This window comes from Enterobacter sp. MGH 16 (genome assembly GCF_000493175.1).
In the GTDB taxonomy this organism is placed as follows: Bacteria; Pseudomonadota; Gammaproteobacteria; order Enterobacterales; family Enterobacteriaceae; genus Enterobacter; species Enterobacter roggenkampii.
Genome location: NZ_KI535695.1, coordinates 2198886 through 2314228 on the forward strand (window position 1 = coordinate 2198886; position 115343 = coordinate 2314228).

Annotated in this window: 98 protein-coding genes, 1 riboswitch and 1 other annotated feature (2 of these 100 cut by a window edge); of the genes, 35 read left to right on the forward strand and 63 right to left on the reverse strand. The window is 53.7% G+C overall.

Annotation, left to right across the window (positions count from 1 at the left end; translation table 11 throughout):
• Positions 1–845, reverse strand: the 5' portion of a protein-coding gene (locus tag L362_RS12370; RefSeq protein WP_021241428.1) for a LysR substrate-binding domain-containing protein. 85 nt of this gene lie to the left of the window's left edge; the window shows 845 of its 930 coding nt (coding positions 1–845); its start codon is at positions 843–845; its stop codon lies off the left edge, out of view.
• Positions 846–886: 41 nt separating this feature from the next.
• On the reverse strand, positions 887–1711 hold the full coding sequence (locus tag L362_RS12365; protein WP_023344481.1) for an SDR family oxidoreductase: 825 nt from the start codon (positions 1709–1711) through the stop codon (positions 887–889).
• A 175-nt stretch (positions 1712–1886) separates the two neighbouring features.
• On the opposite strand from L362_RS12365, the gene hisL reads away from it, so the two are divergent.
• From hisL to L362_RS12320, 10 genes are all read left to right on the forward strand, one after another.
• On the forward strand, positions 1887–1937 hold the full coding sequence (gene hisL, locus L362_RS24660) for a his operon leader peptide (RefSeq protein ID WP_001364200.1): 51 nt from the start codon (positions 1887–1889) through the stop codon (positions 1935–1937).
• Positions 1913–2036: a sequence feature (His leader region), on the forward strand. Its footprint overlaps the gene before it by 25 nt.
• A gap of 45 nt (positions 2037–2081) precedes the next feature.
• Positions 2082–2981, forward strand: coding sequence for an ATP phosphoribosyltransferase (gene hisG, locus L362_RS12360; protein ID WP_000886595.1), 900 nt, complete (start codon positions 2082–2084; stop codon positions 2979–2981).
• Between the two features lie 5 nt (positions 2982–2986).
• Positions 2987–4291, forward strand: coding sequence for a histidinol dehydrogenase (gene hisD, locus L362_RS12355; protein WP_023294782.1), 1305 nt, complete (start codon positions 2987–2989; stop codon positions 4289–4291).
• Positions 4288–5349 (forward strand): histidinol-phosphate transaminase, encoded by a 1062-nt coding sequence (gene hisC, locus L362_RS12350; RefSeq protein WP_023344482.1) that lies wholly within the window; start codon positions 4288–4290, stop codon positions 5347–5349. Before hisD ends, hisC begins: the two co-directional genes overlap by 4 nt.
• Complete coding sequence (gene hisB / locus L362_RS12345) at positions 5346–6413, forward strand: bifunctional histidinol-phosphatase/imidazoleglycerol-phosphate dehydratase HisB (protein WP_023344483.1); 1068 nt, start codon at positions 5346–5348, stop codon at positions 6411–6413. The genes hisC and hisB overlap by 4 nt, the downstream gene beginning before the upstream one ends.
• On the forward strand, positions 6413–7003 hold the full coding sequence (gene hisH / locus L362_RS12340; RefSeq protein WP_023344484.1) for an imidazole glycerol phosphate synthase subunit HisH: 591 nt from the start codon (positions 6413–6415) through the stop codon (positions 7001–7003). Before hisB ends, hisH begins: the two co-directional genes overlap by 1 nt.
• The gene (gene hisA / locus L362_RS12335; protein ID WP_023344485.1) at positions 7003–7740 is read left to right on the forward strand and encodes a 1-(5-phosphoribosyl)-5-[(5-phosphoribosylamino)methylideneamino]imidazole-4-carboxamide isomerase; all 738 of its coding nucleotides are present in this window, start codon (positions 7003–7005) and stop codon (positions 7738–7740) included. The genes hisH and hisA overlap by 1 nt, the downstream gene beginning before the upstream one ends.
• Positions 7722–8498 carry an imidazole glycerol phosphate synthase subunit HisF gene (hisF, locus tag L362_RS12330; RefSeq protein WP_023344486.1) on the forward strand — a complete coding sequence of 259 codons (777 nt, stop codon included), beginning with the start codon at positions 7722–7724 and terminating at the stop codon, positions 8496–8498. Before hisA ends, hisF begins: the two co-directional genes overlap by 19 nt.
• The gene (gene hisIE / locus L362_RS12325) at positions 8492–9103 is read left to right on the forward strand and encodes a bifunctional phosphoribosyl-AMP cyclohydrolase/phosphoribosyl-ATP diphosphatase HisIE (protein ID WP_023325611.1); all 612 of its coding nucleotides are present in this window, start codon (positions 8492–8494) and stop codon (positions 9101–9103) included. The genes hisF and hisIE overlap by 7 nt, the downstream gene beginning before the upstream one ends.
• A 142-nt stretch (positions 9104–9245) precedes the next feature.
• Positions 9246–10250 carry an NAD-dependent epimerase gene (locus L362_RS12320; RefSeq protein WP_023344487.1) on the forward strand — a complete coding sequence of 335 codons (1005 nt, stop codon included), beginning with the start codon at positions 9246–9248 and terminating at the stop codon, positions 10248–10250.
• A gap of 51 nt (positions 10251–10301) precedes the next feature.
• Here the strand turns inward: L362_RS12320 and ugd are convergent, their stop codons facing one another.
• Together ugd and gndA are read right to left on the reverse strand one after the other, a co-directional pair.
• Positions 10302–11468: a UDP-glucose 6-dehydrogenase gene (gene ugd, locus L362_RS12315; protein WP_021241437.1), complete on the reverse strand. Its 1167-nt coding sequence runs from the start codon at positions 11466–11468 to the stop codon at positions 10302–10304.
• A 231-nt stretch (positions 11469–11699) separates the two neighbouring features.
• Positions 11700–13106 carry an NADP-dependent phosphogluconate dehydrogenase gene (gene gndA, locus L362_RS12310; RefSeq protein ID WP_023325612.1) on the reverse strand — a complete coding sequence of 469 codons (1407 nt, stop codon included), beginning with the start codon at positions 13104–13106 and terminating at the stop codon, positions 11700–11702.
• A 410-nt stretch (positions 13107–13516) separates the two neighbouring features.
• Here gndA and L362_RS12305 point away from each other — a divergent pair, with 410 nt between their 5' ends.
• Entirely contained in the window at positions 13517–14224 is a 708-nt protein-coding gene (locus L362_RS12305) for a glycosyltransferase family protein (RefSeq protein WP_131631938.1), read from the forward strand.
• Here the strand turns inward: L362_RS12305 and wecB are convergent.
• The 35 genes from wecB to L362_RS12140 all read right to left on the reverse strand — a co-directional run bounded on the left by wecB (position 14221) and on the right by L362_RS12140 (position 54230).
• Positions 14221–15348 carry a non-hydrolyzing UDP-N-acetylglucosamine 2-epimerase gene (gene wecB / locus L362_RS12300; protein WP_274532975.1) on the reverse strand — a complete coding sequence of 376 codons (1128 nt, stop codon included), beginning with the start codon at positions 15346–15348 and terminating at the stop codon, positions 14221–14223. The genes L362_RS12305 and wecB overlap by 4 nt on opposite strands.
• Positions 15349–15353: 5 nt before the next feature.
• The gene (locus L362_RS23890; RefSeq protein ID WP_023344490.1) at positions 15354–16457 is read right to left on the reverse strand and encodes an acyltransferase family protein; all 1104 of its coding nucleotides are present in this window, start codon (positions 16455–16457) and stop codon (positions 15354–15356) included.
• A complete protein-coding gene (locus L362_RS12295; RefSeq protein WP_230469172.1) occupies positions 16441–17847 on the reverse strand; it encodes a hypothetical protein in 1407 nt (468 codons plus the stop codon). The genes L362_RS23890 and L362_RS12295 overlap by 17 nt, the downstream gene beginning before the upstream one ends.
• Positions 17831–18784: a glycosyltransferase family 2 protein gene (locus L362_RS12290; protein WP_023344492.1), complete on the reverse strand. Its 954-nt coding sequence runs from the start codon at positions 18782–18784 to the stop codon at positions 17831–17833. The genes L362_RS12295 and L362_RS12290 overlap by 17 nt, the downstream gene beginning before the upstream one ends.
• A gap of 2 nt (positions 18785–18786) precedes the next feature.
• On the reverse strand, positions 18787–19119 hold the full coding sequence (locus L362_RS12285; RefSeq protein WP_023344493.1) for a GtrA family protein: 333 nt from the start codon (positions 19117–19119) through the stop codon (positions 18787–18789).
• Between the two features lies 1 nt (position 19120).
• Complete coding sequence (locus tag L362_RS12280) at positions 19121–20212, reverse strand: glycosyltransferase family protein (protein WP_023344494.1); 1092 nt, start codon at positions 20210–20212, stop codon at positions 19121–19123.
• Positions 20213–20214: 2 nt separating this feature from the next.
• Positions 20215–22293: a glycosyltransferase gene (locus tag L362_RS24410; RefSeq protein ID WP_023344495.1), complete on the reverse strand. Its 2079-nt coding sequence runs from the start codon at positions 22291–22293 to the stop codon at positions 20215–20217.
• Between the two features lie 5 nt (positions 22294–22298).
• Positions 22299–24890: a methyltransferase domain-containing protein gene (locus tag L362_RS12275; RefSeq protein ID WP_023344496.1), complete on the reverse strand. Its 2592-nt coding sequence runs from the start codon at positions 24888–24890 to the stop codon at positions 22299–22301.
• A complete protein-coding gene (locus L362_RS12270; RefSeq protein ID WP_023344497.1) occupies positions 24890–26113 on the reverse strand; it encodes an ABC transporter ATP-binding protein in 1224 nt (407 codons plus the stop codon). Before L362_RS12270 ends, L362_RS12275 begins: the two co-directional genes overlap by 1 nt.
• Positions 26103–26879 (reverse strand): ABC transporter permease, encoded by a 777-nt coding sequence (locus L362_RS12265; RefSeq protein ID WP_023344498.1) that lies wholly within the window; start codon positions 26877–26879, stop codon positions 26103–26105. The genes L362_RS12270 and L362_RS12265 overlap by 11 nt, the downstream gene beginning before the upstream one ends.
• An 8-nt stretch (positions 26880–26887) precedes the next feature.
• Complete coding sequence (rfbC, locus tag L362_RS12260; protein WP_023344499.1) at positions 26888–27439, reverse strand: dTDP-4-dehydrorhamnose 3,5-epimerase; 552 nt, start codon at positions 27437–27439, stop codon at positions 26888–26890.
• Positions 27440–27444: 5 nt separating this feature from the next.
• Entirely contained in the window at positions 27445–28329 is an 885-nt protein-coding gene (rfbD, locus tag L362_RS12255) for a dTDP-4-dehydrorhamnose reductase (protein ID WP_023344500.1), read from the reverse strand.
• Complete coding sequence (rfbA, locus tag L362_RS12250; protein WP_023344501.1) at positions 28326–29204, reverse strand: glucose-1-phosphate thymidylyltransferase RfbA; 879 nt, start codon at positions 29202–29204, stop codon at positions 28326–28328. Before rfbA ends, rfbD begins: the two co-directional genes overlap by 4 nt.
• Before the next feature lies 1 nt (position 29205).
• Positions 29206–30297, reverse strand: a complete 1092-nt coding sequence (gene rfbB / locus L362_RS12245; RefSeq protein ID WP_032637801.1) for a dTDP-glucose 4,6-dehydratase — start codon at positions 30295–30297, stop codon at positions 29206–29208.
• Between the two features lie 401 nt (positions 30298–30698).
• Positions 30699–31592, reverse strand: coding sequence for a GalU regulator GalF (gene galF / locus L362_RS12240; RefSeq protein WP_023344503.1), 894 nt, complete (start codon positions 31590–31592; stop codon positions 30699–30701).
• Between the two features lie 176 nt (positions 31593–31768).
• Entirely contained in the window at positions 31769–33160 is a 1392-nt protein-coding gene (gene wcaM, locus L362_RS12235; protein WP_023344504.1) for a colanic acid biosynthesis protein WcaM, read from the reverse strand.
• A gap of 12 nt (positions 33161–33172) precedes the next feature.
• A complete protein-coding gene (gene wcaL, locus L362_RS12230) occupies positions 33173–34393 on the reverse strand; it encodes a colanic acid biosynthesis glycosyltransferase WcaL (RefSeq protein ID WP_023344505.1) in 1221 nt (406 codons plus the stop codon).
• Positions 34390–35670, reverse strand: a complete 1281-nt coding sequence (wcaK, locus tag L362_RS12225) for a colanic acid biosynthesis pyruvyl transferase WcaK (RefSeq protein ID WP_021241452.1) — start codon at positions 35668–35670, stop codon at positions 34390–34392. The genes wcaL and wcaK overlap by 4 nt, the downstream gene beginning before the upstream one ends.
• A gap of 17 nt (positions 35671–35687) precedes the next feature.
• On the reverse strand, positions 35688–37166 hold the full coding sequence (gene wzxC / locus L362_RS12220; protein ID WP_023344506.1) for a colanic acid undecaprenyl disphosphate flippase WzxC: 1479 nt from the start codon (positions 37164–37166) through the stop codon (positions 35688–35690).
• Position 37167: 1 nt separating this feature from the next.
• On the reverse strand, positions 37168–38562 hold the full coding sequence (gene wcaJ, locus L362_RS12215) for an undecaprenyl-phosphate glucose phosphotransferase (protein WP_008499429.1): 1395 nt from the start codon (positions 38560–38562) through the stop codon (positions 37168–37170).
• Positions 38563–38608: 46 nt separating this feature from the next.
• On the reverse strand, positions 38609–39979 hold the full coding sequence (gene cpsG / locus L362_RS12210; protein WP_032637804.1) for a colanic acid biosynthesis phosphomannomutase CpsG: 1371 nt from the start codon (positions 39977–39979) through the stop codon (positions 38609–38611).
• A 111-nt stretch (positions 39980–40090) separates the two neighbouring features.
• On the reverse strand, positions 40091–41527 hold the full coding sequence (cpsB, locus tag L362_RS12205) for a mannose-1-phosphate guanyltransferase (protein ID WP_023344508.1): 1437 nt from the start codon (positions 41525–41527) through the stop codon (positions 40091–40093).
• A gap of 3 nt (positions 41528–41530) precedes the next feature.
• The gene (wcaI, locus tag L362_RS12200) at positions 41531–42754 is read right to left on the reverse strand and encodes a colanic acid biosynthesis fucosyltransferase WcaI (protein WP_023344509.1); all 1224 of its coding nucleotides are present in this window, start codon (positions 42752–42754) and stop codon (positions 41531–41533) included.
• The gene (locus tag L362_RS12195; protein ID WP_008499425.1) at positions 42751–43230 is read right to left on the reverse strand and encodes a GDP-mannose mannosyl hydrolase; all 480 of its coding nucleotides are present in this window, start codon (positions 43228–43230) and stop codon (positions 42751–42753) included. Before L362_RS12195 ends, wcaI begins: the two co-directional genes overlap by 4 nt.
• A 2-nt stretch (positions 43231–43232) precedes the next feature.
• A complete protein-coding gene (locus L362_RS12190; protein ID WP_013097874.1) occupies positions 43233–44198 on the reverse strand; it encodes a GDP-L-fucose synthase in 966 nt (321 codons plus the stop codon).
• A 2-nt stretch (positions 44199–44200) separates the two neighbouring features.
• A complete protein-coding gene (gmd, locus tag L362_RS12185; RefSeq protein WP_003863514.1) occupies positions 44201–45322 on the reverse strand; it encodes a GDP-mannose 4,6-dehydratase in 1122 nt (373 codons plus the stop codon).
• A gap of 24 nt (positions 45323–45346) precedes the next feature.
• Positions 45347–45895, reverse strand: a complete 549-nt coding sequence (gene wcaF / locus L362_RS12180) for a colanic acid biosynthesis acetyltransferase WcaF (RefSeq protein ID WP_008499422.1) — start codon at positions 45893–45895, stop codon at positions 45347–45349.
• Between the two features lie 15 nt (positions 45896–45910).
• Positions 45911–46657, reverse strand: a complete 747-nt coding sequence (gene wcaE / locus L362_RS12175) for a colanic acid biosynthesis glycosyltransferase WcaE (RefSeq protein WP_008499420.1) — start codon at positions 46655–46657, stop codon at positions 45911–45913.
• 16 nt (positions 46658–46673) lie between these two features.
• Positions 46674–47894, reverse strand: coding sequence for a colanic acid polymerase WcaD (gene wcaD, locus L362_RS12170; RefSeq protein ID WP_008499419.1), 1221 nt, complete (start codon positions 47892–47894; stop codon positions 46674–46676).
• Complete coding sequence (wcaC, locus tag L362_RS12165) at positions 47869–49086, reverse strand: colanic acid biosynthesis glycosyltransferase WcaC (protein ID WP_023293848.1); 1218 nt, start codon at positions 49084–49086, stop codon at positions 47869–47871. The genes wcaD and wcaC overlap by 26 nt, the downstream gene beginning before the upstream one ends.
• Positions 49083–49574 (reverse strand): colanic acid biosynthesis acetyltransferase WcaB, encoded by a 492-nt coding sequence (wcaB, locus tag L362_RS12160; protein ID WP_008499417.1) that lies wholly within the window; start codon positions 49572–49574, stop codon positions 49083–49085. The genes wcaC and wcaB overlap by 4 nt, the downstream gene beginning before the upstream one ends.
• Positions 49574–50416 carry a colanic acid biosynthesis glycosyltransferase WcaA gene (gene wcaA, locus L362_RS12155; protein WP_021241458.1) on the reverse strand — a complete coding sequence of 281 codons (843 nt, stop codon included), beginning with the start codon at positions 50414–50416 and terminating at the stop codon, positions 49574–49576. The genes wcaB and wcaA overlap by 1 nt, the downstream gene beginning before the upstream one ends.
• 59 nt (positions 50417–50475) lie before the next feature.
• A complete protein-coding gene (wzc, locus tag L362_RS12150; protein ID WP_008499415.1) occupies positions 50476–52638 on the reverse strand; it encodes a tyrosine-protein kinase Wzc in 2163 nt (720 codons plus the stop codon).
• A gap of 2 nt (positions 52639–52640) precedes the next feature.
• Entirely contained in the window at positions 52641–53084 is a 444-nt protein-coding gene (wzb, locus tag L362_RS12145; RefSeq protein WP_021241460.1) for a low molecular weight protein-tyrosine-phosphatase Wzb, read from the reverse strand.
• A gap of 6 nt (positions 53085–53090) precedes the next feature.
• Complete coding sequence (locus L362_RS12140) at positions 53091–54230, reverse strand: polysaccharide export protein (RefSeq protein ID WP_008499413.1); 1140 nt, start codon at positions 54228–54230, stop codon at positions 53091–53093.
• Positions 54231–54914: 684 nt separating this feature from the next.
• On the opposite strand from L362_RS12140, the gene L362_RS12135 reads away from it, so the two are divergent.
• Positions 54915–56498 (forward strand): TerC family protein, encoded by a 1584-nt coding sequence (locus L362_RS12135; RefSeq protein ID WP_008499412.1) that lies wholly within the window; start codon positions 54915–54917, stop codon positions 56496–56498.
• Positions 56499–56588: 90 nt separating this feature from the next.
• On the opposite strand, the gene asmA is transcribed toward L362_RS12135, so the two are convergent.
• The 3 genes from asmA to udk all read right to left on the reverse strand — a co-directional run bounded on the left by asmA (position 56589) and on the right by udk (position 59776).
• Entirely contained in the window at positions 56589–58439 is a 1851-nt protein-coding gene (asmA, locus tag L362_RS12130) for an outer membrane assembly protein AsmA (RefSeq protein WP_023344510.1), read from the reverse strand.
• A 22-nt stretch (positions 58440–58461) separates the two neighbouring features.
• Positions 58462–59043: a dCTP deaminase gene (gene dcd / locus L362_RS12125; RefSeq protein WP_008500854.1), complete on the reverse strand. Its 582-nt coding sequence runs from the start codon at positions 59041–59043 to the stop codon at positions 58462–58464.
• Between the two features lie 91 nt (positions 59044–59134).
• Positions 59135–59776, reverse strand: coding sequence for a uridine kinase (udk, locus tag L362_RS12120; RefSeq protein WP_008500855.1), 642 nt, complete (start codon positions 59774–59776; stop codon positions 59135–59137).
• A gap of 346 nt (positions 59777–60122) precedes the next feature.
• Here udk and L362_RS12115 point away from each other — a divergent pair, with 346 nt between their 5' ends.
• Positions 60123–63452, forward strand: a complete 3330-nt coding sequence (locus tag L362_RS12115) for a diguanylate cyclase (protein WP_023344511.1) — start codon at positions 60123–60125, stop codon at positions 63450–63452.
• Here L362_RS12115 and alkA read toward each other — a convergent pair.
• Positions 63411–64289 carry a DNA-3-methyladenine glycosylase 2 gene (gene alkA, locus L362_RS12110; RefSeq protein WP_023344512.1) on the reverse strand — a complete coding sequence of 293 codons (879 nt, stop codon included), beginning with the start codon at positions 64287–64289 and terminating at the stop codon, positions 63411–63413. The two genes, L362_RS12115 and alkA, sit on opposite strands and share 42 nt — an antisense overlap.
• 130 nt (positions 64290–64419) lie before the next feature.
• Between alkA and yegD the strand changes: the two genes are divergently transcribed.
• From yegD to yegQ, 8 genes are all read left to right on the forward strand, one after another.
• Positions 64420–65772: a molecular chaperone gene (gene yegD, locus L362_RS12105; protein WP_023344513.1), complete on the forward strand. Its 1353-nt coding sequence runs from the start codon at positions 64420–64422 to the stop codon at positions 65770–65772.
• A gap of 268 nt (positions 65773–66040) precedes the next feature.
• Complete coding sequence (locus L362_RS12100; protein WP_023344514.1) at positions 66041–67243, forward strand: MdtA/MuxA family multidrug efflux RND transporter periplasmic adaptor subunit; 1203 nt, start codon at positions 66041–66043, stop codon at positions 67241–67243.
• Positions 67243–70365, forward strand: coding sequence for an MdtB/MuxB family multidrug efflux RND transporter permease subunit (locus L362_RS12095; RefSeq protein ID WP_023344515.1), 3123 nt, complete (start codon positions 67243–67245; stop codon positions 70363–70365). The genes L362_RS12100 and L362_RS12095 overlap by 1 nt, the downstream gene beginning before the upstream one ends.
• Complete coding sequence (mdtC, locus tag L362_RS12090) at positions 70366–73443, forward strand: multidrug efflux RND transporter permease subunit MdtC (protein WP_023344516.1); 3078 nt, start codon at positions 70366–70368, stop codon at positions 73441–73443.
• Positions 73444–74859 (forward strand): MFS transporter, encoded by a 1416-nt coding sequence (locus L362_RS12085; protein ID WP_023344517.1) that lies wholly within the window; start codon positions 73444–73446, stop codon positions 74857–74859.
• Complete coding sequence (gene baeS / locus L362_RS12080) at positions 74856–76259, forward strand: envelope stress sensor histidine kinase BaeS (RefSeq protein ID WP_023293839.1); 1404 nt, start codon at positions 74856–74858, stop codon at positions 76257–76259. The genes L362_RS12085 and baeS overlap by 4 nt, the downstream gene beginning before the upstream one ends.
• Entirely contained in the window at positions 76256–76978 is a 723-nt protein-coding gene (gene baeR / locus L362_RS12075) for an envelope stress response regulator BaeR (protein WP_008500865.1), read from the forward strand. The genes baeS and baeR overlap by 4 nt, the downstream gene beginning before the upstream one ends.
• 168 nt (positions 76979–77146) lie before the next feature.
• Positions 77147–78508 carry a prephenate-dependent tRNA uridine(34) hydroxylase TrhP gene (gene yegQ, locus L362_RS12070; protein ID WP_008500866.1) on the forward strand — a complete coding sequence of 454 codons (1362 nt, stop codon included), beginning with the start codon at positions 77147–77149 and terminating at the stop codon, positions 78506–78508.
• Positions 78509–78669: 161 nt separating this feature from the next.
• On the opposite strand, the gene L362_RS12065 is transcribed toward yegQ, so the two are convergent.
• On the reverse strand, positions 78670–79170 hold the full coding sequence (locus tag L362_RS12065) for a 2-thiouracil desulfurase family protein (protein ID WP_023344518.1): 501 nt from the start codon (positions 79168–79170) through the stop codon (positions 78670–78672).
• A 141-nt stretch (positions 79171–79311) separates the two neighbouring features.
• On the opposite strand from L362_RS12065, the gene yegS reads away from it, so the two are divergent.
• A complete protein-coding gene (yegS, locus tag L362_RS12060) occupies positions 79312–80211 on the forward strand; it encodes a lipid kinase YegS (RefSeq protein WP_021241471.1) in 900 nt (299 codons plus the stop codon).
• Positions 80212–80264: 53 nt separating this feature from the next.
• On the opposite strand, the gene fbaB is transcribed toward yegS, so the two are convergent.
• On the reverse strand, positions 80265–81317 hold the full coding sequence (fbaB, locus tag L362_RS12055) for a class I fructose-bisphosphate aldolase (protein WP_008500869.1): 1053 nt from the start codon (positions 81315–81317) through the stop codon (positions 80265–80267).
• Between the two features lie 250 nt (positions 81318–81567).
• Between fbaB and L362_RS12050 the strand changes: the two genes are divergently transcribed.
• From L362_RS12050 to L362_RS12040, 3 genes are read left to right on the forward strand one after another with little or no spacing between them, the layout of a single operon-like run.
• Complete coding sequence (locus tag L362_RS12050; protein WP_021241472.1) at positions 81568–82845, forward strand: nucleoside permease; 1278 nt, start codon at positions 81568–81570, stop codon at positions 82843–82845.
• Entirely contained in the window at positions 82842–83846 is a 1005-nt protein-coding gene (locus L362_RS12045; protein ID WP_023344519.1) for an ADP-ribosylglycohydrolase family protein, read from the forward strand. The genes L362_RS12050 and L362_RS12045 overlap by 4 nt, the downstream gene beginning before the upstream one ends.
• Positions 83843–84796: a PfkB family carbohydrate kinase gene (locus L362_RS12040; protein ID WP_023344520.1), complete on the forward strand. Its 954-nt coding sequence runs from the start codon at positions 83843–83845 to the stop codon at positions 84794–84796. Before L362_RS12045 ends, L362_RS12040 begins: the two co-directional genes overlap by 4 nt.
• Here L362_RS12040 and L362_RS12035 read toward each other — a convergent pair.
• Genes L362_RS12035 through thiM form a run of 3 tightly spaced genes read right to left on the reverse strand, consistent with a single transcriptional unit; the run spans position 84770 to position 87126 of the window.
• Entirely contained in the window at positions 84770–85516 is a 747-nt protein-coding gene (locus tag L362_RS12035) for a GntR family transcriptional regulator (RefSeq protein WP_023344521.1), read from the reverse strand. The two genes, L362_RS12040 and L362_RS12035, sit on opposite strands and share 27 nt — an antisense overlap.
• A 42-nt stretch (positions 85517–85558) precedes the next feature.
• Complete coding sequence (gene thiD, locus L362_RS12030) at positions 85559–86359, reverse strand: bifunctional hydroxymethylpyrimidine kinase/phosphomethylpyrimidine kinase (protein WP_023344522.1); 801 nt, start codon at positions 86357–86359, stop codon at positions 85559–85561.
• Positions 86356–87126, reverse strand: a complete 771-nt coding sequence (gene thiM / locus L362_RS12025) for a hydroxyethylthiazole kinase (protein WP_023344523.1) — start codon at positions 87124–87126, stop codon at positions 86356–86358. The genes thiD and thiM overlap by 4 nt, the downstream gene beginning before the upstream one ends.
• 35 nt (positions 87127–87161) lie before the next feature.
• Positions 87162–87258: riboswitch (TPP riboswitch) on the reverse strand.
• 615 nt (positions 87259–87873) lie between these two features.
• On the opposite strand from thiM, the gene L362_RS12020 reads away from it, so the two are divergent.
• Together L362_RS12020 and L362_RS23895 are read left to right on the forward strand one after the other, a co-directional pair.
• Positions 87874–88725 carry a YadA C-terminal domain-containing protein gene (locus L362_RS12020; RefSeq protein WP_023344524.1) on the forward strand — a complete coding sequence of 284 codons (852 nt, stop codon included), beginning with the start codon at positions 87874–87876 and terminating at the stop codon, positions 88723–88725.
• A 222-nt stretch (positions 88726–88947) separates the two neighbouring features.
• On the forward strand, positions 88948–89409 hold the full coding sequence (locus L362_RS23895) for a hypothetical protein (RefSeq protein ID WP_071787682.1): 462 nt from the start codon (positions 88948–88950) through the stop codon (positions 89407–89409).
• 78 nt (positions 89410–89487) lie between these two features.
• Here L362_RS23895 and L362_RS12015 read toward each other — a convergent pair whose 3' ends face one another.
• Positions 89488–90921 (reverse strand): glycoside hydrolase family 32 protein, encoded by a 1434-nt coding sequence (locus tag L362_RS12015; RefSeq protein ID WP_023344526.1) that lies wholly within the window; start codon positions 90919–90921, stop codon positions 89488–89490.
• Positions 90922–90937: 16 nt separating this feature from the next.
• Complete coding sequence (locus L362_RS12010; RefSeq protein WP_023344527.1) at positions 90938–92179, reverse strand: MFS transporter; 1242 nt, start codon at positions 92177–92179, stop codon at positions 90938–90940.
• Between the two features lie 238 nt (positions 92180–92417).
• Here L362_RS12010 and L362_RS12005 point away from each other — a divergent pair, with 238 nt between their 5' ends.
• The 3 genes from L362_RS12005 (at position 92418) to L362_RS11995 (ending at position 96619) form a co-directional block, all read left to right on the forward strand.
• Positions 92418–93425 (forward strand): LacI family DNA-binding transcriptional regulator, encoded by a 1008-nt coding sequence (locus tag L362_RS12005; protein ID WP_021241480.1) that lies wholly within the window; start codon positions 92418–92420, stop codon positions 93423–93425.
• A gap of 332 nt (positions 93426–93757) precedes the next feature.
• Positions 93758–95134, forward strand: coding sequence for a diaminobutyrate--2-oxoglutarate transaminase (locus L362_RS12000; protein WP_014884533.1), 1377 nt, complete (start codon positions 93758–93760; stop codon positions 95132–95134).
• A gap of 18 nt (positions 95135–95152) precedes the next feature.
• The gene (locus L362_RS11995; RefSeq protein WP_023344528.1) at positions 95153–96619 is read left to right on the forward strand and encodes a pyridoxal phosphate-dependent decarboxylase family protein; all 1467 of its coding nucleotides are present in this window, start codon (positions 95153–95155) and stop codon (positions 96617–96619) included.
• 36 nt (positions 96620–96655) lie between these two features.
• Here the strand turns inward: L362_RS11995 and L362_RS11990 are convergent, their stop codons facing one another.
• The 4 genes from L362_RS11990 to L362_RS11975 form a co-directional block, all read right to left on the reverse strand.
• Positions 96656–97171: a protein disulfide oxidoreductase gene (locus L362_RS11990; protein WP_023344529.1), complete on the reverse strand. Its 516-nt coding sequence runs from the start codon at positions 97169–97171 to the stop codon at positions 96656–96658.
• A gap of 76 nt (positions 97172–97247) precedes the next feature.
• On the reverse strand, positions 97248–99428 hold the full coding sequence (locus L362_RS11985) for a polysaccharide biosynthesis tyrosine autokinase (RefSeq protein ID WP_023344530.1): 2181 nt from the start codon (positions 99426–99428) through the stop codon (positions 97248–97250).
• Between the two features lie 17 nt (positions 99429–99445).
• Positions 99446–99877 carry an arsenate reductase/protein-tyrosine-phosphatase family protein gene (locus L362_RS11980; RefSeq protein ID WP_021241484.1) on the reverse strand — a complete coding sequence of 144 codons (432 nt, stop codon included), beginning with the start codon at positions 99875–99877 and terminating at the stop codon, positions 99446–99448.
• 2 nt (positions 99878–99879) lie between these two features.
• Positions 99880–101016 (reverse strand): polysaccharide export protein, encoded by a 1137-nt coding sequence (locus tag L362_RS11975; protein ID WP_032637807.1) that lies wholly within the window; start codon positions 101014–101016, stop codon positions 99880–99882.
• A gap of 487 nt (positions 101017–101503) precedes the next feature.
• Here L362_RS11975 and L362_RS11970 point away from each other — a divergent pair, with 487 nt between their 5' ends.
• On the forward strand, positions 101504–101836 hold the full coding sequence (locus L362_RS11970; protein ID WP_008500887.1) for an RcnB family protein: 333 nt from the start codon (positions 101504–101506) through the stop codon (positions 101834–101836).
• A complete protein-coding gene (locus tag L362_RS11965) occupies positions 101781–102266 on the forward strand; it encodes a GNAT family N-acetyltransferase (RefSeq protein ID WP_008500888.1) in 486 nt (161 codons plus the stop codon). The genes L362_RS11970 and L362_RS11965 overlap by 56 nt, the downstream gene beginning before the upstream one ends.
• Before the next feature lie 92 nt (positions 102267–102358).
• Here L362_RS11965 and apbC read toward each other — a convergent pair whose 3' ends face one another.
• Positions 102359–103468 carry an iron-sulfur cluster carrier protein ApbC gene (apbC, locus tag L362_RS11960; protein WP_008500889.1) on the reverse strand — a complete coding sequence of 370 codons (1110 nt, stop codon included), beginning with the start codon at positions 103466–103468 and terminating at the stop codon, positions 102359–102361.
• A 137-nt stretch (positions 103469–103605) separates the two neighbouring features.
• Here apbC and metG point away from each other — a divergent pair, with 137 nt between their 5' ends.
• Positions 103606–105639 carry a methionine--tRNA ligase gene (gene metG / locus L362_RS11955; protein WP_023344532.1) on the forward strand — a complete coding sequence of 678 codons (2034 nt, stop codon included), beginning with the start codon at positions 103606–103608 and terminating at the stop codon, positions 105637–105639.
• A 110-nt stretch (positions 105640–105749) separates the two neighbouring features.
• On the opposite strand, the gene L362_RS11950 is transcribed toward metG, so the two are convergent.
• The 3 genes from L362_RS11950 to L362_RS11940 are packed head-to-tail and all read right to left on the reverse strand — an operon-like array spanning position 105750 to position 108665.
• Positions 105750–106220 (reverse strand): YehS family protein, encoded by a 471-nt coding sequence (locus L362_RS11950; protein WP_008500891.1) that lies wholly within the window; start codon positions 106218–106220, stop codon positions 105750–105752.
• Between the two features lie 46 nt (positions 106221–106266).
• Positions 106267–106986: a two-component system response regulator BtsR gene (btsR, locus tag L362_RS11945; protein ID WP_023344533.1), complete on the reverse strand. Its 720-nt coding sequence runs from the start codon at positions 106984–106986 to the stop codon at positions 106267–106269.
• Positions 106980–108665: a sensor histidine kinase gene (locus L362_RS11940; protein WP_032637810.1), complete on the reverse strand. Its 1686-nt coding sequence runs from the start codon at positions 108663–108665 to the stop codon at positions 106980–106982. Before L362_RS11940 ends, btsR begins: the two co-directional genes overlap by 7 nt.
• A gap of 218 nt (positions 108666–108883) precedes the next feature.
• Between L362_RS11940 and mlrA the strand changes: the two genes are divergently transcribed.
• Both mlrA and L362_RS24415 read left to right on the forward strand, forming a co-directional pair.
• Positions 108884–109624, forward strand: a complete 741-nt coding sequence (mlrA, locus tag L362_RS11935) for an HTH-type transcriptional regulator MlrA (protein ID WP_008500894.1) — start codon at positions 108884–108886, stop codon at positions 109622–109624.
• Positions 109625–109693: 69 nt separating this feature from the next.
• Entirely contained in the window at positions 109694–109807 is a 114-nt protein-coding gene (locus L362_RS24415) for a protein YohO (protein ID WP_008500895.1), read from the forward strand.
• Here L362_RS24415 and L362_RS11930 read toward each other — a convergent pair.
• The 5 genes from L362_RS11930 to bglX all read right to left on the reverse strand — a co-directional run.
• Positions 109782–110519 carry an ABC transporter permease gene (locus tag L362_RS11930; protein WP_023344535.1) on the reverse strand — a complete coding sequence of 246 codons (738 nt, stop codon included), beginning with the start codon at positions 110517–110519 and terminating at the stop codon, positions 109782–109784. The genes L362_RS24415 and L362_RS11930 overlap by 26 nt on opposite strands.
• Positions 110503–111453, reverse strand: coding sequence for an ABC transporter ATP-binding protein (locus L362_RS11925; RefSeq protein ID WP_008500897.1), 951 nt, complete (start codon positions 111451–111453; stop codon positions 110503–110505). Before L362_RS11925 ends, L362_RS11930 begins: the two co-directional genes overlap by 17 nt.
• Positions 111446–112603: an ABC transporter permease gene (locus L362_RS11920; RefSeq protein ID WP_023344536.1), complete on the reverse strand. Its 1158-nt coding sequence runs from the start codon at positions 112601–112603 to the stop codon at positions 111446–111448. The genes L362_RS11925 and L362_RS11920 overlap by 8 nt, the downstream gene beginning before the upstream one ends.
• Before the next feature lie 12 nt (positions 112604–112615).
• Positions 112616–113533, reverse strand: a complete 918-nt coding sequence (locus tag L362_RS11915) for a glycine betaine ABC transporter substrate-binding protein OsmF (RefSeq protein ID WP_021241490.1) — start codon at positions 113531–113533, stop codon at positions 112616–112618.
• A gap of 147 nt (positions 113534–113680) precedes the next feature.
• Positions 113681–115343, reverse strand: partial view of a beta-glucosidase BglX gene (gene bglX / locus L362_RS11910; RefSeq protein ID WP_023344537.1) — the 3' portion only. 635 nt of this gene lie beyond the right edge of the window; 1663 of the gene's 2298 nt are visible here — the last part of the coding sequence; its start codon lies beyond the right edge, outside the window; the stop codon is at positions 113681–113683.

The window sequence follows — 115343 nt, forward strand, 5'->3', positions numbered from 1 at the left end:
CTCGCCAGCCCGGCGGTCTGTTCATTCCAGCCTACCCAGACCGATTCATGGCTGTTTTGAGCAAGTACCTGTTTTTCAACAAGCGCACCGCTGTCAATAAAGCGCTGCGCCAGATAGCGGGGTAAATAGCCGCAGCCCAGACCGCTAATTTGCAGCTCAAGCTTGGTTTTAAAGTCGAAAACGGTAATCGCTTCCTGCTCGTCAAGCAGTTGCGAGGAGACCGCACATTCCGGGCGAGAGCTGTCACCCACTACAATCGCGCGGTAGCCTTTAATCACGCGGCGGTTAAGCGGCTCGGGCTCCTGAGCCAGCGGATGATGAGGCGCCACGGCAAATACCTGCTCCAGCACGCCAAGGCGGGCAAAACCAAATTCACTGAGTTGGGGAGGCTCATGCAATGCACCGACAAAAATGTCCGCCCTGCCCTGGGTTAAGGCATCCCAGGAACCGCCCAGCACGCCGTTGATGAAAATAAGCCGGGTGACGCTGTGATGTTGGTAAAACATTTCAATCAGCGGCGTCAGGAGAGAAAACGGAAAGGTGTCATCCACCCCAATCACCAGCTCGTTTTCCCATCCCTGATGCAGTTTGACGGCCTGTTTTTCGAGTTCACGAACGGTATGGAGGACTTCACGGCCTTTTTCCAGCAGCATCTGTCCGGTGCGGGTAAAGCGCGCGCGATGCCCGGAGCGATCGAGGATCTGGATATTGAGATCGCTTTCCAGTTTTTGAACGGTATAGCTCAAGGCAGATGGGGTTTTGTAGAGCTTCGCCGAGGCTGCCGCAAAGCTCCCCTCTTTTTCCAGTGCATCCAGAATAATAAGAACATCCAGCAGCGGTTTCATGCTCGCCCCCTTCTGGCGTGCGATCGTCTCCGCTGCGGAACTTATTCCATGGGCATCACCAGCGGATCGGGATACTGATACTCAAACCCCAGCTCATGACAAATGCGATTGCCATCAACAATTTTGCCTTTACTGCCATCTTTTGCCTCACCAAAGACCGGCGGAGCCAGGCCCAGCTGACGTGCCATCAGTGGGTAAAAGGTGCTGCGCGCCGGATGAGTCGGTGCACATATATTATAGATGTGTCCGCCTTTCGGAGCCTGTAAGAGTAGCTCAATTGCGCCAATAACATCCTCAAGATGGACAAGATTCACGCCATGCTGGCCGTCTGGCGCAGTCTTTCCGGCAAAGAAGCGTCCCGGATGGCGGCCAGGGCCCACCAGCCCCGCCAGACGAACGATATCGACCTGCGTGCCGGGAAGATTGTGTAGCCAGTCTTCCAGCTCTTTCAGGACCTGACCGCTCGCGGTAACGGGACGGCGCTCGGAGGTCTCTTTCACTACGCCTTCAGCATCGCCATAGACCGACGTCGAGCTGGTAAAAACAATGCGCGGTACGTGATGCGCCAGCGCGCTGTCGACTATCTCCTGCATCGCCTGCAGATAAAATGATTCACCCGGGCCGCTGCGCCGCGCGGGTAGCGTAATCACCAGCGCATCGACGTTCATCAGCGTGTCCAGATCGTCCGCATCACACACCAGTTCTGGCTCCAGACGCAGTTCAACGCCCTCAATACCGCACATGCGCGCCGCTTCAACCCCATCTCGGGTGGTCTTGCTCCCGGTCACCTGCCAGCCTTTCGCGGCTAATGACATCGCCAGCGGCATTCCCAGCCATCCTAAACCGACAATCGCGACCTTTTTCATGCGAATTCTCCTGACTCTCACTCGTCTTTCATAAGGCTACGCCAGCCCGGCAGAACACACAATTCATAGCATCAATATGAAATGAATTAATGAACAAAAAAAGCCCTTGCAATATGTCGCACAACTGGTTTAGGTTAAAAGACATCAAATGAATAAGCATTCATCGAGAATTTATATGACACGCGTTCAATTTAAACACCACCATCATCACCATCATCCTGACTAGTCTTTCAGGCGATGTGTGCTGGAAGACGTTTGGATCTTCCAGTGGTGCATGAACGCATGAAAAAGCCCCCGGAAGATCTTCTTCCGGGGGCTTTTTTTTGGACCGAATTCAGACAGGTTAAAACAGGTTAACGAGGAATAAAGAATGTTAGATAACTCACGTTTACGCATAGCTATTCAAAAATCAGGCCGTTTGAGTGACGATTCACGCGAACTGCTGGCCCGCTGCGGGATTAAAATCAACCTGCACACCCAGCGCCTGATTGCTCTGGCTGAAAACATGCCCATCGACATTCTCCGCGTGCGTGATGACGATATTCCCGGCCTGGTGATGGATGGCGTCGTTGACCTCGGCATCATCGGCGAAAACGTGCTGGAAGAAGAGCTGCTGACCCGCCGCGCGCAGGGAGAAGACCCGCGTTACTTCACCCTGCGTCGTCTGGACTTCGGCGGCTGCCGCCTGTCGCTGGCAACGCCGGTTGATGAAGCGTGGGACGGCCCGGCCGCGCTGAACGGCAAACGTATCGCCACCTCCTACCCTCACCTGTTAAAGCGCTATCTGGATCAGAAAGGCGTGCAGTTTAAATCCTGTCTGCTGAACGGTTCTGTTGAAGTGGCGCCGCGTGCGGGTCTGGCGGACGCCATCTGTGACCTGGTCTCTACCGGCGCGACGCTGGAAGCGAACGGTCTGCGCGAAGTGGAGGTGATCTACCGCTCCAAAGCGTGCCTGATCCAGCGTGACGGCGAGATGGCCGACGCTAAGCAGCAGCTGATCGACAAGCTGCTGACCCGTATTCAGGGCGTGATTCAGGCGCGTGAATCCAAATACATCATGATGCACGCCCCAACCGAGCGTCTGGATGAAGTGATTGCCCTGCTGCCGGGCGCCGAGCGTCCAACCATCCTGCCGCTGGCGGGCGATCAGCAGCGCGTGGCGATGCACATGGTGAGCAGCGAAACCCTGTTCTGGGAAACCATGGAAAAACTGAAGGCGCTGGGCGCAAGCTCCATCCTGGTGCTGCCGATTGAGAAGATGATGGAGTAATGGCCATGAGCTTTAACACAATCATCGACTGGAATACCTGTAGCGACGCACAGCAGCGCGAGCTGCTGATGCGCCCGGCGATTTCCGCCTCTGAAAGTATCTCGCGCACCGTGGCGGAGATCCTGGATAACGTCAAAGCCCGCGGCGATGACGCGTTGCGTGAATACAGCGCGAAGTTTGATAAGACGGACGTCGGCGCATTAGAGGTTACCGAGCAGGAAATCATTGATGCCAGCAATCGCCTGGGGGATGACATCAAGCAGGCGATGGCCGTCGCGGTGAAAAACATTGATACCTTCCACACCGCGCAAAAGCTGCAGACCGTGGATGTCGAAACCCTGCCCGGCGTGCGTTGCCAGCAGGTGACGCGCCCGGTTGCGTCCGTCGGCCTCTATATTCCCGGCGGCTCTGCCCCGCTTTTCTCCACCGTGCTAATGCTGGCGACTCCCGCACGCATTGCCGGGTGTCAGAAAGTGGTGCTGTGCTCACCGCCACCGATTGCCGACGAGATCCTGTACGCGGCGAAGCTGTGCGGCGTGCAGGCGGTCTATAAAGTGGGCGGCGCGCAGGCGATATCCGCCCTGGCGTTCGGCACGGAATCCATTCCCAAGGTCGACAAAATCTTTGGCCCGGGCAATGCGTATGTGACCGAGGCTAAGCGTCAGGTCAGCCAGCGTCTGGACGGCGCGGCCATCGATATGCCTGCCGGCCCGTCTGAAGTGCTGGTGATTGCCGACAGCGGCGCAACGCCAGATTTCGTCGCGTCTGACCTGCTTTCACAGGCGGAACACGGCCCGGACTCGCAGGTTATCCTGCTGACGCCGGATGCCGATATGGCGAAACGCGTGGGCGAAGCCGTGGAGCGTCAGCTTGCCGACCTGCCCCGCGCCGACACGGCACGCCAGGCGTTAGCGGCCAGCCGTCTGATTGTGGCGCGCGATCTCGAGCAGTGCATTGCCATTTCTAACCAGTACGGTCCGGAGCACCTGATTATTCAGACCCGCAATGCGCGCGATCTGGTCGATAGCATTACCAGCGCGGGCTCGGTGTTCCTCGGCGACTGGTCACCGGAATCCGCAGGCGATTACGCCTCCGGCACCAACCACGTGCTGCCAACGTATGGTTATACCTCAACCTGTTCCAGCCTGGGACTGGCGGATTTCCAGAAACGCATGACCGTGCAGGAACTCTCCCGCGAAGGGTTTGCCTCACTGGCGTCCACTATTGAAACCCTGGCCGCCGCCGAGCGCCTGACCGCTCACAAAAACGCCGTTACGCTGCGCGTTGCAGCCCTGAAGGAGCAAGCATGAACATTGAAGAATTAGCCCGCGAAAATGTCCGTCGCCTGACGCCTTACCAGTCTGCGCGTCGTCTGGGCGGTAAAGGGGATGTCTGGCTGAACGCCAACGAATATCCAACGGCGGTGCAGTTTGAGCTGTCGCAGCAGACGCTGAACCGCTATCCGGAGTGTCAGCCGAAGGCGGTTATTGAAAACTACGCGCAGTACGCTGGCGTGAAGCCAGAGCAGGTGCTGGTCAGTCGCGGCGCGGATGAGGGCATTGAACTGCTGATCCGCGCCTTCTGCGAGCCGGGCAAAGACGCGGTAATGTACTGCCAGCCTACCTACGGCATGTACAGCGTCAGCGCGGAAACCTTCGGGGTGGCGTGCCGCAACGTGCTCTCACTGGAGAACTGGCAGCTGGATCTGCAGGGGATTGCCGACAACCTTGACGGCGTAAAAGTGGTGTTTGTTTGCAGCCCGAACAACCCGACCGGGCAGATTATTAACCCGCAGGATATCCGTACCCTGCTGGAGATGACGCGCGGAAAAGCCCTGGTGGTCGCGGACGAAGCCTACATCGAGTTCTGCCCGCAGGCGACGCTGGCTGGCTGGCTGGAAGAATATCCGCACCTGGTGGTACTGCGTACGCTGTCAAAAGCCTTTGCTCTCGCGGGTCTGCGCTGCGGATTCACCCTGGCAAATAAAGAGGTCATCGACCTGCTGCTGAAGGTGATCGCCCCGTACCCGCTCTCGACGCCGGTTGCCGATATTGCGGCACAGGCGCTGACGCCTGAGGGGATTAACGCGATGCGCGAGCGCGTGGCGCAAATCCTGGAGGAACGTCAGTACCTGGTGACCGCCCTGAAGGATATACCGTGCGTGGAGCAGGTGTTCGACTCGGAAACCAACTACATCCTGGTGCGCTTTACCGCCTCCAGCGCCGTATTTAAATCTTTATGGGATCAGGGCATTATCTTACGAGACCAGAATAAACAACCTTCTCTGAGCGGATGCCTGCGCATTACCGTCGGCACCCGTGCAGAGAGCCAGCGCGTGATTGACGCCCTGAAAGCGGAGAAAGTATGACCCAGAAGATCCTTTTCATCGATCGTGACGGCACCCTTATTTCGGAGCCCCCAGCTGATTTTCAGGTCGACCGATTCGACAAGCTGGCGTTTGAACCTGACGTGATCCCGGTGCTGCTCAAGCTGCAAAAAGCCGGGTACAAGCTGGTGATGATCACCAACCAGGACGGTCTGGGTACCGACAGCTTCCCGCAGGCAGACTTTGACGGCCCGCATAATCTGATGATGCAGGTGCTGACCTCGCAGGGCGTGGTGTTCGATGAAGTGCTGATTTGCCCGCACATGCCAGCCGACGAGTGCGACTGCCGTAAGCCAAAGGTGAAGCTGGTCGAGCGCTATCTGGCGGAGGATGTGCTGGATAAGACCAACAGCTATGTCATCGGCGATCGCATTACCGATATTACGCTGGCGGAGAACATGGGCATCGCGGGGCTGCGCTATGACCGCAACAACCTTAACTGGGCGATGATTGGCGAGCAGCTGACAAAACGTGACCGCTACTCGCACGTTGAACGCAACACCAAAGAGACGCAAATTGATGTGAAGGTCTGGCTGGACCGCGAAGGCGGCAGCAAGATCCACACCGGCGTGGGTTTCTTCGACCACATGCTGGACCAGATTGCCACCCACGGCGGTTTCCGCATGGAGATCGCGGTAAAAGGCGACCTCTATATTGACGATCACCACACCGTGGAAGATACCGGCCTGGCGCTGGGTGAAGCCCTGAAGCTGGCGCTCGGCGATAAGCGCGGCATTAACCGTTTTGGCTTTGTCCTGCCGATGGACGAGTGTCTGGCGCGCTGCGCGATGGATATCTCCGGCCGTCCGCACCTGGAATATAAAGCAGACTTCAATTACCAGCGCGTGGGCGATCTGAGCACCGAAATGGTGGAGCACTTCTTCCGTTCATTGTCCTACACCATGGGCCTGACGCTGCACCTGAAGACCAAAGGCAAGAACGACCACCACCGCGTGGAGAGTCTCTTCAAGGCCTTCGGCCGCACGCTGCGCCAGGCAATCCGCGTGGAAGGCGACGCCCTGCCCTCATCAAAAGGAGTGCTGTAATGAACGTGGTGATTCTGGATACCGGATGCGCCAACCTTAACTCCGTAAAGTCGGCCATCACCCGCCACGGCTACGAACCGGTGGTTAGCCGTGACCCGGACGTGGTGCTGCGTGCCGACAAGTTATTTCTGCCGGGCGTGGGCACTGCGCAGGCCGCGATGGATCAGATTCGCGAGCGCGAGCTGGTCGATCTGATAAAAGCCTGTACCCAACCGGTGCTGGGCATTTGCCTGGGTATGCAGATCCTGGGCCGCCGCAGCGAAGAGAGCAACGGCGTTGACCTGCTGGGCATTATCGACGAAGACGTGCCGAAAATGACCGACCACGGTCTGCCTCTGCCGCATATGGGCTGGAACCGCGTGTACGCCAAAGCGGGCGACAGGCTTTTTCGCGGCATTGAAGATGGCGCGTATTTTTACTTCGTGCACAGTTACGCTATGCCGGTAAACGTCAATACCATCGCCCAGTGCACTTACGGCGAGGCGTTTACCGCAGCCGTAAAGAAAGACAATTTCTTCGGCGTACAGTTTCACCCGGAGCGCTCGGGCGCCGCGGGCGCGCAGCTGCTGAAAAACTTCCTGGAGATGTGATGATTATACCCGCGTTAGATTTAATTGACGGCACGGTTGTCCGTCTGCATCAGGGTGATTACGGGCAGCAGCGAGACTACGGAAACGATCCGCTGCCGCGCCTGCAGGAGTATGCCGCCCAGGGTGCGCAGGTACTGCATCTTGTGGATTTGACGGGCGCGAAAGACCCGGCAAAACGCCAGATCCCGCTGCTTAAAAATCTGGTTGCCGGTGTTGATGTGCCGGTACAGGTCGGCGGCGGCGTGCGTACGGAAGATGACGTGGCGGCGCTGCTGGACGCGGGCGTGGCGCGCGTGGTGGTCGGTTCAACCGCCGTCAAAGATCCTGAGACGGTGAAGGGCTGGTTCCGCCGCTTTGGCGCCGACGCGCTGGTGCTGGCGCTGGACGTGCGCATTGACGAACAGGGTAATAAACAGGTGGCGGTCAGCGGCTGGCAGGAAAACTCCGGCGTGACGCTGGAGGCGCTGGTCGAGATGTATCTCTCTGTTGGCCTGAAGCACGTGCTGTGCACGGATATCTCACGTGACGGCACGCTGGCGGGTTCCAACGTTTCTTTATATGAAGAAGTTTGCGCCCGTTATCCGCAGGTGGCGTTCCAGTCATCTGGCGGCATCGGTGACTTAGCCGATATCGCCGCGCTGCGCGGAACGGGGGTACAGGGCGTGATTGTGGGCCGCGCCCTGCTGGAAGGTAAATTTACGGTGACGGAGGCGATTCAATGCTGGCAAAACGGATAATCCCTTGCCTGGACGTGCGTGACGGCCAGGTCGTGAAAGGCGTGCAGTTCCGCAACCACGAGATCATTGGCGACATCGTTCCACTGGCAAAACGCTATGCCGATGAAGGCGCAGACGAGCTGGTGTTCTACGATATTACCGCGTCCAGCGATGGCCGCGTGGTCGACAAAAGCTGGGTCGCGCGCGTGGCGGAAGTGATCGATATTCCGTTCTGCGTGGCGGGCGGGATTAAGTCCGCTGAAGACGCCGCCAAAATTCTCTCGTTTGGTGCCGACAAGATCTCCATCAACTCCCCTGCCCTGGCCGACCCGGAGCTGATCACCCGCCTGGCCGATCGTTTTGGCGTGCAGTGTATAGTGGTAGGGATTGATACCTGGTTCGACGCCGCGACCGGCAAATACCACGTCAATCAGTATACGGGGGATGAAAGCCGCACGCGCGTGACGCAGTGGGAAACGCTCGACTGGGTGCAGGAAGTGCAGAAGCGTGGCGCGGGCGAGATTGTCCTCAACATGATGAACCAGGACGGCGTGCGTAACGGGTATGACCTCGAGCAGCTGAAAAAAGTTCGTGCGGTCTGCCACGTTCCGCTGATTGCCTCCGGCGGCGCGGGCACCATGGAACATTTCCTCGAAGCCTTCCGCGATGCGAACGTGGACGGCGCGCTGGCCGCTTCCGTGTTCCACAAACAGATTATTAATATTGGTGAGTTAAAAACGTACCTGGCCGACCAGGGCGTGGAGATCAGGGTATGTTAACAGAGCAACAACAGGCGCAGCTGGACTGGAAAAAAACGGACGGATTACTGCCGGTGGTTGTCCAGCATGCCGTCTCAGGCGAAGTGCTGATGCTGGGCTATATGAACCAGGACGCGCTGGCGAAAACGATCGACAGCGGCAAAGTGACGTTTTACTCCCGCACGAAAGAGCGCCTGTGGACCAAAGGCGAAACCTCGGGCCATTTCCTGAATGTAGTAAGCATTACGCCGGACTGCGATAACGACACCCTGCTGGTACTGGCAAACCCCATCGGTCCGACCTGCCATAAGGGCACCAGCAGCTGCTTCGGTGAGGCGAGTCACCAGTGGCTGTTCCTGTACCAACTGGAGCAGCTGCTGGCGGAGCGTAAATCGGCAGATCCGGAGAGTTCTTATACCGCGAAGCTGTACGCCAGCGGAACCAAGCGCATTGCGCAGAAGGTGGGTGAAGAAGGCGTTGAGACGGCACTGGCCGCGACCGTGCATGACCGCGAGGAGCTGACGAACGAAGCGTCTGACTTGATGTATCACCTGCTGGTGCTGCTGCAGGATCAGGCGCTGGATTTGACGGCGGTGATTGAGAATTTACGTAAAAGACATAAATAAACACCCTACCGGGGGAGCTCGCGCCTCCCCTTTTCCTTTAATAAAGCAGTTATCATTCCTTCCGCGAGCGGGTATCATCAGCCGATAGTGTAACGCACGATTTTATGCGTTAAGAGTTACTCATTTAACATTGAGGTTGAAGATGAAATTTCTGGTCACCGGCGCTGCCGGCTTTATCGGTTTCCACGTCAGCGAGCGCCTGTTGCAGGCAGGACATCAGGTTGTAGGAATTGATAACCTTAATGACTATTACGATGTCAATCTGAAACAAGCACGACTGGATCTGCTTACGTCCGACAATTTCACTTTCCATAAGCTGGATCTGGCGGATCGCGAAGGGATGGCCTCGCTGTTTGCTACTGAGAAATTTGACCGCGTGATCCACCTCGCCGCGCAGGCTGGCGTACGTTACTCTCTTGAAAATCCGCACGCTTACGCGCAATCAAACCTTATTGGCCATCTCAACGTACTGGAAGGCTGCCGACACAATAAGGTGCAGCATTTACTGTATGCTTCTTCCAGCTCTGTTTACGGCCTGAACCGGAAGATGCCGTTCTCCACCGATGACTCGGTTGATCACCCGGTATCCTTGTATGCCGCGACGAAAAAATCCAACGAACTGATGTCGCACACCTACTCTCATTTGTACAATCTGCCGACAACCGGCCTGCGCTTTTTCACCGTGTATGGGCCATGGGGCCGACCTGATATGGCGCTGTTCAAATTTACCAAGGCCATGATTGAAGGTAAAAGCATCGACGTATACAACTACGGCAAGATGAAGCGCGATTTTACCTATATTGATGATATTGCCGAAGCCATTATCCGTCTGCAGGACGTTATCCCTCAAGCCGATGCGAACTGGACCGTTGAAACAGGGTCCCCGGCGACCAGCTCTGCCCCGTATCGCGTTTACAACATTGGCAACAGTGCGCCCGTGGAGCTGATGGATTACATCACCGCGCTGGAAGAGGCGTTAGGCAAAGAAGCAGAGAAAAATATGATGCCTTTTCAACCTGGTGACGTGTTGGAAACGAGCGCGGATACCACGGCGCTCTATGACGTGATTGGGTTTAAGCCGAAAACGTCGGTGAAGGAAGGCGTGAAGAATTTTGTGGACTGGTATCGTAATTTCTACAAGGTCTAAAAAACAAAACCCGGCGAATGCGCCGGGTTTTTTATTTGTTACGAACACTATTCAGTCGCTACCGAACAAATCGCGGGTATACACTTTATCCGCAACGTCCGCCAGCTCTTCCGCCATGCGGTTAGAGATGATCACGTCCGCCTCTTTCTTGAATGCATCCAGATCGCGCACCACGCGGGAATGGAAGAACTCATCTTCCTTCATTACCGGTTCATAAATAATGACCTGTACACCCTTGGCCTTAATGCGCTTCATGATGCCCTGAATGGAAGAGGCACGGAAGTTATCTGAACCACTTTTCATAATCAGGCGATAGACGCCCACCACTTTCGGCTGACGGGAAAGGATTGAGTCAGCAACAAAATCTTTGCGCGTCCGGTTGGCATCAACAATTGCCGAGATGATGTTGTTAGGAACAGACTGATAGTTAGCCAGCAGCTGCTTAGTATCTTTCGGCAGGCAGTAACCGCCATAGCCAAACGACGGGTTGTTATAATGATTGCCGATACGTGGATCCAGACAAACGCCTTCGATAATTTGACGGCTATTCAACCCCAGGCTCTCTGCATAGCTGTCCAGCTCGTTAAAATATGCCACACGCATGGCAAGATACGTGTTAGCAAAAAGCTTGATGGCTTCCGCTTCGGTCGAATCGGTAAACAGCGTCGGGATATCTTTTTTGGTCGCCCCTTCCTGGAGCAGCGCGGCAAACCGCTCGGCGCGCTCTGAACGCTCACCAATAACGATACGTGATGGGTTCAGGTTATCGTACAGCGCGCGCCCTTCACGGAGAAACTCCGGGGAGAAGATGACATTATCAATGCCGTATTTTTCTTTAACGGACTGGGTAAAACCAACCGGGATGGTGGATTTAATGATCATCACCGCGTTCGGGTTGATTTCCGTAACATCGCGGATAACCGACTCAACGCTCGAGGTGTTGAAGTAGTTGGTTTTAGGATCATAGTCGGTCGGTGTGGCGATAATCACATAGTCCGCCCCACGGTAAGCATCCTGCTTGTCGGTGGTTGCGCGGAAGTTTAGCGGCTTCGTTGCCAGATACTCTTCAATCTCTTTATCTACAATCGGGGACTGCTTCTTGTTAAGCATGTCCACTTTAGCCTGCACGATATCCAGCGCAACCACTTCGTGGTTCTGAGCAATCAGGATACCGTTGGAGAGACCTACATAACCTGTACCGGAAATTGTTATTTTCATTCGCGAATAACTTCTGTAAGTGAGCTGTAGAGATGACCGCAGGGCCATCACGATAATCAATAACTGTAGGGCTTTTTACCTCCTGCCTTGTGGGAGTGTCAAGGCGAAGCCTCAGGAATAGCCCATCCAGGTACAACATTCAGACTACTTCGAATATGTGGTTGTAATTTTGATGAAAAAAAACCCGGAGAATATCTCCGGGTTTATATAATAACCTGAGGCTAAATCAGATTAGTCCAGCCATTCCGTGTGGAACACACCTTCTTTATCTGTACGCTTATAGGTATGCGCACCGAAATAATCACGCTGAGCCTGAATGAGGTTAGCCGGCAGTACCGCAGCACGATAGCTATCGTAGTAGGCTACTGCAGCAGAGAAGGTCGGAACCGGGATACCGTTCTGCACAGCGTAGGCAACCACGTCACGCAGCGCCTGCTGGTATTCGTCCGCAATTTTCTTAAAGTACGGTGCCAGTAGCAGGTTGGCGATACCGGCGTTTTCAGCATAGGCATCGGTGATTTTCTGCAGGAACTGCGCACGAATTATGCAGCCCGCGCGGAAGATCTTCGCGATCTCACCATAGTTCAGATCCCAGTTGTTCTCGTCTGATGCCGCACGCAGCTGAGAGAAGCCTTGCGCGTAAGAAACGATTTTCCCCAGGTACAGTGCACGACGCACTTTCTCAACGAACTCCGCTTTATCACCTGCTGGTTTAGCCTGCGGGCCAGACAACACTTTAGATGCCGCCACGCGCTGCTCTTTCAGGGAAGAGATGTAACGCGCGAAGACAGATTCGGTGATCAGAGACAGTGGTTCACCCAGATCCAGAGAGCTCTGGCTGGTCCATTTACCGGTGCCTTTGTTCGCTGCTTCATCCAGAATCACATCAACCAGGTATTTACCCTCTTCATCTTTTTTCGTGAAGATATCTTTGGTGATGTCAATCAGGTAGCTGTTCAGCTCGCCTTTGTTCCACTCGGTGAAGGTTTCAGCCAGCTCTTCATTGGAGAGGTTCAGACCGCCTTTCAGCAGGGAGTATGCTTCAGCGATCAGCTGCATATCGCCGTATTCGATGCCGTTGTGCACCATTTTCACATAGTGACCAGCACCGTCAGGACCGATATAAGTTACACACGGCTCGCCATCTTCTGCAACAGCAGCGATTTTGGTCAGAATAGGCGCAACCAGTTCGTATGCTTCTTTCTGGCCGCCAGGCATGATAGATGGGCCTTTCAGCGCGCCCTCTTCACCACCAGAAACACCGGTGCCGATGAAGTTGAAGCCTTCAGCAGACAGTTCACGATTACGACGGATGGTGTCCTGGAAGAAGGTGTTACCGCCATCAATGATGATGTCGCCTTTTTCGAGGTAAGGCTTCAGGGAGTCGATAGCAGCATCGGTACCTGCACCTGCTTTCACCATTAACAGGATACGACGAGGCGTTTCCAGAGACTCAACGAATTCTTTAACCGTATAGAAAGGAACCAGTTTCTTGCCTGGGTTCTCGGCAATCACTTCTTCGGTCTTATCACGGGAGCGGTTGAAAACGGAGACGGTATAACCACGGCTTTCGATGTTGAGCGCCAGGTTGCGCCCCATCACTGCCATACCGACAACGCCGATTTGTTGCTTGGACATTTTTTACTCCTACAGACTGGAAAACTTTTGCGTTCTCTAATGTAGCGTATGTGGATACAATATTGAAAGGATTCATTCCATACAGCACAACAAGATAAACTGTATACAAAGCATCCGTAATGTGGAAAAATTAATACTTATGTTATAAAAGATTACTGATCATAACCAAATTTAATTTAAAAGAGTTCAAATTCAGTCAGCAACAATTATTTCAATCATAAATTCTAATTACAGATTTGCTTAAGTGTTATCTCAGGGTCAAAATTTATTACCAACAGAAAACTTCGAAAGAATTGAGTTGCTTAAATGCAATAACTGAAGGTACTATAGGCAAGCCATTTTACTAAACCGTCATTACAAGTGTCGCAGATATGATTTTCTTTAGCATTATCAATCATAATCATGATCATATGATAGTATCTAATACAAGTCTGGCACAGATCGCAGAAAAAAATCCTGTTGTAATCAAATCAAACACGCCAGCCTCTAATGCACTCAAAAAATTTGCTGCTAGTCACAAAATAACACTTCTAGATTGTGCTTATGGATTAGGATTTGGTGAGAATAATAACCATGTTTTTCAGCATCTAGTTGAAAATCAATTAATTCGTGATAACGATTACTTTCTAGTAATTAATCCAGACGTCATCATTACTGAAACAGAAATTGAAAAACTATCCAGAGTGATAAAAACTTACGAATCAGATATTTTCACCATTAATTTATTCCATGATGAAGATTTCAAAAACCCTGAACTATCCATTCGCCGCTTCCCTAAATTAACCGGGCCATTCAAAGGGCTATTAAAGAAAGATTATCGCTCTGACGCTTACGATAAAAAAAACATCATTAACCCACAACAAATAGATTGGGCTGCTGGTTCTTTTTTACTATTTAAAAAGAAAGCTTATGAAAAACTCGGCGGCTTTAGTTCGAAGTTCTTTATGTATTTCGAAGATGTTGATATCTGCAGAAGAGCGAAAAAAATGAAAATGCCCCTTACTTACCTGCCAGATATTAAGGCTATACATAAAGGGGCATTTAACAACAGAAAAATATACTCAAAACATTTCTTATGGTTTTTAATGAGTTATTTAACTTATCATTTTTTAAGTTAATCCTTTAAAGAATTCACGATGGCATCTGCAATTCTGGAGGATGCTTTGCCATCGCCATAAGGGTTATGCGCAAAGCACATTCTATTGTATTCATCCTGATTTGTCAGAAGCAATGAAACCTCATCAAATATCCGTCTTTCATCCGTACCTACAAGTTTTACAGTACCAGCAGTCACGGCTTCTGGCCTTTCTGTTGTATCTCGCATAACAAGAACTGGCTTGCCCAGGGATGGCGCTTCCTCTTGAATACCTCCCGAATCAGTTAAAATTATCGATGCCGCGTTCATAAGATATACGAATGGAAGGTAATCCTGTGGTTGGATAAGATATATGTTATTTTGTCCGAGCAGTACTGAATGTACAACATCGCGTACATTCGGATTTAAATGTACAGGATAAACAAAATCTACTTCAGGGTAAGCTTTAGCTAATCTCAATATGGCTTTACAGATACGTTCGAACCCGCCGCCAAAGCTTTCACGCCGATGGCCTGTAATCAGAACAATTTTACGCTTAGGATCGATAAACTCAAAATTCTTTTCAATTTCTCCAGCCAATACTGGATTCGATTTCAGCTTATTATTAACCATAAGAAGAGCATCAATTACTGTATTTCCAGTAACAATGATCGTTTCGTCAGAAACATTCTCGGCGCGGAGATTATTCGCTGAAGTCGTGGTAGGTGCAAAGTGTAAATTTGCCAGTGCGCCAGTCAATTTTCGATTACCCTCCTCAGGCCAAGGAGAGTAAATATTATTTGTTCTCAAGCCAGCCTCTACATGACCAACTTTGACCTGTTGATAATAGCTAGCGAGAGTAGCTGCCAGAGTCGTAGCAGTATCACCATGAACAAGAACAAAATCCGGTTGGAACTCCTGTAAAACTGAACGCAAGCCAAGCAAAATCGAAGATGTTACATCAGTCAAATCCTGTCCTGGCTTCATGATATTCAGATCATAATCAGGTTCGATATCAAATAATTGCAACACCTGATCGAGCATCTCTCTGTGCTGAGCCGTTACACAAACCTTACTCACAAAACGCGAATCTGTTTTAAGAAATTCAACTACTGGAGCCATTTTGATTGCTTCTGGGCGTGTTCCAAAAATAGAGAGGACTTTTATACTGGTCATAAATTATCTCTTACATTAATCATATTAAACCGCTTTGCAAGTGAAGAAAGATAAGGAACAATCCTCACTCTTGCAAAACTAGCTATTGGTTTCTCAACGCAGTGCCAGGAAAGAATTGCAACTGCAAAAGTAACACAGCAAATAAAAACAAAATAAATTGCAAAACCACGTTCACTTAAAAGAGAAAAACTCAGTTGTGATACTGGATAAGCATATAAGTATAAACCATAGGAATAATCATGTTTAAGATTTAATAATCTAATAAAGCCAAACAAATAACCTATCGAGATTATAATGTAGCCGACTAGAATAGGAATCAAAAGAGAATTAAGATGATTACGATAATAAATTAGAAGGCCTAAGGAAACTAGAGTAAGTAATGGCGATACGGGTATGTGATTTCGATTTATATATAACAGACCGCCAATGCAAAAGAAAAACATTAAACTAAGTGATCCAGGAATAGGAAATATATTTTTAAAAAAATCCGGAAAAAGTGAATTTATTAAAATGAGGAGAATAAAAGCAGCATTATATCTTGCTCTGGTAACGGTTATCCCTAAAGCAACAAAAAAAAGCGAACTAATGTATGCGCGCACCTCGACAGGTAATGTCCATAAAGAACCATTGATAGCTTGATCAGGATGGTTTACAAAGATACCAGGAAGAGTAAAGGTAACTGTTTCAAGAAAAGAGTTAGTTTTAATATATTCCCATGATGAAGTCTTAGATATAAAATCAAGAATGTATAATTTTTCAGCCGCTGGAATTATAATAAAGATTGTTATAATATTTGCGACAATCAGCCCAGGAAAAATCCTTGCTAATCTGGCAACCGTATACTCAATAAAAGTACGTTTGATCGCACTTTGTAAGATGAAAAAGCCACTTATAGTAAAAAAAATGTATACGGCTAGTGTACCGGTATAAAAACCAATCCTACTACTGAGGGGATCTGCGCCAAGCCCAAATATGTGATATGAATGAGCATATAAAACAAGTAACGCTGCAAAAAATCTAATAAAAGTAAAAGCATCAGATTTATTTTGCATTACATCTGCAAGCATTTTAAATTTGAATATATTATTTTGTATTAACATCTTCAATCCCAAGCAATTTAACTCTGCCAAAAATATCAAGTGATAACTTACATACTTGTTTATGTTGCGCTGGGTTTAATTGCGATTTATCAAATACCACATCTTTTGGTAAAGTTAAATCGTCAATGTTGTTTCTGAAAGAAATTGCCCTAACTGCGACCCAGGAAGTACTTCCTAATTCCGGAGTAATTAAATACTGGCAATCATCATCTTTATTGCTACTAATTACTGAATAGAGGGTGTTTACAAAATTGTTCTGATAATTACCGGTAGCGACAAAATTCTTCTGAAGAGAAACTGAATGTATAAATAACAAAGCAAAAAAGATAACACTTATAAAACGATAGTAAGAAGACCTGTAATAGAGGATAGCGATACTGACTGCAAGTGTAAACCCAGATGTATAAATATAATGGGGCAAACTCATATCCAGAATTAGGATAGGAATTGAACCTACATAATAGAACAAGAAATAAAAAATATAGCTTACAAGAGATCTACGGCAAACAAGTACAATTAAGATAAAATGAAGAAAAATAGCTATAGATAACTGCCATATCTCATACTGATTAAATAAACCATGTATCTCTGTATTATCAAGCAAAAAGGGGAATATAAAATATTCAAGGACCCTTGTTGGAATATTACCTAATGAAGTACCATAACCACCATGTTTTGGGAAAAGGAATTCAAATCTTAAAGTTAAGTATCCAATAACGATAAATGAGCATATCAAGAAAAACGATATGCTTATTTTCTTTTTTTCAAGGAGATTTTTTTTATTATAAATAAATTGTTGTGCGATATAAAGAAAAAGTATGGATGGATAAACAACTGCAGTCTCTTTAAACATTAAAGCAAAAATAAAGAACAAGCATGCCGCTGAAATAGATATATTTTTATTTAAATTTCTCGCATATGTCGAAGTGGAATGTAAAAAAAGGAGAAACGAAATACAGCAACACATCAACCAAAATACATCTGCAATTGTTCCTATCCATCCATTCACGAAAACAACTGAAGGCATGACAGTACTGACCAGTGAAGAAAGAAAGGCGACTTTCTCATTGGTGAAATGTCTAATAATAAAGTAGAATAAGGCAGCATTAACCATACCACAGCATAACAATGCCAAGTGGAAAAGTTGAGGTGTATCAAATAAATAATAACTTGAAAGTAGCCAAAGGTTAAAATTTAGTGGGCGATAATGAAATTCATTATAATTGAAAATATTATAATATTTAATATCGTGAATGCTAGATGAAGAAATAGCTTTTATTCCCCAACCTATCTCATCATGACTAAAATAGCCAGCATTCATAAACAATCCAATATTTGCTAGAACTCCAAATATCACAATTAGAATTATTTTTTTAGATTGCGTCATCATCAATATCCTGATTGCGAACTATATCTTTAATGATAAATTTAGGCCTTTGTTTAGTTTCCATATAACATCTACCCAGATACTCACCTAAGACCCCGATACCGATGAGTTGTACACCGCCAAGAAAAAGAATTGCGACCATTATTGACGGATACCCTGCCACAGGGTTTCCAAAGAAAATTTTTTGCGCTATCAAATTCATCGCATATATAAAAGATAATAAAGATATCGCCCCTCCTAAATATACCCATATTTTCAGAGGTGCAATACTGAATGAAGTTATCCCTTCAACAGCCAGATTCCATAATTTCCAACCATTAAATTTACTATTACCAGCGACACGCGCACTTCTATTATATTCAACAACTGCAGTTTTATAACCGACCCAAGCGAAGATACCTTTCATAAATAATTGAGATTCACTCATTTGGGTGATGGAGCGTACAACCTGCATACGCATCATTCTAAAATCCCCAACATTTGCTTCGAGTTTTACATCTGATAATTTATTATGTGTTTTATAGAACAACTCAGCAGTTTTTCTCTTTAAATAAGTATCACTACTTCTTTCAACTCGTTTTGCTAGTACAACATCTAATGATTGATTCTGTAGACAGTCATACATTACTTCTATTAATTCAATGGGATCTTGAAGGTCAACGTCGATAGGTACAATGAAATCTGAGGAAACAATACTTAAGCCTGCAAAAAGAGCTTTTTCCTTTCCAAAATTACGAGATAAATTAATTAACATGACGCGTTTATCATCAGAAATGATTTTTGTCACAACATCTTCTGTTCTATCAGTACTTCCATCATTTATAAAAATGATCTCAAAATTCATTTTTGACAAAAATTCGTTATTATTTACGGCTCGATAAAATATTGGTATTGCATCTTCTTCATTAAAAACAGGAACTACCAAAGATATTTTATTCATAATTATTTAAACACTATAAATTTAGAGTAGAAGAATCCCAGAATTAAACTTAAACTCGAAAAGACAATTAAAGTTACAAAGGCACTAAGTTTGAATCTATCTGCGCAAGAACCTATTAAAAGACTAAGAATACCAAGCCCCGTAACAAATAATATATATGAGCTACCTTTTGGCTTCTTTTTAAAATTAAATTTAGAGTTCATAGCATATGAGAAACTCGACGCAATAGAGAATGCAACTAAATTACTTAACGATTGTAAAAAACCTATATTTGTAAAAATAAAAAAGATTACCCAATGTAGACCGGTATTCAAAACACCAATCAATGAGTACATCTTAAAATTCCTTAGCACCCAGGTACCCTTTTATTAAAAAAGTGAATCTATCTTCCCAAACTATTGGTTTCTCAATCTCAGGCTCAATACCTGAAAGGTGCTGCTCTAAAGTGACTGCAACCTTATCATTGACTCGACTCTTCATTTCACCAAAGCAAGTTGTAATCACCGGGACGCCAGCCGCAACATATTCATAATATTTGACAGGATCAACCGAATCAGTTAGTTGATTCAATTGGAAAGGTATTAAACCATAATCAAAGGTCTTTATAAGAGCGGGAACATCTTTATGATCAATTGCAGGTTTAATTATTACATTTGGTGGAATACTTTCAGGCTTAGCATATAAAGGCCCAACGATGACTATCCGACTATGGGGACGACTTGAAGATAACTTTCTAATAAAATCCCAATCGAACCAGCTTGCAACACTGCCAATATAGCCATATGTAATGATGCCATCATTGATGCCATCATAATTATTTTGAACATGCATTAGTTCATTACAATATAGACTAGAACAAGCATTCATTACAAGTATGGACTTTTTTGTCATTATACTATACTTATGAAGCAAGCCTGAAGATGAAAACATCGTCATGTCAACCTGCATAAGTAATTTTTTTAACAACTTGTAGACGCTATCTTTTGTTTTACCTTTAAAAAAATACGGATAATCATCCATTACATCAAATATTGTATTCTTAAAAGTAATTCTTTCTAGAATTTTGAGACTCAGAACGCTCGGTTTCCCGATGATAAGCATAGAGTCCTTATCTTTAACCAAGCGCTCTAAATTAGTTATAAATTTATTAATCACTCCACGGTTTACAACTTTATAGAGACCATTGAAGGGTTCAATAGGTATTACACTTCTGATTTTAATAACTTCTACATTGTTAGGTTTAATGATACTTTTCGATTCAACACCAATTAATTTTGTTCTGATATCTGAAAATTTTGGAAAACGGGAAGGTAACGGATCAACCCAAATTAGTTTTTCTACCCCCTGCTGTGCAATAAAATTTGCAAAAAAATGAGGACGCTGTGCAATACTATCCCAGTGTACTGGAGACAAATATATCACCACCATTATTAATGCACTCCAGGCCTATAGCTATGCGGTTTCCACTCCCCCCACTTGCTCTCGAAAATGACTTTATTCTTCTGCATCAATAATTCTTTTTTGTTATTTTTAAGTTGATTAAAACTCGCAGAAAGATGATGATGTACAAATGAGTCTTCTATTGCCGCCATTTTCCAGCCACGTTTTTTTACTTCCTGGCAATAATCATCATCCTCAAAGAAGCCTAAGCCGTAGTCCGTAGAAATCCCACCAATTTCTGAATAGACTTCCCGACGAATAGCAGCACAGAAAAATGCAAGGCAATCCATTGGATACACTTCATTTGCATGCCTGGAAATATAATGAAGCGACTGGATATTCATTTCAGACCAATTATTATAACTAATATTGATTTTCGATTCGTTACCAATGTTATTAGTCACAGGCCCAACCAATCCTAATTCAGGGTTATTTTTAAACCCTTTTATCAGGTTACCTAACCAAAATGGTGATACGTAGGTATCATTATTGAGAACAATAAGAATGTCACCTGTTGCTTTTTCTAAACCGATATTATTACCTGCAGCAAAACCGACATTCTCATTATTAAGAATAACAGTATAATTTGGCTTATCCACATAATATTTTTGCAAGTAATCGCGGGTTCCATCCGTTGACAAGTTGTCCACAATAATTACTTCATAATTATCATATTCGGTGTTCCGTTGAATACTTTGCAAACACTCCTTGGTTAATGCCAGGTTATTAAATGTCAGTACAATCAAGCTAACTTTTAGTTTTTTGGAATTAAGCTCGCGGATTGAGTCACTAAGTTGCTGTGCTCGACTGGACCAGTCATGGTGCTTAGCCCATTCACGGCGCTTTTCACGTAAAGTTTCATTGCTTGTCTCAGCCATCGCAATTCCAATCTGAGAGATGAACTGCTCTTTAGTATTGCCCACATGAACTATATCACCCATAATAACAACTTCAGGCATTGCTGTACAAACTACTGGTTTTCCAGCTGCTAAATATTCATAAACCTTAACAGGATTAGTACAAAGCGTTAATTCGATAAGTTTGAACGGAATCAAACATACATCAAAATCTTTTAAATATGGTGTAAGTTGCGTATAAGGTATTTCTCCAAGGAAGGTGATATTTTTTATCTTCCTGGCAGGTGAGATATCGCAAGTAGTACCACCAATCATTACAAAATCATATTGTGGGTAAGCTTGCGCAGACGCTATGAGCAAATCCAAATCAAACCATTCAGCAATAGCTCCATAATAACCAACTACAGGCCGCAGCTTATTTAAAGCGCCTTTTTCCGGAATCTTCGAAAAATATTCAACTTCACATCCGTTCCGGATGATTATATTATCACAGTGCTTAGCGACGCTTTCTGAGAGACGCTGTGCGGTGGTAATAACCAGATCAGATGATTTGAATAATTTTTCTTCTTCGGTTAACATCGAAAATTCATTATTTTCGAAACCTGCATGATGATCCATACAGTCATAAATTATATGATTCGATGACAATCCTTCAGCCACTTCTCTCCAAAACGGAAGATCTATCAATGAATTTGTAAATCCTAGACCAAATGCCTGGCGTACAAGATATACACTGTGAATCAGGAAACTTATCTGCTCGCGATCAAGCTTGTCTTTATAAATATTAACTTCATGTTTATTAATGTTGAGTTTGCATAAAACGACACCATCAACGGGCATTTTCTCAATAATAAAACCCGGTGTGTTGGTGACATTAAAGGTAGTCGCAAAATAAATCACGCGATTACCCAATTTCCCAAGTTCCTTTGCTAATTGCTGAGGACGTTGCAAACGAAATTCCCAGTCGATAACTGGAAATAGTAAAATATCTAAACCATTTTCTTTTTTCGTTAGTTGATGCAGGTTAGATAAGTCTCCCCCCACACTTGTTCCAAGATGACTCAAGCTCCCCCCAATATTTTTTATTATTGAAGGTTGTTCTAACTTAATGCCACGTACTATCTGATAAGCTTTTTTTACTCGACTACGCATTGAAGGTGATAGTTGATAAAATAATGGTCTGGCCATGTTTTTGATTTGATTCTTAAGCATTTTAATCAATCCTTCTTACCTTTAATAAAGCTATGCAGACGGAATAATAAACTTTTCTTTATGGTTTGTAGTTCACTAAGTAATTGGACTTCCTTCCGCTGAAGCTCTTGAACTTGCTGATTAAGTGATTGTGCCCATTCTGAAATTTCAATAGCATTTTTTTCAGTAATTTTTAAGCTTTCAATCCACTTCTCGTATCCAAGGATAGAGTCCTGAAGCACTTTATTCTGAAAACGATTAACCATAACCTCACGTTCTTTATAATAAGAACCACCATCAAAGAAAAATGCTTTGCTATCATTAACAGCTGACTTATTAAGTAAAAAACGACGCAGATGGTATTCTGCGTCAAAGAATTTATTTTCATCAAAAAAATACTGATGATACGTTAGATATACCAACTTCAATAAAGTGTTATCATCAATATTATTATTAATATTGTCCATGATATCCTTACTGGTTGCGTCCTTCGATAAAGCTACAACTAATCCAGGGAGAGCATAAGGTGCCACACCAAACGTAAATACTGTTTTACCCGCAACCAATGCTTCAAATCCGAGCGAAGAATTTATAGTAAACACTGCGTCTGAAAAAGCGACCAGATCTTGAGTACTAAATTGATCAGTAATTACAGGAATATTGTTAACTTCTACAACACAATTTTCCTGGGCAGGATGTTTCTTGATAATGAACTGAATATCATCATTACCTAAACCTACACACTGATTAACGAACTGTTGCATTGTAACAAATTCTGACCCTGCAACAATGTTTGAATCATCCTCAACTTGTAAAGCAATAAGTATAGTCTTCTTATTTCCAAGCTCTAATTGATTACGGATTATTTCTCTTTTATCGTCTGAGATAATATAGTTATTTCTGATCTTTCCTAGCGTTAGTCTGGAAATTGTTCTTTCATTTTCTGATAGATCAAAATGTTCAAATTCATTCCAAAAGTCATGAAGAGAACTGGTGCTGTTGACTCCTTCTGGATCACTATAGTAGATAACAGGATTGGGATTTCTTGACAAACCTAACTCGTTGAAAAATACAGTTATTTTATTTGCCTTACAGTAGGATTTTAGTAACCCATCATAGTTCCAGCAGAATACTATTTGAGGATTAATCATGCTGATAGACTTTTCAATGAAATGGTTATGCTGCGGATCAAACTGTCCATTTAGAACGAGTTTCCAGCGTTCAAACCACTGGGTATCATCATAATCGATGTTAAAATCAGATGGCGAAACGCATTGCCAGCCGTCAGCACGAATAACATTGGCAAGTTCATTAGTTGCAATAAACGTTACTTCCCAATTCTGTTCAACAAAAGATTGCGCTAATTTTTTGTATCGATCGTATATACATTGGAAAGTGAGCGCGTCATTGCGAATGGTGAATGGCAACAAATAGAATACAACATGGTCGCGCGTTATTCTTTCTGTAACAATTGCATCTGCAGCTTTGATAATTGAGTTCGGTAAAATATCATTTTTGATGACGGCGTTAGCACCGATTACGCACCCGTCACCAATAATTACACCTTCAAGTATAGATACATTACTACCAATCCATACATTAGAACCAATAGTCACTTTTTTGAATGACATTCCCTGCTCACTTATCGGTGCTTTACTTTTAAAATGATGAGATGAAGAGGTAATTATAGTATTAGCGCCAATTAAAGTATTATTGCCAATTTCTATTCCACCAGTTGCATTTAACCAGCAGTTATAGCCAATAACTGATTGCTCACCAACGGTCAATTGTCCTTGATTATGCGATTCGATGACAGCATTTTCTCTGATTACTGCCCCATCCATAATTCGATACAGTCCTTCTTCAAAGGAAGGTTTGAATTGTACGGAATCTGCGATGCTGGCTGATTCAGAAATGAAAGACTTTTCTGGTTCTTGGCTCATTGTTGTAGTCTCACTATCTTTTATCAGTAAACTTAAATCATCTAATATTATATTTTTAGGGTATTTACAAACGGCAACAACAAATCCCCAGTTGATAACATCATCAATACGATAAAATTTATCCTGATCTTGTAAATATACATCTACCTGATAAAAATAATGGTTGAGAACACGACGTAAATCATCACTGGTATATTCTAAAACATGATAACTATTGAGTGGATTTTCACGGCTAGCTTCACGAACAGGTGTTGAAACTATAAACTGACCATCTTCTTTAAGTACCTTCATAAAGCCATCAAGCAAGATCCGTGGATCCGGAACATGTTCTAGCGTTTCAAGGCAAACAACGGTATCCATTTTAGGTAAAGAGTCAGCCAGGACTCTGATATCACCACAGAGATAGTTTAGTTTTTCTGAAATATATTGAGATTTAGCGAAATCAACGGCATTCTGGTCAATGTCAACCCCGACGACATGGGCACAATGTTCTTTAAGAATATCGCTGCCATAGCCGCTTCCGCAAGCACAGTCCAACACTGACATTTCGGGTGAAAGATATTTTGAGGCAAAGTGGTAACGAGATTCATGCCTCTCAATATTTTCTACATCATATGCATTTTTTTCAATATCTAAGCTTTCATCAGATGAAAAATAGAGTCTTTCTGTTGCCATTAACCTAAATCCTCTTTTTTAAGCAACACTGGCTCCATATTTATAAATCCAATAGTTTTAGATTTACCAATGATGCTTAAAAGCTTCATGCCCCAGCGGTGATCATGTTCGTGATATTGACCATCAGAGAGCATATCGATTAAGCCAGCATTTATCGTATAAGAACCCGCACCCAAATTATTTGGAATCTTGACGGTGATTCTTCGTTTGCCCTGGCCGGGTGTAATTTCAATACCAATATTTTTACTATTAAAACCCCATACATCTATTCCAGACGTATTCCTCAAAGTCATTGTGAAGACTGGGTTTTCGAATTCCGTATTAAGTTCAATCAATATTGAAAGGACTATTGGCTCATTGAGTGAAACTTCACTAACATCCTCTGCTTCCTCAGTAGAAACAGTGACATCAATAATTTTGCCCCCCCCAATACCAAAGCGATATTCCGAGCGCAGCGCAACTTGACTTTTAAGCCACTGGATTTCTTTAGTTTTCATCAACTCCTGATATGAGTTGACAACAACGTCTGGTCGATCGTCCAGCAGCATACAACCTTTATCAATCAGGATTGCACGATCACAAGTATTTCTTACTGCAGTTAAATCATGAGAAACGAACAGTACGGTTCCACCTTGTTCCTGAAATTGTTCGAATGCCCGATGGCATTTAGTCTGGAAAAGATAATCACCAACCGATAAAGCTTCATCGACAATCAGAATATCAGGATTAACATTTATTGCTACGGAGAATGCCAGACGGACAAACATTCCGCTCGAATAGGTTTTAACCGGGCGATTTATAAAGTCTCCGATTTCTGCAAAATCACAAATTGCATCAATGCGGCTTTCGGTTACCTCACGATCTATACCCAATAAAGACGCATAAAGATAAATATTTTCAATACCAGTAAATTCCGGATTAAAGCCAGCTCCAAGTTCAAGTAGTGCAGCAACTTTCCCTTTGACTTCAATTTTTCCGCGCGTAGGTTGCAGAGTACCAGCAATCATTTGAAGAATGGTCGATTTACCCGCACCATTGGCACCAACAATACCAACACGTTCACCTTTACGAATACCAAATGAAATGTCATTAACGGCAGTAAATTTACCAGACCCTTCTCCAGGTTTTTTTTTCAATAGACTGTAAACATTATGGAAAGGCGAGCGATATTGATAAAATTCTTTTGTTAAACTTTCAATATTTACAATATATTCAGACGACATCGGCAAAACCCCGGCTTAATCTTTTAAAAATCCACCGTCCGAAACCCAAAATTCCAATTGCAACGACGAAATAAATAATATAACTCACAAATGAGAAAGACTCGATGTTGAATGCAATAGCACGGAAGTCAATGACAATAAGAGAAATTGGATTTAGATAAACTACCACCTTCACGAATTCAGGAAATACGCTAAGTGGGAAAAGAATTGGGCTCACAAAAAGGAACATAGTTGAGGCCAGGTTCACAACGTGAGTGATATCTTTAATATACGTTCCTAATGCACTAAATATATAAGAAAGACCTAATGTAAGTAATACGAATGGGGGTAATACCACGGCCATAGATAATATTGCACGAAGAAGACTTTCCCCAGTGACTAACACAGCGATGAGAAGCAGAGCACCGCCAATCATTAGATTGAAAAGCTGAGCAAGGAAGTTAGAAATAACTAAAACTTCAAGGGGGAACACCACCTTTTTGACATAATTTGCATTACCGCTTACCAGTTGACTACTCGTCATTAGTAGCTCAATAATGAAAAAGTGAAAAATAAGTCCTGAAAAAAGAATTACCGGATAACTAGCGAGTGAACCACCACCCCACTTAGTTTTAAATGCGAAACCAAATACTAGAGTGTAGACGGCAAGCAGAAAAAGAGGGTTAAGTAGACTCCAGAAAATACCAAGCGTTGAACCTTTATATCTTGAATAAATGTTACGCTTAGCAATCTGCAAAATAAGTTCATTATGATTGCTTAATTTCATTACAATCCTCAAAGCGCCATAAATTTTTTGAACGAGATGCCTTGCATATCTTTATTAGACAAAAGCAGCTGCGTAGTTGTATCAAGCGGCCAGGAAATAGCTAAGTCAGGATCGTTCCAACTAATCGAATGCTCCGCTTTAGGATTGTAATAATCGGTGCATTTATAGATGAACTCTGCTGTATCGGTTAATACGTAGAAACCATGCGCAAATCCTTCAGGTATCCATAATTGACGCTTATTATCTGCTGATAATTCTACACCAACCCAATGGCCTAATGTTGGTGAATCTTTACGCACGTCTACAGCCACATCAAATACAGCCCCTACCCCAACGCGAACCAATTTTCCTTGGGTATTCTCGCTCTGATAATGTAAGCCGCGGAGAATTCCCTTTTTGGATTTTGAATGATTGTCCTGAACAAAGTTCGTTTTTTTATGAGTTACCAAATCTTCAAATTTTTTTTGGTTCCATGTCTCCATAAAAAAACCGCGCTCATCACCAAAGACAGCAGGTTCAATAATTTTTACATCAGCAATATTTGTATCAATGACTTTCATTAGTATTAGCTCTTATAAGCTTTAATAGAATGTAATGCATTTTTCCAGTTACTTGCTTCTATACCAAAACAGCGCGTAATACGCTGCGTATCAAGCCGGGAATTTACAGGACGCCGTGCTGGCGTTGGATAGTCTGATGTGGTAATTGGATTTATGATAGGCTTGACTTTTATCACCCCTTCTTTAGATGCAGCATCAAAAATTGCTTCTGCAAATTCGCTCCAACTAACATGTGGTAAACCGGAAAAGTGATAAATACCGAATTTTTCATTGTTATCATTTATAATATTTTGCATTATTTTAATCAGTGCATCGGCGATATCACCAGCGTAAGTTGGGCCCCCAACTTGATCGGCTACAATACCTAGTTGCGAACGACTCTGGGCAATACGTAGCATAGTTTTGACAAAATTATTGCCATGTTCACCAAACACCCATGCAGTACGTATAATAATATGTTTTCTGCATGCCTGTACCACCGCATTTTCACCATCAAGTTTGGTTTTCCCATAGACAGTAGCAGGTCCAGTGATATCATCTTCGTGGTAAATACCAGATTTATCGCCTGAAAAAACATAGTCAGTAGAAATATGAACCATCAAAGCATTATATTTTTCCGCACCTTCGGCAAGATTCTTCGGCCCAATACAATTTACTGCATAGGCAATTTCTTTTTCAGTTTCGGCTTTATCTACCGCTGTATATGCTGCGGCATTAATAACAACATCGGGTTTGAAACTGTCAAATATCTGAGCTACCTTACTTGAATTAACGATATCAAGTTCAGTTTTATCAACTGCAAGTAAATCCACGTCATTTTCTAAAGCAAGCTTTTGCGCTAACAAATAACCAATCTGTCCATTTGCCCCTGTTACTAATACTTTCATCATTTTTTACCGGAATCTGCAACAAGATTAATCAAGTATTGCCCATAATCATTTTTCTTCATGGAGATACCCAAGCTTTTTACTTGTTCAGTGGTGAGCCATCCATTACGCCATGCAATCTCTTCGAGGCAAGCAATTTTCAGCCCCTGTACATTTTCGATTGTTTGTACAAATGACGATGCTTCATGCAGGCTTTCGTGAGTGCCTGTATCAAGCCAGGCAAATCCGCGACCAAGCAGTTCGACGTGAAGCGAACCATCTTGTAAATACATTTCATTTATAGAAGTGATCTCAAGTTCACCACGAGCGGAAGGTTTTACCTTTTTAGCAAAATCGACGACGCGGTTATCGTAGAAATACAGCCCTGTTACTGCATAATTGGATTTCGGATACGCCGGTTTTTCCTCGATAGAAATTGCCCGCATTTCGGAATCAAATTCGACAACGCCAAAACGGTCAGGATCTTTAACTTGATAGCCAAAAACTGTCGCACCGTCGTCACGCTTCACAGCCTCAGCTAATGAACGGCTGAATGATTGACCATAGAAAATGTTGTCACCCAGGACCAAACACACCTTTTCATTGCCAATAAATTCTTCACCGATAAGAAATGCTTGCGCGAGACCATCCGGGCTAGGTTGAATTGCATACTGCAAATTAACGCCGAAATGGCTGCCATCACCCAGTAACCGTTTAAAACTATCACAATCTTCTGCAGTTGTGATAACCAGTATATCCTTAATGCCTGCTAACATCAGCGTGGATAACGGATAATAGATCATCGGCTTGTCATAAATAGGAAGAAGCTGTTTTGATACACCGCGCGTTATTGGATATAAACGAGTACCGGAGCCACCAGCAAGAATGATCCCTTTCATCTTATTTTTTCTCCATCGAGCTATTGGTTTCGGTATAGGATTTATCCAGAATACGTCGCCACCACTTTTCATTATTTAAGTACCAAAGAACTGTTTTACGTATACCTGATTCGAATGTTTCTTGCGGTACCCAGCCGAGGTGGCGTTTAATTTTGCTGGCGTCAATCGCATAGCGAAGGTCATGTCCAGGACGATCAGCTACATAAGTAATGAGTTCTGCAAACTTTTTAATGCCCGCAGGTTTAATATTAATTACCTCATCAAGAATTTCGCAGATGGTCTTAACAACATCGATATTTTTACGTTCGTTATGGCCGCCAATGTTGTAAGTCTCACCGACCTCGCCTTCCGTCACCACTTTATATAGAGCGCACGCGTGATCTTCCACGAACAACCAATCACGGATCTGCTCACCGTTGCCATAAACTGGCAGGGGTTTACCAGCCAGAGCATTCAGTATAATGAGTGGGATAAGTTTCTCAGGGAAGTGGTACGGACCGTAGTTATTTGAGCAGTTAGTAACCAGAGTAGGTAATCCATAGGTTCGCCGCCATGCGCGAACTAAATGGTCACTGGATGCTTTCGAAGAGGAATAAGGACTGCTGGGGGAATAAGGTGTTGTCTCAGTAAACAGCGGTAGAGAACTTCCGGTTGGTACCTCATCAGGATGCGGCAAATCACCATACACTTCGTCGGTTGAGATATGGTGGAAACGGAACGCAATTTTGCGGGCATCATCAAGTTGTAACCAGTACTTACGTGCCGCTTCAAGCAGAACATAGGTACCAATTATATTGGTTTCGATAAATGCCGCCGGACCAGTGATTGAACGATCTACATGACTTTCTGCAGCAAGATGCATGACAGCATCAGGTTGGTGCTCAGCAAAAATACGCGCCATGGCATTTCCATCACAGATGTCTGCTCGTTCGAATGCATAACGCGGATCATTTGCAATGCCTACCAACGATTCGAGGTTACCAGCGTAGGTCAACTTATCTACGTTAACCACAGAATCTTGTGTATTATTAATGATATAACGAACTACAGCAGATCCAATAAAACCTGCACCACCAGTGACGAGTATTTTCACAAGACTATTCCGTATTGCGTCGTAATGTTTAGATTCAAACTTAATACATAGGGCCGAACTGCACAGCGCAGAAAATATAACCACGCTACCGCCCCTGGCTCTACAGCTACCAGTATACTGAAAAAGAAAGACAGTGCTTTTAGCCCTCCAGCCTCAGCAGGAGTCTGTTTTAGAGGGGGGGCCGCACGAAATGCTAATCGGCTATTCTCCCCTTAAATGCCATCGAAAACAAGGAGAAATCTTACCGCTAAATAAGGATGTTTGTGAGCGTCTGTCTAGATTTACACCTTGATTTTAATGAAAAAAAAAGGCAGTGAGAATAATTGCCTAAGCTGCGAACAGCTCTGAATCACCCTCAGCTACCTGCTTATTGTTCCGTTCGAAACGTCCGATTTGACGCCTTAATGTGTGAGAAGTATCTCAATCCTCTGGCGGAACTTCGCCCCTTCCTTTAGGTTACGCAGCCCGTAGTTCACGAACGCCTGCATATAGCCCATCTTCTTACCGCAGTCATAGCTCTCACCGGTCATCAGCATCGCATCGACAGACTGCTTCTTCGCCAGCTCGGCAATCGCATCGGTGAGCTGAATACGGTCCCAGGCGCCTGGCTCGGTTTTTTCCAGCTCGGCCCAGATATCCGCGTTCAGAACATAACGGCCCACCGCCATCAGGTCAGAATCCAGCGTCTGCGGCTGATCCGGTTTTTCGATGAACTCAACGATGCGGCTCACCTGCCCTTCCGTCTCCAGCGCTTCTTTGGTCTGAATTACGGAGTACTCGGAGAGATCGCCTTTCATGCGCTTCGCCAGCACCTGGCTACGGCCCGTTTCGTTGAAACGTGCCACCATTGCCGCCAGGTTGTATCGCAGCGGATCGGCGGACGCGTTATCAATAATGATATCCGGCAGCACAACGATGAACGGGTTATCACCCACCACCGGACGGGCACAAAGAATAGAGTGTCCCAGACCCAGCGGCTGCGCCTGACGCACGTTCATGATGGTCACGCCCGGCGGACAAATAGACTGCACTTCCGCCAGCAGCTGACGCTTAACGCGCTGTTCTAGCAACGCTTCGAGTTCGTAAGAGGTGTCGAAGTGGTTTTCTACCGCATTCTTGGACGAGTGCGTAACCAGGACGATTTCTTTGATCCCTGCAGCAACAATCTCGTCGACAATGTACTGAATCATTGGCTTATCGACGATCGGCAGCATCTCTTTAGGAATGGCTTTTGTGGCTGGCAGCATATGCATGCCCAGGCCTGCTACCGGAATGACTGCTTTCAAATTAATCATTATTTCTTCCACCTTAAAATGGTTGACGAATTATAGCTCTTAAACCTGTTTTCGCCAGCATGATTTGCCGTAACCCTTAAGCAATGTTACGCCTTAGCATCACATATTTCTGTAGTTGTAATCTGATTCGATCGCGCTTTTATGCCAGGAATAGTCTCAAAACAGATTATTGTCGATTATCTGTGCGGAAGCGCAAAGTTCAGCCTTTCCACATTCACCACCTGCTGGTCGACACGGTCAATATCCACCGAGCTTTGCCCCTTCTCATTAACGGCTTTTATGTTCGCCAGCGACAGCAGCGTCTCGTCTTTCGCCATGAATTTTCCTCGCACATCCTTGCGCAGATCGAAGTTTATCTTCAGGGCAGGCCCCACGGCAGCTTCCTGCATGACATTGATATTGCGTAAAAAAAGATGCTGCGGCTTGTTGTGCAGTTCCAGCGTAGCACGCTGCATTTCCACGTTGGTAATCGCCACAAACGAGGTCGCGTTACCGGATGAAATCTGTATTCCGCGCAATTTATACGCAAGCTGGCGGTTATCGAGGTGAATATTATTGAGCTTAAAGTTCTGCGGGATGGACAAATAATCGCCTTTTATGACCCCATAGCCGATTAACATTCCCGCACTGTTGACCATGTCGACATTATCAATAATGAAATTATCACAGCCATAAATCGCCACCGTGGCGTTGTCTATTCCCGCCTTTTTACTGAAGTCTGGGGTGATATTTTTGGCCTTAATATTGCGGATAATAAAGTGTTTTCCGTTTTCCACGTGCACCAGCTGACGACAGTTGCTGCCGGTGATGTTGGCCACCACGAAGTTCTTAACGGTTTGCTTTTCCGGGTAGTCGTTGTCGTAGGTGCTCCCGGCAAGGCCAATGCCGATGCCCCAGTTGATCTTGCCGTTGGTGCAGTTGATGTTGTCGATGACATGGTCGGAAATCAGGATATTGCGATCGTTGATGGCGACGTTCCATTCGATCGCATCGCCCTGCAGATGGCTAAATTTGCTGTTGGTGATGCGGGCGCCGTCCACCTGGTTGTGGAATCCCTGGCGCAGGATGGCGTAATTGGCCTGACTTACGCTGATGTTATCAATCACCAGATTGCGCATCACGCTCGGTTTCTTACCGCCGATGTAGATTTGCGTCACAGGACCAAAACCGCTCATGGCCAGCCCTTTAATTACGCAGTCGGAGCCACGTACATCGAGAGTGATATTCTCTGTCCGTCCCTCGCCTTCCCCTATCACTTTGCTGCCTTCCTGCAGAACAAAGCGGCCGCGGCCATTGCCTGTTAACGTCCCGCGGATCAGCAGCGTTTTACCGTCGGGAATGAAAATACCCGTGTTGATGTTTTCACAGGTCAGCCCGGCAGGGACAATGACCGTGTCCCCGTCATTAAACGCCTGCTTAAAGGCCGCGATCCAGTCGTTGTTATTGTACTGATTAACAGAGACCGTTCTTCCGCTCGCCGCCCGCGCAATGCGGGACGACAGCAGCGGCGTAGCTGCCAGAACGGACAGAGACGAGACAAAGGTGCGTCGGGTAATCTTTTTCAGCATACATCCTCGGCGTTACAACGTTTGCAGCAGGCTGGCTAACTGACGGTTAATCACCTGCTGGTTAAAATCGGCTTCAACTTTTTGTCGGGCATTATGGAGCACGGGCTCCAGCGCCTGCTGGTCGATATCGCTGAAGGCAGCTAAGCGATCGGCGAGCGCCATGGCGTTATTCTCCGGCACCAGCCAGCCGGAATGGTCAGACTTAATCAGCTCCGGGATCCCGCTGTGAATGGTCGAGACCACCGGTATCCCGACGGCCATCGCCTCCATCAGCGCCACCGGAATGCCCTCCATATCGCCATCGGCTCCCGTTACGGAAGGCAGCAGGAACACATCTGCCTCATCGAGCATCGCCTTGACCTCGTGGCTCGGCTTGAAGCCCGGCATCTCTACAACATCTTCCAGCTGATACTGTTCGATAAGCGTGCGCAGACGACGCTCCCACGGCCCAATCCCGAGAATGCGGTAGTGGAAATCCACCCCGCGCGCTTTCAGCTGGCGGCAGGCTTCAATCGCCACATGCAGGCCTTTCTTCTCGGTCAGACGCGCGACGGAGATGATCTGCAGCGGCTTGCCCGGCACTTTCACCGGACGGCGGGTAAAGCGCGTTAAATCCACGCCCATGCGCGACACGGCAATTTTCTCTCCCGGGCAGCCCATGTTTTTCAGGCGTCCGGCCCACAGTTCACTGATGGGCAGCATCATGTCGCCGCGGCGGAAAAGCTGCTGGTACTCCGGCGTATAATGGTTCAGCACTTCACGGCTGGAGATGTCGATACCGTGGAAAATGGTCGCAATTTTACCGTCAATCACGCCCAGTTCGCGTAGCTTCGCGGCGGTCACGCCTGCCGGGCCAAAGTGGGCGATAAACACGTCAGCACGATACGGCTGCGCCGTTTGCCCGCAGATGGCCGAGAGAATTAAATTGCGTGATTCCGACCCATAGCGGGAAACATTCAGCGCCCGCCACGTCGACGCGCGATGGATCCCACGTAAGGTCTGGCTGGCGCGGTGGCGCAGCTTACTCAGCTTCCCGGACGGCTCATCCTGCAGCCAGCGGGTTTTTGCCTCCAGCCCATACTGGGTATACGCCGCGTGGGTGTTTTGGGTATCGCCCTTTTGCAGGGCGATAATCTCCACGTCATATCCCATATCGATAAACGCGGTGATTTGGTTCAGAACAAAGGTCTCAGACGACAGCGGAAATTTCAGTAAGAAGAAACCAACCTTCATTTCCCCTCCCGCACGCGGTCAAGTACCGATTTCACCATCCCAATGCCCTTCTCGCGCTCGGCTTTCACCGCCACCGCCAGACGTTCATTGATCGCAGGCAGCTGGCCGAGCGTGTCGCCCACCATCGCACCCAGCGACCCGTCCAGCAGATGACGAATATCCACCGCCATTTCCGGCATACCGAGCTGCTGCATAATGCCCGCGGACTTGTGCTCGTAGTTAATGGCAATGGCCGGCGTGCCAAAGTTCATGGAGATAATGGCCGAGTGCAGGCGCGTGCCCACCGTCAGGTCGCAGGCGGAGAGCAGCTTGCCCATTTCCAGGTCGTTCAGCTCGTCCATCACCACGTGATAGCGGGACGGATCGTTCACCAGGTTGCGCAGGTTCAACGCCACCATGCGGTCATCTTTGTTGTAGCTGTCGATGCCGGTACAGGTGGACAGCGCCAGCACCTGATAACCGCTGTCCAGCACGCGGTTCACCACGTCGGCGAATGCTTGCTCATACGCCGCCTGCGTCGTGCCTAAACGTTTATCGAATGGCGCCAGCTCGCGTAGGGTGATCGCGACGGTTTTCTGTTTCGCCGTAACGTCGAGCCAGTGCTGCACCGCGTAGCTCGGCTGGAAGCTGTCGTCCTGGTGATCCACCAGCCAGGCGGTATCCACGCCGTGCTCAACTTTCGACGTGTCAATCTCGCTGCGCTTCATCATGTCAAGGCTGACCGACTCACGCAGGATCAGGGCATCGCAGTGGCCAAACACATAGTTCGCCAGCTGGTTAAACTGCGGATCCTGGAAAGGCCCCACGCTGTGGCCAATCATAAACAGCGGCTTTTTCGCCATGAACGTACAAAGCGCATGCTCAAACTGCGGCACGCCGTAGAGATCGACGAAGAACGACCCGCCGACCTGAATAATGGCGTCATAGCCGGACAGCAGACGAACAAAGTCGGTAAAGCCCTGCGCGATGGCGATGTTGCGCAGCTTGCCGGTATCGGTCACGCGGGAAAGCAGCACCTGATGCTGGTAGCGACGACGCAGTACTTTCTTCACGCGGCCCATCACGCCCGCGGCGTTGTTATGCTGTTTCATCTGGCTGTAGAGCGGATCGCCCATCACCGGGCGGTTCAGTAACCAGGATGAGCTGACAGGATAACGGCTCATCACGTCCACTTCGGTCTCAGGCTTAAGGGTGTTAATTGCATCCAGTAAACCGCGCAGGATGGCGCTGTCGCCACGGTTGCCGCAGGTATGGTTGCCAAGAATTAATAATTTCATAATGGCCTCTTAAATAACTAGCCTGCGCGAAGCAGCGTTTTCATTTTTTCGTTACGGCAAAACTGGCGCTTCATCTCAACGACCAGCGCATTGCGCGACAGCACAATCATCACGCCAAATGCCAGCGCCCCCGCGGCAACCTGCACCGCCAGCAGCGCGGCCAGCGGAAGATGCCCGCTGAGGATAATGCCCAGGCCGTAGCTCACCGCCAGGGTCGGCAATGAGAGATAGAACGGCAGCCACAGGCTCAGGATGTACTGACGGTAGCTGGAGCCCAGCACCGGTTTAATCATGATGAAGTAGCTCAGGACGGTATTGACGATCTGCACCAGCAGGAAGCCCAGCGTCACGCCAATAGCGCCCGCCATGTGTCCGCCGACGATAATTACCGGAATAAACAGGAAGGTTTTGAATACGTTGAACTTAAAGCTGATGTCCACGCGCGCTTTTGCCATCAGCAGGGACCCAATCGGGTTTCCCACGGAGCGCAGCAGCCCCACCACGCACAGCAGTTGCAGGATCGGGATAATACCGTTCCATTTCTCACCAAACACCAGCGGTACGACGTTGCTGGACACCACCATCAGCCCCAGCAGCACCGGGAAGTTGATGATCCCCACTACCGAAAGCAGCTTGTAAAAGTTAATGCGCAGCTTTTCGGTGTCGTCCTGAATCTTGGCAAACGCCGGGAACAGCACGCGGGTGATTATTGGGTTCAGCTTCATCGGCGGCACCACCGCGACGTTGTAGGCCAGGTTGTAGCCCCCCGCCACGCTCGCGCCGAGAATACGTGCCAGCACCAGCGTCGAGAGGTTGGTGTTCACGTAGTTGATAATGCTGTCCGCCGTCAGCCACGCGCCAAAGCGCAGGTTGGACGAGACGGACGCAAGAGAGAAATGCAGTCCCGGGCGGTAAATTTTACGCCCAAAGTAGCCAAACAGCAGCGTGCGCACGGCAGAGTTCACCAGGTAACCGAGGATGGCGGTCATCGCCAGCGGCCAGAAATGGGCGCTCACGACGGTAAAGGTAAAGCCCGCCAGCACGGCGCTGGTCTCGATCATGCCGATCTTATTGAACTCCAGCTCTTTCTGCATCAGCGCGCGGAACTGCTGCCCGTGGGGGATCACCACGAACGCAAACGACAGCGTACGCATCAGCGGGGCGAGATCCGGGTTGTGCAGCACGCTGGCAATGGTATCGCTCAGCAGGAACACCAGCACAAACACGAAAATCCCCAGCCCCACGTTCAGCCAGTAGAGGGTGGTCAGCTCAAGATGGCTGATCTCTTTGCGCTGGATAATCGAGTTGGCGATACCAAAGTCAGACAGCGTATCGGCCAGCGCAATGATCACCAGCGAGACGGTCAACAGGCCGAACTGGTGATTATCGATAATGCGCGCCAGCACCGTCATCTGCACCAGGCCGAGGCCAATGATGACGATGGTCGCCATCGCTGACCACTTGGCGCCGCTGATGGTTTTTTCACGTAAGCTCATCTTAGTACGCCGCTTTGTTCACGAAACCTTTGAAAATGGTCAGAAAAACAATCTTGATATCGAACCAGAGGCTCCACTCGCGGATGTACTCCAGATCGAACTCGATGCGTTTTTCCATTTTTTCCAGCGTGTCGGTTTCGCCGCGCCAGCCGTTGATTTGCGCCCAGCCGGTGATGCCCGGCTTCACCTTATGGCGCAGCATGTAGCCTTCAATCAGCGAGCGGTACTGCTCGTTATGCGCCACCGCGTGCGGACGCGGGCCAACAATCGACATCCCGCCGGTAAAGACGTTGATAAACTGCGGCAGCTCGTCCAGCGAGGTGCGGCGCAAGAAGTTCCCCACGCGGGTGACGCGCGGATCGTTCTGCGTGGCCTGGGTCACCACCTTGTCGTTCTCCATCACCTTCATGGAGCGGAATTTCCACACCATAATCGGCTTACCGTCCATGCCGTAGCGGGTCTGACGGAAGATAACCGGTCCTGGCGAGCTCAGCTTCACCGCGAGGGCAATGCAGCACAGCACCGGGGAGATGAGCAGCAAAATCAGCGAAGAGAGCACGATATCTTCCAGACGCTTCAGCACGCGGTTAATACCGGACAGCGGCGTGTCGTACAGCGGTACGACCGGCACCCCGTTCACCTCTTCAATACGGGAGTGAAGAATGTTGAAGGTAAACACGTCCGGGATCAGGATCACTGAACAGGTGGTATCCGCCAGCTCGCGCATCAGCTGCTTAATGCGGGATTCGTCTTTCATCTGCATGGCGATGTAGACGTTGTGAATTTTGCCGGCTTTGGCATCGTCAATCAGCTGATCGTAGTTGCCCGCCCAGTCGGCAGGCACGCCGCCAGGCTTTGCGTCGTGATAAATCCCAACCACTTCAAAGCCTAACCACGGCTCTTTGCGGAAGCTGTCGAGCAGCACTTTCCCAACCGGCAGATCGCCTGCCACCGCCACGAAGCGACGGTTATAGCCCCGGTTGCGCAGCCAACCCGCGCCAAAGCGGATCAGGGAACGGCACACCACCATGCCGACGCTGGTCAACAGATACCAGCTCAGATAGGTCACGAGGCGATTATCAAAATCATGGCTAAATGCCACCAGGCCTGCGCTGAAGATCAGGCTCAGGGTCCAGTTCTGCAGCAGCAGCATCAGTTCAGTGGTCATTTTGACGCCGCGCCACGAGCGGTAGAAATCGGTCATACCGCCGATCATTTGAAACACGACCAGCGCAATCAGGGCCATCAGCAGATGCATATATAAGAACGGCAGCCCGCTGATCCGACACACCGCCCACAATCCACCGACCATGATGGTGATATCAGAAAAACGCTGCACCATAGAGATTAACGATGCATTCGTTCTCGCTCGTTCGCGTTTTTTTAGATTCGTCATCGTTGTTCCTGTATTCGGTTCCCCCTCCCACCGGGAGGGGCAGTTATTACTGATTCAACAGCGCCAGAATGTCCTTCGTTCGGGCTTCCATGAGCGCGGTGTCAGCGCGGGACTCCACGTTCAGGCGCACCACCGGCTCGGTATTGGACGAGCGCAGGTTAAAGCGCCACTGCGGGAACGCCATGCTGATGCCGTCGGTACGGTCAATTTCCAGCGCGTGGATGGCAAAGTGCTGCTCCACGCGGGCAATCGCCTCGGCAGGCTGTGCCAGCTTGCTGTTGATCTCTCCGCTCGCCGGGAACGCCGCCATACGGTCGCGCACCAGCTCGCCCAGGGTTTTCCCCTTCAGGCACAGCAGTTCAGTCACCAGCAGCCACGGGATCATCCCGCTGTCGCAGTAGGCAAAGTCACGGAAGTAGTGGTGGGCGCTCATTTCGCCGCCGTAGATGGCGTCTTCTTCGCGCATGCGCTCTTTGATGAAGGCGTGACCGGTTTTGGACATCACCGGCGTGCCGCCTGCAGCGGACACCACGTCGACGGTGTTCCAGGAGAGGCGCGGGTCATGAATGATCTTCGCACCAGGGTTTTTCTCGAGGAACGCTTCCGCCAGCAGGCCGACAATGTAGTAGCCCTCGATGAACTGCCCTTTCTCGTCGAACAGGAAGCAGCGGTCAAAATCGCCGTCAAAGGCGATACCCATGTCCGCGCCGTGTTCAATCACCGCGTTGCGGGTGTCGTCACGGCACTCCGGCAGCAGCGGGTTAGGAATACCGTTCGGGAAGTTGCCGTCCGGGGTATTGTGCACTTTGACGAAGGTCACCGGCACGTTCAGTGCTTTAAAGCGCGCTTCAAGGGCATCGACAACCGGGCCAGCCGCACCGTTGCCGGAGTTAATCACCAGCTTCAGCGGCTTCAGGTTTGCCACGTTGATGTAGCCCAGCAGGTGGTCGATGTACTCTTTCTGCAGGTTGATTTTTTTGTAGCTGCCTCGCTTCGCCTCGTTCACCGGCGGGAAATCATTGGATTCCGCCAGACGCTGCACGTCGCGCAGGCCGGTGTCGCCGCTGATAGGACGGGCACCCTTGCGCACCAGCTTCATGCCGTTGTAATCCATCGGATTGTGGCTGGCCGTCACTTCAATACCGCCGTCCACGCCCAGGTGGAAGGTGGCAAAGTAAATCTCTTCGGTTCCGGAAAGACCGATGTCCAGCACGTCCACGCCCGCGTCCTGCAGCCCTTTCGCCAGCGCCAGCTTGAGGGATTCACTGGTCAGACGCACGTCACCGCCCAGCACGATGGCCTGCGGTTTTAAGTATTCGCCGTACGCGCGGCCAATGCGCCACGCAATGTCTTCATTCAGCTCTTCGCCCAGCTTGCCGCGAATATCGTAGGCTTTAAAACAGGTTAATTTATCCATGATGACCCCTTTTTCAGGCAACAGTCGGTCCTGACCACTAAATGGCCAAATTAATTTTTTTGTCATTCGTAGGCCCGGTAAGCGCAGCGCCACCGGGCATGATGCAGAGAGCTACACTCGTCCGTAGCGGTCCTGGAAGCGCACGATATCGTCCTCTTCCAGATACGAGCCAGAGCGCACCTCAATTAAGTCGAGAGGAATTTTCCCCGGGTTCTCCAGACAGTGCGTCGCCCCCAGCGGAATATAGATGGACTCGTTTTCGCCCAGCAGTTTCACTTCACCGTCGACGGTGACTTTGGCGGTACCCGCGACCACCACCCAGTGCTCGGCGCGGTGATGGTGCATCTGCACCGACAGCCCCTCGCCCGGCTTCACGGTGATGCGTTTCACCTGATAGCGGTCACCGGCGTCAATGGAGTCATATTTGCCCCACGGACGGTAGACTTCGCGATGAATATGGTGCTCGTGACGGCCATCCGCCTTGATCTTCTCCACCACTTTTTTAACGTCCTGCACGGCGTTACGGTCGGCAATCAGCACGGCGTCTTTGGTCTGGACCACAACAAGATCTTTTACCCCAACCGTGGTGACCAGGCCGGACTCGGCGTAGACGTAGCTGTTTTCCGTTTTGTGGCTAATGACATCGCCGTGATGGACGTTACCCTCCGGGGTATGGGCGCTGATCTCCCACAGGGAGGACCAGGATCCAACATCGCTCCAGCCCGCATCCATCGGTACCACGACGGCGTCAGCCGTGCGTTCCATTACCGCATAGTCAATGGACTCTTCCGGACAGGCGAGGAAGGCCTCTTCATCCACGCGGATGAAGTCGAGATCCGGGTCCACCACCGCCATCGCTTTCTCGCAGGCGCTCAGAATATCAGGGCGATATTTGCGCAGCTCTTCCAGATAGCGTCCGGCGCGGAACAGGAACATCCCGCTGTTCCAGTAATATTCCCCGCTGGCGACATACGCCTGCGCGGTTTCCAGATTCGGTTTTTCAACGAACTGCGCCACGTCAAACGCCACGCTGTCGCCTTCACCCGGCGTCACGTTGCCGCGACGAATGTAGCCGTAGCCGGTTTCCGGCAGATCCGGCACGATGCCGAAGGTCACCAGCTTGCCGCGCTCAGCGTAAGGAATGGCCGCACGCACCGCGTCGCGGAAGGCCTCTTCCTGCTGGATCACGTGGTCCGCCGCCAGCACCAGCATCAGCGGGTCACAGTCCGGGCTGCTGCGTTTTGCAGCCAGCGCCGCCAGGGCGATAGCCGGTGCGGTATTGCGTCCGGCAGGCTCCAGGATGATATTTTCTGTGAGTTTGTTCAGCTGGCGCAGCTGCTCGGCAACAATAAAGCGGTGCTGTTCGTTACAGATCACCACCGGGCTTTCACACTCCACGCCGTGGAGACGGTTTACCGTCGTCTGCAGCATGGTGAGATCCCCTTTCAGGCAGAGGAACTGTTTTGGATAGAGCACGCGGGACAGCGGCCACAACCGGCTACCAGAGCCACCAGCCATCACAACCGGATACAAAGTGGTTTGACTCATGATTTATCCCCGTATATCTGCAATAAATTGGCTCAGCACGTTCTCTTTCTCGAGCGTGCGTTCGGCATATTCACGTGCCACCGTGTTCACTTTTGGCATGGCAAGTGCCTGTTCAATGCCGGTGACCAGCGCCGGAACCGATTCCGGCTCTACGCACACCGCAATCCCCGGATAGCTGTCACACAGCTGGCCTAATTCAGTTTCGGCTTCGGCCGTAATCACCGCGTTACCGCCCACGGCCAGAATGTTGGTCAGCTTGGACGGCAGCACCGCGTCCGCCGCGCCGCGCTTTTGCACCACCAGATGGCAGTCACCCATCTTCAGCAGCGCAGGCAATGCCTCGTAAGACTGAAGCGGGAAGAATTTCACGTTGGTCAGGCTGCGTTCGCTTACCATTTTTTCCAGCCGCGCTTTTCCACCGCCCTGCCCGACAATCACAAACATCCATGGATGTTCGTTCAGCAGTTGAGCCGCCTCGATCACGCTCTCCAGCCCCTGCTTTTCGCCGATATTGCCTGAGTAAAGAATGATTTTTTGATCTTCAGGCAAACCGAGCTGCGCGCGCAGCGCCTGAGCGTCTTGCTCAGTCACGTCGCGAAAACGCGCCACTTCGGACCAGTTCGGGAAGAAGATCACCTTCTCCGCCGGGACACCTTTCTCCTGCGCTTTGTTCATCATGGAGCGCGAGATCGTTGAGACGTAGTCCACGTTGTGTAAGCCACTGCGCTCAAACGCGCTGGCGAGCTTCGCCACCTTGCCGCCTTTGCTTTTGCCTGCCATCCCCAGGCCCAGCATGGCGTCCACTTCATAATCCTGAATGTGCAGCAGGGTGCGCGCGCCGGAGAGTTTGCCCAGCAGGCGCATGCCAGGCGTGCAAAACAGCGTCGGCACCACGCCGATAATGCGATCCGGCTTCCAGCGACGCTGCGCCATCAGCGGGAAGAAGCTGCTCAGGGCAAAGCTGCCGAGATGAATCAAGCGCTTCAGCGTCGAGGGCTGCTTAGGCACATACAGCGGGCAGCGCCAGACGGTCGCTGCACCCTCTTCGCGACGGTAGCGCCAGCTTGAGTAGCGCTCCCCCACTTTCCACTCCGGGTAGTACGGCGGCGCGGTAATGACCCGCACGTCATGTCCCTGGCTCGCCATCCACTCGACCATCTCGCCGGTGTATTTCCCGATACCGGTTAATTCCGGCGAGTAGTTGATTCCGTATACGAGGATCTTCATAAGCCCGGCACCCCGGACTGACGTTCAGCGAGGAAATAGGCACGGCTGTTGTCATGCACATTGTCGCTCGCCAGCAGCGCCTCTGGCGTCTGCCAGCGGTAGTCGTCATGCTGAGAATCAGGCAGACGCAGGTCTGCCTCACTCACCTTCAGGCGGAATCCCAGCACGATGTAGTGCGTGGAGAACCCGGTGCCCGAAAAGTTATCGTCATAGAAGTGCTGCCAGACCCCGTAAAACTGGCCCGCTGCCATCGGCAACTGCAGGCCCAGTTCCGCCAGAGTGAGACGCTCAAACGCATCGGTCAGCGTCTCATCCTTTTGCACGCGCCCGCCGGGCACGAACCAGAAGCCCTGTGCAGGACGGTTGGTTCGTTTCCCCAGCAAGAACTCGCCGCGTTCGTTCTCCACGATCAAATCAATTGAGATGAGCGGAGTGGAACGCACTACCGTGGCAAAATCTTCCTGACTTAAAAACATCGTTACCCCCGGAAGCGGTGCTGGTTTTCCAGGAACCACTGATAGGTGCTGGCCAGCCCCTGCTCCAGTGACACCTCGTGATACCAGCCCAGCTGATGCAGACGGGTCACGTCCAGCAGTTTGCGCGGCGTGCCGTCCGGTTTCGTGGCGTCAAACACCACGCGGCCTTTGTAGCCCACCACCTGCGCGATGGTCTGCGCCAGCTCGCGAATGGTGCAGTCCACGCCGGTGCCCACGTTGATGTGCGACAGCATCGGCTCGGTGTTCTCCTGCCACACCTCGCGATCCAGCTCCATCACGTGAATGCTGGCCGCAGCCATGTCGTCCACGTGCAGGAATTCGCGCATCGGCGTACCGCTGCCCCACACCACCACATCCGGCGCGTTCTCCGCGGTCGCCTCGTGGAAGCGGCGCAGCAGCGCCGGGATCACGTGCGAATTGCTCGGGTGGAAGTTGTCGTGCGGTCCGTACAGGTTGGTCGGCATTACCGAGCGATAGTCGCGGTTGTACTGACGGTTGTAGGACTCGCACAGCTTGATCCCGGCAATTTTGGCAATCGCGTACGGCTCGTTGGTGGCTTCAAGCGTGCCCTGCAGCAGCTCGCTTTCAGCGATCGGCTGTTTTGCCATTTTCGGGTAAATACAGGATGAGCCGAGGAACAGCAGCTTGTTCACGTTGTGCAGATGCGCCGCGTGAATGATGTTGCTCTCAATCATCATGTTTTCGTAGATGAAATCCGCCGGGTAAGTGTTGTTGGCAACAATGCCGCCCACCTTCGCCGCCGCCAGATACACCTGGTCAATACGTTCGTTTGCAAAGAAGTCCTGTACCGCACGGCTGTCGAGCAGGTTCAGCTCGTCGCGCGTGCGGACAACCACTTCGACGTCACCGCGCTGTTCGAGCTGGCGAACAATCGCGGAACCCACCATTCCGCGATGACCGGCGACAAAAATACGTTGTTTTGTCATTCTCAGGACTCCAGCGCGATGGCAACCTCGTAGCCATGAGATTTGAGCAGGGAGTGTTTTTTCGCTGCTTCAAGATCTTTGGCTACCATCTCGGAAACCATCTCCTGCAGAGTGGTTTCTGGTTTCCAGCCCAGCTTCTCGTGCGCTTTGGTTGGGTCGCCCAGCAGGGTTTCCACTTCAGCAGGACGGAAGTAGCGTGGGTCAACCTGCACAATCACGTCGCCTGGCTTCACGCCCGGTGCGTCATGGCCGGTCACGGAAACCACGATGCCCTTCTCTTCTACGCCGGTGCCTTCGAAGCGCAGCTTGATGCCCAATTGAGCGGCAGCCATTTCAACGAACTGACGAACGGAGTACTGCACGCCGGTGGCGATCACGAAGTCTTCTGGCTGTTCCTGCTGCAGCATCATCCACTGCATTTTCACGTAGTCTTTGGCATGGCCCCAGTCACGCAGGGAGTCCATGTTGCCGAGGTGCAGGCACGATTCCAGACCCTGCGCAATATTGGCGATAGCGCGAGTGATTTTGCGGGTCACGAAGGTTTCGCCGCGACGTGGAGATTCGTGGTTGAACAGAATGCCGTTACAGGCGTACATGCCGTAGGATTCACGGTAGTTCACGGTGATCCAGTAGGCGTACAGTTTCGCTACCGCATACGGAGAACGTGGGTAGAACGGCGTGGTCTCTTTCTGTGGGATTTCCTGCACCAGGCCGTACAGCTCAGAGGTGGATGCCTGGTAGAAACGGGTTTTCTTCTCAAGACCCAGGAAGCGGATCGCTTCCAGCAGACGCAGGGTACCCATGGCGTCCACGTCAGCGGTGTATTCGGGAGACTCGAAGGAGACCGCTACGTGGCTCATCGCCCCCAGGTTGTACACTTCATCCGGCTGTACTTCCTGCAGGATACGAGTCAGGTTGGAGGTATCGGTCAGGTCGCCGTAGTGCAGGTGGAATTTCGGGTTTGCCGCGTGAGGATCCTGATAGATGTGATCGACACGTTCGGTGTTGAAAGAAGACGCACGACGTTTAATACCGTGTACTTCATAACCTTTTTCCAGCAGTAACTCTGCCAGGTAAGAACCATCCTGCCCGGTAACGCCGGTGATGAGAGCGACTTTAGACATGTTTATATTCCTCTACTTATGAATTTAATCAGTTTCAACGCGTTCGCGTATCACCACTGCGGGGTTGCCACGACAAATTTTATTTGCCGGTAGCGATTTAAAAACGCTGCTGCGGGCACCGACTACCGTGCCATCGCCAACAGAAACACCCGGTGCAACAAAAACATCCGTTGCCAGCCAGCATTTTTCACCGATCACAATAGGCGAAGCGGTAATATCAAAATGCTGACTCATAAAGTCGTGGCTGCCGGTGCACAAATAACATTTCTGTGAAACCACCGAATTCGCGCCAATCGTAATCTCGCCCAGGGTATATAACACCGCGTCATCCCCTACCCAGGCGTAGTCCCCCAGCGTTAATTTCCAGGGATAGGTAATTTTCACCGAAGGTCGAATGACTACGTTTTTTCCTATTTTTGCGCCAAACAGACGCAATAAAAATGCTCGCCAGCGGTACAGTATTTGCGGTGACCAGGCAAATAAGGTGGCCTGAACCGCCCACCATAGCTGCACTTTAATACCGCCCGCCCCCCGAAAACCTTTCGGTACGGAGAAACCGTTCAGATCCTGCATTACGTTTCCTTATATTCAGGCTTTGTTATATAAGGCTTTCGTTTTACTCGTGGTACGCACGCGTAAAAAATAAGATAATTCCGCCCAGAATCCCGGCACGCGTAATATTTTACGCTGCACGTTTTTGGCATCCTGGCACAACTCCAGATTATTCGAGGTTGACACACCACCCATTGAAAACTCAGATACCAGCCCTTTAATTCGGCGGAACGGGTAACCTGACTTATACAGACTGGCGGCCAGTGCATAATCGGATGACACTTTATACTGCAAATCGTAAGGCTGTTTTTTCAGACCTTTTACCGGGAAGAAAATGGCCTGATGGCTGGCCGGTAAGCTGTGGTAGATATACCAGCCCGGCTTCGCGCTGCGGCACACTTTATGTCCGTCGCCAAAATCAAGCAGCGCATCGCCAATATACATGGCGTCCTCTTTCTGGCGCGCCAGCTGGCGGGCAAACAGCGCCACGTCGTCATGGAAGATATCACCCGAATTCAGGAAGATGGCATAACGGCCTTGCGCCATGTTAATGCCTTTGTTCATAGCATCGTAGATGCCTTTATCTTTCTCGCTGATGTAGCGTAAGTTGAACTCACCGTTGAGTTTTTCCAGAAACTCTGCCGTGCCATCGTTCGAGCCGCCGTCGACCACAATCCACTCAAAGGTGAGGCTTGGATCGCGCGCCAGGTTGCGCAGCGAGCGCCAGGTTTTTACCACCCCTTCGTAATTACGAAAAGCGACAGTAATGACGCTAAGAAACATAAATCACCTCATTTCGTCATACGTGCGTAATATTAAGCGCTTTGCGCAGAATAAACGGACAGACAATCAAGAAAGCATATTCCGGGCTAAATATTGACCCGGTAAAAAACAGCGACACCGGCGTAAACAGATAAAGTTGCACGCGAAAGTTCTGGTTATCACCAAACGCGTTAATCATCATTTTGAAAACTTTAAACAGATACCACAGCGTCAACAGTACGGCGAACCACGAAAAATAAATAATTAACAGATACAGACCATTGTCTATGGTTTTACCGACATCCGCACCGTTAAAGATTCCGAATGATGCAACATATTCGTAAAGTGAGCCGAATCTTACTACACCATCAATATGGGTTAAGGAATAACCCACCATCACCAGTGGTCCAATGATGCGATAATAGGACGAGGACCCTTCCGTTCCCAAATCACCCAGACGTTCTGAGATGTAGGGGAAGGCAAATATCACGCCCACCATAAATACCGTCAGGGAGATAATCGCCAGCGGCAGTTTTTTCTTAATCGCATCTTTGTTCAGGTACTGAAACGCCCATTCCAGCAGGTAAAACAGGATAAATGTCATTACCCCTGAGAACGATCCAGACAGAACGATTCCTGCAAGAATCATAGCATCGGTCTTAGGCGTTTTGATACCAAACTGTTTGATGCTGAGCCAAATTGAGATTAACGCCAAAGCGAAAAACGCCGGTTCAAAATAGAGGGCCGTGGTACGCTTCCCGCCGAACTTGATGAAGTTCAATACATAGCTGTTGCTGTAAATGAGATATTTCGAAATTATCTCCATCAGGCTGCTGCCGCCGGTAAGAATAATTTGCGCCATCTCCATAGCAGCAAGCATAACAATTAACGCAACGGCAATATAAAAGAACCTGAGGATTTTCCGATAATTGTGCGGAGAAATCGTTTTAAAGCGAATACTCCAGACCATGCCGATAATAATGACAATATAAACAAACAGCATGGTCGAGGTGACGTATTTACTGGCATCCAGCGACTGGCCGAAGATATAGTTAAACAGCGTCAGACCCGTACCCAACCCTAAGGCAATCATCAGCTTCTTCAGGTTGATTTTATCGACATACAGCAGAAGCAGAACGGGCAAGAAGGTGACGATGGTTATCGGGAAGCTTTCGCCGAGCTGGGCAATCTTAACGTTGACCAGCAGGTAAATCAGCGGCAGCAGCAGATAACTACAGATTCTGATAGAACGAGACATACTCCTCCAGCATCTGTTGTCCACTGTAGGCCTTGCGGCTGCGGTTGCGGAACGATTCCAGGTCGGTGCCAAAAACGGCCTGAGCGATCTGCGCCTTCGGCAATTGCACCAGCGGCAGAACCTCCTGCTCCGCAAAAGTTTTCCCGCCGGATTTTTCCAGCACCTCACGTGCCGCATCGCTGTGGGTGGCAATCACCGGCACGCCGATGGAGAGCGCTTCACAGAGGATCAGCGGGTAGTTATCCACGCGGGAGCTGAACACCAGCGCATCCATTTCATTCAGCGCGCTCATCAGCTTGCGCTTATCGGTTTCAAACCCGTGGTTGACCACGTTAGCCCCTTCGAACGGTGAAAATTTGCCGAAGGTGTGAAGCTCAATTTTGTCACCCAGCGCCATCATGTCGCGCACCAGCTGCTGGTTGGTTTTCCCGTCGTAACGCAGGTCATGCGCAACGATAGCGATTTTCGGTTTGCCCGTGGTTTGCGCCACCGGCGTCAGGTCGGCGAGAATGGCTTCCGTCGCCACGTCGATGCCGTTGTTAATAATCTGGCAGCGCCCTGCCCCATACAGACTGTTGAAGGCATCGGCCACGTGCTGGCTCGGGGAGATAAACGTACAGCCGAGCGAGAGCATGTCGCGGAAAAGCTGACGCTTTCCGGCCACCAGCTTGTGCGCGCGATCCACCTTCACCGGCGGATAGTTACTCAGCGTCGGGCATTTCTGGCAGTTGTTTTTCCAGCCTTCGCAGCCGTCGGTAAACGCGCAACGGCCGGTTACGCTCCAGTGATCGTGCAGCGTCCAGACGAAGCGGGTGTCGGGCTTGTGGGCCTGCACCTTCTGGCAAAACGCCACCACCTCTTCCAGATTGAGCCAGTAGCTGTGCAGCACGTGAAAATGCAGCACAACCGGGCCGGTAGTGCGGGTCACCGTGCGATAAAGCGTATTCAGGTTGCCAAACAGATCGCGGTTAAACAGACGGAACAACGCAATGTTGGCAATCGAGGTCAGGCGCGGCGTGTGCTTATGCACCTGCGGGAAGTTATCGTGACTGACGCTTTTCTTGCCGCCCTTGCCATAGCCATAAATAAAACGAGACTGAAGTCCTTTTTGCAACGCGCGCTGGTGCAGATCCAGCGCCACCCCTGCCGCTCCGCCTTCTGCGAGGCGTACGTTAAATTGCAGAATATTCATTTAATCACCTTCACGCGGGCTTTTTCTCCCACCACCAGCGCGTTATCCGGAATGGTGTCCAGCACCACGCTGCCCGCACCAATCGTGACGTTGTTACCAATCGTAATGTCGCCAATGATCACCACGTTCGCGCCCAGCTCGACGTTATTGCCAATGACCGGGCAGGCCAGGCTGTCTGGCCCACGGTTGCCAATGGTCACCCCATGGCGGATGGTGAAATCATCCCCGGCGACCACGAACTTGTTGATCACCACCGCATAGCCGTGATGGATGGTAAAGCGACGGCCAATGGTGGCAGCGGCCTGAATTTCATAGCCAAAAAAGCATTCGGTAATGATGCGGTACAGCACCAGCACGGGGGCCGCCCAGATGTTGTTCAGGATATTTTTCTTACGCCACACCGAGCAAAAATGCGCGATGCGGTACGCCAGAACCATGCAGCAAGGGCGCAGGCTCCAGCTGTTAGCGCGGCAATCTTCCAGAAACATTATTTCCCCCGAAGTCCATCAGCCAGGCGCTTGCCGTTACGTATGGACAACAGCGTCAGCAGCGTGCGCCAGTTCATGCGCTTATTGCGGATCTGATAGAGGGTAAAGAGCTGATATTTACGGCTGGCACGGTCAAACTTGTCCTTGTGCTTGCGGTAAAAATGGAAGTAGCCCGAGAACTTCTTCGGCGACGAGGTGATCTGCATCTCCCCGTGGTTGATGTGCAGGATCTGTGTGGCCTCTTCCACTTTCCACGGCTCGCCATACTCCACCACCATCCGCAGGAAGATGTCGTAATCCTGCGCGGCCTTCAGTTCGGTATCGAACAGGCACTCCTTGAAGCGCCACGCCCAGGTGAAGACCTGGTTACCAATGATGTTGCGCTTGTAGAACAGGCGTCGAGAGTACGGTGATTTCGGATAGAGCGGCAGGCTGGCAGGCTGCGAGTACACCTCGCCCTGACAGACATAGTCGTTGGCATACAGGAACGCGTGCGTGACCAGCTGCTCTTTATGCGACAGGAAAATAGACAGGCGGTTCGGCGTCCATTCGTCATCGTCGTCGATGCCGGTCAGATACTGCCCTTTGGCCTGCATAATCGCCTGATTACGTACAGCACAGGCGCCAGAGTTAATCTCGTTGTGGGTATAGACCACCCGCGGGTCGTTGAGGTCAGTCACGAATTTTTGCAGCTGTTCATACGAGGAAGAGCAGTCATCAACGATGATCAGCTCCCAGTTATCGTAATCCTGACGTAACACCGACTTGATTGCGCGGATCGCCAGCTGCTGACGATTCCATGTCGGCATATAGATTGAAACTAAAGGGCGTTGTGTGGTCATGATCTTCCCCTGATCCCTCACCCTCCCCCCTCGGGAGAGGGTTAGGGTGAGGGGGATTGTTATTTGCTGTCAGACTTATATTCGTACTCGTAATACCCGTAATCCTGGTACCCGGTCGCACGGCGGAAGATGGAGTTCAGGATCACCCCTTTCACCTCAATCCCGTTCTGCTCGAAGCGGCTCAGGCTGGTTTCCACCTCTTTCAGGGTATTCACCGCGTAACGCGCCACCATCAGCGTCGTACCCGCATGGCGACCCACAACGGCAGCGTCGGTCACGGCGAGAATCGGCGGCGTATCGATCAGCACCAGGTCGTAGTTTTTGCTCGCCCACTCCACCAGCTCGGTAAAGCGTTCGCTCATCAGCAGCTCGGACGGGTTAGGCGGTACCTGACCACGTGGGATCAGGTCAAATTTCGGCACGGTAGTCGGTTTTGCGCTCTGGCTGATGTCACCTTTGCCAAGCAGGATCTCTGACAGACCGTTGACGTTGTTGGTGCCCAGCAGCTCGTGGGTGTAGCCCTTACGCATATCGCAGTCGATCAGCAGCACGCGCTTGTTGGTCTGGCTAACGACCGCCGCCAGGTTGGCGCAGACGAAGGTTTTACCGATTGACGGGCTAACACCGGTCAGCATCAGGACGTTATTTTTAGCCTGCATCATGGCGAAGTGCAGACTGGTACGCAGGCTGCGTATCGCTTCAATCGCCAGGTCGGTTGGGTTACCCACCGCCAGCAGCTGGCTCTGTTTGTAACGCTTAACGCCTTTGATGGTTTTCACGCTGTCACGGGATTTTTGCCACTCAGACAGCGGAATGCTGGCATAGACGTTGATACCGTTCTCTTCCAGCACCTGCGGGCTTTCGATACCACGGTTGAACAGCGAACGCAGCAGCACGCCAACGATGGAGAGCATCAGGCCGAGAATAATGCTGCCGAGAATGATCAGCGCTTTCTTCGGCTTCAGCACGCCTGGCTGGGTAATCGCCGGGTCGACGATGCGCACGTCACCCACGGTGCTTGCCTCGGTGATTTTCAGCTCCTGCTGCTTGTTCAGCAGCTGCATGTAAACCTGCTGTCCTGACTCCACGTCGCGGGTCAGACGCACGATCTCCTGCTGCGTTTTCGGCATCGCGGTCACACGGTCATTGAGCTTCGCCTTCTCCTCTTCCAGCGTGCGGCGTTTCTCCAGCAGCGTGCGGTAAGCCGGGTGACGTTTGGTGTAAAGCTTGGAGATCTCCGCCTCTTTGAAGGTCAGTTCGTTGAGCTGAGCGTCAATGTTGACCATCGAATCGAGGACCGATTTCGCCTCCAGCGGCAGGTCGACAGAGTCTTTATCCTGGCGGTAGGCGTTCAGCTTGTTCTCGGCATCATCCAGGCGGGCGCGCACTTCCGGGAGCTGTTTCGACAGGAACGCCAGGCTTTTCGCCGCTTCAGCCGACTTACGCTCAACGTTCTGCTCAAGGTAGTTGCGGGTAATGCTGTTCAGGATGTCGCGGATCTGATCCTTATCTTCCCCGGTAAAGGTCATGCTCAGCACGCCGGTGTCCTTACCGTTTTCGGTGACGGTCAGGTTGTTTTGCAGGTTGTTGATCATCCCCAGCGTGGAGAATTTGGTGACGGTAAACTCCCCGCCCTCCTGGGCGTTGATCGCACTGACCATCATGCTGACGCCGTCTTTGCTCAGCATCTGTCCGACTTCACCGCGCGCGCTAAAGCCCGCGTCGCTGGTCAACTGATACTGTTTCGGGCCAAGCACCGTCAGGGTAAAGGTCTGATCGGCTGCCCCTTTTGGCAGCACGAAGTCAGTGACCTTCACCGTGTCGTTGCTTCTGCCCATCAGCCGATCCCAGCCCGCACCAAAGATTGGGAAGGTATTTTTGGTGACGGAGATATCGAGCCCAAGGTCGTGAACCGTTTTACCCAGCACCAGACGTGACTGGATGAGCTGGATTTCAGCGTCAGAGGCCGGCGGCTTGTTCGCCAGCGCAGAGCCAATGTCCTGCACCAGCGAGTTACCGGTATTCTGCTCGATCTGCACCAGCGCATCGGCGCTGTAGATAGGGGTGGCGAACAGCGTATAGACGACGGCCGCCGCGGCAAACACGGCGGTAATGCCCAGCACCCACCACTTTGCCTCGATAACCGTGCCAACCAGGCGCCCAATATCAATTTCATCACTGCCCGAAGTCGGGGCGGCAGAAGGTTTTGTTTTTTCTGTCATTGTTATCCCTGCTGAGCTTTCAGTGCCTGCGCCCACTGTTGGGCAGACTGGTCAAGTAAGGTGTAAACCGCCTCGAAAGCCTCATGGCTTTTGCGATATGGATCGGGAATTTCACGCTCATTGTCCCAGTGTCCAAACAGCATCACCTTACCGCGCATCTCCGGAGCGATATCGCACAGCGCTTGAATATGGCGTTTTTCCATCGCCAGAATCAGGTCATACTCACGGCACATGCGGCCAGTGACCTGGCGGGCAACATGCCCGTCGAGAGAGAGGTGATGGTCCCGCGCCACGCTCATTGCGCGCTCATCGGCACCTTTACCGACCAGTGCACCCAGCCCTGCCGAATCAACGGTCAGTTCGGGCTGGTAGTGTTTCAACAACCGTTCAGCCGTAGGGGAACGGCAAATGTTCCCCACGCATACCACCAGAATTTTGTTAAACATCGCGGATTACCAGGTATGAATGTCGCGCGCCGTATCCGTCATGTAGCGAACGCCACTGATGGTTGGCAGCAACTGGTTGATCAGACGGTTCCAGCGGGCAACCGGTGCGGTAGTGACATATACCACGTCGTATGGCTGGAGACGGAACTCCGTCGCCATCACCAGAGAGGTCGCATCGGACATATCCAGCTGGTAGATGTTGGCAATCTTGCCTTTCGCGCTGCCCTCACCTTTCAGCGGACGGATCACGAAGATACCGGTCGCGTTAGAGGTCGTCAGATCGATACCCTCAGCATTGCCCAGCGCTTCGGTCAGCGTCATACCGCTGAAGTCCATCTTGAGGGTGCTCTGTTTCTTCACTTCACCCATCACGAAGACTTTAAGATCGTCATTGCGTGGTACATAGAGGATGTCGCCCGGATAAAGCAGGCGGTTCTGGGTCAGATCGCCGTTTTGCATCAGCGCCTGCAGCGAAATGCGCTGCTCTTTCCCGTTGTGGGTCAGTACCACGTTACGCCAGTCGGCGCCGTCGGTTAACCCGCCTGCGGCGTTAATGGCATCCAGCACGGTCAGAGGAACGTTGGTGATGGCCTGCTGACCAGATTTGTTCACCTGGCCGGAGATATAGGCTTTTTGCGAGCGGAATGCGGCGATATTAACGTCCACCTGCGGATCGGCGATGTACTGCGCTAAGCGGCCGGTAATATCACTGCGGATCTCGGCAAGCGTTTTCCCTGCTACATGGACTTTACCAATGTAGGGATAGAACATGGTGCCATCTGACTGCACCCAGTTACCGGTGTCGCTTGAGCTACGGTACTGGCCCGCTGGCGTGGTCAGTTCGGGGTGATCCCAGACGGTCACGTTAATGACGTCTCCAGGCCCTACGCGATACTGGTAGGAAGCAATTTCCTGGTCCAGTGACATATTTGGCTGGGCAACGTTTGGACGTGGGCGTAATTGTTCGACCAGACGAGGCGTAAGTGGATAAACATTCACCATTTTGTCGAGATCAAAATCGGCATCCTGTTGCTTGATCACATCCTTGCCCATTGTAGACATATTGCTTCCGGGAAAGACCGTGCAACCGCTCATCAAGGTCACAGACACCAATAATGGCATCAATTTCATTTTGGAGTTCATCATTGATTATTTATCACTTTGGCAGAGTAATTATCCTGTGCAATTTAAATACGTGTGAATCTAAAATGCATTAAGAATGTAGCTAATCAAATAAAAATATAAGTGGCATCATTCCTAAAAAAAACGCTATTTGGCCAGTCACTGTTGACAACGTAATCATGGCCCACCCACACACATTCAGGCACGCTACCGCCCTTGGCTTCCAGCTACCAATACGCTATAACACAATGAATTACAGGCAAAAAACCGCGAGAATTTTTTGCTGGTGAAATAAATGAAGCATTCAAAATACGCAGGCACTATTTCGTTAATCGCCCAAAAAAAACATCAATCCTTAACGGGAGTTATCCTTTTTTAGGCTAATAATCTTGTAACAGTTAATCCCAAAACAGGCAAGGAAACGGGTTCCGAACGTCAACTTTTAAGAATTTATTTAGAAATGCACTTTATTTTTAAGAATTTCTTTATGTTGACAGCGTTATGATTGAACATCTTTTAATGCGATATTTCTTAATTTTGTTATTTCGGATAAATACAGATTTTCTGGATAAATTAAAACTATTATACCCGGCAGTTTTAATTTAATGATTATTGAGAGAAATCTCATACTGACATTGCATTTTCCCACAGCTTTATCCATGATCGAATTGTGTCATTAGTCATGTTACAGAAGGTATTGCTACTACTATGGAATGGATTGCCGATCCCTCAATCTGGGCCGGGCTGGTTACGCTGGTTGTCATCGAGCTGGTGCTCGGGATTGATAATCTGGTTTTTATCGCCATCCTCGCTGAAAAACTGCCCCCTTCCCAGCGCGATCGCGCGCGCGTAACGGGGCTGCTGCTGGCGATGGTGATGCGCTTACTGCTGCTGGCCTCTATTTCCTGGCTGGTCACGCTCACTCAGCCTCTGTTCTCCATTCACGGTCTGAGCTTTAGCGCCCGCGATCTGATCATGCTCTTCGGCGGGCTATTCCTGCTGTTCAAAGCCACCGTGGAGCTCAACGAGCGGCTGGAAGGCAAAGACAGCGAGAACCCGACCCAGCGCCGCGGAGCAAAATTCTGGCCGGTGGTCGCGCAAATCGTGGTGCTGGATGCGGTCTTCTCCCTGGACTCGGTGATCACCGCCGTCGGGATGGTGGACCACCTTGCGGTGATGATGGCCGCGGTCATTATTGCCATCACGCTGATGGTCATGGCCAGCAAGGCACTGACCCGCTTCGTGAACAGTCACCCGACCATCGTTATCCTTTGCCTGAGCTTCCTGCTGATGATTGGCTTCAGCCTGGTGGCCGACGGTTTTGGCTTCCATATTCCGAAAGGCTACCTGTATGCCGCCATCGGGTTCTCCGTCATGATTGAAGCGCTTAACCAGCTGGCGATATTCAACCGCCGTCGCTTCCTTTCCGCCAATCAGACTCTGCGTCAGCGCACAGCCGACACGGTCATGCGTCTGTTAAGCGGCAAGAAAGAGGATGCGGAGCTGGACGCCGAATCCTCCGCCATGCTGGCCGACCACAGCGACGGGCAGATCTTTGACCCGCAGGAACGACGGATGATTGAGCGAGTGCTCAATCTGAACCAGCGTACGGTCAGCAGCATTATGACGTCGCGGCATGACATTGAGCATATTGACCTGACGGCCCCGGAAGCGCACATTCGCGCCCTGCTGGATAAAAACCAGCACACCCGCGTGGTGGTGACCGGCGGGGAAGCGGAAGAGGAGCTATTGGGCGTGGTACACGTCATTGATCTGCTCCAGCAGCAGCTCCACGGTGAGCCGCTCAATCTCCGCGCTCTGGTTCGCCAGCCGCTGGTCTTCCCGGAGGGGCTGCCGTTGCTTTCCGCCCTTGAGCAATTCCGTAACGCGCGCACCCACTTTGCCTTTGTGGTGGATGAGTTTGGTTCGGTGGAAGGGCTGGTAACGCTCAGCGACGTGATGGAAACCATTGCCGGTAATCTGCCAAACGAGGTGGATGAGATTGACGCCCGCCACGACATTCAGAAAAACGCCGACGGCTCGTGGACGGCTAACGGCCATATGCCGCTGGAAGACCTGGTGCAATATGTGCCGCTGCCGCTGGATGATAAACGGGAATACCACACCATTGCCGGTCTGCTGATGGAGTATTTGCAGCGTATCCCACAGCCGGGGGAAGAGGTTCAGGTCGGCGACTATCGGCTTAAAACGCTCCAGATTGAAAACCATCGCGTGCAGAAGGTTCAGCTGATACCGCTGCGGGAAGAGGAAGAACTGGATTTTGAGGTGTAAAAAAGCCGGGTGGCGTTTCGCTCACCCGGCCTGCGGTGTTCGGTTTTTGTAGGCCGGGTAAGGCGAAGCCGCCCCCCGGCGCAACAGGCATCAAAGCTTATCCAGCAGCTTCTTCACATCCTTGCCGTCCTGTGAATCTTTATTACGATCCGCCCAGCCGCTGAGTCGACGTTTCGCTTCATCCTGCAGATGCTTACGCAGGATCTGATCCACCTGCAGACTGTAATTCAGGGCCTGCCATTTGCCGTATACGCTCAATGGGACCGGCGTCTCTTTCAGGAAGTCAATGAGCTTGCTTTCGCCCTGCCAGCCGGAAAGTACCCGCACGTTAAAGCGCGTGTCCGCCGTCTCTTTGACCAAATCCAGCTTACCCTCGCCCGTTACTGATAAGATTGAAGAGGTACCCTGCATTCCGTCGAGAGAGAGTTGTCCGTTGTTCAGCGTCAGGTCCGTGGTGAAGCTGTCGAGGCGCGTGGCACTGTCGTAGTCCTCCTGGGCCTTCACATCGCTGCTGCGCTCCACCGCCTGCTGCACCAGCTGCTGGAAGTTAAGCCCTTCCATACGGGAGTTTTTCAGATCAAGATGCGCCTGCCCCTGCCACTCGCGGCGGAAAGCATCGGCATCAATTTTCGTGCCGGAGAAATCACCCGCGAGCGTCAACTGCCCCGTCAGAGAGATCGGGTAGTTAAACGCGGTCAGGATGGTCCCTATCTCAACGTTATCGAGACGCGGCTGGAATTCGGCGCTGGCAACGTCTTTACGGACATCCAGCGTGCCGGGCAGTGAGAGGTGTCCTGCGCCCATCTTGCCGCTCAGTTCGGAGATCACCAGCAAACCGTTATGGTTAAACATCTGGCTGCTCACGTCGGTAAAGTCCATGCCGCGCCAGCGCAGGCTGGTGGCTTTCAGCAGAATATCCGCCGTGAATCCGCGCAGAGCGTTATAGTCAGGTTGATCGAGATTCGACGAAATAACCGGACGTGATACCGGTGCCTGGCTTTGCCCCGTCTGCGTCGCCTCGCTGTCCGTGGCGCTGGCTGGCAGAGGTGGCATCAGGTTTTCCAGGTTGAGCTTGTCAAATTGCAGATTCAGCACCCACTTCGGCTTCTCTTCAAAGGTGACGCTCGCCTGCCCCTTCAGGCTACTGTCATTTGCCTGCAGGTTGAGATTATCCAGCTCCAGCTGTTTTTGTTCCTCACGCCACACTGCCTGCAGCGTCCCCTGACCGGCGATCCCCTGGGTGGGCAGATTGGCCCCCGTCAGCTGCCAGTTAAGCTGCTGGATATTCGCCGTGAGCTGATGCGGATAGTCTGACGCATTCACATTAGCATTCAACGACAGCGTCAGATCCCGCTGATCGCGGTTCACGCGCCCGCTCAATTCCACCGATGCAAGATGGTGCTCATCCTGTTCCATCTGCAGATTAATGTTGCGAACGGTGACCAGCTCTTCGTGCTCATGCTGGAAAACCAGCACGCTATCGGCCACTTTCAGTTTGCCAATATCAAAGGACCAGCCAGTATCAGACGGTTCATCAGGCAGGGTATTTTCACGCGGTGCCACCGGCGCGTTGGCATCACGGACAGCTTCAGTTTGCGGGGTGAGCTGAATCACCGCGCCTTTCAGCATCACCTGATTCACCTGCAGCTGATGGGAAATGAGCGGGATCAGCGCCACATCAAGGCGCATGTTATCTGCGGACACCAGCGGCTGGGACGCCCCCGGCGCCGTGAGCGACATGCGGCCAGAGAGAATGCTGAGCTGCGGCCAGACGTGCCAGCGCAGCGGCCCGTCCAGCTTCAGTTGATAACCACTGCGTGCCTCAACCTGCCGCACCATATACGCGCGGAAGTCATTAGGGTTAACCAGCAGAACCAACGCCGAAAGGCCAGCCACCAGCACCACCAGCAAAATCATCAGCGTTGTCAGAACTCTTCTCATGGCATCCTCAATGGACTAACGATCAGTCTTTATCAATACGGCTTGCAACCGCACCCTGCTGGTCGCGATATTTTGCGTCCTGACGGCGGTTATACGGCCTGTCTGCCGGGCCTGACAGCGGTTCAAAACTTAACGCGCCGATCATCATCCCCGGACGAAGCGCCAGCGGCAATTTACCGGCATTGAAGAATTCCAGCACAATACGGCCCGACCAGCCTGGATCGATACGGTGCGCGGTCACGTGTACCATCAGTCCCAGTCGCGCCAGCGAAGAACGGCCGTCAAGCCAGCCGACGAGGTCCGCAGGCAGGGTGACGGATTCAAACGTTACCGCCAGCGCCAGTTCACCCGGATGCAGATAAAAGGCTTCGCCATCTTCGATTACGATTTCGTCACTCATCACGCGATCGAGCGCGGCGCTGACTTCGTCCTTCGGTCCGCTGAGGTCAATGAACGGTGCGGTATGGCCGCTAAAGGTGCGGAATTTATTCCCCAACCGGACATCGACGGTCACCCCATTGATACGCTCAACAGGTGGACGTGGGGTAATAGACAAACGGCCTTCATCCAGCCAGGCTTCAATATCGCGATCACAAAGACGCATGCCTTTTTCTCCTTTCATGCATCGTACCCTGAGCCGGTAAGCGCTCAGGGTAAAACCAGGTTATCTCTGAACGGTACACAATTCACGCGGCTTATTCAAAAAACTGGCTGATTTTCGCTTTTAAGATATCGATCGCGATGCGGTTTTTACCCCCGCGCGGCACGATGATATCGGCGTATTGTTTGGAGGGCTCAATAAACTGCAGGAACATCGGGCGGACCGTTTTCTGGTATTGCGCCATCACGGAGTCCATTGAGCGGCCACGTTCATTAACGTCACGCTTGATGCGGCGCATCAGGCAAATATCCAGCGGGGTATCGACGAAAATCGAGAAGTTCATGGATTCACGCAGGCGGGCGTCGGTCAGCAGCAGGATGCCTTCAAGGATAATGACCTTTTTCGGCTCGATGCGGATCGTTTCCTGGGTGCGGGTATGTTCTACGTAACTGTAAACGGGCAGTTCGATCGCCTGGCCGCTCTTAAGCGCTTCTAAATGCTGGAACAGCAGGCTGTGATCCATCGCATTTGGGTGGTCATAGTTCGTTTTAACGCGCTCTTCCATCGACAGATGGGATTGATCTTTGTAATAGCTGTCTTCGGGAATGACGCCGATATGCTCATCACCTACTTGTTCACGCAGTTCGCGATAAAGCGTACTGGCAATTAGACTTTTACCTGAAGCCGATGCGCCGGCGATGCCTATAATGACGCACTGATGAGACTTATCAGTCATAAATTTAGCGACCTGATTAACCTGGATGTAAAGGAAGGACGACGCCGGAGCGTCAAACGCGGCAATTATAGGGATTTCGCGGGCGTGATACCAGTCGAATACTCAGGTTCTGCGAGACTGACCGAAAAGTGACGAGTTATTCCCTGAATGAAATTTAAATGCGCATTTTTTCGCCGCTTACCCGTTTTTTTTCACGGAGTAAGTATTTAATAAGTCTGTGTTGTCAAATTCTGAGCGGTCACCATATGAATTGTAAATTGTTTGTACTAGCATAAACCAAATTATCAAATTCACGCGTTCGGACATCTTCTTCCCTGACGGCATGGCGTCTCTGGATAAAGCGGTAATGAATAAACAATACCAGCGGGTTTTGGTGACCACCCCACATCCTTTATTACGACTTGTCTGTCTGGGCCTGGTCACCTTTATCTTTACCTTATTTTCGCTGGAGCTCACCCGCTTCGGCACCCTGCTGGCCCCGCTCTGGTTTCCCACCGCCATTATGATGGTGGCGTTTTACCGCCATGCCGGAAAAATGTGGCCGGGCATTGCCCTGGCCTGTTCGTTCGGCAATATTCTGGCCTCATGGATGCTGTTCTCCTGGGGTTCGGTCAGCCTCATCTACCCTGCGGTCAACGTCATTGAGGCCGTTATCGGCGCGCTGTTCCTGCGTAAATGGCTCCCGTGGTACAACCCGCTGCAGAATCTGAATGACTGGATCCGCGTGGCCATCGGCAGCGCGCTGGTGCCGCCACTGATGGGCGGCATTTTAGTGTCTCTGCTGGCACCCGGCTCTGAGCCCCTGCGTAATTTCTTCGTCTGGGTGTTGTCAGAAGCCATTGGCGCACTGGCACTGGTGCCACTGGGGCTGTTATTTAAGCCGCATTATCTGCTGCGCCACCGTGACCCGCGATTGCTGCTGGAAACGCTGACCACGCTGGCCGTGACGTTAGCCCTCAGTTGGGCAGCCATCACCTGGCTGCCGTGGCCCTTCACCTGCGTGATCGTTCTGCTGATGTGGAGCGCCGTGCGCCTGCCGCGGATGGAAGCGTTCATGGTGTTTCTGGTCACCGTGATGGTGGTGTCGCTGATGATTGCCCGCAATCCTCTGGCGCTGACCACCCAGCACGCCGGGCCGATGCTGAACGCCCCCTGGCTGCCGTTCCTGATGCTGCTCCTGCCCGCTAACGTAATGACCATGGTGATGTACGCCTTCCGCGCCGAACGCAAACACATCACCGAAAGCGAAGAGCTCTTTCGTAACGCGATGGAATATTCCGCCATCGGCATGGCGCTGGTCAGCATTGAAGGCAAATGGCTTCAGGCTAACAAGGCGCTGTGCAATTTCCTCGGCTACAGCCAGACGGAGCTTCAGTCGCTGACCTTCCAGCAGCTCACCTGGCCAGAAGATCTGAATACCGACCTCGAGCAGCTCGAACAGCTGGTCAACGGCGAGATCAACACCTACTCCCTCGAGAAGCGCTATTACACCCGCGACGGGGAAGTGGTCTGGGCGCTTCTTGCCGTCTCCGTGGTGCGCCATGCCGACGGCTCCCCGCTCTATTTTATTGCCCAGATTGAAGACATTAACGACCTGAAGCAGACCGAGTGGGTCAATAAGCGCCTGATGGAGCGAATTACGCTGGCTAACGAAGCCGGGGGCATCGGCATCTGGGAGTGGGATCTGGAACCCGACATTATCAGTTGGGATAAGCGGATGTTTGAGCTCTATGAAATACCGCCGCACATCAAGCCCACCTGGCAGCTCTGGCACGACACGATGCTGCCGGAGGATCGCGTCCATGCTGAGCAGGTGCTGCGGGACTCCCTGATTTCCCGCCTGCCGTTTAAGCTGGAATTCCGCATCCGCGTGAAGGAAGGCGTGCGTCATATTCGCTCCCTGGCGAACCGGGTGCTCAATAAGCAGGGGGAAGTTGAACGGCTGCTCGGCATCAACATGGACATGACCGAGGTTAAGCAGCTTAACGAGGCCCTCTTCCAGGAAAAAGAGCGTCTGCACATTACCCTCGACTCCATCGGTGAAGCGGTGCTGTGCACCGATATCAACATGAACGTCACCTTTATGAACCCGGTCGCGGAGAAAATGAGCGGCTGGCTGCAGACCGAGGCTATCGGCCAGCCGATCCTGAAGGTGTTACACATTACCTTCGGCGAAAAAGGGCCGCTGATGGAGAATATTCACAGCGGCGATATGTCCCGTTCCGATATCGATCAGGATGTGGTGCTGAACTGCCGTACCGGCGGCAATTATGATATCCACTACAGCATTACGCCGCTCAGCACGCTGGATGGACAGAATATTGGCTCGGTGATCGTCATTCAGGACGTCACCGAGTCGCGCAAAATGCTGCGCCAGCTAAGCTACAGCGCCTCCCACGATGCCCTGACCCATCTGGCAAACCGGGTCAGCTTCGAAAACCATCTCAAACGGCTCTTGCAGACCGTTCGCGAAACGCGCCAGCGCCATGCCCTGGTGTTTATCGACCTCGATCGCTTCAAAGCCGTCAACGACACGGCTGGCCACGCCGCGGGTGATGCCCTGCTGCGGGAACTGGCTTCCCTGATGTTGACCATGCTCCGCTCCAGCGACGTGCTGGCGCGTCTGGGCGGGGACGAGTTCGGGTTACTGTTACCGGACTGCAACCTGGAAAGCGCGCGCTATATCGCCGGTCGCCTGATTCATGCCATCAACGACTATCACTTTATGTGGGAAGGCCGCCTGCACCGGATCGGCGCCAGCGCCGGCATCACGCTGATTGATGAAAATAACCATCAGGCATCGGAAATCATGTCGCAGGCGGACATTGCCTGTTACGCCTCAAAAAACAGCGGGCGCGGCATGGTGACGGTGTATGAACCCCAGCAGGAGCGGGATCATCACACGCGCAGCATGATGTCGCTTGATGAACAGTGGCACATGATTAAAGACAATCATTTGATGATGATTGCCCGCAGCGTCGCCTCCCCGCGCATCCCGGAGAGCAGTAATTTCTGGCTGCTGTCGTTACGCCTGTGGACCAGCCAGGGCGAAGTTCAGGAAGAGCATGCCTTCCGCTCGGGTCTGGCCGAGCCTGAGCTTCTGCACGCCCTCGACAGACGGATCTTTAGCGAGTTTTTCCGCACCTATGCCACCCAGATCGCCAGTAAAGGCATGGGCGTGGCGCTGCCGCTCTCGGAGGCCGGTTTAGCCAGCGTGACGCTGGTCGATGAACTGCTCGACCTGCTGGATAAAAGCCCGATGCCGGGCCGTCTGCTGCATCTGGTTATCTCTGCCGATGTGGTGTGCAACCCGGATAAGAACCTGCATCGGGGTCTGCAAAAGCTTCGCCAGGCGGGCTGCCGCGTGATCTTCAGCCAGGTGGGACGCGACATGAACGTCTTTACCCACCTGACCGCGAATATGGCCGACTATCTGATGCTGGATGCAGAGGTGGTAACCAACGTGTATGGCAATCTGATGGATGAGATGATGGTGACCATTGTTCAGGGCCACGCCCAGCGTGTGGGAATGAAAACTATCGCGGGCCCCTGTAATCAGCCCATCATGATGGATACGCTCTCCGGCATCGGCATCGATTTTATCTTTGGTGACACCATCGCCGAGCCGCAGCCATTAGATCTTCTGCTCAACACCAGCTATTTCGCCATCAACTGACGGTGCCCAGCCGTCGGTATACCAGATGTGCAGCAGCGCGTAGGAGCGCCACGGCTTCCAGCGTTCGGCATAACGACGAATTTGCGCGGGCGTCATTCCGGCGAAGCGCTGTTTAATCAGGTAATCATCCGGCAGAAAGACATCTTTCGCCTGCCAGCCGCGCAGGGCCAGATAATTTGCCGTCCAGCGCCCTATCCCCGGCCGCTGCTGTAACGCCTTCATCCCCTCTTCTGTATTCGCGGGCGGGGAAAGCGGAAACGTTCCGTCGATAACCGACTGCGCCAGATGAATCAGCGACTCCGCGCGCTTTAGCGGCATACCCAACGCCTTCAGCGCCAGCGGGTCCGCTGCCGCCAGCGCCTGGGGCGTGGGGAAGCAGAGATAGCCCGGACAGTCCGCCACCGGTTCGCCACAGAGCGCCACCACGCGTGACGCCAGCTTCGCCGCCATCGCCACGCTCACCAGCTGCCCGAGGATCGCCCGGACGCCCTGCTCGTACGCATCCATCGCCCCCGGTAAACGCAAGCCTGGCCTTGCAGCACCGACTTCGCCCAGCGTTTCTGCTATTTGCTGCGGGTTACAGCGGAGATCGAACAGGCGTTCGATGCGTTCAAGACACGCCTGCGCAACCGGAATTAACCCCGGGCTGAGCGTCACGCTCAGCGTATGGCTGGCAATATCCGGCGTCACGCGGAAAATCCCCTGATGCCCCTCGCAGGCAAAACTGCGCTCATAGTAATCGTTGGTGACGGTTTCAATGCCCGTTACCGCGCGCGCGCCAAGAAAACCAAACATCCACTGCCAGTCATAAGGGGGAAGCCAGGTGAGGGTATACATCGTTGCTCCTTTTTTAGTGTTATCAGCATAAACGTAAAGACCCTGTTTTGCCTTGCTTTCATATTCCTGTTGTCGCCATGCAGACATTTCGTTAAAGTCTCGCCCCTTCTCACCGGCATGGGGATTCATCGTGTTTATTGGATTTGACTACGGTACGGCAAACTGCTCGGTTGCGATTATGCAAGACGGGCAGCCACGGCTCCTGAAAATGGAAAAAGAGAGCACGCTGCTGCCGTCTATGCTCTGCGCACCGACGCGTGAAGCGGTGAGCGAGTGGCTGTTTCGCCACCATCAGGTTCCGGCCACGGCAGCGGAGACCCAGGCGCTGCTGCGCCGGGCGGTCAGCTTTAACCGCGAGGAAGATATCGACGTTACGCCCTCCAGCGTGCAGTTCGGCCTCTCCTCGCTCGGGCACTACATTGAAGACCCCGAAGAGGTCTATTTCGTTAAGTCGCCAAAATCCTTCCTCGGCGCCAGCGGCCTGAAGCCGCAGCAGGTCGCGCTGTTCGAAGACCTGGTGTGCGCGATGATGCTGCATATTCGCCAGCAGGCGCAGACGCAGGTCTCCGATACGATTACCCAGGCGGTGATTGGCCGCCCGATCAACTTCCAGGGGCTGGGCGGCGACGAGGCCAACCAGCAGGCGCAGGGGATCCTGGAGCGCGCGGCGCACCGCGCCGGCTTCCGCGACGTGGTATTCCAGTATGAGCCGGTTGCCGCAGGGCTGGACTTCGAAGCCACGCTGACGGAAGAGAAGCGCGTGCTGGTCGTGGATATCGGCGGGGGCACGACGGACTGCTCGCTGCTGCTGATGGGGCCGCAGTGGCATCGCCGTCGCGATCGTGAAAACAGCCTGCTCGGGCACAGCGGCTGCCGCGTGGGCGGTAACGATCTGGATATCGCCCTGGCCTTCAAGAGCCTGATGCCGCTGCTCGGCATGGGGGGGCAAACCGAAAAAGGCATCGCCCTGCCGATCCTGCCGTGGTGGAACGCGATAGCCATCAACGACGTGCCGGCGCAGAGCGATTTTTACAGCACCGCCAACGGCCGCTTCCTTAACGATCTGGTGCGCGATGCCCAGGACGGCGAAAAGGTCGCCCTGCTCTATAAAGTGTGGCGTCAGCGTCTCAGCTACCGCGTGGTGCGTACGGCGGAAGAGAGCAAAATCGCCCTGTCCGACCGCGCTGAACATGCGGTCTCCCTGCCGTTTATCAGTGACGAACTGGCCACTGCCATTTCGCAGGACGGGCTGGAGACGGCGCTTGCCCAGCCGCTACAGCGCATTCTGGAACAGGTGCAGCTCGCGCTGGAGAACGGCAAAGAGAAGCCGGACGTGATTTACCTGACCGGCGGTAGCGCTCGTTCACCGCTGATCAAGAAAGCGCTGGCCGAACAGCTGCCGGGAATACCTATCGCGGGTGGCGATGACTTTGGCTCCGTTACCGCAGGGCTGGCGCGCTGGGCGCAGGTGATGTTTAGCTAGTGCGGTTGTGCCGGGTGGCGGCTTCGCCTTACCCGGCCTACAAAACGTGTGTTGTTGTAGTGCGGTCTGGTGCCCTCTCCCACAAAACACCAAAAACGGCAACATCCGTTGCCGTTCGCATTTACCTTGTAGGCCGGGTAAGCGAAGCGTCACCCGGCAACACTCAGACAATTCCCGACAGTCTTCCATATTTCCTCCATTTTTCCGCTGTGTTGCCTGACTAAACTAGTATCATTCCCCGAAGTATTCAGGATGAGAACGTATAACGATGAAAGGCAGTAACAAATCCCGCTGGGCAATCGCCGCTGGCATCATTGTGGTGGCCCTTGCCGCCGCCTGGTACTGGCACAGTCAATCCGCGAACACCGCCGCACCGGCCGGCGCCACCAGCCAGGCCCAGCGCCCCACGGGCGGAGGTCGTCACGGCATGCGCGGCGGCGCGCTGGCGCCGGTTCAGGCGGCAACGGCGGTGAATAAAGCCGTTCCTCGCTATCTCACCGGTCTCGGGACCATCACCGCTGCCAACACCGCCACGGTGCGCAGCCGCGTCGACGGCCAGCTCATCGAGATCCACTTCCAGGAAGGTCAGCAGGTCAAAGCGGGCGATCTGCTGGCGGAAATCGACCCGAGCCAGTTTAAGGTCGCCCTTGCCCAGGCGCAGGGACAGCTCGCGAAAGACAACGCGACCCTCGCCAACGCCCGGCGCGATTTAGCCCGCTACCAGCAGCTGGTGAAAACAAACCTGGTGTCCCGTCAGGAGCTGGATACCCAGCAGTCGCTGGTCAGTGAAACGCAGGGCACGATCAAAGCGGACGAAGCCGCGGTGGCCAGCGCCCAGCTGCAGCTGGACTGGAGCCGCATCACCGCGCCGATTGACGGACGCGTCGGCCTGAAGCAGGTCGATATCGGCAACCAAATCTCCAGCGGCGACACCACGGGCATCGTGGTGATCACCCAGACCCACCCGATTGATTTAGTCTTTACCCTGCCGGAAAGCGATATCGCGACCGTCATGCAGGCGCAAAAAGCCGGTAAAGGCCTGGTGGTGGAAGCCTGGGACCGCACCAACACGCAGAAGCTGAGTGAAGGGTCCCTGCTCAGTCTGGATAACCAGATCGACACCACCACCGGCACCATCAAGCTGAAGGCGCGCTTTAATAACCAGGACGATGCCCTCTTCCCGAACCAGTTCGTCAATGCGCGCATGCTGGTGGCCACCGAAGAGAACGCGGTGGTGATCCCCACCGCTGCGCTGCAGATGGGTAACGAAGGTAACTTTGTCTGGGTGCTTAACAGCGACAATAAGGTCAGCAAGCACCTGGTGAAAACCGGTATCCAGGACAGCCAGACGGTGGTCATCAGCGCCGGGCTTTCCGCAGGCGACCGCGTGGTCACCGACGGCATTGACCGTCTGACCGAAGGGGCCAAAGTGGAAGTGGTGGAACCGGCGAAACAGGGAGCGACCTCCTGATGCAGGTGCTGCCGCCAGGCTCCACGGGTGGGCCGTCACGCCTGTTTATCCTCCGTCCTGTCGCCACCACGCTGCTGATGGTGGCGATCCTGCTCGCCGGGATTATCGGCTATCGCTTTCTGCCCGTCTCGGCGCTGCCGGAGGTGGACTATCCCACCATTCAGGTGGTGACGCTCTATCCCGGCGCCAGCCCGGATGTCGTGACGTCCGCCATCACCGCCCCGCTGGAGCGCCAGTTCGGCCAGATGTCGGGGCTAAAACAGATGTCCTCCCAGAGTTCCGGTGGGGCGTCCGTCGTGACGCTGCAGTTCCAGCTGACGCTGTCGCTGGACGTCGCCGAGCAGGAGGTGCAGGCCGCCATCAACGCCGCCACCAACCTGCTGCCTTCAGACCTGCCTAACCCGCCGGTCTACAGCAAGGTGAACCCGGCGGATCCGCCGATCATGACGCTGGCCGTCACCTCCTCCGCCATGCCGATGACCCAGGTCGAAGACATGGTCGAAACGCGCGTGGCGCAGAAAATTTCTCAGGTCTCCGGCGTCGGCCTCGTCACCCTGGCGGGCGGACAGCGCCCGGCGGTGCGCGTTAAGCTTAACGCGCAGGCCATCGCCGCGCTGGGGCTCACCAGCGAAACCATCCGCAGCGCCATCAGCAATGCCAACGTCAACTCGGCGAAGGGCTCGCTGGACGGCCCAACCCGCGCCGTCACGCTCTCGGCGAACGACCAGATGCAGTCCGCCGACGAATATCGTCAGCTGATTATCGCCTACCAGAACGGCGCGCCGGTGCGTCTGGGCGACGTGGCGACCGTAGAACAAGGCGCGGAAAACAGCTGGCTGGGAGCCTGGGCCAACAGGCAGCAGGCGATCGTGATGAACGTGCAGCGCCAGCCGGGTGCCAACATCATCGAAACCGCCGACAGCATCCGCACCATGCTGCCGCAGCTGATCGAAAGCCTGCCGAAGTCGGTCAGCGTGAAGGTGCTTTCAGACCGTACCACCAACATTCGCGCGTCGGTCACCGACACCCAGTTTGAGCTGATGCTGGCGATTGCGCTGGTGGTGATGATCATTTATCTGTTCCTGCGCAACGTTCCGGCGACCATTATTCCCGCCGTCGCCGTACCGCTCTCGCTGGTCGGCACCTTTGCGGTGATGGTGTTCCTCGATTTTTCGATCAACAACCTGACGCTGATGGCGCTCACCATCGTCACCGGGTTCGTGGTGGATGACGCCATCGTCGTCATCGAGAACATCTCGCGCTATATCGAGAAAGGTGAAAAACCGGTGGCCGCCGCGCTGAAGGGCGCAGGTGAAATCGGCTTTACCATTATCTCGCTGACCTTCTCGCTGATTGCGGTGCTGATCCCGCTGCTGTTTATGGGCGATATCGTCGGGCGTCTGTTCCGCGAGTTTGCCGTGACGCTGGCGGTCGCCATTCTGATCTCCGCCGTGGTGTCGCTGACCCTGACGCCGATGATGTGCGCCCGGATGCTGAGCCACGCGTCGCTGCGCAAGCAAAACCGCTTCTCGCGCGCCTCCGAGCGCATGTTCGAGCGCATTATTGCCGCCTACGGTCGCGTGCTGGCGAAAGTCCTCAACCACCCGTGGGCCACGCTCGGCGTAGCGCTCGGCACGCTGGCGCTCAGCGTGATGCTGTGGATTTTCATTCCGAAAGGCTTCTTCCCGATCCAGGACAACGGCATTATTCAGGGCACGCTTCAGGCACCACAGTCGGTCTCTTTTGCCAATATGGCGCAGCGCCAGCAGCAGGTGTCTGACATCATCATGAAGGATCCGGCGGTAGAGAGCCTGACCGCTTACGTCGGCGTGGACGGCACCAATCCGTCGCTGAACAGCGCGCGTCTGCAGATCAACCTCAAGCCGCTGGATGAGCGTGACGATCGCGTCAACGCCGTCATTGAGCGGCTGCAAAGCGCCGTGGCCCGCGTGCCGGGCGTTGAGCTTTACCTGCAGCCGATTCAGGATTTGACCATCGATACCCAGGTCAGCCGCACGCAGTACCAGTTCACGCTGCAGGCCACCTCGCTGGACGCGCTCAGCACCTGGGTGCCGCAGCTGGTGAATAAGCTTAACATCCTGCCGCAGCTCGCCGACGTCAGCAGCGACTGGCAGGACAAAGGGCTGGCGGCGTATGTGAACGTCAACCGCGACGCCGCCAGCCGTCTGGGCATCACCATGGCGGACGTGGATAACGCTCTGTACAACGCCTTCGGTCAGCGCCTGATCTCCACCATCTACACCCAGGCGAACCAGTACCGCGTGGTGCTGGAGCACAACACGGAGAACACGCCCGGCCTGGCGGGGCTGGACTCGGTGCGCCTGACCAGCAAAGACGGCGGCATTGTGCCGCTGAGCGCTATCGCCACGGTGGAAGAACGCTATACCCCGCTGTCGATTAACCATCTGGATCAGTTCCCGTCCACCACCATCTCCTTTAACGTGCCGGACAATTACTCTCTGGGCGAAGCGGTGGAGGCCATTCAGGCGGCGGAAAAAGCGGTAAGCTTCCCGGCTGATATTCAGACCCAGTTCCAGGGCAGCACCCTGGCGTTCCAGGCCGCGCTGGGCAACACCATCTGGCTGATCGTGGCGGCGGTCGTGGCGATGTACATCGTGCTCGGCGTGCTGTACGAGAGCTTTATCCACCCGATCACCATCCTCTCTACCCTGCCGACGGCGGGCGTGGGGGCACTGCTGGCATTAATGCTGGCGGGCAGCGAGCTGGACGTGATTGCCATCATCGGTATCATCCTGCTCATCGGGATCGTGAAGAAAAACGCCATCATGATGATCGACTTCGCCCTGGCCGCCGAGCGCGAGCAGGGCATGTCGCCGCGCGATGCGATTTTCCAGGCCTGCCTGCTGCGTTTTCGCCCCATCCTGATGACCACGCTGGCCGCCCTGCTGGGCGCGCTGCCGCTGATGCTCAGCACGGGCGTCGGCGCGGAGCTGCGCCGTCCGCTGGGTATCGGCATGGTCGGCGGTCTGCTGGTGAGCCAGGTGCTGACCCTGTTCACCACGCCGGTGATCTACCTGCTGTTTGACCGCCTGGCGCTGTGGACCAAAAGCCGCTTCCCGAAACGTGAAGAGGAGGCATAAGTGAAGTTTTTCGCCCTCTTCATTTATCGCCCGGTGGCGACGATTCTCATCTCACTCGCCATTACCCTCTGCGGCGTGCTGGGCTTCCGGCTGCTGCCGGTGGCCCCCCTGCCGCAGGTGGACTTCCCGGTGATCATGGTCAGCGCCTCGCTGCCGGGCGCCTCGCCGGAAACCATGGCCTCGTCCGTTGCCACGCCGCTGGAGCGTTCGCTCGGGCGGATTGCGGGGGTCAACGAGATGACCTCCAGCAGCTCGCTGGGCAGCACGCGCATTATTCTGGAATTCAGCTTCGACCGGGATATCAACGGCGCGGCGCGCGACGTGCAGGCGGCCATTAACGCCGCACAGAGCCTGCTGCCGAGCGGGATGCCGAGCCGCCCAACCTACCGCAAGGCCAACCCGTCCGATGCGCCGATCATGATCCTGACGCTGACCTCGGATACGTACTCGCAGGGGCAGCTGTACGACTTTGCGTCCACCCAGCTGGCGCAGACCATCTCACAAATTAACGGCGTCGGGGACGTGAGCGTCGGCGGGAGTTCCCTGCCCGCCGTGCGCGTGGGCCTAAACCCGCAGGCGCTGTTCAACCAGGGCGTGTCGCTGGATGACGTGCGCTCCGCCATCAGCACGGCCAACGTCCGCAAGCCGCAGGGGGCGATTGAGGACGGTAGCCACCGCTGGCAGATCCACACTAACGACGAGCTGAAAACCGCCGCGGAATATCAGCCGCTCATTATTCACTACAACAACGGCGCCGCGGTGCGCTTGAGCGACGTCGCCAGCGTTACCGACTCGGTGCAGGACGTGCGCAACGCCGGGATGACCAATGCGAAACCGGCCATTCTGCTGATGATCCGCAAGCTGCCGGAAGCGAATATTATTGAGACGGTGAACAGCATTCGCGCCCGTCTTCCGGACCTGCAGGAGACCATCCCGGCAGCAATCGATCTGCAAATTGCCCAGGATCGCTCCCCGACCATTCGCGCCTCGCTTGAAGAGGTGGAGCAAACGCTGATTATCTCCGTCGCGCTGGTGATCCTGGTGGTCTTCCTGTTCCTGCGATCCGGCCGCGCGACGCTTATTCCAGCAGTGGCCGTGCCGGTCTCGCTGATCGGCACCTTTGCCGCCATGTACCTGTGCGGGTTTAGCCTCAACAACCTGTCGCTGATGGCCCTGACGATTGCCACCGGCTTCGTGGTGGATGACGCCATCGTGGTGCTGGAAAACATTTCCCGCCACCTGGAAGCGGGCGTGAAGCCGCTGCAGGCCGCGCTGCAGGGCACGCGCGAGGTAGGCTTTACGGTGCTCTCCATGAGCCTGTCGCTGGTGGCGGTATTCCTGCCGCTGCTGCTGATGGGCGGGCTGCCGGGCAGGCTGCTGCGCGAGTTTGCCGTCACGCTGTCGGTTGCCATTGGCATTTCGCTGGTCATCTCCTTAACGCTGACGCCTATGATGTGCGGCTGGATGCTCAAGCGCAGCAAGCCGCACTCGCAGCCGCGCCGCAAAGGCTTTGGCCGCGTTCTGATGGCGATGCAGGAAGGCTACGGCAAATCGCTGAAGTGGGTGCTGAACCACACAAGGCTGGTCGGCCTGGTGCTGATCGGCACCATCGTGCTCAACGTGTGGCTGTATATTTCCATCCCGAAAACCTTTTTCCCGGAGCAGGATACCGGCGTGCTGATGGGCGGCATTCAGGCGGACCAGAGCATTTCCTTCCAGGCGATGCGCGGCAAGCTGCAGGACTTTATGAAGATCATTCGGGAAGACAAAGCCGTGGATAACGTTACCGGCTTTACCGGCGGGTCGCGCGTCAACAGCGGGATGATGTTTATTACCCTGAAACCGCGCGGCGAGCGCAACGAAACCGCCCAGCAGGTGATTGACCGCCTGCGGGTGAAGCTTGCCAAAGAGCCGGGGGCCAATCTGTTTTTGATGGCCGTTCAGGATATCCGCGTCGGCGGGCGACAGGCGAACGCCAGCTATCAGTACACGTTGCTCTCGGATGATTTAGCCGCCCTGCGCGAGTGGGAGCCGAAGATCCGCAAGGCGCTGGCCACCCTGCCCCAACTGGCGGACGTGAACTCCGATCAGCAGGACAACGGCGCCGAGATGGCCCTGACCTACGACCGCGAAACCATGTCGCGGCTGGGCATTAACGTTGAAGCCGCCAACAGCCTGCTGAACAACGCCTTTGGCCAGCGCGAGATCTCCACCATCTACCAGCCGATGAACCAGTACAAGGTGGTGATGGAGGTTGACCCGCGCTACACCCAGGACATCAGCGCCCTGGACAAAATGTTTGTCATCAACAACGACGGCAAGGCGATTCCGCTCTCGTACTTTGCCAGCTGGCAGCCTGCCAACGCGCCGCTGTCGGTGAACCATCAGGGGCTGTCGGCGGCGTCGACCATCTCCTTTAACCTGCCCGCCGGTTCGTCACTGTCTGAGGCCAGCGATGCAATCAACCGCGCGATGACGCAGCTTGGCGTACCGTCCACCGTGCGCGGCAGCTTTGCCGGGACCGCGCAGGTATTCCAGGAGACGATGAACTCGCAGGTGATTTTAATTCTGGCCGCCATCGCCACGGTCTATATTGTGCTGGGCGTGCTGTATGAGAGCTACGTGCACCCGCTGACCATCCTCTCGACGCTGCCGTCGGCGGGCGTGGGGGCACTGCTGGCGCTGGAGCTGTTCGGCGCGCCGTTCAGCCTTATCGCACTCATCGGGATCATGCTATTGATCGGCATCGTGAAGAAAAACGCCATCATGATGGTGGACTTCGCGCTGGACGCCCAGCGCAACGGCAACCTCTCGCCGGAAGAGGCCATCTTCCAGGCCTGCCTGCTGCGCTTCCGTCCGATCATGATGACCACCCTGGCGGCGCTGTTTGGCGCGCTGCCGCTGGTGATCTCGGGCGGCGACGGTTCCGAACTGCGCCAGCCGCTGGGGATCACCATTGTCGGCGGCCTGGTGATGAGCCAGCTGCTGACGCTGTACACCACGCCGGTGGTCTATCTGTTCTTCGACCGCCTGCGGCTGCGCTTTTCGCGTAAAAACAGAACTACGGTGACCGGATAAATGACAGAGCTTCCCAGCAACGTTCGCTGGCAATTATGGATAGTCGCCTTCGGCTTCTTTATGCAGTCGCTGGATACGACCATCGTCAATACCGCCCTCCCCTCCATGGCGAAAAGCCTCGGGGAGAGCCCGCTGCATATGCACATGGTGATTGTCTCCTACGTGCTGACGGTTGCCGTGATGCTGCCCGCCAGCGGCTGGCTGGCCGATAAGGTCGGCGTGCGGAATATCTTCTTCACCGCCATCGTGCTGTTTACCACCGGCTCGCTATTTTGCGCGCAGGCCAACACCCTCGACCAGCTGGTCATGGCGCGCGTGCTGCAGGGCATCGGCGGGGCGATGATGGTGCCCGTCGGGCGACTAACGGTGATGAAGATTGTGCCGCGCGAGCAGTACATGGCGGCGATGACCTTTGTCACCCTGCCCGGTCAGGTGGGGCCGCTGCTTGGGCCTGCGCTGGGCGGTATGCTGGTGGAGTACACCTCCTGGCACTGGATCTTCTTAATCAATCTCCCGGTAGGCATCATCGGCGCGATGGCCACCCTGACGCTGATGCCGAACTACAAAATGCAGACCCGGCGCTTTGATTTCTTCGGCTTTATTCTGCTGGCGGCGGGCATGGCCACGCTTACCCTGGCACTCGACGGACAAAAGGGGCTGGGGATTTCCACCCTGATGCTCGGGTTGCTGGTGGTTATCGGCATTTCCACCATTGCAGGGTATTTGTGGCATGCTCGCGGCAATGACCAGGCGCTGTTCAGCCTGAACTTGTTTAAAAACCCTACCTACCGTCTCGGGCTGTTCGGCAGCTTTGCCGGACGCGTCGGCAGCGGCATGCTGCCGTTTATGACGCCCGTTTTTCTGCAAATTGGCATGGGCTTTTCGCCATTCCACGCGGGCCTGATGATGATCCCAATGGTGCTCGGCAGCATGGGGATGAAGCGCATGGTGGTGCAGGTGGTGAACCGCTTTGGCTACCGTCACGTGCTGGTGGCCGCCACGCTGGGGCTGGCGCTGGTCAGCCTGCTGTTTATGGCCGTGGCGCTGATGGGCTGGTACTACGTCCTGCCGCTGGTGCTGTTCTGCCAGGGGATCATCAACTCCATGCGCTTCTCGTCGATGAATACCCTGACGCTGAAGGACCTGCCGGACGATCTGGCGAGCAGCGGCAACAGCCTGCTATCGATGATTATGCAGCTCTCCATGAGCGTGGGCGTGACGATCGCGGGGTTGCTGCTCGGCATGTACGGCCAGCACCATCTCAGCGTCGACACACCGGTGGCGCATCAGGTCTTTATGTATACCTACCTCAGCATGGCGGTCATCATCGCCCTGCCCGCGTTCATCTTCGCCCGCGTGCCGGATGATACCAGCAAGAACGTCGTGATTAGGCGCGGCAAAAGGAGTGGCTCATGAAATTCTGGCGTCCGGGTATTACCGGCAAGCTCTTTCTGGCGATTTTTGCCACCTGTATCGTTTTGCTGATCACCATGCACTGGGCGGTGCGGGTCAGCTTTGAGCGCGGCTTTATTGATTACATCAAGCATGGCAATGAGCAGCGTTTGCAGGGCTTAAGCGATGCGCTGAGTGAACAGTACGCCCAGCACGGCAACTGGCGTTTTCTGCGCAATAATGACCGCTTTATTTTCCAGATTCTGCGCTCGCTGGAGCACGATACCGGTGATGACCGTCCGGGCCCGGGCATGCCGCCGCACGGCTGGCGCACCCAGTTCTGGGTGATCGACCAGGACATGCGCCCCCTGGTTGGCCCGCGCGCGCCGATACCGCCGGACGGCACCCGGCGGGCGATTAAAGTGAATAACGCGACCGTCGGCTGGGTTATCGCCTCGCCGGTGGAGCGCCTGACGCGCAACACCGACATCAACTTTGACCGCCAGCAGCGCCGGACCAGCTGGCTGATTGTCGCCCTCTCCACGCTGCTCGCCGCGCTCGCCACCTTCCCGCTGGCGCGCGGCCTGCTCGCCCCGGTGAAACGCCTGGTGGAGGGCACGCACAAGCTGGCCGCCGGGGATTTCACCACCCGCGTCGATACCCGCAGCCAGGACGAACTGGGCAAGCTGGCGCAGGACTTTAACCAGCTCGCCAGCACGCTTGAGAAGAACCAGCAGATGCGCCGCGACTTTATGGCCGATATTTCACACGAGCTGCGCACCCCGCTGGCGGTGCTGCGCGGCGAGCTCGAAGCCATTCAGGACGGCGTGCGCCAGTTTACGCCGGAATCGGTGGCTTCCCTACAGGCGGAGGTGGGCACGCTCACCAAGCTGGTGGACGATCTCCACCAGCTCTCCATGTCCGACGAAGGCGCGCTGGCCTACCAGAAGGCGCCCGTAGACGTCATTAACGTGCTGGAAGTGGCGAGCGGCGCCTTCCGCGAACGCTTTGCCAGCCGCAACCTGAAAATCGACCTCTCCCTGCCGGACAGCGCGGTGGTGTTTGGCGACAAAGATCGGCTGATGCAGCTGTTCAACAACCTGCTGGAAAACAGCCTGCGCTACACCGACAGCGGCGGCGGGCTGCATATCTCCGGCAGGCAGGACAACGGGCGCTTTGCCCTCACCTTCGCCGATTCCGCCCCCGGCGTGCAGGACGCGCAGCTGGGAAAACTGTTCGAGCGCTTTTACCGTACCGAAGGCTCCCGCAACCGCGCCAGCGGCGGCTCCGGCCTGGGGCTGGCGATTTGCGTTAACATCGTCGAGGCGCATAATGGCACGATCCGCGCCGCCCATTCGCCTTTTGGCGGGGTTAGCATTACAGTAGAGTTACCTCTGGAACGGGATTTATCGAGAGAAGTATGACCGAGTTACCGATTGACGAAAACACGCCGCGCATTTTGATCGTCGAAGACGAACCCAAGCTGGGACAGCTGCTGATCGACTATTTACGCGCGGCCAGCTATGCCCCGTCACTGATCGGCCACGGCGACCAAGTGCTGCCCTACGTGCGCCAGACTCCGCCGGATCTGATCCTGCTGGATTTAATGCTGCCTGGCGTTGATGGCCTGACCCTGTGCCGGGAAATTCGCCGCTTCTCCGACGTACCGATCGTCATGGTCACCGCCAAAATTGAAGAGATTGACCGCCTGCTGGGGCTCGAAATCGGCGCGGACGATTATATCTGCAAACCCTACAGCCCGCGTGAAGTGGTCGCCCGCGTGAAAACCATTCTGCGCCGCTGCAGGCCGCAGCGCGAGCTTCAGGTGCTGGACGCCGAAAGCCCGCTGATTGTGGATGAAAGCCGCTTCCAGGCGAGCTGGCGCGGCAAGCTGCTGGACCTGACGCCTGCGGAGTTCCGCCTGCTGAAAACCCTCTCCCACGAGCCGGGAAAAGTCTTCTCCCGCGAACAGCTGCTGAACCATCTGTATGACGATTACCGCGTGGTGACCGACCGCACCATCGACAGCCACATTAAAAACCTGCGCCGCAAGCTGGAGGCGCTGGACGCCGAGCAGTCGTTTATTCGCGCAGTGTATGGCGTGGGGTATCGCTGGGAAGCGGATGCGTGCAGGATTGCCTAGTTAGCCGCTGGTCAATCCAGGCCGGGTAAGGCGAAACTGCCACCCGGCACAATAACTTTACCTCCCTGCCCCGCAGCGCTACAATGCCCGCCCTTAAAGTGGGGGATCTCCCCTTACCGCTGCACCAAGTGCACGCGGATCTGACCTGTCATCAGAACGAGAACAAACATGTTTAAACCGGAACTCCTTTCCCCGGCGGGAACGCTGCAAAATATGCGTTACGCTTTCGCCTATGGCGCCGACGCCGTGTATGCGGGCCAGCCGCGCTACTCGCTGCGCGTGCGTAATAACGAATTCAACCACGAGAACCTGCAGCTCGGCATCAACGAAGCGCATGCTCTGGGTAAAAAATTCTACGTGGTGGTCAACATCGCGCCGCACAACGCCAAGCTGAAAACGTTCATCCGTGACCTGAAGCCGGTGGTGGATATGGGGCCGGACGCGCTGATCATGTCGGACCCGGGTTTAATCATGCTGGTTCGGGAGAACTTCCCGGAGATGGATATTCACCTCTCCGTACAGGCTAACGCCGTCAACTGGGCGACGGTGAAATTCTGGAAGCAGATGGGGCTGACCCGCGTCATCCTGTCCCGCGAGCTTTCGCTGGAAGAGATCGAAGAGATCCGCACCCAGGTGCCGGATATGGAAATCGAAATCTTCGTTCACGGCGCGCTGTGCATGGCCTACTCCGGCCGCTGCCTGCTCTCAGGCTATATCAACAAGCGCGACCCGAACCAGGGTACCTGCACCAACGCCTGCCGCTGGGAATATAACGTCCAGGAAGGCAAAGAGGACGACATCGGCAACATCGTCCACAAGCATGAGCCGATCCCGGTGACTAACGTCGAGCCAACGCTGGGCATCGGCGCGCCAACCGACAGCGTGTTTATGATTGAAGAAGCCAAACGTCCGGGCGAGTACATGACCGCCTTTGAAGACGAGCACGGCACCTACATCATGAACTCGAAAGATCTGCGCGCCATCGCCCACGTTGAGCGCCTGACCCAGATGGGCGTGCACTCCCTGAAGATTGAAGGGCGCACCAAATCCTATTACTACTGCGCGCGTACCGCACAGGTGTACCGCAAAGCCATCGACGATGCGGCCGCCGGTAAACCGTTCGATACCAGCCTGCTGGAAACGCTGGAAGGCCTGGCGCACCGCGGCTATACCGAAGGTTTCCTGCGCCGTCATACCCACGACGACTACCAGAACTACGAGCACGGCTACTCCGTTTCCGAGCGCCAGCAGTTTGTCGGTGACTTCACCGGCGAGCGCAAAGGCGCGCTGGCGGCCGTGGCGGTGAAAAATAAGTTCACCAAAGGCGACAGCCTGGAGCTGATGACCCCGCAGGGCAACATGAACTTCACGCTGGAGCATCTGGAAAACGGCAAAGGCGAAGCGATTGAGGTCGCGCCGGGCGACGGGCATACCGTCTGGCTGCCGGTTCCGGAAGAAGTGGAGCTGAAGTTCGCGCTGCTGATGCGTAACTTCAACGGTGAAAGCACCCGAAACCCACACGGCAAATAGTTAATCAGGGAAATTTTTTCGCGCTGGGATAATTCTTAGAATCGGATCACATACCGCTTCGTTCAATACGGGTATTATCCCCCCGCTGAAAAACATAACCCATAAATGCTAGCTGTACCAGGAACCACCTCCTTAGCCTGCGTAATCTCCCTTACGCGGGCTTATTTTTTGCCTTCTCTCTCCTCAATCCAGGCAATGAGTTCGTCGATTTGCTTCTCTGAGAACACGGCGATCCCATTCTCAGCGAGCAACGACGCAGCAACCCCCATCCCCGCTTTCTGTATACCGCGAAACGATCCGTCATAAATAAACTCACTGCCGCACGTTGGGCTGCCATCGGTTAGCAATGCAGCGCTACACCCCGACGCCTGAGCAGCGCGTAGCGCGAGCCAGGCTGCAAGCTGATAATGTGCGGTCACATCCTGCCCGGTATTTTCCATAATTCTGGCTTGCCCGTGCATCACGTCTTTGCCATCAGCGAATATAATCTCTGCCGGAGGACGCGGTACAGGCAGCCCGGCAGCCAATTCAGGGCAGTGGATAACCAGACGTTGTTCCTGTTGCCAGCGAGCGAGTTGCTCGTTCATTCGCGGTTTTTCACTTCCGTTATAACGGACCCTGAAGCCCATCAGGCACGCGCTTACCAAAATTTTATTCATCATCACTTTCCTGTGATTACATTAATCTCATCGCTGAAGTGTAACGCGCTTTTGTGCCTGTTTTGTTCCTTTCATCCTGTTCTTACCCGCTTTTTCCCTCTCTGCTATACACTCTTACTAACGCTAAAAAAGGGAGCAGCGAGGATGGCAACCTATCCAGACAGTTTATTGATTCTCAACGGCAAAAGTGCAGGCAACGATCTGCTGCGTCAGGCCATTCAGGGTTTGCGTGACGACGGCGCGCGCATCCACGTCAGGGTAACCTGGGAAAAAGGCGACGCGGCACGCTATATCAATGAAGCCCTCGGGCTTGGCGTTGAGACCATCATTTCCGGCGGCGGCGATGGCACCATCAATGAGATCGCGTCAGCGCTGATCGACCTGCCCCCGGCAGACCGCCCGGTGATGGGTATTTTACCGCTCGGCACCGCCAATGATTTTGCCACCAGCGCCGGGATCCCCGAGGCGTTAGAGAAAGCGCTTCAGCTGGCGATCCTCGGTAAAGCGACCGCGGTAGATATTGCGCAGGTGAATGACAAAACCTGCTTTATCAATATGGCCACCGGCGGGTTCGGCACGCGCATCACCAGCGAAACGCCGGAAAAACTGAAGGCTGCGTTGGGCGGCGTGTCGTATCTGATCCACGGTCTGATGCGCATGGATACCCTCAAGCCTGACCGCTGCGAAATTCGCGGCGAAGATTTCCAGTGGCAGGGCGACGCGCTGGTGATTGGCATTGGCAATGGGCGTCAGGCCGGCGGCGGGCAGCAGCTGTGCCCGGAGGCGCTGATCAATGACGGTCAGCTACAGCTGCGGATTTTCACGGGTGACGGCCTGCTGCCCGCGCTGTTTACCACGCTGACGCAGCCGGAAGAGAGTCCGAATATCATTGACGGGAAATCCGCATGGTTTGAGGTAAATGCCCCGCACGGGATGACCTTTAACCTCGACGGGGAACCGCTCAGCGGGACGCAGTTCCGCATTGAGGTGTTGCCCGGCGCGCTGCAGTGTCGGTTGCCGCCAGACTGTGTGCTTTTGCGCTGATGGTATTGCCGGGTGCCGGCTACGCCTTACCCGGCCTACGCTTCGCCCTCAGGTCAGGCAATCGTGACTTTGCTGTCCAGATAGACGTCCTGAACCGCATTGATCAGCTTCACGCCGTCAGCCATCGATTTCTTAAACGCCTTACGGCCAAGGATCAGCCCCATGCCGCCCGCGCGTTTGTTGATAACCGCCGTACGCACCGCGTCTGACAGGTCAGTATCGCCTCCCGCCGCGCCACCGGAGTTAATCAGCCCTGCGCGGCCCATGTAGCAGTTTGCCAGCTGGTAGCGCACCAGGTCGATCGGGTTATCGCTGGTCAGCTTGCTGTAAACGCGGTCATCGGTGTAACCAAAGTTCACTGCTTTATATCCGCCATTATTCTCGGCCATTTTCTGCTTCACGATATCCGCGCCGATGGTCGCCGCCAGGTGGTTCGCCTGCCCGGTCAGGTCAGCCGACACGTGATAATCCACACCGTCTTTTTTGAACGCCGAGTTGCGCAGGTACGCCCACAGCACGGTCACCATACCCAGCTCGTGCGCGCGCTCAAACGCCGCAGAGATCTCTTCAATCTGACGACGAGACTGTTCTGAGCCAAAATAGATGGTCGCCCCAACGGCAACCGCCCCCATATTGAACGCCTGCTCGACGCTGGCATAGAGCGTCTGGTCATATTCGGTGGGGTAGCTCAGGGTTTCATTGTGGTTCAGCTTCACGAGGAACGGAATGCGGTGGGCATAGCGACGCGAGACGGAGGCCAGCACGCCGTAGGTGGACGCCACGCAGTTACAGCCCGCTTCAATCGCCAGCTCAACAATGTTCTTCGGATCGAAATAGAGCGGATTCGCCGCGAAGGAGGCGCCCGCCGAGTGCTCAACGCCCTGGTCTACCGGCAGAATAGAGAGATATCCGGTGCCGCCGAGCCGCCCGGTGTTATAGAGCGTCTGCATATTTCTTAGCACGGCAGGCGGACGGTTGTTATCGACCATCACGCGGTCAACGTAGTCATGACCAGGCAGGTAAAGCTGGTCGGCTGGAATGGTCATACAACGATGCTGTAAAAGGCTGTCGGCGTCTTTGCCAAGCAACTGCGCAATATCAGTCATGTGATACTCCCGTAAGTTCGACGTCATGTCGGTGTGCGTTTATCCAGTCCCATCTTTTATGGGCAGACTAAGCCTGGTACCGACTTAACAGATTTTCCACCCTTTGCAATTTTTTTCAGCACAATCTGCTGGCTCGATTCGTGTACAACAAAACTGTTACATTGATCAAACAATCGCCACAAAGGTATTTAAAAGGTATTATAGGATGGTATGTTAAAGGCGTACCCTCTCTGACATGCAGGATTAAAAAATGAAAACGAAAGTCCAACTGTCATTCATGATGTTTGTTGAATGGTTTATCTGGGGCGCGTGGTTTGTGCCGCTGTGGCTGTGGCTGAGCAAAAGCGGTTTTACCGCCGGGGAAATCGGCTGGTCTTATGCCTGTACCGCCATTGCCGCAATCCTCTCCCCAATTCTGGTCGGATCGCTGACGGACCGCTTCTTCGCCGCGCAGAAAGTTCTGGCGGTGCTGATGTTTGCCGGCGCGATTCTGATGTACTTCGCGGCACAGCAAACCCAGTTCAGCACCTTCTTCCCGCTGCTGCTGGTTTACTCCCTGACCTATATGCCCACCATCGCGCTGACCAACAGTATTGCCTTCGCGAACGTGGATGATGTCGAGGCCGATTTCCCGCGTATCCGCGTGATGGGTACTATCGGCTGGATCGCCTCCGGGCTGGCGTGCGGCTTCCTGCCGCAGATGCTGGGCTATAGCGATATTTCCGATACCAATATTCCCCTGCTGATGACCGCCGCCAGCTCCGCCCTGCTCGGCGTCTTTGCCCTGTTCCTGCCGAATACGCCGCCGAAGAGCACCGGCAAGCTGGATTTCAAAGTGATGCTGGGGCTGGACGCGCTGATCCTGCTGCGCGACAGAAACTTCCTCGTGTTTTTCTTCTGCTCGTTCCTGTTCGCCATGCCGCTGGCCTTCTACTACATTTTCGCCAACGGATATCTCACTGAAGTGGGGATGAAAAACGCCACCGGCTGGATGACGCTCGGCCAGTTCTCTGAAATCTTCTTTATGCTGGCGCTGCCGTTCTTTACCAAACGCTTTGGTATTAAGAAGGTCTTACTGCTGGGTCTGATTACCGCCGCCATCCGCTACGGGTTCTTCGTTTACGGCGGTGCGGAACAATACTTCACCTACGCCCTGCTGTTCCTCGGCATTCTGCTGCACGGCGTGAGCTACGACTTCTACTACGTCACCGCGTATATCTACGTGGATAAAAAAGCGCCGGTGCATATGCGCACCGCCGCGCAGGGCCTGATTACGCTCTGCTGTCAGGGCTTTGGTAGCCTGCTGGGTTACCGCCTGGGCGGCGTGATGATGGAAAAAATGTTCGCCTACAAAGAGCCGGTGAATGGGCTGACCTTCAACTGGGCCGGAATGTGGACATTTGGCGCGATCATGATTGCCGTGATTGCCGTGCTGTTTATGCTGTTTTTCCGCGAATCGGACAAAGAGATCGCTGCAATTGCGGTGGTTGATGGCGATGCCGCGCTGACACAAGGGGAAGTTAAATGAAACAAGAACGTATTCTCGGTGCCCTTTACGGGCAGGCGTTAGGGGATGCGATGGGCATGCCGTCGGAGCTGTGGCCGAGAAAGCGCGTCAAGGCGCACTTCGGCTGGATCGACCGCTTTTTACCCGGCCCGGCAGAAAATAACGCGGCCTGCTATTTCAGGCAGGCAGAGTTCACCGACGATACCTCAATGGCGCTGTGCCTGGCCGACGCGATCATCGAGTGCGACGGGGAGATTAACGCAGACGTTATCGGCAAGCATATCCTTAACTGGGCGCTCGATTTCGACGCGTTCAACAAGAACGTGCTTGGCCCCACTTCCAAAATCGCGCTGAATGCGATTCGTGACGGGAAGCCGGTCAGCGCGCTGGAAAACAACGGCGTGACCAACGGGGCGGCGATGCGCGCCTCCCCGCTGGGCTGTCTCCTTCCGGCGACGCGGCTGGAACACTTTGTTGAACAGGTGGCGCAGGCCTCCAGCCCGACCCATAAATCGGACCTCGCGATTGCCGGCGCGGTGGTGATGGCCTGGGCGGTTTCCCGCGCCATCGACGGCAAAAGCTGGCAGAACATCGTTGATGCCCTGCCGGGGATCGCCCGCTATGCGCAGGAGATGAAAACCACCACCTTCAGCGCGTCGCTGGCGGCACGTATTGAGCTGGCGCTTAAGACCGTACGGGAAGCCAACGGTATTGAGTCCGCCAGCGAGCAGGTTTATCAGCTGATTGGCGCGGGAACCAGCACCATTGAGTCCGTTCCGGCGGCCATTGCGATGGTGGAACTGGCAGGAACCGACCCGAACCGCTGCGCCATCTTATGCGCCAATCTGGGCGGTGATACGGACACTATTGGCGCCATGGCGACGGCCATCTGCGGCGCGCTGCACGGCGTGCAGGCGATTGATCCGGCGCTCAAAGCCGAACTCGACGCCGTCAACCAGCTCAACTTCGGCCATTATTGCGAGAAACTGCTGCACTTCAGGGAGCAAAGGGAGGGCGTATGAAGGCATTTGCTCAACGTCTCGAAAATCTGCACGCCACGCGCCCGGTGACGGTGCTGGGCGCCGCGGTGATTGACGTCATCGCCGACGCCTACGCCCTGCCCTGGCGCGGGTGCGATATCGAACTTAAGCAGCAGGGCGTGAATATTGGCGGCTGCGCGCTGAACATTGCCATCGCCCTGAAACGCCTCGGGATCGCCGCGCAAAATGCCCTTCCCGTCGGCCATGGCGTATGGGCGGATATTATCCGCAACGCCATGGCGCAGCAGGATCTGCACAGCGCCGTAGAGGCTCAAACCGGCGACAACGGCTGGTGTCTGGCGCTGGTGGAGCCAGACGGCGAGCGCACCTTTATGTCCTTTAGCGGCGTGGAAAACCAGTGGCAGCAGCGCTGGCTGGATGCGCTTCACGTTCCGCAAAACAGCCTGGTTTATCTCTCCGGCTACCAGCTGGCCGCGCCGTGCGGCGAGCTGCTGACAGGCTGGCTGGAGGGATTACAGGACGTGACGGCCTTTATCGATTTCGGCCCACGCATCGCGGATGTTCCTGATGCGCTGATGGAGAGAATCATGGCCTGCAGGCCAATTGTGTCGCTCAATCGTCAGGAAGCGGAACTCGCGGCTGAAAGACTGGGCGTACAGGCTGAAAACCTGGGTGAAGTGTGGCAGCAGCGCTTCGGCGCCGCGCTGATTGTGCGCCATGATAAAGACGGTGCTACGTGGTATGACGGTGACGCCTCGGGCGTTGTTCCGGCGTTTCCGGCGACGGTTGTGGATACCATTGGTGCAGGCGACAGCCACGCGGGCGGCACGCTGGCCGGGCTGGCTGCGGGATGGTCACTGGCAGATGCCGTTCTGCTGGGGAATGCCGTGGCGTCATGGGTGGTCAGCCACCGCGGCGGCGATTGCGCCCCGACGCGCGAGGCACTACTCCTCGCACACAAAGACGTATAGATCGCTGCGACAGTAGCTGATGCTGTACTCAATCGGCCGGTGCTGCTGGTCAAGTGCGACCTGCTTGATCACCAGCACCGGTATTTTTTCATCCATCTTAATGTGCGCCTGAAACTCGCTGTCGGGCATGCGGGCGCTCACCCTTGAGCGGGTGCGCTGCGGGTAGATATTCTGACTGCGGAAGTAGTCATAGAGCGAAATGCCAATCGCATCCGGGTCGGGAATTAACCCGACGGGGACCCAGGACTCTTCAATCGACACCGCATCGTCATCGACATAGCGAATGCGCTTGAGCAAAAAGACCTCGCTGTCCGGGGAGATCGACAGGTGGTTGGCGACCTCTTCCGGACACTTCACCACCCGCTTGTTGACCCAGAGCGTATTCGGCTTCTTGCCGCGCAGCACCACCTGCTGGGAAAAACCGCGCGCCTCTTTAAGCGAATATTCGAAGATATTGTTGATTTGCGTGCCATAGCCACGGGCGCGCGTCACCACGCCCTCTTCTTCCAGCGCCTGCATCGCTTTACGCACGGTAATGCGCGACACCCCGGTCAACTGGCTCAGATCGCGCTCGCCGGGCAAAATATTCCCGTGCTCCAGCACCCCGCTGCGCACCGCGTTTTTTACCGTTTCGGCAAACTTCAGGTACAGTGGGGTGTTGTCGGGCGCGGCGATCCGTTCATTCAGTTGAGCGATTAACCGGGTATGCGCTTGTTCCATCTCTGTTTTCTCAGGCGTGATGTATTCTGCCAGTATACTGGCTTACCACCATGCATGAAAATGGTGTACCGGCCCAATACCGTGACCGACTTCCAGAGTATCGGCTTTTGCCAGCGCCGCCGAGAGCCAGGCTTTTGCTTCGCTAACCGTATCGGCCCAGCTTTCATGACGTGGACGCAGCGCCGCCAGCGCGGCCGAGAGCGTACAGCCCGTGCCGTGGGTATTTTTGGTCTGCACGCGCGGCGCGGTAAAGCGTACTTTGCCGTCGCGGGTGAAGAGCCAGTCCGGACTTTCCGGATCATCAAGATGCCCGCCCTTCATCAGCACCGCCCCGCAGCCCATCGCCAGCAGCGCATTGCCCTGCTCTTTCATTTCCCGTTCAGTTTGCGCGTGCGGCGCGCCCAGCAGCGCGGCGGCTTCCGGAAGATTGGGCGTGATGAGCGCTGCCTGCGGCAGCAGCTTATTGCGCAGCGTCTCGACGGCGGAGGCGGAGAGCAGCGGATCGCCGCTTTTTGCCAGCATGACGGTATCCAGCACCACGTTTTGCACCTGATAGCGCTTAAGCCGTTCGGCCACCGCTTCCACAATGTCCGTTTCGGCCAGCATGCCGATCTTGGTGGTATCAATACGCACGTCGCTGAACACCGAATCCAGCTGCGCGGCAACAAAATCTGGCTCGATGCGGTAGACCGACTGCACGCCGCACGTGTTTTGCGCCACCAGCGCGGTGATGACCGAGCAGCCGTACGCGCCCAGCGCCGAGAAGGTTTTCAGGTCTGCCTGGATACCCGCGCCGCCGCTGGGATCGGTGCCGGCAATGGTCAGGGCGTTAATCCGCTTCATGCCTGCTCCTCCAGCGTGTAGAGCGCGTCGAGGAACGCGCTGGCAAAACTGCCGGGGCCGCGCGAGTGCGCAACGGCCACCGTTCCGGCCCGCTTCATCCATCCGCAGGCGGCGGCGATGTTATCCAGCCGGTCACCCGGCAGCGAGCAGCTCGCCGCCACAACGGCAGAGAGCGCGCACCCGGTGCCCACCACGCGCGTCATCAGCGGGTCACCGCCGGTTACCGTTCGGGTGCGTTGCCCGTCCGTGATGTAGTCCACCTCGCCGGTGACCACCACAATCGTATTGATCTGCCGGGCCAGCGCCTGGGCAGCAGGCACCGCGCTGGCGGCGGTATCGGTCGTATCGACGCCGCGCCCGCCCGCGCTTATCCCGGCGAGGGCAAGGATTTCGGAAGCATTGCCGCGAATGGCGGCCGGTTTCAGGGCAAGGATTTGATGGCAAAACCGGGTGCGGAACGCCAGGGCGCCCACGGCAACCGGGTCCAGCGTCCAGGGTTTGCCTGCCGCTACCGCACTTTCAATAGCACGACGCATCGACTGGGCGCGCGGCGCGGTCAGCGTGCCAACGTTAACCAGCAGCGCATCGGCTATCGCGGCAAACTGCTCGGCCTCTTCGGCCTCGATCACCATCGCCGGAGATGCGCCAAGCGCCAGCAAAACGTTGGCCGTAAAGGTCTGTACGACGTCATTGGTCATACAATGGGTCAGCGGAGAACGGGTGCGGAAGTGGTGTAAAACGTGTAAATCAAGCAGGTCAGGCTGCATGGGTTCGCTCCTGCCTTGCGTGAAGAAGCGATGACCGGGAAGGCATCTGACTTCCCTACGCTGGCATTATCCAGATCAGGTAATACGGGTATTTCTCAGCCTTCATAAAGAAGGGCACCCCGAGTCAAAATACTTTTAAAACAATGATTTATTAAAATCAATGTTCTCAATCAGTGTAACCGTGGCCACAGGCCAGGCGCAAGGAGTTTTGATTTATCACGGCAGCGTTCGCGTTATGAATCTTCCTAGACACTTTTTCGCTAGCATCTTCAACATAAATATTTTTTCCTGGTATATCCCGGAACAAAAATGAGCTGAGTTCATTTTCATTCGAAGCTGACGAAAGGTTCGATAATAAATAATCGGCAAAAACCCATAAATTTACATAAACTGTTATGTGTATTATTAACCCATTTTAATCAAAACACTTAAATACAATTAATGTATTGGTGTTTTATATCTAATTTCACTCTCATCCATTATGAAAGGCTATCTTATTGTATTATAAGATTATTAGGCCGGGCCTTTCTGGATCGACTCGTTTAGCTATTCCTGCTATTTATGATTTAGATCAATAATCAAAATTACACATTCATAGATAGTTACTGCACGTTACGAAATAAGTTATCAAACCAAAATTTCCACCGTTAATCGTGAATTAATTCAGATATAACAAGACGTTGTATCTTCCCGCCAGGATAGCGCCCTTACTTTATTTTTTCTTGTAGTGATGATGAGAGCTTTAAAATGAACTATTTAAATACAACAGCTATCGCTGTTTTTGGTTTTGTGTTCGCTGGTTCAATGAATACTGCAAATGCAGCGGAAGTAAACGTAAACCTTGACGATAACGTCAATAATCCAGGTGCTCACATTCAAATTCAGGGTACCGATAAAACCGCCTACAACCTTGATAACATCGAGGGGAGTAACATTAAGCAAGACGGGCAAATCTATAACCTTCAGGGCGATATTGAAAGAGCAAATACAGCAATTAATAAAGCACAAGATACAGCTAATACCGCTCAAGATGGCGTAAACGCTAACACTCAAGCGCTGGCAGGTAAGGTAGATAAAAGCATTTTCGACGCCGATCAGGATAGACAAGATCACGCCCTTCAGTATGCCTCTGACAAAGCGACTCAGGCATTTAATACGGGCGCTTATGCGCAATCTTTAGCGGTTGATGCACAAACGGTAGCCGCTGCTAACAAAGCTGCTGTTGCTAACGTTCAGTCACGCCAGCAAGCACAAGAAACGACGATTCAGAATCACAGCGCACAATTAGCGAATCATGAATCACGTATTACTGCGTTAGAGAGTCAAAATAACGCTAAGTTCTCTTCTCTGGAGAATCAGCAGAATGAGGATCGCAAGGAATATCGTGCTGGTATCGCTGGCGCTGCTTCTCTTGCTGGTTTGCATTACGTTGATACAGATAACGCGGTTGCCGTCGGTGCTGCCAACTTCAAAGATGCGCAAGGTTACGCAGTCGGTTACCGTCATAAGTTCGCTGAGAGTATAGCCGCTACCCTCTCTACATCAGGTACATCCAACGGTGATGAAATTGTTGCGGCGTCCGCATCTTACGGATGGTGATTTAACAATATTAAATTAAAATGCCAGCAAACCGCCAATCAGCTAAAAAACTCACCATTGAGTTTAATTAGCTGGCTATAACTCAATACATTGCTGCTAGCACAAAAATGACAAAGTACATTTTTATTTCCGCTGTTTTGTATCTCACTTTTATTTTATTAGGGATATGGATCGGCTTGATGTTAGGCACCTATATTTATAATTGTAATTACTGAGGCAATAATGAAAAAGTTAATGATGGTAGCGGCTGTATTATCTCTTGCTGCGTGTTCCTCACCAGCTCAACGGATGGCTGATTGTCAAAGCAAAGGAGTGAGTAAAGATGCTTGTTATATTGCAGAGCAAAACCGCACCACAGCCATTAACGCTGCGGCTGAAAAACAGGCTTTAGAGAATGCAGCTCAACTTGCACAGTCAGCGCACAGGCGCCTTCCTGAAGGCTGCACTCAGGTTATGGATGCTGCGGGTCATTGTGATAGCAAGCCAGCCAAAGTAAGCGGTGATTTAAAAAAGTTATCAGGTGATGCGGATCACGTTATGAATAAGCCTGTCTCTGATGCTGCTGAATATCTGCTTTCGAAAGGCTGGAAGCCAAATAAAGGTTCATGGCACAAGGGTAGCTATATTATGCAGCTGGTTGTCGAAAAAGAGAGTGTTGTAAACGCACAATTATCAAAAATGTGATCTTTGCAGGACGCTACCACCTGATAAGATTTACGTAGCCCCATGTTTATGGGGCTTTGTTTTAGCTCGTTAATAGATTTACTCCAGCAGCCACGCCCCGCCATGAATAAGCGATGCCCCTCCCGTCCAGGCAAATAACGCCAGCTCGCGGCAGTCGGCATCAGGATATATACGGCTGCTGAGGCACGCCTCACCCTCGTTAACAAACACTTCCACGGAAGAGCTATCAAAGAACAAACGAAGATTAAGCGCGTTGCTAAGGTTAAGCGCGACGCTTCGGGTCCCGCACAGGCCATACTGCGGATAGTCTCGCTCCAGCACCAGGCGCTGCATCTGCGTATCAACATAAAGGCGTAACCCGTCGCCAAGACGAATGCCGTACTGCTCCGCGCTGCTGTTGGCGCAATCCCACTGCAGAATGACCTCCATCGCATCGCAGTGTTCCACCAGCGTCATCTGCTGGTTATTAAGCGTACTTATCGGCCAGGGGAACCACGCCCCGCGCAGGCTTTCCACTTCTCGGGCTGGCCGCATCTGCAGGCGGTTATCCGCGCTCAGCGTCAGTTCGCGCGGTAAAGAGAGCATGCCAGCCCACCCGTCCTCCTGTTCCGGAAGGGGAGATTCCCACATGTCCAGCCAGCCGATAACGAGGCGTCTGCCATCCGGCGTCAGGAAACTTTGCGGCGCATAGAAATCATGCCCGTAGTCCATCTCCACAAATTCACCTTCACGCATAAAGGGCTGACCAGGCTGCCATTCGCCTACCAGATAGCCGCTCTGGAAGAGATTGCGATGTTTAAATCCGTCTGCCGCCAGTCCCTGAGGCGAGAACATCAGCACGCGTTTACCATTGAGAGTGAAAAAGTCCGGGCATTCCCACATATAACCCAGCTCTTTTTCAGCCACCGCGAGCACGCCCCTGTCCTGCCACTCAAGCAGATCGGCAGACCGGTACACACGCACCTGGCCCGTATCCCCCTCGCGCGCGCCAACGACCATGTACCACCACGCCCCTTCACGCCATACCTTCGGATCGCGGAAGTGATGCAGCCCGGGCGGTGTGTCAATGACTGTCCCGTGCCGCACAAACTGGATGCCGTCACGGCTGGTTGCCAGGCACTGAACCTGGTAGAGATTAGCCTCATCGCCGGGATCGCCGTGGAATTTGTGGCCGGTGTAAATCAGCGCCAGCGTACCGCCATCCACCACCGCTGAGCCGGAAAAACAGCCGTCCTTGTCGTCTGGCCCTTCCGGGGCCAGCGCAACCGGGAGGTGCTCCCAGCGAACTAAATCTTTGCTGCGCGCATGGCCCCAGTGCATCGGCCCCCACTGGGTCGAATACGGATGGTGTTGATAAAAGGCGTGATACCAGCCGTCAAACCAGACCAGGCCATTCGGGTCGTTCATCCAGCCAGCGCGCGCTGCGAGGTGGTAACGGGGATACCAGCGCAGATTAAGCCCTTCGCGTCTGGACTGCAGTTCCTGTTCTGCTTTCGTAATGGAATACATCATTTCTCTACTCTTTCGATCAGATGGTGGAAGGTTGCGGCATGAGCGGGTCAGAAGAGGACTTACCCGAGCGCAACAGGAAGATGGAGATAAACGTGGTGCTGAATACCAGTAGCCCCATAATGAAATAGGACTGGGCAAAGCCGTATTTCTCATAGCTGTAACCTGCCAGCGGCGACAGCACCGAGGCAATCACCGAGCTTGTACAGGCAAAGCCCACCAGATAGAGGGTGGAAGAGAGCCGTTTATCAAAATGCAGGCTGTTGTATTTAAAGATGGAGACCAGCAAAACGGGTAGTTCAACCGCGTGCAATAGCTTGGTAATGGAGATCAATACCGGTCCCTCAACCAGACCCGATGCCACCATACGCATCGCCATCACCATTCCGGCGAAAATCAGGCCGTTTTTCGCACCGAGGCGATTCACCAGCCACGGGGCGCAGAACATGCCCGCCGCCTCCAGGAAAACCTGGAAGGAGTTGAGATAGCCGTACATGGCGTTTCCTTCCTGCAGCGTCGGGAACTGTGAGGAGAAATAGACCGGGAACTGCTGGTCGTAAACGCCGTAAATACAGGTGCCAATAACGAAAAACACCAGCGCCCAGAAGCGCGGCAGCGTCAACAGGCGTAAGGCATCCTCCAGCGTGACCTTACCGCCGGATACCGCCTCCTGCATGGCGTGCGGCGCGGAAGAGACTCTTAGGCGCGCCAGCAACACAAAAAACACCAGCCCGGCGCAGCTCGCCACCGCGAAGTTCAGCTTCGGATTGATGTTGAACAGCAGACCGGCAAAAAAGGTTGCCACCGCCCAGCCAAGGGATCCCCACATCCTCGCCTTGCCAAACTCAAACTGACTCTGGCGGGCCACGCGCTCGGTATAGGATTCCAGTACACCAATCCCGCCGTTAAACGTCAGCCCGATATAAATCCCGCCGAAAATACTGCCGAGCAACACGTTAATCTGCAGCAGATACCCAAACAGCAGGAAGGCCGGACCGGAAAGAATGAGCAGGCTGGTCAGAAACCAGAGCAGGTTTTTTCGCAGGCCGAGCTTGTCCTGAATGAAGCCGTAGCAGATTTGCGCGCACAGCGCGGAGACGGACAGCACGGCATAGATGACCCCCGTATCCCCTGCCTTTAACCCCACCTCCTGGTGAAGCCAGATAGAGAGCAACGAGCCGGAAGATGACCACGTGACAAAAAAGAAAAACAGTAATGCGCTTAATAAAGGGTAGCTGTGAGAGTGATGCGTTTTCATCATGACATTCTCATGTTGGAGTAATGATGCAATGGTAACGTTAACATTTACGCTTTCTCATGCTGTTTGGCTGAAATTTAAGATGTTAATCACGAAAGTTAACGTTAACATTAAGAGAATGAGATCGCGATCAAATATTCATCACTGAGGTAAACATGACCCGGCCTGGGCATCAGCCTTTCTTTTACATCAGCGACTTAGTTGTATACCCTTTCACGCAGAGCATTAACGGAGTAAGACAATGGCTTCCCTGAAGGACGTCGCAAAGCTGGCTAACGTATCGCTGATGACGGTCTCCCGCGCGCTGAACAGCCCGGAGCGCCTTAAGCCGGAAACGCTGGCGCGCGTTCAGCTGGCTATCGAGCAGACCAGCTACGTGCCCGATCTGTCCGCCAAGAAAATACGCGGCGCGCATGCCTCGCCTAAAACCATAGGGGTACTGGCGCTCGATACGGTGACGACGCCGTTCTCGGTGGAGATCACGCTGTCTATTGAAGAGACGGCCAGAATGCACGGCTGGAACAGCTTCGTGATGAATATGTTTACCGATGACAATCCGGACGCCATTGTCGACCTTCTCCTCTCTCATCGGCCCGACGGAATTATCTACACCACCATGGGGTTACGTCAGGTTCCTCTCCCGGCCAAACTCCTCACCCTTCCCTGCGTGCTGGCCAACTGCGAAAGCGACGGCGAAAAGGTCGCCAGCTATATTCCCGATGATGAGCAGGGGCAATATACCGCCGTGCGGGCGTTACTCGCGGAGGGTTATCGACGCCCTCTCTGCCTGCATTTACCTGAGGGGCATCTGGCCACAACCCGCCGTCGTCAGGGGCTGGAGCGTGCATGCCGTGAAGCGGGGCTCGATCCGGACAGCCTGGAGCACTGCTATATGGCACTCGGCGATGAGCACTATCGCGACATTCCGGCCGTGTTGCTGGCGCACATGCAGAATGGCATTCCCAGGTTCGACGCCGTTATCTGCGGTAACGATCGTATCGCGTTTATGGTGTACCAGACGCTACTGGGACAAGGGCTTCGTATACCGGACGACGTCGCGGTGATCGGCTATGACAATATGGTGGGCATTGGGGAGTTGTTCCTTCCTCCTCTCACGACGGTACAACTGCCGCACTATGAAATTGGTCGCCTGAGCGCCCTGCATATTATTAACGGTGAAGAACATCAGGAAACCACGCGCGTAGAAAGTCCATTTTTACTGCGTGATTCCGTTGCACAGGCAACGTGAGCACCGTTTTCTGCACCTGCCGGATAAACAGGGAAAGCTTCCCTCCTTTTGTGCCGTTGAATGGCACGATTTGTCACACTCTTTTCTGCGACTTTACACACCGGGCAAATAGCCTGTAACCCGCTGTTTTTATTTGGCATAAAATACAATTTTCATTTTAAAAAAGGGGATATTTCCTCGCTATACACACGTGTCACAAAACAGTAAACAAATTAACCATTGAGCCCCGTGGCAAAAGGCTCTATATTGGCGGCGTTTTTTTCAGGCCCCTTCTGTTTTTTAACTTTTTATTCAATCGTGGCTCATAACGAAGCGGCGGTTGTAGGAGTGATATGATGACGGATAAAGTCCGTATTGACACCGTAGATGCCCACAAAAGCAACGAAACCTATCTGGCCCGTCAGGCCGAGTTTGAATCTAACGTCAGGAGTTATCCGCGCAAACTGCCTTTAGCCATCACTAAAGCAGAAGGCGTGTGGATTACCGATGCAGATAATAAAGAATACCTTGACTGTTTAGCAGGTGCAGGGACCCTTGCGCTTGGCCATAACCATCCTGATGTGCTGAAAAGCATCCAAAATGTCATTACCAGCGGCTTGCCGTTACATACTCTGGATCTGACTACGCCTCTGAAAGACGCGTTTTCCGAATACCTGCTCTCTCTGCTGCCTGGTCAGGGCAAAGAGTACTGCCTGCAGTTCACCGGTCCATCCGGGGCTGACGCCGTTGAAGCAGCGCTGAAGCTGGCGAAAAAAGTGACCGGTCGTAGCGGTATCATCAGCTTCTCTGGTGGTTACCACGGTATGACCCACGGCGCACTGTCCGTGACCGGCAACCTGTCTCCGAAAGAAGCGGTAGACGGTATGATGCCAGAAGTGCAGTTCATGCCTTACCCGCACGAATACCGCTGCCCGCTGGGTATCGGTGGTGAAGCGGGTGTGAAAGCGCTGACTTACTACTTCGATAACCTGATCAACGACGTTGAAAGCGGCGTGCGTAAACCTGCTGCGGTGATCCTGGAAGCGGTTCAGGGCGAAGGCGGCGTGAACCCGGCTCCGGCTGAGTGGCTGCAGCGCATCCGTAAAGTGACTCAGGAACACGGCATTCTGCTGATCCTCGACGAAGTTCAGGCTGGCTTTGCCCGTACCGGTAAATTCTTCGCCTTCGAACACGCGGGCATTGAGCCAGACATCATCGTGATGTCTAAAGCCGTCGGTGGCGGTCTGCCGCTGGCCGTACTCGGTATCAAAAAGCAGTTCGACGCATGGGCGCCAGGTCACCACACCGGTACCTTCCGCGGCAACCAGCTGGCGATGGCAACCGGTCTGACGACGCTGAAAATCCTGAAAGACCAGAACATCGCAGGCAAAGTGGCGGCACAGGGCGAATGGCTGAAAGGCCAGCTGAAAGAGATGGCGAAACGTTATCCGGTTATCGGCCACGTGCGCGGTCTGGGCATGATGATCGGTATTGAGATCGTTAAGCCGCACGAAGCCGCTGACCACATGGGCTGCTTCCCGGGCGACGGCGAGCTGTCTGCACTGATTCAGAAGAAGTGCTTCGAAGCCGGTCTGATTCTGGAGCGCGGTGGTCGTAACGGTATCGTTCTGCGTCTGCTGCCTTCTCTGCTGATCAGCGATGAAGAGCTGAAGATCTTCCTGGATAAATTTGAGCAGGCACTGCTTGCTGCGGGCGTTCGCCCGGCGTAACCGGAGTTATTGATTACGATGTCTGATTCAAACCCAATTTTGTTCTCCTCTGCGCAGAGCATTGAAGCTTACCAGCAGGCGATTGAACAAAGCACTCAGGCTGTGATGCAGTGGCTGAAACAGCCTGAGATGTACCAGGGCAAAACGGTCGCGGAACTGCGCGACCGTATTAAGCTGGATTTCAACCCGAAAGGGCTGGGCAACGAAGCGGCGATTGAACGCGCCGTGGAGTTCTTCCTGAAAGACAGCCTGTCCGTTCATCACCCGCAGTGTGTGGCGCACCTGCACTGCCCAAGCCTGGTCGTAAGCCAGGCGGCGGAAGTGCTGATCAACGCCACTAACCAGAGTATGGACTCCTGGGATCAAAGCCCGTCCGCAACCATCATCGAGATCAAACTGATCGAGTGGCTGCGTACCCGCGTGGGTTATCAGGCTGGCGACGCCGGTGTCTTCACCAGCGGCGGAACCCAGAGCAACCTGATGGGCCTGATGCTGGCGCGCGATGCGTTCTTTGCGCGTCAGGGTCACTCCGTTCAGCAGGACGGTCTGGTGGGCGATCTGCGTAAGATCCGCGTACTGTGCTCTGAAAACGCGCACTTCTCCGTGCAGAAAAACATGGCGCTGATGGGTCTGGGCTACCAGTCCGTGGTGCAGGTGAAAACGGACGAATTCTCCCGCATGGATCTGACCGATCTGGCGGCGAAAATCGAACAGTGCAATGCGAACGGCGAGCAGATTCTGGCGATCGTCGCAACGGCAGGTACCACCGATGCCGGCGCTATCGATCCGCTGCGCGCCATTGCTGAACTAGCGGCGAAGCAGAACATCTGGGTACACGTTGATGCGGCCTGGGGCGGCGCGCTGCTGATGTCTGAGCAGTATCGTCACTACCTGGACGGCATTGAGCTGGTGGATTCCGTCACCCTGGACTTCCACAAGCAGTTCTTCCAGACCATCAGCTGCGGCGCCTTCCTGCTGAAAGAAGCGCGCCACTATGAGCTGATGCGCTATCAGGCGGCTTACCTGAACTCTGAGTTCGACGAAGAAGCCGGCGTGCCGAACCTGGTCTCCAAATCGCTGCAGACCACCCGTCGTTTCGACGCGCTGAAGCTGTGGATGAGCCTGGAAGCGCTGGGTCAGGAGCAATACGCGGCGATCATCGATCACGGCGTGACCCTGGCACAGCAGGTTGCGGCGTACGTGAAAACGCAGCCTGCGCTGGAACTGGTTATGCAGCCGCAGCTGGCAAGCGTGCTGTTCCGCTTCCGTGGCGAGGTGCAGGCAGATGATGCCGGTATCGCCCTGCTGAACCAGAAAATTGGTGACGCACTGCTGGAATCCGGCCGTGCAAACGTCGGTGTGACCGAGCATAACGGCGTGACCTGCCTGAAGCTGACGCTGCTGAACCCAACCGTGACGCTGGAAGATATCAAAATCCTGCTGTCTCTGGTTGAGCGCACCGCGCAGGAAGTTCTGGCTAAGTAATATAAAACCCCTCTCCCGCCGGGAGAGGGGTTATTCTTATAAGCCAGCCCACCACATCCTGATTTTTAATCCCCAGTAGCTCGTCCAGCCCGTTGTGGTACTGACCACGTTCCCCTTCGATACAATGACTAACGTCGGCGTCACGCTCACCTGCCACGCCTGCGACAGCGCACCGTTTTCATCGTTTATCACCGGCATTTTAAGCTGTTTCTTGTCAACCCAGAGTGCAAGCTTTGCGTTATCACCAGAGCGCATGGCGATACTCACCACGTTCCCGCCCTCTTCTGCCAGCTGATTAACCGCAGGCGTGGTGTAACGGCAAATGCTGCACCAGGTCGCCCAGACGTAGATCAGCAGCGGACGCTCCTGGCTGAGCGCCGCAATATCATGCATTTTTCCGTCGATGCTCGTCATCGGTGTTGCACTAAAACTGGCGGGGAGTGTCGGTTTTCGGTATTGATCAACTCCCCACGCCACGGCCAGCGTCAGCAGAACGAGTATGACTCCTTCCCGCGCCCAGCGGCGCAGTCGATTGATTTTGCGGTTATCCATTGTGACCTCGTGTTTTAACGAAGGTCATCTTAACGGGCAATACACCATCACGCTGTAAAGAAATGTCGCGTCAGGGTTACTCCCGGGTATAGCCATAGTCGTAAGCGCTATACCCCGAGTTGTAATAGAGCGCCGCCGATTTCACAATGTCATTAAGGATCACGCCATTCACCTTTACGTTCATCCGTTCCATACGCTTAAGGCTGGTCTCGATCTCTTTCACGCTGGTTTTACCAAAGCGGGCGACCAGCAGCGTAGTGGCAGCTGCTCTGGCGATCAGCAAAGCATCCGTCACGGCAAGCACAGGTGGAGTGTCGATAATCACGATGTCATACCGCTTTTCAATCTGCGCCATCACATCCTGGAAGCGTTCACTCATGAGCAGGTCAACGGGATGCGTAGGTTGGGGTCCGCAGGTCAGTACATCAAAACCGCCTTTCTCAAAGCGTTGAACCGCCTCCTGCCACTCAACGGTTCCGTCGAGCACGCAGGACAACCCCCGATGATTGTTCAGCCTGAACACATTGTGGACATACCCTTTGCGCATATCCGCATCAACAAACAGCACCCGCTGTCCGGCCTGTGCCACAATCGACGCCAGTGAAGTACTGACCAGCGTCTTTCCGCAGTCCTGCGTGGGGCCAGACACCACGACAACCCGGTTTGCGGTATCCATCATGGTAAAATGCAAACTGGTGCGCAGCCCACGCATCGCCTCGACAAACGTATCAGCCGGACGGTCAATGGGCAGGAAAGGCACGTTGGATATCCTGTGCTTCCAGTGGGAAGTAAACAGGTTTCTCCTGCGCAGGTGCGTTTTTTTCCATAACCATACCGAGCGCGGAAGCGTTACCAGCAGCGGCATCCCGAACTCTTCCAGTTGTTCTGACGACGTAATGCCCCGCTTGAAGGCGGAACGCACTAAAACCGTTCCGGCAGAGAGGAGCAGCCCTATCATCATACCAAACAGAATGATGAGGGCTTTGCGCGGTTTGACAGGGGCCGGCTGCGTCACCGCCGGGTCTATGATCCGCACATTCCCGATAGCGCTGGAGCGCGAGATGCTCAGCTCTTGCTGACGCGTCAGCAACTGCATGTATACGGCGCGCCCGGATTCAACATCACGACTCAGGCGTAATATTTCCTGCTGCGTGGATGGCATGGAGGAGACGCGGCTATACAGGCGCGCGCGTTCCCGCTCAAGCGTTTGTTTTTTCTCCAGTAAAGCACGGTAGGTGGGATGGCCCTTTTTGAACAGCTGGGATACTTCTGCCTCGCGAAACGTCAGCTCGTTAAGCTGATTTTCCACGTTAACCACCTGATCAAGAACCGACTTTGCCTCAAGAGATAAATCGACCGAATCGCTTTGCTCTCGATAAGCATTCAGTCGCGCCTCGGCTTCATCCAGTTCGCGACTGATTTTAGGTAACTGATCCTGTAAGAACGTGAGGCTACGGGAATCTTTAGCTTCCTGGCGCGCAATGTTCTGGCTGAGAAAATTTTCGGCAATCGTATTAAGTACCGTAGCGGTCTTGCCGGGATCGTCACCCGTTAACGTTAAGGCGATCATTCCACTCTGTTTCGACGACTCCACAACCGTCAGTCTGCTCTGAATGGCGTTGATCGCCTCAAGCCTGGTAACGATGTTGAGGGTAAACTGGGTTCCCGGTGCCGCATTGAGGGAGGTCACCAGAAGAGAGACGCCCTCTTTAAGTAGCGCTTTTCCAACAATGCCTTCTGCCTCAAGCGTTTGTCCCTCAAGACGATATCGCCCTTGCTCGAGAACAGTGAGTAAAAGCGTTTGTGGATCCCCCTCCACAGACGGAATATTCAGCGAGCCAATCGTGATTTCAGCGGGGTTGCGCCCGTGAACGTGCTCCCAGAAAGCCCCAATGACGGGGAACAAGCGCCTATTAACCTCGTAGGTCAGCCCTAACCGATCAACGGTCTGTCCGAGGACCATCCGTGATTTAAGGAGTAAAAGTTCTGGAGCGACATCGGGTGAGAGATCGGATCTGAGCGAGGTCAGGTTCTTGAGCAGCGCGTTGCCCTGCTTCGCTTCGACCTGCACCAGGGCATCGGCCTGATAAACCGGCGTGACGCTGAAGGCGTAGATCCCCGCACATACCGTAAACAGAAGCGTAACGCACGCGATCATTACCCGGTGATCGAACATCTCAGCAAGCAACTGAATGAGATCCATTTCGTTATTCTGCGGTGTCGCAGCACTATATTTGTCTGATTTAGAAGACGACATTACGGCTTCATTCCTTGTTAACTCAAACGACGAGCCCATTCCTGACTGGCTTTCCCCAATTGCCCGAAAACATATTCAAAGGCTTCACGGCTTTTGCGATACGGGTCGGGAATGTCCTGGGTTTCCAGCCATTGTCCAAATAGCAGCGATTTTCCCCGGTTCTCCGGGGCCATTGTGGCAATAAAACGAAGGTGTTCCGGCTCCATCACCAGAATCAAGTCGGACTGTTGCAACAGACTGCACGTCACCCTGCGGGCAACGTGCCCCTCCAGCGAAAGGCCGTGACGCAAGGCCACAGCCTGCGCACTCGCATCCGCCGGGCGTCCTTCTAGTCCGAAAATACCTGCAGAGGTGACCTGCCTGCCGGGTAATTGCTGACGCAATAGCCGCTCACCAATGGGTGAGCGGCAAATATTGCCGGTGCAGACCACTAAGATTGAATGGAACATGACTACGGCCACGATCTGATGTTACGAACGGTTTCGGTCAGGTCATGTACGCCGCTGATGGTGGGCACCAGTTGGGAGATCACGCGATTCCAGCGCGATAGCGGTGCCGTGGTGACGTAGACAATGTCATACGGCTCAAGCTGGAATTCCGTACCCAGCACCATGGCTGAAGCATCTTCCGCATTCAGCTGATAGATATTGGCGATTTTGTCGGTGTCACCTTTTTTCGATACCTGGCGAATAACAAAAATGCCGGTTGCATCGGCCATATTTTGGTTAAGCCCCCCGGCATTGCCCAGGGCCTCGGCCAACGTCATGCCGCTACGATCCATCTTAAGGGTGCTCTGTTTCACCACCTCGCCCATTACGAACACTTTCAGCGCGTCGTTCCGGGGAACAAACAGGATATCGCCAGGATAAAGCAGCTTATTTTGGGTCAAATCGCCATGCTGCATCAGGGCATAGAGTGAGAGGTGGGCGTCCTGTCCATTGTGTGTGAGCACGACGTTACGCCAGTCGGCATCCGCCGAGAGCCCACCCGCGGCGTTAATCGCATCCATCACCGTCAGCGGAATATTGGTTATCGGCTGTTGACCCGATTTTTCCACCTCTCCGGTGACGTAGGCTTTTTGTGAACGGAAGGAGGCTACGCTGACGTCCACCTGCGGGCTCTCAATGACGCTATCCAGTCGAGCCGTAATCTCTTCACGTACCTGTGAAACCGTTTTTCCTGCCACCCGCAGTTTACCGACATAGGGATAAAAGAGCGTACCGTCAGCGTTGACCCAGTTGCCTGTATCGCTCGCGCTACGATATTGTCCTGCGGGCGTTGTTAATTCAGGGTGATCCCAGACGGTGACCGTCAGAATGTCGCCTGCACCAATACGGTATTCCCAGTTTTTGATCTGCTTGTCCAGATTAGGATTTGCCTGAGATTTCGACACGGGCGGGCGCAGTTTTTCAATCCACTCCGGCGTCAGCGGAAAAATTTCCACGCGCTTATCAAGCTGATAATTTGCCTCTTCCGCCGAAATAACTTTCTTATCTGACACACTTAAGCTCTGACCAGGTGAAAAAACGCACCCTGTTAACTGACTAATACTGAGAAATAACAGCGAAAATGCAGTTGTACTTTTCATTAATATAAATATTTCTTTTTAACGTTGCGTTTATCGTTAAGCCTGTAAAAAGACCCAATCCAACCCCATGAAATGTAATCAATTATGCTTATGAGAGATGAACTTCCTGCCCTTATAAAACACACCTCACCCGCGCTTTAAAAAACAGATCCTATACTCGACCTGGTTAAAAAACGGATGTCAGCACGCTTCATCCGGAGGCAATATTAAATGCTCTTCAGAGAGAAAGCATTCGCCTCGCTTTCTAACTTTGATATGGAAAGTTATTTTCAGAATTAATTAATGAAATGATAAATATTAAAAATATAATGCATCGACAATATTCCCGATACTGATAAACATCACGCAATTGGGCTACACAAAACCGTCCACTTTTGTTACATTTTTTTTCAAACATCCCCTGCGTTGATACTTAAAATGGACTGTCTGCTTCGCTTTCGACGTCCCGCAGACGAAAAGTATCTGTAACGATATCACTGGAGAAAAAATGGCTAAGCGTAAACTGCTGCTTCTGGGTGTATTACTGTCTCTGGCGGGATCCGCATTCTCTGCCCCGCAAACGGCCGCTGCACCCTCCGGCATCAAGGCCTATGAAGAACAAGAGTTCATCGCTGACTTCACGAAATTCAAGATTGGCGACACGGCGCCGGCGCAGTATCAAACGCCGGAGTACACCATCAAACAGTACCAGCTGCGTAACCTGCCGGCCCCAGATGCCGGAACCCACTGGACCTACATGGGCGAGAACTACGTGCTGATCGGCGATGCGGACGGCAAAATCTACAAAGCCTATAACGGAGATATTTTCTATCACCGCTAAGACCATTCTGATCCGCCCCTGGCAGGAAAGCGATCGTCCTTTCCTGCGCACGCTCTTTCTCCACGCCCGGCGTGAGGCCTGGCCATGGCTGGACAGTTCAGACTGGCAGCTGGAAGACTTTGACGCGGCCACCCGTGACGAAGTGATTTGGGTTGCCACGCAGAACGGCCATCGCCTGGGCTTTGCCTCCGTCTGGGCGAACGATAATTTTCTGCACAACCTCTTTGTTGACCCGCAGTATCAAAGCCACGGCGTCGGGAAAATGCTTCTGGAACAGGTGCAGAAGACGTTTACCAGTACAGGTTCGCTTAAGTGTCTGGTGAAGAATGCGCGGGCTGTCGCGTTTTACCAGCGGCACGGCTGGCACATTGAGGCGACGGGGGATTCTCCGGAGGGAGAGTATTATTTGATGCACTATCGGCTTGGGTAAAGTCAGGTGGCGCTTCGCTTACCTGACCTACAAAACCGTATTTCGTAGGCCGGGTAAGGCGAAGCCGCCACCCGGCACTAAGAGAAGAGGTATTACACCGCGCGGAACGCGATTTCGCCCGGGATGACTTCGCCCTGCCAGTAAAGCTGCGCCGCAACGCGACCCGCCAGCTGACGATACATCTCTGCAAATTCGCTGTCCGGACGGCTGACGACCGTCGGCTTGCCGCTGTCCAGATCTTCACGCAGGGTAATGTGCAGCGGCATCTGTCCCAGCAGTTGGGTGTGATACTTCGCAGCCAGTTTTTCTGCCCCGCCCGTACCGAAGATAGGTTCATGGTGACCGCAGTTGCTGCAGATGTGCATGCTCATGTTCTCAACGATACCGAGCACCGGCACTTCCACCTTCTCGAACATCACGATGCCTTTTTTGGCGTCGATCAGCGCGATATCCTGCGGAGTCGTCACCACAACGGCACCCGTCACCGGAATGTTCTGCGCCAGCGTGAGCTGGATGTCACCGGTCCCCGGCGGCATGTCCAGCACCAGGTAATCCAGATCCGGCCACATCGTCTCCTGCAGCATCTGCAGCAGCGCTTTGCTGGCCATCGGGCCGCGCCAGACCATGGCGTTATCGTCAGTCACCAGGTAACCGATGGAATTGGTCGCCAGACCGTGCGCCATGATCGGCGCCATGTGGGTGCCGTCCGGTGAGGTTGGACGCTGGTTTTCCGCGCCCAGCATGTTTGGAATAGACGGGCCGTAGATGTCGGCATCCAGAATACCGACCTTTGCCCCTTCCGCTGCCAGCGCCAGCGCCAGGTTTACGGCGGTAGAGGATTTCCCCACCCCGCCCTTGCCCGAGCTGACGGCAATGATGTTTTTCACGCCGTTGACGCCAGGCTGGTTTTTCACGCGCTTCAGCGTGGCGATGCTGTGGCTCAGCTTCCAGTCGATCGCCTTCGCGCCAGTAATGCGCAGCAGCTCGGCGCTGGTCTGCTCTTTCAGCGCGTCAAAGGCGCTGGTCCAGACGAACGGCATCTGCAGCTCAACGTGCAGCGTGTCGTCCAGCCAGGCAACGTGGTGTAACGCTTTCAGCGTAGTGAGATTGTGCTTCAGGGTTGGATGCTGAAAGTTAGCCAGCGTCCCGGCGACCATTGCTCGTAAGGCTTCCGGTGATTTGGCCTGGGATTGAGAACTCATCCCGACTCCTTTGTTCTTGTGAATAAGACCTTAGATGAACAAGTTTACCTGAAAGGCCGTGGTTTGTGCTTACTTAATAATGCCCCTTTTGGTAATATCAAAAACCCTTTTCACAGTTAAAAGAAGTAATGCCTACTATGACTCAAGTCGCGAAGAAAATTCTGGTAACGTGCGCACTGCCGTACGCCAACGGCTCAATCCACCTCGGCCACATGCTGGAGCATATCCAGGCTGATGTCTGGGTCCGTTACCAGCGAATGCGCGGCCACGAGGTTAACTTCATCTGTGCGGACGATGCCCACGGCACGCCGATCATGCTGAAAGCGCAGCAGCTGGGGATCTCCCCGGAGCAGATGATTGCCGAAATGAGTCAGGAGCATCAGACCGATTTTGCTGGCTTTGACATCAGCTATGACAACTATCACTCCACGCACAGCGACGAAAACCGCGAGCTGTCGGAGCTGATCTACACCCGTCTGAAAGAGAACGGTTTTATCAAAAACCGCACCATTTCTCAGCTGTACGATCCGGAGAAAGGCATGTTCCTGCCGGACCGCTTCGTCAAAGGCACCTGTCCGAAATGTAAATCCCCGGACCAGTATGGCGATAACTGCGAAGTGTGCGGCGCGACCTACAGCCCAACCGAGCTTATCGAGCCGAAATCCGTGGTTTCCGGCGCCACGCCTGTGATGCGTGACTCCGAGCACTTCTTCTTTGACCTGCCGTCCTTCAGCGAAATGCTGCAGGCATGGACCCGCAGCGGCGCGCTGCAGGAGCAGGTAGCGAACAAGATGCAGGAGTGGTTCGAATCCGGCCTGCAGCAGTGGGATATCTCCCGCGATGCGCCGTATTTCGGCTTCGAAATCCCGAACGCGCCGGGCAAATACTTCTACGTCTGGCTGGACGCGCCAATCGGCTACATGGGCTCCTTCAAGAACCTGTGCGACAAGCGTGGCGACATCGTCAGCTTCGACGAATACTGGAAGAAAGACTCTACCGCCGAGCTGTACCACTTCATCGGCAAAGACATCGTTTACTTCCACAGCCTGTTCTGGCCGGCCATGCTGGAAGGCAGCAACTTCCGCAAGCCAACCAACCTGTTTGTTCACGGCTACGTGACGGTGAACGGCGCCAAGATGTCCAAGTCCCGCGGGACGTTCATCAAGGCCAGCACCTGGCTGAACCACTTCGACGCGGACAGCCTGCGCTACTACTACACCGCGAAGCTCTCTTCCCGCATCGACGATATCGACCTGAACCTGGAAGATTTCGTGCAGCGCGTAAACGCGGACATCGTGAACAAGGTGGTGAACCTGGCGTCCCGTAACGCGGGCTTTATTGCCAAGCGCTTTGACGGCGTGCTTTCTGCCGAACTGGCCGATCCGGCGCTGTATAAAACCTTCACCGATGCCGCCGCTGCGGTTGGCGAAGCCTGGGAAAGCCGTGAATTCGGTAAAGCGATTCGTGAAATCATGGCGCTGGCCGACGTTGCCAACCGCTATGTGGACGAGCAGGCCCCGTGGGTTGTCGCGAAACAGGAAGGCCGTGACGCCGACCTGCAGGCGATCTGCACCATGGGTCTGAACATGTTCCGCGTGCTGATGACCTGGCTGAAGCCGGTTCTGCCGCAGCTGGCAGCCCGCGCTGAAGCGTTCCTGAACACCGAACTGACCTGGGATGCTATTCAGCAGCCGCTGCTCGGCCACAAGGTGAACACCTTCAAGGCGCTGTACAACCGCATCGAGATGAAGCAGGTTGAAGCCCTGGTAGAAGCATCCAAAGAAGAGGTGAAGGCAGCTGCGGCGCCGGTCACCGGCCCGCTGGCGGACGATCCGATTCAGGAAACCATTACCTTTGACGATTTCGCCAAAGTCGACCTGCGCGTGGCGCTGATCGAGAACGCGGAGTTCGTGGACGGCTCTGACAAGCTGCTGCGCCTGACGCTGGATCTGGGCGGCGAGAAGCGCAACGTCTTCTCCGGCATCCGTTCTGCCTATCCGGATCCGCAGGTGCTGATCGGCCGTCAGACCGTGATGGTCGCCAACCTGGCACCGCGCAAAATGCGCTTCGGCATCTCTGAGGGGATGGTGATGGCCGCAGGCCCTGGCGGGAAAGATATCTTCCTGTTAAGCCCTGACGAAGGCGCGAAGCCTGGCCAGCAGGTGAAATAACAAAAAAGCCGGAGATTATCTCCGGCTTTTTTTTGCCCGGCGGCGCTACGCCTGCACGGGCCTACGGGTTTTGTAGGCCGGGTAAGGCGAAGCCGCCACCCGGCTAAACATCATGCCTTCGGGTGATGCACCCGGTGGGTCAGCCCGCGCAGGAAATTACGCAGGAACTGGTCGCCGCACTCGCGGTAGTTTTTATGATCCGGTGCGCGCATCATGGCGGTCACTTCCGGCACGGATACGCGGAATTTTTGCTCGGTCATGATCGCCACGATATCGTCCGTTTTCAGCGAGAACGCGATACGCAGCTTTTTCAGCACCGTGTTGTTGTTCACCCGACGCTCCAGCGCCAGCTCTGGCGCGGCAGGATCTTTGCCGCGCTTATCGTAAATCAGGCCGTTCAGGAAGCCAGACAGAATGATATCAGGACAGCGGACAAACCCCTCTTCGTCTTCTTTGGTCATCCACGTGTCAAAACTGGCAGACGTGGATTCCATGTCGGACAGCGCAAGAATGCGCACCATGTCGTTATTGTTCGCTTTCAGGGTGTAGCGCAGGCTACGAAGAATATCGTTACTTAGCATAGTGCCTTCGAATGTCGATGATGCAATGGCGCGCAGTGTACCAGCTTTACAGCCCAATCGCCTCTTTCAAACTCTTCAGGTAGCGGCGGCTGACCGGGACGGTTTGCCCGGCGCGCAGCACCAGCTCGGCCTGGCCGTTATCTTCCAGGCGGATCTCCTTCAGATGCGCCATATTCACCAGGTACTGGCGGTGACAGCGAATCAGCGGCGTGCGGCTCTCCAGCGTGCGCAGGGTCAGCTCGGTAAACCCTTCGTTCCCTTCCGCGCTGGTAACAAATACCCCGCTCAGGCGGCTGCTGACAAAGGCCACATCATCCATCTGCAGAAGATAGATCCGGCTGTGCCCGGTGCAGGGAATAAACTTCAGCGGCTGCTGGTTCTCCGCCAGCAGCGTGACGTCCTGCACGGTGCGCTCCTGGCGTAAACGGGTGAGCGTTTTATCCAGACGCTTCTCTTCAATCGGCTTGAGTAAATAATCAAACGCATGCTCCTCAAAGGCCTTAACGGCATATTCGTCGAACGCCGTCAGAAACACGATGTAGGGACGATGTTCCGGGTCAAGCATGCCGACCATCTCCAGCCCGCTGATGCGGGGCATCTGAATGTCGAGGAACAGCACGTCCGGGCGCAGCTTGTGCACCGCGCCGATAGCCTCAATGGCGTTGGCGCATTCCCCCACAATCTCAACATCCGGCTGCTCCTGCAGCAGAACGCGCAGGTTTTCCCGTGCCAGCGGCTCGTCATCCACAATCAGCACTCTTAACATGCGTTTTCCTCCAGCGGCAGTCGTACGGTAATACGGGTAAATCGGTCGGGCTCGCAGGCGACGGTAATGCCATAGTCATCGCCAAAATGGGCGCGCAGGCGTTTATCCACCAGGCTCATCCCTAAACCGCCGGAGGCCGAAGGCTGATAAAGCCCGGCATTATCTTCAATATCCAGCACCAGGTGATGGTTGAATCGGCTGGCGGCAATGGTTATCTCCCCCCTTCCCAGCAGCTGTGATGTACCGTGCTTAATGGCGTTTTCCACAATCGGCTGCAGGGTAAAGGCCGGAAGATGCTGATACGCCAGCTCGTCCGGCACGGAGAGCGACACCTGCAGACGCGACTGGAAACGCGCCTGCTCAATCTGCAGATAGGCATTTACGTGCTCAATCTCATCGGCGAGGGTCACAATCTCCGACGGCCGCTTCAGGTTCTTGCGGAAAAAGGTCGACAGAAACTGCACCAGCTGCGCGGCCTGATCGCTGTCGCGGCGGATCACCGCTTTGAGCGTATTGAGGGCATTAAACAGGAAATGCGGATTGACCTGCGCATGCAGCAGCTTAATCTCCGACTGCGTCAGCAGGGCTTTCTGCCGCTCATACTGCCCGGCGAGGATTTGCGCGGACAGCAGCTGGGCGATCCCCTCCCCCAGCGTGCGGTTGATGGAGCTGAACAGACGGTTTTTCGCCTCATACAGCTTGATGGTGCCCATCACCCGCTGATTCTCGCCGCGCAGCGGAATCACGAGCGTGGAGCCCAGCTTGCACTGGGGATGCAGCGAACAGCGGTAAGGCACTTCGTTACCGTCGGCATACACCACCTCGCCGGTTTCGATGGCGCGCAGCGTATAGGCTGAGGAGATCGGCTTGCCCGGCAGATGGTGATCGTCGCCCGTACCGGTAAAGGCCAGCAGCTTTTCCCGATCGGTTATCGCCACCGCGCCGATATCCAGCTCCTTGTAGAGCACCTGGGCCACCTTCATGCTGTTCTCTTCGTTGAACCCCTGGCGCAGGATCCCTTCCGTCGAGGCGGCAACCTTCAGCGCCGTGGCGGAAAAGGCCGAGGTGTACTTCTCAAACATGGCGCGCTTGTCGAGCAGGATGCGCATAAACAGCGCCGCGCCCACGGTATTGGTCACCATCATCGGAGCGGCAATGCTGCTGACCAGGTGCAGCGCATCCTCAAACGGACGGGCAATCAGCAGAATGATCGCCATCTGCGCCATTTCGGCCACAAAGGTAATGGCACCGGCGGTGAGCGGGCTGAAGACTTTATCCGGGCGACCGCGCTTGATCATATAGCTGTGCACCAGGCCGCCGAGAAGCCCTTCAACGATCGTGGAGATCATACAGCTCAGCGCCGTCATCCCGCCCATGGAATAGCGATGCAGCCCCCCGGTTAAACCGACAAGCCCCCCGACGACGGGACCGCCGAGCAGCCCGCCCATCACCGCGCCGATAGCGCGCGTATTGGCAATAGAGTCTTCGATATGAAGACCAAACCAGGTCCCCATAATGCAGAATATGGAAAATACGACGTAGCAGAGGAATTTGTGCGGCAGACGGACGGTGACCTGCATCAGCGGGATAAACAGGCGCGTTTTGCTCATCAGCCAGGCAATGACCAGAAACACGCACATCTGCTGAAGCAACAGCAGCACCAGGTTAAACTCGTACATACTCAAAACCGCACACGCTAAAAAACGCGTAACATACACGGATGCGGCTCAACTTTCTTTGAAGCATCCCAAAAAAGCGCAAAATCGTGCCCGTTATCACACCTTTTTCAGAATATCGCATACGCTTCGCATTCTTTGTGCAAAAAACAATCAATTCTTCCTGGTTCGGCAAAGTGGGTCTACAGTTAAGCTGGGGACGCGTAAGCCAGGGGGCGAATATGGCGCTTTACACGATCGGTGAAGTGGCACTCCTTTGTGATATCAATCCCGTTACCCTACGGGCGTGGCAGCGACGGTATGGATTACTCAAACCGCAGAGGACCGACGGTGGGCATCGCCTTTTTAATGATGACGATATCGACCGCATTCGCGAAATCAAAAGCTGGATCGACAACGGCGTGCAGGTTGGGAAAGTGAAGTCCCTGCTGAGCCACGACGACCCGGATACGCAACATCTCTGGCGCGAACAACAGGAAACTCTGCTGCGACTCCTGCAGGCGGGCAACCTGCAGCGCCTGCGTGGATGGATAAAAGAGCAGGGTCGCGATTACCCGGCGCAGACGCTGATCTCCCATCTTTTCATTCCACTCCGGCGACGCCTGCAGTGCCAGCAGTCCACCCTGCAGGCGCTGCTCAGCATGCTCGACGGCGTGCTGATCAACTACATTGCCGTCTGCCTTGCCTCAGCGAAGAACAAAGCCGGAAAAGATGCGCTGGTTGTCGGCTGGAACGTACACGATACCACCCGCCTGTGGCTGGAAGCGTGGATTGCCACCCAGAAGGGCTGGCGCGTGGATGTTCTGGCGCACTCGCTGGCGCAGCTCAGACCTGAGTTTTTCGACGGCCAGACCCTGCTGGTCTGGTGTGGCGAAGTGCCGTCCGCCTCGCAGCAACAGCTGCTGACGGAATGGCGTGAGAATGGTTACCCGGTCTATTCCCTTGGTCCGGATGAGCCATAACGGCATTTAATGGTTCATTAACAGCTGCGCTTCACCGTATAATTGTTCCGTTAACAACAGGAGCACATGATGAAGGCAACCAAACTGGCCATTATTACCCTTTTTGTCCTGATGGCCGTAAGCGGTATCGGCGGCGTGATGCTGGCAGGGTACTCGTTTATTGTTCGCGGCGGTGTCGGCTGAGGTACAGCGCCAGCCGCTCAAAAGCGCGATCGACGACGATTGCCGCCAGCGCAACCAGCAGCGCTCCCTGCACAATATACGCCGTATTAAACCCGCTTAAGCCGATAATAATCGGCGTGCCCAGCGTATTAGCGCCGACCGTCGACGCAATGGTCGCCGTCCCAATGTTAATGATGACCGACGTGCGGATCCCGGCAATGATAACCGGTGCCGCTAGCGGCAGTTCAACCTTGCGCAGCCGCTGACCGCGACTCATCCCCATCCCTTCCGCCACGCTCAGCACGGACGCAGGTACCGCCGCGAGGCCCGCCAGCGTGCCCTGCAGCACCGGCAATACGCCGTACAGAATCAGCGCAATGATGGCAGGCTGTTGGCCAAAGCCCATCACCGGCACCGCTATCGCCAGCACCGCCACCGGGGGAAACGTCTGTCCGATGGCCGCAATCGTCTCCACCAGCGGGCGAAACTCCCGGCCCGCGGGCCGCGTGACCGCGATGCCCGCCCCCACGCCCAGCACAACCGCGATGGCGCTTGAGAGCGCCACCAGCCAGAGATGCGCCAGGGCGAGATTAATGAAGCTCTCCTGCTGATACACCGGCCGCGGCAGCCCGGGAAAGAGACCGTTAAACAGCGCCGCGCTGTGGGGCATCAGAAACAGTAAGCCGACAAAGAGCGCTACCAGCCAGAGAAGCGGATCACGCAGTGCCTTCACGCGTCACCTCCCCGGCCAGCAGATCGCGAAAGTGTAAGGTGCCGCACGGCGCGCCCCGGGCATCAGAAACGGGCAATACTTCGCACTGGCGCGCGACAAACGCGGAGAGCGCATCCCGCAGGCTCATCTGCGCCTGCAGCGGTTCGCCGCTCACCGGCGCCGCCTCCCGACGCATATAGTCGCTCACCGTTCGCAGGGAGAGCAGCCTGACGCCCAACTCGCTGCGGCCAAAAAACTCGCGCACAAAGTCATTCTTCGGCCAGGTTAACAGCTCAAGCGGCGAGCCCTGCTGCACCACTTCGCCATGATCCATCAGCACCAGATGGTCGGCCAGGCGCAGAGCTTCATCAATATCGTGCGTCACGAGCACGATCGTGCGTCCAAGAATGCGGTGAATGCGGGTCATCTCCGCCTGCAGCGCCCCGCGCGTGACCGGATCCAGCGCGCCGAAGGGTTCGTCCATCAGCAGCACCTGCGGGTTGGCCGCCAGCGCACGCGCCACGCCCACGCGCTGCTGTTGCCCGCCGGAAAGCTGGTGCGGATAGCGGTCGCGCAGCGCGGGCTCTAGCCCCAGCAGAGCCATCAGCTCATCAACACGTTCGGCGATTTTCGTCCGCGACCATTTCTCCAGCTGCAGCACGGTGGCGATGTTCTGCGCCACCGTCCAGTGCGGAAACAGGCCGATAGACTGTATGGCATAGCCCATCCGACGGCGCAGCTCCAACACCGGCAGGCTGCGGATCTCTTCCCCGGCAAAGCGGATCAGCCCGCTGTCATGCTCCACCAGCCGGTTGATCATCTTCAGGGTGGTGGATTTGCCCGACCCGGAGGTGCCAATCAGCACGGAAAACGCCCCCTCGGCAAAGTTCAGGTTCAGGTGGCTCGCCGCGGGGCGACCGGCAAAGGTTTTACTGACATCATGAAATTCAATCATTGGCTCTTCTCCCGAGCAGCGCGAGCCATAAGGCAAACAGTGCGTCGACGACAACCGCCAGCGCAATCGTGGGCACCACGCCCAATAACACCAGATCCAGGGCACTGCTCAGCAGCCCCTGGAAGACCAGCGCGCCAAAGCCGCCCGCGCCAATCAGCGCCGCAATCACCGCCATGCCGACGGTCTGGACTGCCACCACCCGCAGGCTGCGCAACAGCAGGGGCAGCGCCAGCGGCAGCTGAATTTTCCAGAAACACTGCCGCGCGCTCATTCCCATCGCATGGGCGCTTTCCAGCACGTCAGGTGCGACCTGACCTAAGCCCGCGACCACGCCGCGTACCAGCGGCAGCAGGGCATACAGCACCAGCGCGATAAGCGCGGGCGTTAATCCCGTTCCGGCTATTCCCAGCATTCCCAGCGCCGGAAACGACTTCACCAGCCCGGCCAGCGGCGCAATCAGCAGGCCAAACAGCGCGACGGAAGGAATGGTCTGGATAACATTGAGCACGGTAAAAACCCCGCCCTGGCGTGAAGGATGGCGATAGCACCACATACCAAGGGGGATCCCAACCAGAAGCGCCGGAAAGAGCGTACCGAAGAGGATCGTCAGGTGCTGCGCGAGGGCATCATCAAACACCTCCTGACGGTTGGCGTACTCTTTTAACAGCGAGAGGCTGTTCAGCTCACCGCTGAACAGCAGGAGTAAAGGAATACACCATATCTGCGCATTGAACACCCATCGCCAGACGGCGCTGGGGATGAGTCGACGAATCGCATCGCTGCAGGCCAGCAGGCAGAGCGCCAGCCACAGCCACAGGCCGCTGCCGATAGTGGTTCTCGCCAGCGGACTTTCCGCCGAGGCCATATGCGTCGCCGCCAGCCCGGCGCTCCAGAACAGGAGAATAAACAGCCCTTCAGAGAGAAGCAGCGTCAGCCACTGGGCCAGGCGTCCCTGCCAGAGCGACAGGATCACCCACGCGCCCAGCGCCGCCGCCAGCCACCCCGGCGTAAACGACCAGACCTGCCAGAGCGCTTTTCCCTCCCCCGACATCAGACGGTTTGGGGCAACGTTGACAAACGGTAACGCGACCGCTGCGATGGCCACGCAGGCCAGCAGCAGCAGGACGCGGTTATGACATTTTATTGGCACAGCCTTTTCCCGTTACTTCACAAGCCCTTGTTGTTTCAGGAAGTCTGCGGCCACTTTTTTGGCATCCAGCCCCTCGACGGCAATGCTGGCATTCAGCTGCTGCAGCGTTTTTTCATCCAGCTTTTCGAATACCGGTTTGAGCCATTCTGCAATGTCCGGGTACGCTTTCAGCACCGCCTCACGCACCACCGGGGTCGGCGCATAAATTGGCTGTACGCCTTTTGGATCGGTCAGGGTCTGCAGGCCAAGCGCCGCCACCGGGCCGTCGGTGCCGTAGGCCATGGCCGCGTTAACGCCGGAAGTTTGCTGTGCCGCCGCTTTGATGGTCACCGCGGTATCCCCGCCCGCCAGCGAGAGCAGCTGCGCCTGGTCGAGCTTGAAGTCGTAGGCTTTTTCAAACGCGGGCAGCGCGTCAGGACGCTCGATGAACTCCGCCGACGCCGCAAGCTTAAAGTCGCCCTTCTCTTTCAGGTAGCGGCTGAGATCCGCCAGGGTAGTCAGCTTCCCTTTCTCCGCCACGTCCTTGCGCACGGCGATAGTCCAGGTATTGTTGGCCGGTGCCGGGGTCAGCCAGACCAGTTTGTTCTGTTCCGCGTCGAGTTTTTTGACTTTCTCATACCCGGCTTTGGCGTTTTTCCATGCCGGATCGTTTTCATCTTTGAAGAAGAATGCGCCGTTGCCGGTGTATTCCGGGTAGATATCCAGCTCGCCGGAGGTTATCGCGCCGCGCACGACGGGCGTGGTGCCAAGCTGAACTTTATTGACCGTTTTCACGCCGTGGCTTTCCAGCACCTGCAAGATGATATTGCCGAGCAGCGCGCCTTCGGTATCGATCTTCGAACCCACTTTTACCGGCTCCGCCGCCTGTAACGGCAGGCTCAGCGCCGCCAGTAACACCGCAGATCCCAACATCCCCTTTGCAATCGTCATTCCGCTATCCTCATTTTTTTGCTGCCTTTTTCAGAGGCTTGAGAGAAAAGCGTAGCTTAAAACGGCGGAATTAACCGTCAAAATGCCTTTTTAGCATAAGGTAAGACGCCTCCCCCGCAGGACGGGGGGAGGCAAAGGAGGGAAAGGTTACAGCAGCTCGAACTCGCCTTTATTCACGCGGGCGGAGTCCATGCCGATAAAGACGTTAAATTTGCCCGGTTCCGCATCGTATTTCATCTGCTGGTTCCAGAACTTCAGCGCATCCACGTCGATCGGGAAGCTGATGGTTTTGGTTTCCCCCGGCTTCAGCGTGACCTTCTCGAAGCCGCGCAGCTGTTTCACCGGACGGCTCATCGACGCGGTGACATCCTGCACGTACATCTGGATCACCGTAGCCCCTTCGCGCTTGCCGGTGTTGGTCACCTCAACGCTGGCGGTGACCTTGCCGTCACGCTTCAGGGTCGGCGCCGACATTTTCACGTCGGAGACCTTGAAAGTGGTGTAGCTCAGGCCGTAACCAAACGGATAGAGCGGGCCGTTAGCTTCGTCGAAGTAGCGAGAGGTGTACTTGTTCGGCTTGTCGGCGTTGTACGGGCGACCGGTATTCAGGTGGCTGTAGTAAACCGGGATCTGCCCGACGGAGCGCGGGAAGGACATCGGCAGCTTGCCCGACGGGTTGTAATCGCCAAACAGCACGTCGGCGATGGCGTTACCGCCTTCGGTACCGGCGAACCAGGTTTCCAGAATGGCGTCAGCCTGCTGGTCTTCCTTCACCAGCGCCAGCGGACGACCGTTCATCAGCACCAGCACCAGCGGCTTGCCGGTGGCTTTCAGGGCGGCGATCAGATCGCGCTGGCTCTGTGGAATGGTGATATCGGTACGGCTGGAGGCTTCGTGCGCCATACCCTGCGCTTCACCCACAACCGCAACAACGACGTCAGACTGCTTCGCGGCGTTCACCGCTTCGTCAATCATCTCCTTCGGCGTGCGCGGATCGACCTTCACCGCTTCCTCGTACTGGTTGAGGAAGGTCACGATATCTTTATCGTTGGTGACGTTCGCCCCTTTGGCGTAAACCACTTTGGCGTTTTCACCGACGGCACTCTTGATACCGGTCAGCACGGTCACGGACTGGTCAGCCACGCCCGCCGCAGACCAGCTGCCCATGACGTCGCGCTTGCTGTCGGCCAGCGGACCCACCACGGCAATGGTGCCGGATTTTTTCAGCGGCAGCGTGTCGAGGCGGTTCTTCAGCAGCACCAGGCTTTCGCGCGCGACGTCACGCGCCTCTTTGCTGTGCAGGCGGCTTTCAGCGTTGGTATCTGCCGGGTCGGAGTCTTTCGGACCCAGGTGGCTGTACGGATCGTTAAACAGCCCCATGTCGTATTTCACGTTCAGCACGTGACGGGTGGCATCGTCCAGCTCCGCCATCGTCACCTTGCCGCTCTTCACCAGCCCCGGCAGGTACTTGCTGTAATACTCGTCGCTCATGCTCATGTTGATGCCGGACTTGAGCGCCACGCGCACCGCGTCTTCCGGATCGGAGGCGGTACCGTGTTTGATCAGCTCTTTAATCGCGCCGTGGTCGGAAACGGTGATGCCCTTAAAGCCCCACTGGTCGCGCAGCACGTCTTTCAGCAGCCAGGAATCAGAGGTCGCAGGCGTGCCGTTCAGCGAGTTCAGCGCCACCATCACCGCGCCGCTGCCCGCATCCAGCCCTGCCTTGTACGGCGGCATGTAGTCGTTGAACAGGCGCTGCGGGCTCATGTCGACGGTGTTGTACTCTTTACCGCCCTCCACCGCGCCGTAG

Excerpts from the sequence above, each read along its gene's own strand:
- L362_RS12365 (WP_023344481.1), bottom strand. The coding sequence starts at position 1,711 with ATGAAAAAGGTCGCGATTGTCGGTTTAGGATGGCTGGGAATGCCGCTG.
- hisG (WP_000886595.1), top strand. The coding sequence starts at position 2,082 with ATGTTAGATAACTCACGTTTACGCATAGCTATTCAAAAATCAGGCCGT.
- hisD (WP_023294782.1), top strand. The coding sequence starts at position 2,987 with ATGAGCTTTAACACAATCATCGACTGGAATACCTGTAGCGACGCACAG.
- hisC (WP_023344482.1), top strand. The coding sequence starts at position 4,288 with ATGAACATTGAAGAATTAGCCCGCGAAAATGTCCGTCGCCTGACGCCT.
- hisB (WP_023344483.1), top strand. The coding sequence starts at position 5,346 with ATGACCCAGAAGATCCTTTTCATCGATCGTGACGGCACCCTTATTTCG.
- hisH (WP_023344484.1), top strand. The coding sequence starts at position 6,413 with ATGAACGTGGTGATTCTGGATACCGGATGCGCCAACCTTAACTCCGTA.
- hisA (WP_023344485.1), top strand. The coding sequence starts at position 7,003 with ATGATTATACCCGCGTTAGATTTAATTGACGGCACGGTTGTCCGTCTG.
- hisF (WP_023344486.1), top strand. The coding sequence starts at position 7,722 with ATGCTGGCAAAACGGATAATCCCTTGCCTGGACGTGCGTGACGGCCAG.
- hisIE (WP_023325611.1), top strand. The coding sequence starts at position 8,492 with ATGTTAACAGAGCAACAACAGGCGCAGCTGGACTGGAAAAAAACGGAC.
- L362_RS12320 (WP_023344487.1), top strand. The coding sequence starts at position 9,246 with ATGAAATTTCTGGTCACCGGCGCTGCCGGCTTTATCGGTTTCCACGTC.
- ugd (WP_021241437.1), bottom strand. The coding sequence starts at position 11,468 with ATGAAAATAACAATTTCCGGTACAGGTTATGTAGGTCTCTCCAACGGT.
- gndA (WP_023325612.1), bottom strand. The coding sequence starts at position 13,106 with ATGTCCAAGCAACAAATCGGCGTTGTCGGTATGGCAGTGATGGGGCGC.
- L362_RS12305 (WP_131631938.1), top strand. The coding sequence starts at position 13,517 with ATGATAGTATCTAATACAAGTCTGGCACAGATCGCAGAAAAAAATCCT.
- L362_RS23890 (WP_023344490.1), bottom strand. The coding sequence starts at position 16,457 with ATGTTAATACAAAATAATATATTCAAATTTAAAATGCTTGCAGATGTA.
- L362_RS12295 (WP_230469172.1), bottom strand. The coding sequence starts at position 17,847 with ATGATGACGCAATCTAAAAAAATAATTCTAATTGTGATATTTGGAGTT.
- L362_RS12290 (WP_023344492.1), bottom strand. The coding sequence starts at position 18,784 with ATGAATAAAATATCTTTGGTAGTTCCTGTTTTTAATGAAGAAGATGCA.
- L362_RS12285 (WP_023344493.1), bottom strand. The coding sequence starts at position 19,119 with ATGTACTCATTGATTGGTGTTTTGAATACCGGTCTACATTGGGTAATC.
- L362_RS12280 (WP_023344494.1), bottom strand. The coding sequence starts at position 20,212 with ATGGTGGTGATATATTTGTCTCCAGTACACTGGGATAGTATTGCACAG.
- L362_RS24410 (WP_023344495.1), bottom strand. The coding sequence starts at position 22,293 with ATGCTTAAGAATCAAATCAAAAACATGGCCAGACCATTATTTTATCAA.
- L362_RS12275 (WP_023344496.1), bottom strand. The coding sequence starts at position 24,890 with ATGGCAACAGAAAGACTCTATTTTTCATCTGATGAAAGCTTAGATATT.
- L362_RS12270 (WP_023344497.1), bottom strand. The coding sequence starts at position 26,113 with ATGTCGTCTGAATATATTGTAAATATTGAAAGTTTAACAAAAGAATTT.
- L362_RS12265 (WP_023344498.1), bottom strand. The coding sequence starts at position 26,879 with ATGAAATTAAGCAATCATAATGAACTTATTTTGCAGATTGCTAAGCGT.
- rfbC (WP_023344499.1), bottom strand. The coding sequence starts at position 27,439 with ATGAAAGTCATTGATACAAATATTGCTGATGTAAAAATTATTGAACCT.
- rfbD (WP_023344500.1), bottom strand. The coding sequence starts at position 28,329 with ATGATGAAAGTATTAGTAACAGGGGCAAATGGACAGATTGGTTATTTG.
- rfbA (WP_023344501.1), bottom strand. The coding sequence starts at position 29,204 with ATGAAAGGGATCATTCTTGCTGGTGGCTCCGGTACTCGTTTATATCCA.
- galF (WP_023344503.1), bottom strand. The coding sequence starts at position 31,592 with ATGATTAATTTGAAAGCAGTCATTCCGGTAGCAGGCCTGGGCATGCAT.
- wcaM (WP_023344504.1), bottom strand. The coding sequence starts at position 33,160 with ATGCTGAAAAAGATTACCCGACGCACCTTTGTCTCGTCTCTGTCCGTT.
- wcaL (WP_023344505.1), bottom strand. The coding sequence starts at position 34,393 with ATGAAGGTTGGTTTCTTCTTACTGAAATTTCCGCTGTCGTCTGAGACC.
- wcaK (WP_021241452.1), bottom strand. The coding sequence starts at position 35,670 with ATGAAATTATTAATTCTTGGCAACCATACCTGCGGCAACCGTGGCGAC.
- wzxC (WP_023344506.1), bottom strand. The coding sequence starts at position 37,166 with ATGAGCTTACGTGAAAAAACCATCAGCGGCGCCAAGTGGTCAGCGATG.
- wcaJ (WP_008499429.1), bottom strand. The coding sequence starts at position 38,562 with ATGACGAATCTAAAAAAACGCGAACGAGCGAGAACGAATGCATCGTTA.
- cpsG (WP_032637804.1), bottom strand. The coding sequence starts at position 39,979 with ATGGATAAATTAACCTGTTTTAAAGCCTACGATATTCGCGGCAAGCTG.
- cpsB (WP_023344508.1), bottom strand. The coding sequence starts at position 41,527 with ATGAGTCAAACCACTTTGTATCCGGTTGTGATGGCTGGTGGCTCTGGT.
- wcaI (WP_023344509.1), bottom strand. The coding sequence starts at position 42,754 with ATGAAGATCCTCGTATACGGAATCAACTACTCGCCGGAATTAACCGGT.
- L362_RS12195 (WP_008499425.1), bottom strand. The coding sequence starts at position 43,230 with ATGTTTTTAAGTCAGGAAGATTTTGCCACGGTAGTGCGTTCCACTCCG.
- L362_RS12190 (WP_013097874.1), bottom strand. The coding sequence starts at position 44,198 with ATGACAAAACAACGTATTTTTGTCGCCGGTCATCGCGGAATGGTGGGT.
- gmd (WP_003863514.1), bottom strand. The coding sequence starts at position 45,322 with ATGTCTAAAGTCGCTCTCATCACCGGCGTTACCGGGCAGGATGGTTCT.
- wcaF (WP_008499422.1), bottom strand. The coding sequence starts at position 45,895 with ATGCAGGATCTGAACGGTTTCTCCGTACCGAAAGGTTTTCGGGGGGCG.
- wcaE (WP_008499420.1), bottom strand. The coding sequence starts at position 46,657 with ATGTTTCTTAGCGTCATTACTGTCGCTTTTCGTAATTACGAAGGGGTG.
- wcaD (WP_008499419.1), bottom strand. The coding sequence starts at position 47,894 with ATGTCTCGTTCTATCAGAATCTGTAGTTATCTGCTGCTGCCGCTGATT.
- wcaC (WP_023293848.1), bottom strand. The coding sequence starts at position 49,086 with ATGAATATTCTGCAATTTAACGTACGCCTCGCAGAAGGCGGAGCGGCA.
- wcaB (WP_008499417.1), bottom strand. The coding sequence starts at position 49,574 with ATGTTTCTGGAAGATTGCCGCGCTAACAGCTGGAGCCTGCGCCCTTGC.
- wcaA (WP_021241458.1), bottom strand. The coding sequence starts at position 50,416 with ATGACCACACAACGCCCTTTAGTTTCAATCTATATGCCGACATGGAAT.
- wzc (WP_008499415.1), bottom strand. The coding sequence starts at position 52,638 with ATGACAGAAAAAACAAAACCTTCTGCCGCCCCGACTTCGGGCAGTGAT.
- wzb (WP_021241460.1), bottom strand. The coding sequence starts at position 53,084 with ATGTTTAACAAAATTCTGGTGGTATGCGTGGGGAACATTTGCCGTTCC.
- L362_RS12140 (WP_008499413.1), bottom strand. The coding sequence starts at position 54,230 with ATGATGAACTCCAAAATGAAATTGATGCCATTATTGGTGTCTGTGACC.
- L362_RS12135 (WP_008499412.1), top strand. The coding sequence starts at position 54,915 with ATGGAATGGATTGCCGATCCCTCAATCTGGGCCGGGCTGGTTACGCTG.
- asmA (WP_023344510.1), bottom strand. The coding sequence starts at position 58,439 with ATGAGAAGAGTTCTGACAACGCTGATGATTTTGCTGGTGGTGCTGGTG.
- dcd (WP_008500854.1), bottom strand. The coding sequence starts at position 59,043 with ATGCGTCTTTGTGATCGCGATATTGAAGCCTGGCTGGATGAAGGCCGT.
- udk (WP_008500855.1), bottom strand. The coding sequence starts at position 59,776 with ATGACTGATAAGTCTCATCAGTGCGTCATTATAGGCATCGCCGGCGCA.
- L362_RS12115 (WP_023344511.1), top strand. The coding sequence starts at position 60,123 with ATGAATAAACAATACCAGCGGGTTTTGGTGACCACCCCACATCCTTTA.
- alkA (WP_023344512.1), bottom strand. The coding sequence starts at position 64,289 with ATGTATACCCTCACCTGGCTTCCCCCTTATGACTGGCAGTGGATGTTT.
- L362_RS12100 (WP_023344514.1), top strand. The coding sequence starts at position 66,041 with ATGAAAGGCAGTAACAAATCCCGCTGGGCAATCGCCGCTGGCATCATT.
- L362_RS12095 (WP_023344515.1), top strand. The coding sequence starts at position 67,243 with ATGCAGGTGCTGCCGCCAGGCTCCACGGGTGGGCCGTCACGCCTGTTT.
- L362_RS12085 (WP_023344517.1), top strand. The coding sequence starts at position 73,444 with ATGACAGAGCTTCCCAGCAACGTTCGCTGGCAATTATGGATAGTCGCC.
- baeS (WP_023293839.1), top strand. The coding sequence starts at position 74,856 with ATGAAATTCTGGCGTCCGGGTATTACCGGCAAGCTCTTTCTGGCGATT.
- baeR (WP_008500865.1), top strand. The coding sequence starts at position 76,256 with ATGACCGAGTTACCGATTGACGAAAACACGCCGCGCATTTTGATCGTC.
- yegQ (WP_008500866.1), top strand. The coding sequence starts at position 77,147 with ATGTTTAAACCGGAACTCCTTTCCCCGGCGGGAACGCTGCAAAATATG.
- L362_RS12065 (WP_023344518.1), bottom strand. The coding sequence starts at position 79,170 with ATGATGAATAAAATTTTGGTAAGCGCGTGCCTGATGGGCTTCAGGGTC.
- yegS (WP_021241471.1), top strand. The coding sequence starts at position 79,312 with ATGGCAACCTATCCAGACAGTTTATTGATTCTCAACGGCAAAAGTGCA.
- fbaB (WP_008500869.1), bottom strand. The coding sequence starts at position 81,317 with ATGACTGATATTGCGCAGTTGCTTGGCAAAGACGCCGACAGCCTTTTA.
- L362_RS12050 (WP_021241472.1), top strand. The coding sequence starts at position 81,568 with ATGAAAACGAAAGTCCAACTGTCATTCATGATGTTTGTTGAATGGTTT.
- L362_RS12045 (WP_023344519.1), top strand. The coding sequence starts at position 82,842 with ATGAAACAAGAACGTATTCTCGGTGCCCTTTACGGGCAGGCGTTAGGG.
- L362_RS12040 (WP_023344520.1), top strand. The coding sequence starts at position 83,843 with ATGAAGGCATTTGCTCAACGTCTCGAAAATCTGCACGCCACGCGCCCG.
- L362_RS12035 (WP_023344521.1), bottom strand. The coding sequence starts at position 85,516 with ATGGAACAAGCGCATACCCGGTTAATCGCTCAACTGAATGAACGGATC.
- thiD (WP_023344522.1), bottom strand. The coding sequence starts at position 86,359 with ATGAAGCGGATTAACGCCCTGACCATTGCCGGCACCGATCCCAGCGGC.
- thiM (WP_023344523.1), bottom strand. The coding sequence starts at position 87,126 with ATGCAGCCTGACCTGCTTGATTTACACGTTTTACACCACTTCCGCACC.
- L362_RS12020 (WP_023344524.1), top strand. The coding sequence starts at position 87,874 with ATGAACTATTTAAATACAACAGCTATCGCTGTTTTTGGTTTTGTGTTC.
- L362_RS23895 (WP_071787682.1), top strand. The coding sequence starts at position 88,948 with ATGAAAAAGTTAATGATGGTAGCGGCTGTATTATCTCTTGCTGCGTGT.
- L362_RS12015 (WP_023344526.1), bottom strand. The coding sequence starts at position 90,921 with ATGATGTATTCCATTACGAAAGCAGAACAGGAACTGCAGTCCAGACGC.
- L362_RS12010 (WP_023344527.1), bottom strand. The coding sequence starts at position 92,179 with ATGATGAAAACGCATCACTCTCACAGCTACCCTTTATTAAGCGCATTA.
- L362_RS12005 (WP_021241480.1), top strand. The coding sequence starts at position 92,418 with ATGGCTTCCCTGAAGGACGTCGCAAAGCTGGCTAACGTATCGCTGATG.
- L362_RS12000 (WP_014884533.1), top strand. The coding sequence starts at position 93,758 with ATGATGACGGATAAAGTCCGTATTGACACCGTAGATGCCCACAAAAGC.
- L362_RS11995 (WP_023344528.1), top strand. The coding sequence starts at position 95,153 with ATGTCTGATTCAAACCCAATTTTGTTCTCCTCTGCGCAGAGCATTGAA.
- L362_RS11990 (WP_023344529.1), bottom strand. The coding sequence starts at position 97,171 with ATGGATAACCGCAAAATCAATCGACTGCGCCGCTGGGCGCGGGAAGGA.
- L362_RS11985 (WP_023344530.1), bottom strand. The coding sequence starts at position 99,428 with ATGTCGTCTTCTAAATCAGACAAATATAGTGCTGCGACACCGCAGAAT.
- L362_RS11980 (WP_021241484.1), bottom strand. The coding sequence starts at position 99,877 with ATGTTCCATTCAATCTTAGTGGTCTGCACCGGCAATATTTGCCGCTCA.
- L362_RS11975 (WP_032637807.1), bottom strand. The coding sequence starts at position 101,016 with ATGAAAAGTACAACTGCATTTTCGCTGTTATTTCTCAGTATTAGTCAG.
- L362_RS11970 (WP_008500887.1), top strand. The coding sequence starts at position 101,504 with ATGGCTAAGCGTAAACTGCTGCTTCTGGGTGTATTACTGTCTCTGGCG.
- L362_RS11965 (WP_008500888.1), top strand. The coding sequence starts at position 101,781 with ATGCGGACGGCAAAATCTACAAAGCCTATAACGGAGATATTTTCTATC.
- apbC (WP_008500889.1), bottom strand. The coding sequence starts at position 103,468 with ATGAGTTCTCAATCCCAGGCCAAATCACCGGAAGCCTTACGAGCAATG.
- metG (WP_023344532.1), top strand. The coding sequence starts at position 103,606 with ATGACTCAAGTCGCGAAGAAAATTCTGGTAACGTGCGCACTGCCGTAC.
- L362_RS11950 (WP_008500891.1), bottom strand. The coding sequence starts at position 106,220 with ATGCTAAGTAACGATATTCTTCGTAGCCTGCGCTACACCCTGAAAGCG.
- btsR (WP_023344533.1), bottom strand. The coding sequence starts at position 106,986 with ATGTTAAGAGTGCTGATTGTGGATGACGAGCCGCTGGCACGGGAAAAC.
- L362_RS11940 (WP_032637810.1), bottom strand. The coding sequence starts at position 108,665 with ATGTACGAGTTTAACCTGGTGCTGCTGTTGCTTCAGCAGATGTGCGTG.
- mlrA (WP_008500894.1), top strand. The coding sequence starts at position 108,884 with ATGGCGCTTTACACGATCGGTGAAGTGGCACTCCTTTGTGATATCAAT.
- L362_RS24415 (WP_008500895.1), top strand. The coding sequence starts at position 109,694 with ATGAAGGCAACCAAACTGGCCATTATTACCCTTTTTGTCCTGATGGCC.
- L362_RS11925 (WP_008500897.1), bottom strand. The coding sequence starts at position 111,453 with ATGATTGAATTTCATGATGTCAGTAAAACCTTTGCCGGTCGCCCCGCG.
- L362_RS11915 (WP_021241490.1), bottom strand. The coding sequence starts at position 113,533 with ATGACGATTGCAAAGGGGATGTTGGGATCTGCGGTGTTACTGGCGGCG.